Genomic DNA, 115,343 nt, shown 5'->3' with positions numbered 1-115,343 from the left:
AAGCTTTGGTACACGAAAAAAACGCTGGGCATTATAAGCATTTTTCGTCGTCGAGCGTTATTTGCGCTACTGTCAAGTCAGCCGACAGTGGCACTGGACTAGAAATCATCCGTAAGTGACGGAAACGCATAGGGAATCGGTTGTGTTCGAACTCTTCAGTAAGAAGGCCAACACCCTTCTGGGGATCGATATTAGCTCCACCTCGGTCAAGCTCCTGGAGCTAAGTCGTTCCGGCAACCGTTACAAGGTCGAGTCTTATGCGGTCGAGCCGCTGCCCGCCAACGCAGTGGTCGAAAAGAACATCGCGGAGCTCGAAGGCGTCGGCAGTGCTTTGACGCGTTTGCTCGTAAAAGCCAAGAGTAACGTCAAAATCGCGGCGGTTGCTGTCGCGGGTTCGGCTGTTATTACCAAGACCATCGAGATGGATGCGGGGCTTTCCGACGACGAGATGGAGAACCAGCTCAAGATCGAGGCCGATCAGTACATTCCCTATCCGCTGGAAGAAGTCGCCATCGATTTCGAAGTCCAGGGCTATTCAGCCCGTAATCCAGAACGCGTCGAAGTGTTGCTTGCCGCCTGCCGCAAGGAAAACGTCGAGGTGCGCGAAGCTGCTCTGGCACTGGCCGGGCTGACCGCTCGCGTGGTCGATGTCGAAGCCTACGCGTTGGAGCGCTCGTTCGGTCTGTTGTCCGCGCAGTTGGGCCAGGACCACGAACAGCTGACGGTCGCCGTCATCGACATCGGCGCGACGATGACCACCCTCAGCGTGCTGCACAACGGCCGCATCATTTATACCCGCGAACAATTATTTGGCGGTCGCCAGTTAACCGAAGAAATCCAGCGCCGTTATGGTTTGTCCGTCAGCGAGGCCGGGCTTGCGAAAAAGCAGGGCGGGCTCCCCGACGACTACGTCATGGAAGTCCTGCAGCCGTTCAAGGACGCCGTGGTGCAGCAGGTGTCCCGTTCGCTGCAGTTTTTCTTTGCGGCCGGCCAGTACAACCGCGTCGACTACATCATGCTGGCCGGCGGGACCGCCTCTATTTCCGGTCTTGATCGGCTGATCCAGGAGCGCCTCGGCACGCCAACGCTGGTGGCTAACCCCTTTGCTGACATGGCACTGAGCGTCAAGGTCAACGCAGGCGCGCTCGCCAGCGATGCTCCCGCACTGATGATCGCTTGCGGTCTGGCCCTGAGGAGCTTTGACTAATGGCACGGATCAACTTACTTCCCTGGCGCGAACAGCAACGCGAGGAGCGCAAGAAGCGCTTCATCCTGGCGCTGGCGGGTGTGCTGGTGCTGGGCATCGGCGCCATTCTTTTGGCTGATCAATATTTGAGCAGTGCCATTGCCCACCAAAACGCCCGCAATCAATTCATCAGGACCGAAATCGTCCAGCTCGACGCGCGCATCAAAGAGATCAGCGAGCTCAAGGCACGTCGCAAGCAACTGCTGGAGCGGATGAAGATCATTCAGGACCTGCAAGGCAACCGGCCGATCATCGGGCGCATCTTCGATCAGATGGCCCGCACCCTTCCCGATGGCGTCTATTTCAACGACGTGAAGATGACCGGGCAGATGATCAGCATTTCCGGGGCTGCCGAATCCAATAACCGGGTTTCGGATCTGCTGCGTAATCTGGATGCGTCTGACTGGCTTGAGTCGCCGAGTCTGACCGAGGTCAAGGCAAACACTGCGGCGGGCGGCGTGGATCAGACCAACACCTTCCAGTTGACGGTGCGTCAGACGCAACCAGCGGTTGAGGGGGTCAGGCCATGAACATGAATGATTGGCTCGATAGCCTGAAAAAGATCGACATCAACGACCTGGACATCAATAACCTGGGTTCCTGGCCCGCCGCGGTGAAGACCATTGCCGGCGCGTTGTTGCTGGCGCTGGTGTTGGCCGGTGGGTATTTCTTCTATATCCAGGACATGCAGGCTCAGCTCGATCAGGCCCGTGGCGAAGAGACCGCACTGAAAGAGCAGTTCGCGACCAAGGCGTATCAGGCTGCCAACCTCGCGGCTTACAAAAGCCAGATGGTGGAGATGGAGAACACCTTCGGCGCCTTGCTGCGGCAGTTGCCAAGCGACACCGAAGTCCCCGGCTTGCTGGAGGACATCACCCGCACCGGTCTGGGCAGCGGCCTGGAGTTCGAGGAGATCAAGCTGCTCCCCGAAGAGGCCCAGCAGTTTTATATCGAATTGCCGATCCAGATTACCGTGACGGGCAGTTATCACGACCTCGCGACCTTCGCCAGCGGCGTCGCCAGCCTGCCGCGAATCGTGACCCTGCATGACTTCGAGATCAAACCGCTGGACGCCAAGTCCCCCGGGAAGCTGCGCATGAGCATCCTTGCCAAGACCTACCGCTATAACGACAAAGGTCTTCAGAACGTCGACACGAAAGGGCCAGCGAAATGAGGGCGATGCGTTGGTTGTGCGTCGGCGTCACGCTGATGGGGCTCGCGGGTTGCGACAGCTCGAACGAATTTGACGATCTCAAGCAGTTCATGGCCGAGGTGCGCGCGCGGCCGGTGGGCACCATCGAGCCGATGCCCAAATTTCGGCCGTACGAAGCCTTTACTTATGCGGCGGCCAGTTTGCGCAGTCCGTTTCAGCCGCCGATCAAGATTGATCTGGTCAACCGTCCAAAGGGCTCGCACCTGGTGCAGCCTGATCCGACCCGGGTGAAGCAGTTCCTCGAAGGCTTCAACATCGACTCCTTTGAAATGGTCGGCACGTTGAGCAATGAAACCGGCACGTTCGCGCTGCTTCGCGGGGCGGGTGGCGTGCATCGGGTGAAAGTGGGCGATTATCTGGGACGTAACGATGGCCGGATCACGGCGATCACCGACTCGGCGGTGCAAGTGATGGAAATCGTTCCGGATGGAGAGGGGGCGTGGCTGGAGCGCCCGCTCAGTATTTCCCTCAAGGAGCGCTCATGAAGACGGCAAGCAAGCGAAGCACCTTCGGATCGGCACAGTGGTGGAATGTGAACATGAACAGGATTCTCTCGATTATCGGCCTGTCGCTAGGGATGGCGATGCTTTCACCGGTTGTCCAGGCGGCTAACCTCAAGACGCTGGATGTCGCCGCATTGCCGGGGGATCGAGTCGAACTGAAACTGTCCTTCGACGGTCCGGTGGCGGCGCCGCGCGGCTACACCACCGAGCAACCGGCGCGCATTGCGCTGGACCTGCCGGGGGTCACCAGCCAATTGGCGATCAAGAGCCGTGACCTGGGTTCAGGCAACGCCCACAGCGTTGTGGTCGTCGAAGCCAAGGACCGCACGCGGGTGATCATCAACCTCACCACGCTTGCGCCCTACAGTTCGCGTGTCGATGGCAACAACCTGTTCGTGGTCGTGGGCCAGGGCGCCGCTGCGGCCCAGGGTTCGCAGCCGAGCACCGCCATGGGCGCGGCGCGAGTGAGTGTGCCGAGTGGGCCTGCCGCTCAATCGAAACCTGTTGCCCGCTCGTATGTGCCAGGCCCGCGTTCGGTGAAAAACGTCGACTTCCAGCGCGGCGAGTTGGGTGAAGGCAACGTCATCATCGAGCTGAGCGACACCGGCATTGCCCCGGACATTCAGGAGCAGGGCGGCAAGATCCGCGTCGACTTCGCCAAAACGCAATTGCCCGAACCCCTGCGCGTGCGCCTGGACGTGAAGGATTTCGCCACCCCGGTGCAGTTCGTCAATTCCAGCGCCACGGGTGACAAGGCGAGTATCTCCATCGAACCGTCCGGTGCGTTCGATTACTCCGCCTACCAGACCGACAACAAGCTGACCATCAGCGTGCGTCCCTTGACCAACGAAGATCAGGAGCGGCGCAACTCGGAAAAACTGGTCTACACCGGCGAGAAGCTGTCGCTGAATTTCCAGGACATCGACGTGCGTTCGGTGCTGCAACTGATCGCTGACTTCACCAACCTCAATCTGGTGGCGAGCGACACCGTTCAGGGCGGCATCACCTTGCGCCTGCAGAACGTGCCGTGGGATCAGGCGCTGGATCTGGTGCTCAAGACCAAAGGCCTGGACAAGCGCAAGATCGGTAACGTCTTGCTGGTCGGTCCGGCTGACGAGATCGCCGCGCGTGAGCGCCAGGAGCTGGAATCCCTCAAACAGATTTCCGAACTGGCCCCGCTGCGCCGCGAGTTGCTGCAGGTGAACTACGCCAAGGCCGCCGACATTGCCAAGCTGTTTCAGTCGGTGACCAGCGCTGAATCGAAAACCGACGAGCGTGGTTCGATCACCGTCGATGAGCGCACCAACAACATCATTGCCTACCAGACCCAGGATCGTCTGGACGAGCTGCGCCGCATCGTGTCGCAACTGGACATCCCGGTGCGTCAGGTGATGATCGAAGCGCGCATCGTTGAAGCCAACGTCGATTACGACAAGGCCTTGGGCGTGCGCTGGGGTGGTTCGAGCAACAAAGGCAATTTCACCACCGGCGGTAATGGCACGGTCTCGGGCGCATCAGCGACCAATGGTCCTTACGTGGACATGGGTGTGACCGATGCCACCTCGTCGATTGGCCTGGGCTTCCTGACCAACAACACGATTCTTGACCTTGAGCTGACGGCCATGGAGAAAAGCGGGAACGGCGAAGTGGTCTCGCAGCCGAAGGTCGTCACGTCGGACAAGGAAACGGCGAAAATCCTGAAAGGTACGGAAGTGCCTTATCAGGAAGCCAGTTCCAGCGGCGCGACGTCGGTGTCGTTCAAAGAGGCGTCGCTGTCGCTGGAAGTGACCCCGCAGATCACCCCTGACAACCGCATCATCATGGAGGTCAAGGTCACGAAAGATGAGCCGGATTACGTGAACACGGTGCTGGGTGTGCCGCCGATCAAGAAAAACGAAGTGAACGCCAAGGTGCTGGTGGCCGACGGCGAGACCATCGTAATTGGTGGCGTGTTCTCGAATACGCAGAGTAAAGTCGTCGACAAGGTGCCATTTTTAGGCGATGTGCCGTATGTTGGCCGCCTTTTCCGGCGCGATGTGGTTTCGGAGTCAAAATCCGAGCTGTTGGTGTTTCTCACTCCGCGTATCATGAATAACCAGGCGATTGCTGTGAGTCGTTGATTCTGTGCGAAATTTAATTCTTGTGGGGCCGATGGGGGCGGGCAAAAGCACCATCGGTCGCTTGCTGGCCAAAGAGCTTCGACTGCCGTTCAAGGATTCCGACAAGGAAATCGAGCTGCGAACGGGTGCCAATATTCCCTGGATCTTCGACAAGGAAGGTGAAGCGGGCTTTCGCGATCGTGAGCAAGCGATGATCGCCGAACTCTGCGCGCTGGATGGCGTGGTCGTGGCCACCGGCGGTGGCGCAGTCATGCGCGAAGAGAACCGTCGCGCCCTGCACGCCGGCGGTCGGGTGGTGTATTTGCACGCGTCGGTTGAGCAGCAGGTGGGCCGAACCTCCCGAGATCGTAATCGCCCCTTGCTGCGTACGGCTGACCCGGCGCGCGTGCTACGTGAGCTGCTGGAGATCCGCGATCCGCTGTACCGCGAGATCGCCGATGTCATCATCGAAACCGATGAGCGGCCCCCGCGAATGGTGGTTATCGACATCCTCGCCTTGCTGGCCGAGCTTCCTCCCCGTTAAAGCGCAGACGGAAATGCGCTATCCTCGGCGACCATAAAAAGTGGGGTCGCTACATGGCCTTGCGCCATAGCCGGTGTCGGCGTTTTTCAAGACCCGCACAGGCAACCAATTGTTAACAGCGTGGGGACACATGCAGACACTCAAGGTCGAGCTTGGCGAACGCAGCTACCCGATCCATATCGGCGAAGGCTTGCTGGATCAGCCCGAGTTGCTCAAGCCGTACATAGCCGGAAAACAGGTGGCGATCGTTTCCAACGCCACCGTCGCGCCGTTGTACATGGACCGCCTCACCCGCTCCCTCGCCGGTTACAGCGTCTTGCCGATCGTGCTTCCCGACGGAGAGGCCTTCAAGAACTGGGAAACCCTGCAAACCATCTTCGACGCGCTGCTCACCGCACGCCATGATCGCCGAACCACCGTGATTGCGTTGGGCGGCGGCGTCATCGGTGACATGGCCGGCTTTGCCGCTGCCTGTTACCAGCGCGGCGTCGAATTCATTCAAGTGCCGACCACGTTGCTGTCCCAGGTCGATTCCTCGGTCGGTGGCAAAACCGGCATCAATCACCCGCTGGGCAAAAACATGGTGGGCGCCTTCTACCAGCCCAACGCGGTGCTGATCGACACCTTGTCGCTGAACACCCTGCCTGAGCGCGAGCTGTCCGCCGGGCTTGCCGAGGTCATCAAATACGGTTTGATCTGTGACGAACCCTTCCTGACGTGGCTCGAAGAGAATGTGGACAAGCTGCGCGGGCTGGATCAGGCCGCGCTGACCACGGCGATCGAGCGCTCCTGCGCCGCCAAGGCTGCGGTCGTCGGTGCCGATGAGCGAGAGTCAGGCGTGCGTGCCACGCTGAACCTCGGTCATACCTTTGGCCACGCTATCGAAACTCACATGGGCTACGGCGTGTGGCTGCACGGCGAGGCGGTGGCCGCGGGCACGGTGATGGCGCTGGAAATGTCCGCGCGTCTGGGCTGGATCAGCGAGCAGGAACGTGACCGCGGCATCCGTATTTTCCAGCGCGCCGGCTTGCCGGTGGTTCCGCCGGAAGACATGACGCCCGAGCACTTCCTCGATCACATGGCGGTGGACAAAAAGGTCATTGACGGTCGTCTGCGCCTGGTGCTGTTGCGTCGCATCGGTGAAGCAGTGGTAACGGACGAATATCCACAAGAAGTACTACAGGCCACACTGGTCGCGGACTACCGCGCCTTGGTGGATCAGCTTAGAGGTTAATGAGAAATCCATGACTAGTTTGCACGCCGATGAGGCCTTCCTCGGTCATTACCAGTTGAGTCATGACCCCTTTGCAACGCGGGTTCCCGGCTTCAAATTTTTCCCGGCACAGCGCAAGCCCGTGCTCGGTCAGCTGCATCACCTCGCGCGCTACAGCCAGCTGCTGCTGGTCGTCACCGGGCCTCAGGGCAGTGGCAAGACGCTGCTGCGTCAGGCACTGGTGGCGAGCACCAACAAGCAATCGGTGCAGAGCGTTGTGGTGTCGGCGCGTGGCGCCGGTGATGCGACGGGCGTGTTGCGTCAGGTCGCTCAGGCGCTGAACGTCGCTCAAGCGGAAATGCGCCCGATCCTGGCGCAGGTCGTGCAGTTGGCGCTGACCGGTCAGGAAGTCTACATCCTGGTCGACGATGCCGAACAACTGGGCGAATCCGCACTCGAAGCGTTGTTGGGATTGGCAGCAGGCACCCCGGAAGGGCGTCCGCATGTCTTCCTGTTCGGCGAGGCTTCGATCATTGATCGCCTGGATCAGCTGTGCGCCGAGAGCGGTACCGAGGAAGAACGCTTCCACGTTATCGAGCTCGCGCCGTATACCGAAGAAGAAACCCGTGAGTATCTGGCTCAGCGCCTCGAGGGCGCAGGGCAGGGCGTTGAGTTGTTCAGCGCCGCGCAGATCACTGATATCCACGAGCAGTCCGGTGGATGGCCAGGCGCGATCAACCAGGTCGCGCGCGATTCGATGATCGAAGCCATGATTGCCAGCCGCTCTGCGGTCAAGCGTCCAAGTATGGGGTTCAAAATGCCTAAGAAACACGTGTTGGCTTTGGGTGGGGTTGTTGTCGCAGCCGTTCTCGCGGCGTGGCTGATTCCAGGCCGCAGCAACGCACCTGCCACTGCGCCAGCCAACTCTCAGGCTCAACTGCCTCTGGGTCAGGGCCAGGCGCCGGCGCAACAATCGAACAACGGTGGCCCGGCCATCGAATTCGCCGGAAATTCGCAGCCGATGCCGCTGCCGATGAACGGCTCGCAACCGGCGACCCGCGCGCCACTGGCTGAAGCTGCGGGCTCGGGCGAAGGTGATGGCGAAGATGGCGGCCCGGCAGCCAACCAATCGCTGCAGCCACCGACGGTGACCACCACTGCGCCACCGGCGGGCGCGACGGCAAGTCCTGCTCCGACCATGGCGCAGCAGCCGGTTCCGGCACCGCGTCCGGCCCCGGCTGCCAAACCAACGCCTGCTCCGGCGGCTGCTGCGAAACCTGCGCCAGCGCCGACGCAAGTGGCCACCGCCAAACCTGCCCCGGCACCAGCGGCCAAGCCAGCAGCGGCGGCCGCAGCGTCCGGCGCTGCGGGCAGCGGTTGGTACGCAGGTCAGGCTCCGACCCATTACGTGGTGCAGATCCTCGGCACCAGCTCTGAAGCCACCGCTCAGAGCTACGTGAAAGAGCAGGGCGCCGAATACCGTTACTTCAAGAAAACCCTGCAGGGCAAGCCTCTGTTCGTGGTGACTTACGGCAGCTTTGCTGACCGCAATGCGGCACTGACCGCTATCAAGGCCTTGCCAGAGAAGGTTCAGGCTGGTAAACCTTGGCCTCGTACTGTCGGCAGTATCCAACAGGAACTCGCCGCCGCCCGCTGATGACGCAGGGACCTTATCCAGGTCCCTCGCTTGGCCCTCCCGATATCACGCATGAGCGTGCTGCCAACGAGCAGCGCGCCTTGCGGTGTCTGCGTCTCAGGCACGCATTGATCTTCGGGCTCTCATTGGTCAGACTCGCAAAAAAGCTCTGGCTAGCACGAGAATCGATATAAAACCTTTCATGAATGCGACATAAATTTGCGACACTTCGTCGTCAAATTTGTGAGGACTTGTGTCGCTGTGTACAATGACCTCCCTTTTGCTCCCGCAAAGCCGGCATACGTTCGGCGTGGATGGTAAATGGTTGAATTGAAAAGAAATTTGTCTCGTTAAGAGGCAGCCTGGTGAGAATGTGTCTATGAAAGCAGGTCTGTACCATCCAGAAGAATTCAAGGATAACTGTGGTTTCGGCCTGATCGCCCACATGCAAGGCGAGCCCAGTCATCACCTGTTGCAGACGGCTATCGAAGCCCTGACCTGCATGACCCACCGGGGTGGGATCAACGCCGACGGCAAGACCGGTGACGGTTGCGGGCTGTTGATGCAAAAACCTGACACCTTCCTGCGTGCGGTGGCCACCGAGCACTTCGGCGTCGAGCTTCCGCGCCAGTATTGCGCAGGCATGGTCTTCCTCAATCAGGACGACACCAAGGCTGAAGCCGCCCGCGAAAACATGAACCGTGAAATCCTCGCGGCCGGCCTGACCCTCATCGGCTGGCGCCAGGTGCCGATCGACACCAGCGTTCTGGGCCGCCTGGCCCTCGAGCGTCTGCCGAAGATCGAGCAGGTGTTCATCGGCGGTGAAGGCCTGAGCGATCAGGAATTCGCGATCAAGCTGTTCTGCGCACGTCGTCGCTCCTCGGTGGCCAACGCCGCTGACACCGACCACTACATCTGCAGCTTTTCCCACAAGACCATCATCTACAAAGGCCTGATGATGCCGCGTGACCTCACGGCATTCTTCCCGGACCTCAACGACGAGCGCCTGCAAACCGCGATCTGCGTGTTCCACCAGCGTTTCTCGACCAACACCCTGCCGAAATGGCCACTGGCTCAGCCATTCCGCTTCCTCGCCCACAACGGCGAGATCAACACCATCACCGGTAACCGCAACTGGGCCCAGGCCCGTCGCACCAAGTTCACCAACGACCTGATGGACCTCGACGAGCTCGGCCCGCTGGTCAACCGCGTGGGCTCCGACTCTTCCAGCATGGACAACATGCTCGAGCTGATGGTGACCGGCGGCATCGACCTGTTCCGTGGCGTGCGCATGCTCGTGCCGCCGGCGTGGCAGAACGTCGAGACCATGGACCCGGATCTGCGCGCGTTCTACGAATTCAACTCCATGCACATGGAGCCGTGGGACGGCCCAGCCGGCATCGTCATGACCGAAGGTCGTCACGCTGTCTGCCTGCTTGACCGCAACGGCCTGCGTCCTGCGCGCTGGGTCACCACCAAGAACGGTTACATCACCCTCGCCTCGGAAATCGGCGTGTGGAACTACAAGCCGGAACACGTGATTGCCAAGGGCCGTGTCGGTCCGGGTCAGATCTTCGCCGTGGACACCGAAACCGGCCAGATCCTCGACACCGACGCCATCGACAGCCGCTTGAAGTCGCGCCATCCGTACAAGCAGTGGCTGCGCAAGAACGCCCTGCGCATTCAGGCGACGCTGGAAGACCACGACCACGGTTCGGCCTTCTACAACCCGGATCAGCTCAAGCAGTACATGAAGATGTTCCAGGTCACGTTCGAAGAGCGTGATCAGATCCTGCGCCCGCTGGGTGAGCAGGGCCAGGAAGCGGTCGGCTCCATGGGCGATGACACGCCGATGGCGGTGCTGTCCCGTCGTGTCCGCACGCCGTACGACTATTTCCGTCAGCAGTTCGCGCAGGTCACCAACCCGCCGATCGATCCGCTGCGTGAAGCCATCGTCATGTCGCTGGAAGTCTGCCTCGGTGCCGAGCGCAACATTTTCCAGGAGTCGCCGGAGCACGCTTCCCGCGTGATCCTCAGCTCCCCGGTCATTTCCCCGGCCAAGTGGCGCTCGCTGATGACCCTGGATCGTCCGGGCTTTGATCGTCAGATCATCGACCTGAACTATGACGAAGCCACGGGCCTGGAAGCGGCTGTGCGCAACATCGCTGATCAGGCTGAAGAAGCCGTGCGTTCGGGCAAGACCCAGATTGTCCTGAGCGACCGTCATATCGCACCCGGCAAACTGCCGATTCACGCATCGCTGGCCACCGGTGCGGTGCACCACCGCCTGACCGAAAAAGGCCTGCGCTGCGACAGCAACATTCTTGTCGAGACAGCAACGGCTCGCGACCCGCACCATTTCGCGGTGCTGATCGGCTTCGGCGCGTCGGCGGTCTATCCGTTCCTGGCGTACGAAGTGCTGGGCGACCTGATCCGTACCGGCGAAGTGCTGGGCGATCTGTACGAAGTCTTCAAGAACTACCGCAAGGGCATCACCAAAGGCCTGCTCAAGATCCTGTCGAAGATGGGTATTTCGACCGTTGCTTCGTACCGCGGCGCCCAGCTTTTCGAAGCCATTGGCCTGTCGGAAGAAGTCTGCGACCTGAGCTTCCGTGGCGTCCCGAGCCGCATCAAGGGCGCGCGTTTCGTCGACATCGAAGCCGAGCAAAAAGCCCTCGCTTTTGAAGCCTGGAGCGCGCGCAAGCCGATCCAGCAGGGCGGGCTGCTGAAGTTCGTCTACGGCGGCGAATACCACGCGTACAACCCTGATGTGGTGGCGACGCTGCAAGCCGCCGTTCAGCAGGGTGATTACAGCAAATTCAAGGAATACACAGCGCTGGTGGACAACCGGCCGGTGTCGATGATCCGCGACCTGTTGAAGGTCAAAGAGCTCGACACGCCGTTGGGCATCGATGAAATCGAGCCGCTGGAAGGTATTCTCAAGCGCTTCGACTCGGCGGGCATCTCGCTGGGTGCGTTGTCGCCGGAAGCCCACGAAGCGCTGGCCGAGGCGATGAACCGCTTGGGCGCGCGCTCCAACTCCGGTGAGGGCGGCGAAGATCCGGCGCGCTACGGCACCATCCGCAGCTCCAAGATCAAGCAGATCGCGACCGGCCGTTTTGGCGTGACGCCTGAGTATCTGGTCAACGCCGACGTGCTGCAGATCAAAGTCGCCCAGGGCGCCAAGCCGGGTGAAGGCGGGCAACTGCCAGGCGGCAAGGTCAACGGCCTGATCGCCAAACTGCGTTATGCAGTGCCGGGCGTGACGCTGATCTCGCCGCCACCGCACCACGACATCTACTCGATTGAAGACTTGTCGCAGCTGATCTTTGACCTCAAGCAGGTCAACCCGGCCGCACTGGTTTCGGTCAAGCTGGTGGCTGAAGCAGGCGTGGGCACGATTGCGGCCGGTGTGGCCAAGGCCTATGCCGACCTGATCACCATTTCCGGCTATGACGGCGGCACCGGTGCATCGCCGCTGTCGTCGATCAAATACGCGGGCTCGCCGTGGGAAATCGGCCTGGCCGAGACTCACCAGACCCTGCGCGGCAACGACCTGCGCGGCAAGGTTCGGGTGCAGACCGACGGCGGCCTGAAAACCGGCCTGGACGTTATCAAGGCGGCCATCCTCGGCGCCGAAAGCTTCGGCTTCGGCACCGCGCCGATGATCGCGCTGGGCTGCAAATACCTGCGCATCTGCCACCTGAACAACTGCGCCACCGGCGTCGCGACTCAGAACGACAAGCTGCGCAAGGACCACTACATCGGCACCGTCGACATGGTGATCAACTTCTTCACCTACGTGGCTGAAGAAACCCGCGAGTGGCTGGCGAAGCTGGGCGTGCGTTCGCTGGAAGAGCTGATCGGGCGTACCGATCTGCTGGAGATCCTGCCGGGTGAAACCGCCAAGCAGCAGCACCTGGACCTGACGCCGCTGCTGGGCAGCGACCACATTCCGGCCGACAAACCGCAGTTCAGCCAGGTGGACCGCAACCCGCCGTTCGACAAGGGCCTGCTGGCCGAGAAGATGGTCGAACTGGCGATCTCCGCCATTCAGACCAAGAGCGGCGGCGACTACGAACTGGACATCTGCAACTGCGACCGCTCCATCGGCGCGCGGATTTCCGGCGAAATCGCCAAGCTGCACGGCAACCAGGGCATGAACGATGCGCCGGTGACGTTCCGCTTCAAGGGCACGGCCGGGCAGAGCTTTGGTGTGTGGAACGCCGGCGGCCTGAACATGTACCTGGAAGGCGACGCCAACGACTACGTCGGCAAAGGCATGACCGCCGGCAAACTGGTCATCGTGCCACCAAAAGGCAGCCCGTTCAAAACCCAGGACAGCGCCATCATCGGCAACACCTGCCTGTACGGCGCGACCGGCGGCAAGCTGTTCGCGGCGGGTACGGCGGGTGAGCGTTTCGCAGTGCGTAACTCCGGCGCCCACACCGTTGTGGAAGGCACGGGCGACCACTGCTGCGAATACATGACCGGCGGTTTCGTCTGCGTGCTGGGCAAGACCGGCTACAACTTCGGCTCAGGCATGACCGGCGGCTTCGCTTACGTGCTCGATCAGGACAACACCTTCGTTGACCGGGTCAACCACGAGCTGGTCGAGATTCAGCGCATCAGCGGTGAAGCGATGGAAGCCTATCGCAGCCACCTGGAGCGCGTGCTGGCCGAATACGTGACCGAAACCGACAGCGAATGGGGCCGCAACCTCTGGGAAAACCTGGACGACTACCTGCGCCGCTTCTGGCTGGTGAAGCCGAAGGCCGCGAGCTTGAAGTCGCTGTTGTCCAGCACCCGCGCGAATCCGCAGTAAAGCAGCTGCGAGCGGCACGCTTCAAGCCGCACGCTAACGGCAGCGCGCGAGTGCCTGCGAACATGATTTTCTTGCAGCTTCAAGCTTGGCGCTTGAGGCTGTAGTCAGGAGTTTTAACACCATGGCTGAACGTCTCAGTAACGACTTCCAGTTCATCGAAGTCGGGCGTAAAGATCCGAAGAAGAAACTGCTGCGTCAGCGCAAGAAAGAGTTCGTGGAAATCTACGAACCTTTCAAGCCTCAGCAGTCGGCCGATCAGGCGCACCGTTGCCTGGGTTGCGGCAACCCGTACTGTGAATGGAAATGCCCTGTGCATAACTTCATTCCCAACTGGCTGAAGCTGGTGGCCGAGGGCAACATCCTCGCGGCCGCCGAGCTGTCGCACCAGACCAACACCCTGCCGGAAGTCTGCGGCCGCGTGTGCCCGCAGGACCGTCTGTGTGAGGGCGCGTGCACCCTCAACGACGGCTTCGGCGCGGTGACCATCGGTTCGGTCGAGAAGTACATCACCGACACGGCCTTTGCAATGGGCTGGCGTCCGGACATGTCCCGCGTCGTGCCAAACGGCAAGCGCGTGGCGATCATCGGCGCAGGCCCGGCCGGCCTGGGCTGCGCTGACGTTCTGGTGCGTGGCGGCGTGAAGCCGGTGGTGTTCGACAAGAACCCGGAAATCGGCGGTCTCCTGACCTTCGGGATCCCCGAGTTCAAGCTCGAGAAGAGCGTGCTGAGCAATCGCCGCGAAGTCTTCACCGGCATGGGCATCGAGTTCCGCCTCAACACCGAGATCGGCAAGGACATCACCGTCGAGCAGTTGCTGGAAGAGTACGACGCTGTGTTCATGGGCATGGGCACGTACACCTACATGAAGGGCGGCTTCCCCGGTGAAGACCTGCCTGGCGTGCACGATGCGCTGGATTTCCTGATCGCCAACGTCAATCGCAACCTGGGCTTTGAAAAGTCGCCGGAAGATTTCGTCGACATGAAGGGCAAGAAGGTCGTGGTCCTGGGCGGTGGTGACACGGCTATGGACTGCAACCGCACGTCGATTCGCCAGGGTGCCAAGTCGGTGACCTGCGCCTATCGCCGCGACGAAGAAAACATGCCCGGCTCGCGCAAGGAAGTGAAGAACGCCAAGGAAGAAGGCGTGAAGTTCCTTTACAACCGTCAGCCCATTGCCATCGTCGGTGAGGATCGGGTCGAAGGCGTGAAAGTCGTCGAAACGCGTTTGGGCGAGCCGGATGCGCGCGGCCGTCGCAGCCCCGAGCCGATTCCGGGTTCCGAAGAGATCATCCCGGCGGACGCCGTGGTCATCGCGTTCGGTTTCCGTCCAAGCCCGGCGTCGTGGTTCGATCCGCAGGGCATCCAGATGGACAGCCAGGGCCGCGTCGTGGCACCGGAGCAGGGCCAGTTCAAACATCAGACCAGCAACCCGAAGATCTTCGCCGGCGGCGACATGGTGCGCGGTTCTGATCTGGTGGTGACGGCGATCTTTGAAGGCCGGAATGCGGCTGAAGGGATTCTGGATTATCTGGGCGTCTGATGACGCCTGCGGCAAGCTGCTAGCGGTAAGCTACAAGCTACAAGCTACAAGCTACAAGCAGACGCGATCTGCTTCTACTTGAAGCTTGCAGCTGCTCCATGCTGGCAGCTGCTTCCACATCTTTTTCGTTTCCTTCCTCGGCTCTCCCGTTCGTGAAAACGTCAGGCACCGCCACGAGTGTCATTTCTGACAGTTCCCAACACGATTCAATAAGTTTCTAATTCGGCAAGGTCTCGGACGCTAGCGAGCCTTTCTGAAATTGAATGGAAGCACGGGCCGGTGTCTGGCGGCCTGTTGGATCACGGAGCGAAAAATGAACAAGTTAGTTTGCTGTCTTGGCCTTGCGGCTTTTTTGACCGGTTGTGGTGAATGGGCCGGTGTGAATGAAAGCAAAAAAATCGTCGGAGGAGAGCCAGCCCCGAGAGGGCAGTACCCGTTCTTTGCAGCGATTGTCAAAGAGGATGGGTCGCACCTCTGTGGCGCTGCATTGATTGCGCCGCGGTGGGTACTGACGGCTGAACACTGCATCGACGGCCAGGCTCCTCACTCCGTGAGCATTGGCCTGGAACAATACCGGCCGACTGTCGTCGAGAAGGACCGGGTCAGGATCCAGGCCACCTACGGGCATCCGCAGTTTGATCACAGCGGGCGATACGATATTGCATTGATCAAGCTGGAGCGCGCGGCCAACAGTACCGATTTCCTTGAGTTCGACGGGGCCGAGTCTGTGATGGAGCCGGGGGTTGGCTACCCCGTGACGCTGATCGGGTTCGGGAGAACCGAGACGGGATACGGGCCAGATGTGCTGTATCAAGGCCTTGGCGAGACGCTGGAGGACAAGGCGTGTATCGAAGTGCCTCCCGGCTACCCGGCCACCCACTTCGATCCATTGGTCAACCTCTGCGCCGGATACAATCAGGCGTCTGGCGATTCCGGAGGGCCTCTGCTCTACAAGTCAGGCAGCCACTACCTTGAAATCGGACTGGTCAGTCGTTCGTTGTGGATGAATGCCGGTCAGTACACCAGAGTCGCTCACTTCGCAGGCTGGATTACAAAGACGATGGAGGACAACCAATAGGTCGCCGACGTCAGCAAAGCCGGCAGGGCATTGATGCGACAAATCGCCCCGATAAATAAATGGCACGGCACCGACCGTGCCTTTTGCGTTGGTGTCTGAGAAAATGCCCGCACTTTTTTTCCGGATGCCGACATGACTGCCCTGAAGAACGACCGTTTCCTTCGCGCCCTGCTCAAGCAGCCTGTTGACGTCACGCCTGTATGGATGATGCGCCAGGCCGGCCGCTATCTCCCGGAGTACCGCGCCAGCCGCGCCAAGGCCGGAGACTTCATGAGCTTGTGCATGAACCCGGCGTTCGCCTGTGAAGTCACCCTGCAGCCCCTTGAGCGCTATCCACTCGACGCCGCCATTCTGTTTTCCGATATCCTCACCGTTCCCGACGCCATGGGCCTGGGCCTGTACTTCGAAACCGGCGAAGGCCCGCGCTTCCGCAAAACCGTCACCACCCTGGCTGATATCGAAGCGCTGCCGATCCCTGACGCCCAGAAAGATCTCGGCTATGTCATGGACGCAGTCAGCACCATCCGCCGCGAGCTCAACGGACGCGTTCCGCTGATCGGGTTCGCCGGTAGCCCGTGGACCCTGGCGACCTACATGGTCGAAGGCGGTTCGTCCAAGGACTTCCGCAAATCCAAGGCCATGCTCTACGACAACCCGCACGCCATGCACCTGCTGCTCGACAAGCTGGCGCAATCGGTGACGGCGTACCTGAACGGCCAGATTCTCGCAGGCGCCCAGGCGGTGCAGATCTTCGACAGTTGGGGCGGCAGCCTGTCGGCCGCGGCGTACCAGGAGTTCTCACTGGCCTATATGCGCAAGATCGTCAACGGCCTGATCCGTGAGCACGACGGGCGCAAAGTGCCGGTCATTCTGTTCACCAAGGGCGGCGGTATGTGGCTTGAAAGCATTGCCGACGCCGGCGCCGACGCACTGGGCCTGGACTGGACCTGCGACATCGGCGAAGCCCGCCGTCGTGTCGGCAGCAAAGTCGCGCTGCAAGGCAACATGGACCCGACCGTGCTTTACGCCAACCCAAACGCCATCCGCCAGGAAGTCTCGAACATCCTCGCCAGCTACGGCAGCGGCACCGGCCACGTCTTCAACCTCGGCCACGGCATCACCCCCGAAGTCGACCCTGCCAACGCCGGCGCCTTCATCGAAGCAGTGCACGAAATGTCGGCCAAATACCACCAGTAAGCGCTTTGCAGCTATGAAAACGCCCGGCAATTGCCGGGCGTTTTTATGTGGGGTCAGGCTGCGGTAATCGTCGGGGCGATATACAACGGCGTTATGGGCGGCTGCTCCCGATGCTCGGCCTGCCAGAGGTCGTGGCTCATCTGTACAGCTAGCCAAAAGCGAGCAGTGCTTAAACCTGCACGTTCCAGTCGTACCGCCAGATCTGGGCTAACCGGAGCACGGCAATTGATGACCCGAGACAACATTTCACGTGAAAAATGGAGCCGCCGTGCCATTTCGGCAATTTTGATGTTCATCTCCGGCAGCATCTCCTGGATCATTTCGCCAGGGTGGGGAGGGTTGTGCATTCTCATGCATGAACTCCTGTCAGTGGTAATCGAGATAATCGACAAGCTCGACATCGTTCTCGATAAATCTAAAAATAATTCGCCAGTTCCCGCTTACTGATACTGACCAATATTGCGTCAGATTGCCTTTCAATGGATGCAGCTTCAGTGCTGTTAAGCCCAGTTCATGGGGTCCTTTAGCGATCTCTAGCGCACCCAAGATAAATCGCAGGCGGTTTGCGTGAGCCGCGCGAATCCCTTGCGTCGTTCCAGTGTGGAAGAAAGCCCTAAGGCCCTTATGTTTGAAGGATCTAATCATAGCAGCAGAGCGTGAATCAATTAGTCACGCTTTGCTGTCAGGCGATGTAGATGCGGGGGATGTGAAACGATGCCGCGTTTTGTGTGAAAACGCCTATATCCATCAAACCTGCACATTCACCGCCAACGGCTTCACTTTCGCCAGTTTCAGCGCCACAGCGAGGGCGATCAGCAGCAGGGTGCCGATGAAGGCGCCGATGCCGTTCCAGCCGGCGTAGTGCCAGAATACGCCGCCGCCGGTACCGGCGACGCTGGAGCCTACGTAGTAGCTGAACAGGTACAGCGACGAGGCCTGGCCTTTGGCTTTGACGGCGCGGCGGCCGATCCAGCTGCTGGCGACGGAGTGGGCGCCGAAGAAGCCGAAGGTGAACATCAGCACGCCGACGATCACCACCAGCAGCGGGGTGAACATGGTCAGCGCGACACCGACGAGCATCAGCACGATCACGGCCCACAGGACGTTACGACGGCCCAGTTGGTCGGCCAGTGCGCCGATCTTCGCCGAGCTGTAGATGCCGGACAGGTACACCACCGAAAACAGGCCGACCACGGCCTGGCTCAGGTTGTATGGGTCGGCCAGCAGGCGGTAGCCGATGTAGTTGAACAGCGTTACGAACGCGCCCATCAGCAGGAAGCCTTCGAGAAACAACCACGGCAACCCGGCGTCACGGAACTGCAGGACAAAGCCTTCCAGCAGGCTGCGGCCGTTGAGCGGACGGGCGCGGAAGTTACGCGACGGCGGCAGGATTTTCCAGAACACGCCCGCCGCGCCCAGCGCAATGATGCCCATGATGAACAGCGCCGTGTGCCAACTCACGTAATCGCTCAAGACCCCGGTGATCACCCGGCCACTCATGCCACCGATGGCGTTGCCGCCAATGTACAGGCCCATTGCCAGGCCGATGTGCTGTGGGTGGATTTCTTCGCTGAGGTAAGTCATGGCGACGGCGGCCAGTCCGCTCAGCGACAAACCCACGAACGCCCGCGTGATCAGCACGCCTTCCCAAGTGGGCATCAGTGCGCTGGCGATGGTGAAAAGGGCGGCCGAGAACAGCGAGAACACCATCACCGACTTGCGGCCGAGCCGATCTGAGATAGGGCCGGTGATGAGCAATCCGATCGCCAGCATCGCGGTGGATACCGACAGGATCATGCTGCTCTGGGCGGCATTGATGGAGAAGTCCCGCGACAGTACCGGCATCATCGGCTGCACGCAGTACAGCAGCGCAAACGTCGCGAAACCGCCGGAGAACAGCGCCAGCACGGTGCGGATGAAAGCGGGCGTGTCCTTCTCGATGTAGGAATCGCCCAAAGGGATGGCCGCTTTGGCGAACTCGGCAGACGCGGCGGGGGATGCAGCAGTATTCACGGGTGACCTCAGACGGAAGAGCGGACGCAGTGGCAAAAGAATATAGCCGGCTAACGACCGCTTCCAATATATTGTTCGACCTGTTTGATAGGTTTGACGACCTAATGGAATGACTGTGGAATTACGACACCTGCGTTACTTCATCGCTGTCGCTGAAGAGCTGCATTTTGGACGCGCTGCTCAGGCGCTCGGCATCTCTCAACCACCGTTGAGCCAGCAGATTCAGGCGCTGGAGCAAGAGCTCGGCGCGCGTCTGTTTGAGCGAACCAATCGAAGGGTCGAACTGAGCGAGGCGGGCCGGTTGTTCCTCGATGAAGCCCGTCTGGTGCTGGCGCAGGTCGAGAAGGCCTCGGACGTCGCTCGGCGTGCGCAATTGGGAGAGCTGGGTGAACTGAAAATCGGCTTCACGGCATCCGCGCCGTTCACCTCAAGCATCCCGCAGGCCATCTTCGCGTTTCGCCAGCGCTATCCGGCGGTGCACCTGGCACTTCACGAAATGAGCAGTCGGGAAGTCGCCGAGCGGCTCGAGAACGAGTCGATGCAAGTGGGCATCATGCGGCCGCTGCCGTTGCCGGATTCACTGGTCGCCGTGGAGCTGCTGCACGAACCCTTGGTGGCGATATTGCGCTCGGACCATCCACTGGCCGAAGGCTCGGAACGCGGCATTCATCTGCGGGAACTGGCCAGTGAGCCGTTTGTGTTCTTCCCGCGCACCTACGGCAGCGGGCTCTACGCACAGTTGCTGGATCTGGCGCGGGAGGCGGGCTTCAGCCCATTGTTTACTCAGGAGGCGGGGGAAGCCATGACCATCATTGGTCTGGTGGCGGCGGGATTGGGCGTGACGGTGCTGCCGGCGTCGTACCAACGCATGCGCATCGACGGGGTGGTTTACCGGACGCTGCTGGATGAGCAGGCGACATCTGCAGTGTGGCTGGTGCAGCGCAAGGATCAGAAATCGCCCATGGCCAAGGCGTTTGTCGAACTGGTGACGCGCAAGGCGGGGTAACTGACCCAGAGCAAAGCAGATGGGGTTGTGGGAGTGAGCTTGCTCACGAACGTGGCATTACAACCACTGAAGATGGGGTGAATGTACTGACCTCTTCGCGAGCAAGCTCGCTCCCACACGGCCTGCGTCGCCCAGTGACCCGTGACGAATGCAAATCTGCAGACTCCCCATTGTTCTGACACCGCACTGGGCTGCGGCAAACGGCGCTCATGTGGGAGTGAGCTTGCTCACGAAGGCTCAGGTGGGTTCGCCGATGATTTGTCGGTTGAACGACCATTTCGCAACCTCCCTCCCATAGCGCAGCCATCCAAGCCAGTGAGCGAGGCAAGACGCCTCAACTCACTGGCAAAAACTTACTGCACCTTCGCCAGATCACCCTTCAACGCAACGCCTGCCATGATGGCGCCGGCGTGGCACTCATAGGTGGCCGGGTCTTTGCGTTCGATCTTTTTGTAGTAGCTGGCGATGTTGACCACCGCGTTGGCGCCTGCGCTTTTTGCGGCCTCGTTCAACTGCAGGATGGCGGACTGCAAGACCCACTCGCAGGCCTCGTTGTCGCTCTTGTTGAAGGCGTTGGTTTTCTTGTTGGTCACCGCATTGGCTGACAGTACCGACACCTTGCCTTTTGGCTGCACGCCAGCGAGGTAGAACTTGACGCTGCCGTCGAGCTTCTTCTCCTGGGTCATCTGTGCGACCACCTTGTCGAACGGCAGATACAGGGCCGTGTCCCGAGCCTGGCTGATGCCCGGCAGTGTGCTCAAAACGACGGCGGCCGTTGCTGCCCAGACTTTCAATTTCATGGTTTCGCTCCTTGAGGTGGTTAACGGGTGTAGAAGATCAGTGATGTGCCCCGCCGGGAGCGTCTTCCGTTGCGCCGGCGGGTTGAACGAATTACGGGGTCAAGACCAACGCCGGAAGATCAGCGACGTGTTGACCCCGCCGAACGCAAAATTGTTGTTCATCACAAACTCGTGACTCATGTGGCGGGGCTCGCCGCGCAGGTAGTCCAGTTCGCCGCAGCGGCTGTCGACCTCGTCGAGGTTGAGCGTGTGGATGTAGCGGTCGCGGTTCATCATCTCGATGCTGAACCAGGATTCCAGCGCACCGCAGGCGCCGAGGGTGTGTCCCAAAAAGCTCTTCTGCGAACTGATCGGCATGCGCGAGCCGAACAGGCTTTGCGTGGCAAGCGTCTCGGCGATGTCGCCCTGTTCCGTCGCCGTGCCGTGGCCGTTGACGTAACCGATGGCCTCGGGCGGCAGGCCCGCGTCTTCCAGCGCCAGTTCCATGGCACGACGCATGGTCACTTGTTCAGGGCGAGTGGTGTGGACGCCGTCGGCATTGCTGCCGAAGCCGACCACCTCGGCGTGAATCTTCGCCCCACGCGCCAGCGCGTGTTCCAGCTCCTCGAGCACCAGCATGCCGCCGCCTTCGCCGATCACCAGGCCGTCACGCCCATTGTCGTAGGGGCGCGGGCTGGTATGCGGCGCATCGTTCTTCAGACTGGTCGCGTACAGCGCGTCAAACACCATGGCTTCGGTGGGGCACAACTCTTCGGCGCCGCCGGCCAGCATCAACGGCAGACGCCCGAACTTGATCGCTTCATAGGCATAGCCCACGCCCTGGCTGCCGCTGGTGCAGGCGCTGGAGGTCGGGATCAGGCGGCCGGTGAGGTTGAAGAAGATGCTGATATTCGCCGCCGTGGTGTGCGGCATCATGCGCACGTACGAGTTGGCATTGAGGCCTTCGGCGACGGAATTCAGCAACATGTTGCCGAACGCCTTGATCTCGTCGGTGCTGCCGGTGGACGAACCGCAGGCCACGCCCATGCGCCCGTCGCGAATGATCGGGTCGCCCAGCAAGCCGGCGTCACGCAGCGCCTGTTCTGCGGCGCCGACCGCCAATCGCGACACCCGGCCCATGCTGCGCAGCTGCTTGCGCGTCCAGTACGACGGCACCGCGAAATCATCTATCGGGCCGGCCAGACGGGTGTTGAGCTCGGTGAAGCGATCCCATTCGTCCATGCGCCGGATGCCGCTGCGATTGCCGCTGAAATTGGCCTCGATACTGGCCCAGTCGCTGCCCAGTGACGTAATACCGGCCATGCCGGTGACGACAACGCGTTTCATCAGCACAGGCCTCCATTGACGGCCAGCACCTGGCGCGTGATGTAGGAAGCTTCCGCCGACATCAGGAAATTCACGGCGCCGGCGACTTCTTCCGGCGTGCCCATGCGTTGCGCGGGAATCATCTTCATCAGTTCATCGACCGGCACGTTTTCGTCGAGCATGGCCGTGTCGATCAGCCCGGGCGCGACGCAGTTGACGGTGATCTTGCGTTTGCCCAGTTCTATTGCCAGCGCCTTGGCCGCGCCGATGACGCCCGCTTTCGATGCGCTGTAGTTGACCTGGCCACGATTGCCGATCAGCCCGGACACGGACGTGATGCAGACGATGCGCCCGGCAGCCCTGCGACGGATCATCGGCATGATCACCGGATGCAGCACGTTGTAGAAACCGTCGAGATTGGTGCGGATGACCCTGTCCCAGTCGTCATCGGTGAGCGCCGGAAAAGCGCCGTCACGGGTCAGGCCGGCGTTGCAGACCACGCCGTAATAGGCACCATGGGTTTCGACGTCGGCTTCGAGGATGACCTTGCACGCGGCACGGTCGGCGACGTCGAATTGCAGCACGCGCGCCTGACGCCCGAGCGCCTCGACTTCACGCTGCACAGCGTCGGCTTCAGCGCGGCCACTGCGGCAGTGCAGCACGATGTCGTAGCCGGCCTGGGCCAGGCGCAGCGCAATGGCGCGCCCGATACCGCGGCTTGAGCCTGTGACCAGAATTGAGTCAGTCATTTACGGCTCCTTCGGCCAGATAGCTCGCCGATTGCGGCGGGCAATAAACATTGAGTCGGGCGCCGACCTGAATGCCGGCACCGCTCAGAGAGCACTCGAACACGCCCATACCGCTGTCATCCTGCAACGACCGCCGCGCATGGATGATCAGCTCGCTGCCGACCGGGAAGTGCTCGACATTGCATTCGAATTTGCGCGTGCCCAGCAGGAAACCCAGCTCGACCGGGTCACCCTTCACCCGTGCCTGACAGCCGGCAAACGCCGCAACGCTTTGGGCCATCAGCTCGACGCCGACCCAGGCCGGCATGCTCCCGTCGGGGCGATTGAACAGCCCGCCGGGTCGAACGATGACGCGGGTGTGAATCTGCTCTTCGTCGAAGGACAGCACTTCGTCGATGAGCACCATGTCGCCGGCGTGGGGCAGTAAATCAGCCGGCGGCCACGGGCATGAAGGTACAGCGGTCATGGGTGCTCCCCGATGATCAGGCTGACGTTGTTGCCACCGAAGGCAAAGGAATTGCTCATCATCCGGCGTGGTGAATCACGCAGCAGGGTGTCGTTTGCCTTGACCCAGTTCAGCGCGGGCAGGCTTGTATCGGCTTCGCCATCCCACACATGAGGCGGCAGCTGATCCTCGTTATTTTCAGGGGCCAGCGCCAGCCAGCAGAACGCGGCTTCCAGTGCCCCGGCGGCGCCAAGGGTGTGGCCGCTCATGGGTTTGGTCGACGAGCACGCTACGCCGTGGGGGAATATGGCGCTGACCGCCAGACTTTCCATTGCGTCGTTGTGCTGGGTCGCGGTGCCGTGCAGGTTCACGTAGGCGATGTCGCTGGCGGTCAGTCTGGCGCTCGTCAGCGCCTTGCTCATGGCTTCTTGCGCGCCGCGCCCGGTGGGTTCGGGAGCGGAAATGTGGTGGGCATCCGAACTGGCACCGGCGCCCAGCAAGGCGATGCGATGGTCGTCTGCTGGCTCGCGCGTCATCAGAAACAGCACGGCCGCTTCGCCGATATTGATGCCGTTGCGATTGCGCGAGAACGGGTTGCAGCGCTCGTTCGATACCGCTTCAAGGGACGAGAAGCCGTTGATGGTCAGCTTGCACAGGCTGTCGACGCCGCCGCACAACACCGCGTCGCACAGGTTCATGTCGAGCAGCCGACGCGCGCTGAGCAGCGCGCGGGCGCTGGAGGTGCAGGCGGTGGAAATCACGTAGGCCGGGCCGCTGAGGTCCAGCCACGCCGCGAGGAAGTTGGCCGGAGCGCTGAGTTCCTGCTGGCGATAGTCGTAGCTGTCCGGAAAAGTCTGATCGGCCAGGTAACTGGCGATCCCGCGGCTCGCTTCGTCGATGCCCGACGTGCTGGTGCCCAGAATCACGCCGATGCGGCCACGACCATAGCGGGTGATCGCCTGCTGAATGTCAGGCTCGATCTGGAGGGCGGCGGCAAGCAACAGCTGGTTGTTGCGGCTGCTTTGCTGGCCGAGCGCCGCTGGGATTGTCGGCAACAGGCTTTTCACGCCGGCCACGGGCAGCGAGCGATCAGGTATCCAGCCGCTTTCCGTGCGCATGCATGAGGCGTCCCCGGCGAACAGCGTCCGGGCCACGCTCTGGCGGTCGTCGCCCAGTGCGCAGATCAGCCCCAGGGCATTGAGGTATGCCGTCATTGACTCGCCTTGCCTTCGAGCGGGCTGACGACGTATTTCAGTTCGCCGCTTTCCATGCTGATCTTGAAGAAGCCCTCGGAGGCGTAATCGACGATCCAGCGATCATCCAGACTGCGGCCATAGGGACGCAGCTCGACGCCAGGGTATTCAAAGCGCACTTCTTTCAGTGACGTCAGGGCAAACAGCACGGCCGCGAACAACTCGCGCGCTTCAGGATTGGGCGGCAGCAGACCATCGGCCTTCCAGCGATCTTCGCGAAGCTGCTGGCGCGCCACCGGAATACCGAGGGGGTCCATCAACGAGAACCGCAGGCCGTGGCGTTCCTTCTGGATCACCATCACCCAGTCCTGGCGCTGACCCGCCTGTTCGCGCTGCACGTGCAGCTGCACGGGGAATTTGATGTGGGGCGTTTGCGCAGGCAGCGGCGCGTGGCTGGCGCAGCCACTCACCAACAGGACGCAGAGCAACAGAAAGGCGCGAATCATAAGGCTTTACCTTCTAGGGTGGCCGAGAGAGGTTTGCGTGCGACGACATTGATCAGCGTCTCTTCACGTTCCCCAAAGGCCTTGGGTTTGACCAGTTTCAAACGTTCCAGCAGACCGAAATCTTTGGCCCGGCTCCACCAGAGATAGGGGTATGAAACGTTGTGCGCAGTGAAATGAAAACCTTCATTGCCCAGCATGTCCAGGTATTGCGCGGCGCTTTTCTGGACGTGCATCGGATGACGGAAGAGCCAGCGAATCACCCACGTGTCGATGTAGGCCTCGGTGGACTCGGCGAACAGCAGGTAACCGCCGGGCTTGAGCACCCGATAGAACTCGGCGAGGGATTTTTCCTGCTCGACCAGATGATGGAACGTCTGATGGCAGAAGACCATGTCGACACTCGCGTCCGCCAGTGGCAAGGCTGCGCAATCACTGCCGATCAGCTCAACGTTCAAACCGCGACGCTGGGCTTCTTCAGCGCTGAGTTGCAGGCTGAGGGGGTCGGCGTCGATGCCGAAAATCTTCGCCGGATTGAACGCGCTATGCAGGTACTGAAACGACTTGCCCTGCCCGCAGCCGGCGTCCAGCACCACCGGGTTCTCTGGCAGGGGCTCACTGAACAGGCTGCGCAGGTCGTCGATGGCCACTCGCAAAACGCGGTGCTGCCACGTGTGACTGCGCAGAAACAGAAAGCCCAGGCGCGTTTCTTCAACGTAACTGTCGCTGAAATACTGGCCGCTCATGGGCGAGGGCTCGCACAGATTTCGGCGAGCATGCGCAGGCGCCGCTTGGGCTCGGCGACGAACGGGTTGCGCTCGTCCCACGCGTAACCGGCCAGGATCGAGCTGATCATGCGGCGTATGTCGGGGCGGCTGTCCGGATAGAAAATCACATCCTGAAAACTGCCCTCGTACCAGCCTTCGACGTAGGCGCGGAAGGTGTCCACACCGCGTTTCAGCGGCGCGGCGAACTCGCTTTCCCAGTCAACGCTTTCGCCTTGCAGCTGACGATGCAAAACACCGGCCGCCATGCTCGCCGAGCGCATGGCGATGGTGACGCCAGACGAAAACACCGGGTCGAGGAATTCCGCCGCGTTGCCGAGCAAGGCAAAGCCTTCGCCGTGCAGGGTTTTGACGTTGGCCGAATACCCGCCGATGCTGCGCGCCGGGGTGTCCCAGACAGCGTTTTGCAACACGCGGCTCAAGCTCGGGGTCTCGTCGATGAACGCGCGCAGGCAGGCGTCGAGGTCATCGGGCTTGCCCGCGAAACGCTCGGCAGACGCCACGACGCCGACCGAACAACGACCGTTACTGAACGGAATCGACCAGAACCACACGTCCTTCAAGGTTGGGTGAACCGTCACCAGAATCTTTTCGCGATCAAAGCGTGGGTCGTCGATGCGGTCTTCGACGTGGGTGAACACCGCCTGACGCAGAGGGAAGTTCGAGGGTGCTTCCAAGTCCAGCAAGCGTGGCAGCACGCGGCCATAACCGCTGGCGTCGAGCACGAACGTCGCTTGCACGCGGTAGGCCGTACCGTCTTCGCGCTGCACGTCGAGGATCGGCTGATCGCCGGAGAAGTCTGCGGCGGTGATGGTTTCCCGGTAGCGAACTTCAACGCCCTGGCGCTCGGCTTCGTCGGCCAGCAGTTTGTCGAAGTCGGCGCGCTGGACCTGGAAGGTCGTGGGCTTACCGTCACTGAAAGTGTCGCCGAAGTCGAAGGCGCTGTACTGCTCACCGCAGGCGAAGGCCGCGCCGTTTTTCATCTGGAACCCGGCGGCATTGACCGCTTCCAGCATGCCCGCTTCTTCGACGAAATCCAGGCAATGGGACAGCAGGCTCTCGCCGATGGAGAAGCGCGGGAATTCCTGGCGGTCGATGATCAGCACATCGTGGCCCTGACGTTTGAGCAACGCAGCAGCGATGGCTCCGGCTGGACCGGCGCCGATCACGACGATCTGACGACATTCCATTTCAGCTATTGGCACAAGGTTTCCTTTTCGAGTGTTCGACGACATCGACGTCATGCAAATCAAGAGGGCGGTTCATGCCCAGGAGGGCAGGCAACAGGGTGGCGATCAGGCTCATGAGCATCAGCGCGAAATACAGCGACGTGCTGATCAGCCCCTGTTGCAACAGCAGGTTGAGAAAGACGATTTCGCTGAGGCCACGGATGTTAAGCAGCAGGGCTTCTTTCCAGCGCACGGCACCTGCAAACGACGGCGCCGCCCAGCGCACGCCGATCCAGTTGCCCAGCAGTTTGCTGGCGATCGGCAGCACGAGCAGCCCTAGCAGAGTCAGCCAGCCCAGTTCGCCGATGGCGCTGTGAATATTGATCTGGACGATGCCGAACGTGAGGATCAGCGGGATCGCCACGTAGTGCTGCAGCGCCTTGAACCAGGCGGCTTTCAGCGGCAGCGCAAAGGGTTGCTTGAGCGCGTTCATGCACAGCAGATAGCCGATGCCGACGATGAGCGCGTTGAGGCGGTCGTGCTCGGCGACCATCAGCAGCAGAAAGAAAACAGCCCCGTAAACCTGTGGCTGGCGAACCCGCAGCAGCCGTAACAGCAGCGGCACGCCGGCGAGCAGCAGCGGGATAATCAGACTGGTCAGGTGCAGGCTGCCCTGGGCCAGCCCGAACAGCCCCCAGCAGGCCAGATCGATCAGGATCGCCGTCTGCACCAGACGTCGCGTGGCGTGCAGCGGGTAGCCGATGTGGTTGAGATAGAGATACAGCACCGGAATGGCAGTGATGGCGAACACCAACCCCAACGCCAGGCTGCTCAGCCAGCTCGACGCCGGTAGAAGCCACACGGCACAGGCGACGCCACAGAGAAACGGGACGCAGAAGCTGGGCAGCGCGACTTTCAGGCTCTGCGGGTCCAGGCGCACATCGATCACATCGCTGAGGATATGCCCGAGCACGACCGCGAAACTCACGCCGTACAGGGTTTTCAGCCAGACCGGCGCGACCAGTTGCGCGCCGGTGAGCTGCCACTGCGGTTCGACGAAGAACAGCATCAGCAGCGGGATGGCAAACGTCGCCAGCAGAAGCTGGCTGACGATGGGGATCAGGTTCAGTCGGGCGCCGAGCCGGCTGGCCAGCGCAAACAGCCCGAGCACCATCGCCCAGAACGCGACGATTATCACGAGCGTTTCTCGTGCTGGTTGTTCGCGGCGCTCTCATCCTGACGCGCCGCATTCTCATGCTGACGCCCTGCCCAAGGCGCCAGAATGAAGCTGAAGGCCAGACCGAGGCTCACCGACAGCCCGAAATTGCTCACTGCCGGGGTGCTGGAGATCGCCAGCAGACCGAACGACAGCCACGTGGTCGCTGCCGCCAACAGCGTGCCCAGCAGGCTCACGGCCGCGCCGCCAATCTGCTCGCGCATGAGGATCGCGTAATCGACGCTGATCGCAGTGACCAGCAGCAGACCGAACAGGCTGAACAGCGTCAGCGGCTGACCCAGCCAGCCGAGGCTCGCCAGACTGCACACGGCCGCGAGCAGTGGCAGGGCGATCACCCTCAGTGCCCCGCGCAGACCGAATGGCAAAATCAGCAGCAGAACGATCAGCACGCAGGACGCCAGCTTGAGTTCCGCGGCGCTGATCTGGGTGGCGGCGAACACCTTGTTCAGATCGCCCAGACGGTCCACCAACTGCACCCCCGGAAGATCCTGCGCCTGCACCCGCAGCAACGCTGCATCGTTCAGGCCTTGCAGGCTGACGATTCCGGCCACGCCTTGATCGTTGCTGCCCAGCCATAGCAGACGCCAGGGTTCGCCCAAAGGCCCGGCCAGTACATCGTCGATGCCTTGAACGGGAAGGGCGCGCAGGTTTGCCAGTTCGTTATTGAGCACTTCCGGCGGCACACCCAGTGCGAGCAACGGCTGCCAGTGCGCAGGCAGCGTGTCGAGGGCGGTGCGCGCAGCTTGTTGTTCGGCGGGCGTCGCCACCAATTGGTTGAGGGACAGATAACCCTGCAGTTTGCCCTGGGTGGCCAGTTGATCGAGTCGCTGGCTCAGCGCGGTCTGACGTTCCAGTAATTGTTGCTGATCGGCGCCGCGCACTAGGAAGAATTGGCTGGTGGGTTGATAACCGGTGATGCGCGCCACGGATCTCGCCTCGTCGGTAAGGCTCTGCGGCGCGGCGATCCATTGGCGGATGTCGTTCTTGGTGGTCAATTGCAGCAGGCCGGCTGCGCAAAAAATGAGCAACGCCCCCAGCAGCACTGGCGTGCCCACGCGGGTGAGCAATCGGGCGCGTGCGTTCATCAAGGCTTCAGCGATCTTCAGCGGCCATTGCGCAGGCCGCAATTCGACACCGTTGAGCAGCGCCGGGAGCAGGCACACCGCCGTCAGATAAGCGCCGACCAGACCGGCTGCCGAGAACACGGCGATCTGGGTCAGGGCCGGGAAAGGCGTCCAGGCCAGGGCCAGATAGCCGATGCAACTGGTCGCCAGGCTCAGGCTCAGGCCCGACAGCGTCAGACGCAACGCCGGCCAGCTGCGCCAGGGTTTCAGGCTCCAGCTTTTGGAGAGGTAGTGAAGCGGATAGTCCACCGCCACGCCGATCAGGCTTGAGCCCAGCACCAGCGTCATGACGTGCATCTTGCCGAACAGCGCGACGCAGGCCGTGGCGCCGAACAGCATGCCGACCATCACCGGAATGAACGCCAGCAACACACGCCAGCGTTTGAACGCCAGCAGCAACAACAACAGGATGCCCAGCGTGGCGCCGCCGCCGACCCAGGTGATTTCCCGGGTGGCCTGTTGCTGGCCGTGGGCGGCGTACAAGAGTCCGCTGGCCGCCAGCAATTGTGCATCGCTGGCGCTGGCCTGTTGGCGCGCTTCGTCCATCAGCGCGGAGACATGCAGCGGCAGGCGCATGTCGAAGGCGTCGGCGCGGGTTCGGGCGCGGAGCAGGACCCAGCTTTTGCCATCGGCCTTGGCGATCAGCGCGCCGCTGCCGATGTCCAGTTGCACCGAGCCGTGCATCGGCTGCCCGTTCTGAATGCGCCCTGTCAGCCCGAGCCAGTCTTCCTGGCTGGGCACCAGACTGAAACCGCCAAACGGATCGAACAGGCTTTGCACGCGCTGTTGAATAAAAGCTTCGGGATGCTCGATGAGCTCGGAGCGGTCCTTGGGCGGCAGCATCGCCAGACGACCGCGCAGCAGTTGTTCACGCAGCGCCGGAAGATCGGCCTGAACGTTCCACTGGACCTTTTCGAAGAGCCCGCTGGCCTGCCATTTCTCGCTCAGTTGCCGCGCCAGCTCGACGGCCTTTTCGGCATCGGCGTGACCCACCAGCACCAGCATCTCGCGGTTCATCGGCTCCTGAATGCGCTGTTCGGCGCGCAGCTCCAGGGCGTCCGGCGTGCTGCCGGGCACCAGCTCCATGAGGTTGGCCGACAGCGGCGCGCCATGACGCCATTGCCAGCCGGCAAGTGCGAGCACGGCCAGCAAAGCAATCAGGAACAGGCGCGGGAGCAGGCGTTCAATCGGCAAAATCAGCGCGCTCCGAATCGCTCAGCGATTGGGCGCTGGAGCTGTCGATCATCTTCAGCAGCGTGCTGTCGCCCTGGGTTTCAAGCAGCTCGATACGTTGCACCAGTGCGCCGCCATTGATGTTGATCTGGTTGAACACCTGTTTCAGCAACATCGAGCGCGGCACCAGGGTCAGTTGCCAGGCCTGGGCGTCGCCGCTCAACTGCACGTCGAAATCACGCTGCAGGCCGCTGCTATCACCTTGTAAAACGGCGAGAAACAGCCGGTTCTGCTCGGCGCCTGCGCTTTTGCCCGGCAGCATCTGCCAGCTGCCATCGGCATCGCGGCGGGCGATGCCGGCGGCGGTGATGCGGTAATCCTGTTTGAGCGGCGTATCGAGCAGCCACAGCAGACCTGAATCTTTCGCCAGTACGAAGTCGCCCTTGCTGGTCAGCGGCTGGGGCAGGGCGCGCAGGTGTTTTTCCTGCACGAAGGCGCCATGAATGACGGCAGGTTTGGCCAGTTGATCGCTCAGTTGCTGCAGATCGAAGGCGTGGGCCAGCGAGGTCAGCGTGAGCAGCATCAAGCTGAGGAGGCCTTTAAAGGCACTCATTTCAAAGCCCTCTCGACCGCTTCCACAAACACCATGGGGCAGGCCAGTTGCATTTCGCGGGTGTTAACGTCGACGGCCACTTGCACGGTGCTGGCGCGGGTCAGGCGCTCGCCGGTCGCGGTGTCGGTGATCAGATAATCGATCTTCAAGCGGTTCTCCCACTCCACGAGACTGGCGCGCACGTTGATGCGCTGACCGAACACCGCGCCGCGCACATAGCGCAGTTGCAGATCGATCACCGGCCAGGCGTAACCCGAATCGAGCATGTGCGTGTAGTTGTGGCCGAGCTTGTCGAGGAGCGCGCAGCGCGCCACTTCCAGATACTTCACGTAGTGCCCGTGCCAGACGACGTGCATGGTGTCGACGTCGAAAAACGGCACCAGGATTTCGGTGTCTTTGTGGATCACGCCTTTACTACGCATGCAGCCTCCAATGTTGTTCGGCGATGCGCTTCAGGCACAGCCGTAGTTCGCCTTCCAGCGCGCGGTCTTCGATCACCGGCGGGAAGTCCTCGCGCAGTTGTTCGTGCATCGCTGCGAGAGCAGGCGGCAGCGGGCGTGCATCAGGGTCGCGGCTGCGCAACCAGACGCCCTGATTGGCGGCGATTAGCGTGGCGGCAGCGACCTGCTCGGTCAGCTCCAGCACGCGAATGGCGTCGCGGGCGGCGATGGTGCCCATGCTCACCTTGTCCTGGTTATGGCATTCGGTGGAGCGGGAAAACACGCTGGCCGGCATGGTGTTTTTCAGCGCTTCGGCGGTCCAGGCGCTGGTGCCGATCTGCACGGCCTTGAAGCCATGGTTGATCATCGCGCGGTCCGCCGGGGCGCCGGACAGGTTGCTCGGCAGGCCGTGGTTGTAACGCTCGTCCACCAGCAACGCGAGCTGGCGGTCCAGCAGGTCGGCGACGTTGGCAACGAGATTCTTCAGGCTGTCCATGGCGAAGGCGATGTGGCCGCCATAGAAGTGGCCGCCGTGGAGCACGCGTTCGGCTTCGGCGTCGATGATCGGGTTGTCATTGGCGCTGTTCAGCTCGATCTCGATGAAGCTGCGCAGCCAGTTCAGGCTGTCCGCCAGCACGCCGAGCACATGGGGAGCACAGCGCAGGGAGTAGCGGTCTTGCAGGCGATGCAGCGGGGCGGTCGGCGCGTCGATGGCCAGATCCTTGCGCAGCCAGGCGGCCACTTGCATCTGCCCCAGATGCGGTTTTGCAGCAAACAGACGCTCGTCGAAGTGCTCGGGATTACCTTGCAGCGCCACGACGTTCATCGCGGTAATGCGGGTTGCCAGTTGCAGCAGATAATCGGCACGGGCGAAAGCCAGGCACGCCAGGCCGGTCATGACTGCGGTGCCGTTCATCAAGGCCAGCGCTTCTTTAGGCCGCAGCACCAGCGGGTCCCAGCCCAGTTGACGATGCACATCGGCGGACTGCCGACGCTCGCCGTTGAACAGCACCTCGCGCTCGCCGGACAGTGTCGCCGCGACATACGAGAGCGGCGTCAGATCACCACTGGCGCCCACCGAGCCTTCTTCCGGAATCAGCGGCAGGATGTCGTGGTCAAGAAACGCCTGAAGCCGCTCAAGCAACTCGACCCGAACGCCGGACACGCCGTGGCACAGTGAGCGCAGACGTGCGGCCAGTACCGCGCGGGTGGCCTGGGCATCAAGCAACTTGCCGAGCCCGCAGCCATGAAAGGTGTACAGATGACGAGGCAGCGCTTCGACGTGTTGCAGCGGTACCGCCACCACGCACGAATCGCCGTAGCCGGTGGTCACGCCGTAGATCACGCCTTCCTTGTCCAGCAGCGAATCAAGAAACTGCGCGCCCTTGGCGATGCGCTGGCGGTAGGCAGTGTCGTTCTGCAACGCCGTCGGCCGCTGGCGGTTGGACAGCGCCAGTACGTCTTCGATGCGCAGGTGGCCTTCGCCGAAAATAATGGGCTCAGGTGCTTGGTTCGTCATCGGATTTCCAGAACGGGTAGAAGTTGAACCACTGCTGCGGCGCTTGCACGCAGTAGTGCGCCAGACGGTCGGCGTAGCGTTGGGTCCATTGGGTGATTACTTGCTGGCGATCGCTGCGCCGCCATTCGATGGCAGTGGCGAACGGTTCGAGGATCACCCGGTAGCCGGTCGCGCCCTTGAGGCAGAAAATCAGGTTGATCGGGCATTTCAGCAACCCGGCCAGCAGCCACGGGCCCTGGGGGAACGCCGCCTGATGGCCGAGAAAATCGACCCGTGCGTTGCGCCCGCCGTGCAGCGCAACCCGGTCACCGGCGATGGCCAGCCATTCACCGCGATCCAGGCGCTGACTCAGCTGCAGCATGATCGCCGGGTCCAGTTCGCTGACCTGAATCAGCCGCAGATTAGTCGCGCCGGCCTCGCCCAGCAGGCGGTTGAAACGCTCGGCATGCTTGGTGTGCACCAGCACGTTCATGGTGACTTTTTCGCCCAGTTCGGCCAGCGCCCGACAGACTTCAAGGTTGCCCAGGTGCGCGCCGACCAGCATCTGCCCGCGCTCGCCGCGCAACTGATCGCGCAAGTGCGCGTCGTCGATGACTTCAATCTGCTCCAGACCGAGCTTGCCGTTCCACACGTCCAGCTTGTCGAGCAGGGCGTCGGCGAAGGCCATGAACTGCCCGAACACGCGCCAGTGCGTGGGTCGCAGCTCCGGTTGCTGGGTCCAGTCGGCCAAGTGCCGTTGGTACTGCCAGGCGCTGCGGCGAGCGCGGCGGCCGAACAGGAAAAAGTACAGCACGACGCCGTGCAGGATCGGGCTGAGCACCCGACGCCCCAGGACTTTGACGCCCCAGGCCGTGAGCTTCATCAGCAGGAAACTGCCGCGTTCTTCGTGCGCCGCCCAGTGCTGCTTTTGATCGGCGTCACTCATGGCAACCACCGCCGCCAGAGGATCAGCGGAAAGCGCCCGAGCATGCCGAAGAACAGCTTGGCGTGCATCTTCGAGATGAGGGCGTTGTCGTGAAACAGCCGAAAATGCGAGAGGCCGTCCTGGGGGTAGTGAACCTTGGTCGGCAGCCAGCGCATCGGCTGATTGCGCCACGAAAGGCGCACGAGGATTTCCGGGTCGAAGTCCATGCGCTTGCCCAGATTCACGGTGTCGATCAGGTGCAGCACCGGCTTGAGCGGGTAAACCCGAAAGCCGCACATGGAATCGGGAATCTGCAGTGACAGGCTGTTGATCCAGACCCAGACGTGGGTCAGGTAGCGAGCATACAAGCGGCCTTTTGGCACGCTGGCGTCGTACTGCGGATAACCGCAGATCAGCGACGTCGGGTGCTCGCGGGAATGATCGAGAAACACCGCGATGTCGTTCAGATCGTGCTGGCCGTCGGCGTCGACTTGCAGGGCATGGCTGAAACCCAATTTCGACGCCTCGCGCAGGCCGGCCATGACCGCGCCGCCCTTGCCCTGATTGACCGGCAGCTTCACCAGAAAAACATTGGCCTGCTGGGCAAGGGATTCAAGCACGGCGGCGCAGGCCGGGCTGCTGGCGTCGTCGACCAGCACGCAGGGCAAGCCGGCGTGCAGCAACTCCTGAACGACAGCCGGTACGGCGAGTTCGTGGTTGTAGACCGGAATCACGGCGCAGGGGTTATGCATAAGCGACCTCTTCCTTGAATGTGCAGAGCTCATGCATCCGCGTTCACCAGTAAAATCCGCCCGCTGGAGCAGGCCGCTTCGCCATTGCGGTAGGCGAAATGCAGCTTGCTGCGCTCAGGGTCGAAACGCAGGGTCAGGCTGATGCGATCGCCGGGGCGCACCAGTTGTTGAAACTTCAGCACTTCCATGCCGGCAAACCGCGGCGGCAGGTCCATCAGACGCTGTGCCAGGTTCATCGCCCAATCGACCTGAACCACGCCGGGTAAAATCGGCGTGCCCGGGAAGTGGCCGGGGAAATGGGCGAGGTCCAAGGGGACGATCAACTCCAGTCGCAACTCATCGTCGCGCTGCTCCTGGGCGACCAGATCAGGGGCTTGAGTGCGCGGCGACACCAGCAGGGTCTCAATCAGCGCTTGTGGCAGTTTCCCTTGGGCGTTGAGGGGCAGATGGCCCAGCAGTCGCCAGCGACGGGGCAATGCCAGCGCCTCGCAGTGCGGCACCAGATGCTGACGCAGCGCCTGGGTCAGCGCGCGCCGCCCCTGATTGCGCAACGCGTGCACGCCGCTGGCGCTCAACACCACCAATGCGCCGAGCGACGCGCGGTTTTCCCGGACCACGCCGAGGCGTGCTTCGCTGACCCACTCATGGGTCGCGAGCGCTTGCTCCACAAGCGGCAGGGAGATGCGCTTTTCTTCCAGTTTGACGATGCGGTCCAGTCGGCCCAGCAGCTCGAAACGACCGTCTTCCAGAAAGCGCACCGCGTCGGCTGTCTGTTCGACATGGCCGCTCGGCAGGTACGGCGACTCGATCCGCAGGGCGCCGTCGGCATCCTGGCTCAAGGTAACGTCGTCGAAAGCGCGCCATAGCGGATCGCCCTGGCGCCAGGCGATGCCGCCGGTTTCGGAGCTGCCGAGTATCTCGCTCGGCCACTGCCCGAGCCGCTGATGGAGGCTGGCTGCGGCGTCGGCCGGCAGCGCACCGCCGGAAGAGAACACCCGGCGCACGACGCTCAGGTGGCTCCAGTCGAGATTGTCGCCCATGCGCTTGAGCAGTGCAGGGCTCGCCACCCAGGCGAAGGATTCATGCTCGCGGCTGGCGCGTTGCAAGTCTTCGGGAAACGGCAGTTGCTGGCGCACAAAGCTGCGTCCGGCGCACAACGGCCACAACACCCGGAACAGCAGGCCATAAATGTGCTGCGCCGCCACGCTGCCGATGATGCAGGCATCGCCCAGTTCTGCGCCCCACAAGCGTTCGAGTGCACTGACTTCGTTGGCCAACTGGCGCAGGCGTTTCTCGATCAGCTTGGACTCGCCGCTGGAGCCGGACGTGCACAGGCTCAAGCTGCACTGATCCAGATCGAGCGCGGCAGGGGGCATCGGATCGGCGTTCAGTTGATCTAGGCGGGTGTCGTCCGGCAGATCCGTCAGCCACAGGTCGACATGACTGGCCCAGCGCTGTCTCGTCTGCGCCTGCAGATCGGACGGCAGCAACACCGCCACATCGGCGCGCCAGGCCGCAAACAGCGCGATGGCCAATTCAGCGGCGTCTTCGAGATGGACCGCCAGGCGTGTCACGCCACGCTGCTGCAATGCGGCGGCGACACACAGCGCACGTTTCTGCAGCGCGGCATGGCTCAGCGCGGGAGCATGGGCAACGGCGCGCTGCGGACGGGCTTCAAGCAACAGGTGTTCGAGATCGATCCAGCTCATGCCCGCCCCCGGACGCGCTGACGAATGATCCATTCACCCGCAAACAGAAGACCCATCAAACCGTAGGCAATGAGCCCTGTGTATAACGTCCACCAGCTCAGCGGCGCCCAAAGGGTCAGCGCGGCGGCGACAAGGCCATTGAACAGGAAAAACAGGCACCAGACGCGGGTGACCTGGAGGGTGTAGCGAACCACAACGGGCGGCAGGTCAGGCTCCGTCAGGCGCGCCAGTCGCTCGATCAGCGGCATGCCGCGCATCAGGCTCAGGCCGAATAGGGTCAGCATGAAACCGCTGATCAGCACGGGGTACCAGCGTAGCAATTGCGGGCTGTTGAACAGCCCGAGCAGCAGGCAAAAGCCCATCGCCGTCAGCGCCATCGACACACCGCCCGGACGTCCCTCGCTGGTCAGCGCACGCACGGCCCACAACGCGCCGAGCAGCAGCGCGAATTGCCAGGGGGCGAAGTGGCCCATGCCGAAGTAGACGGCAAACGGGTACAGCACACCTGCAAGCACCAGGACCAGGCCAATCAGTCGACTCATGCGGCGCTGTGGACCAGGCGATAGACCGCGTCGACGACATCGCCCACGGTGCGCACCGACTTGAATTCTTCGGCGGCGATCTTCTTGCCGGTCTTGCGCTTGATGTGGTCGATCAGGTCCACGGCATCAATGCTGTCGATTTCCAGGTCCTGATACAGGTTGGCTTCGAGGGTAACGCGCTCGGGTTCGAGCTCGAACAGCTCAACCATCGACGAGCGCAGGGTGTCGAAGATGTCTTCACGGGATTGCATGTTCTGTCCTCAGGCCACTTGGCGCGCGCTGACGAATGCCGCGAGGCTGTCGACGCTGGTGAAGTGATTGCGAGTGTCTTTGGCGTCGGCGTCGATCTTGATGCCGTAGCGTTTCTGGATGGCCAGGCCCAACTCCAGCGCGTCGACCGAATCCAGTCCCAGGCCTTCACCGAACAGCGTCTGGTCGTTGCCGATGTCGTGGGTGCTGATGTCTTCGAGGCCCAGGGCATCGATGATCAGCTGTTTAATGTCCTGGTGCAGATCGCTCATCTGTGGCGAGCTCCTTGGTGAAGTGTTGATGCAGATAGTCGTTGAGCTTGCGCGACGCCACAGGGGCCGGGCCAAGCGCGGCGAATGCCGCTGGATCGATATCGTTGCCCACGCGAAGGTGAAAATGCGGGCGGCGCAGGGGAATGCGGTACCACGGCTCGGCCTTGGTCAGCGTGGTCGGCGACACGTGGATGGTCACCGGCGTAATGACGTGGGCGCCACGCAGGGCAATGGCCGCAGCGCCGCGATGGAAGGCGGGCGCATGGCCTGGCTGGGTCCGCGTGCCCTCAGGGAAGATGATCAGGGTTTGCCCGGTCCGCAGCAGATGCGCGGCTTGCTCCAGCATGTCGGCGCTGCCGTCGTTGCTGACGTAGCCGGTGTCCCTGACCGGGCTTCGGGTGAATACGTTTTGCCACAGGCTCTGCTTGACCACGCAATTGGCGTCACGCACCAGCCCGATGAGAAACACCACGTCGATCAGCGACGGATGGTTGGCAATGATCATCTGCCCCGGGCGGCCCAGACGCTCGGCGCCCTGGATTTCGTAGGTCAGCACCCCAGCGTTGCTCATGATGCGGATAAATGCCCAGAACAGGCGGCTGATGGTCCGCCGGGCGCGGCGTTGATGGCTGCAGGTATCGCCGGGCAGCAGCGCCAGCAGGGGAAAGACGAACACACGCAGGCACAGCCCGCCCACACCGAACAGGGCAAAGCTCAGGGCCGTGGCCAGCAGGCGCCAGTAATAGGCGTCGCGGCTTTTGCTCAGCGGTTGTGTTGCCAATTCCATAGCCGATTTTTCCAGGGATGTTGCAGAGCGCTCTGTTGTGTCGACAGCGCACGTAAAAGGTTGAGCGCGTGGGGCCATTGGCTGCGCTCGGAATCCGTCTCGATCGGTTCGCGGGTCGTCAGCGAAAGCTGCCACTCATCCCCCGGCGTCAGCAGCAGGCCGAGCGCATAGGGAAACGGCACATCGTCGATCCACGGCGCGTACGCGGCAGGCGGCTGCTCTTCGGTGATCACCAGCAATACCGCCGGCGCACCTTCTTCAAGCAGGGAGGCCGCCTCGATGACGCCATGTTCAAGCCCGTCGCCCGCACAGGCCAAGGCCGTCATCTCGCTGGTCTCGCCGCGCAGGATCGACCACAGGCCAATAACGGCGTTGTGCACGGACAGGCTGAACTGGGTGGGCGACAGCGGCTCGTCTTTGGCCAGATCGCTGAGGATGTCGAAGGTCCGGGGCGTTTCGCCGTGGCGCGACACGAACACCAGCGGCAATCGCTCCAGACCCTCCGCCAGCGGCCAGCCTACGCCGAAGGCCATGCGGGCCAGACGGCTCAACCGGCGGCGCTGCATGGCCGGCAAAAATGAAACGTCCGGCGCTGCGTCCGTCGGGGCGGGGATCACGGGTTCGTGGCTCCATTGGCGCCACTCTTCGACCGACGTCAGCCCCGGCGCCCACGCGCGCCACTGTGCAATGTTGAACTTGATCACAAAATTATCCTGCCCTGACACGGGCATACTTCCGGGCTTCGAGTCTCCGAAGTGGCACCAACCATGGCGCGGCGCTATCACCGAGTGGCGGGCATTATCCCGATGCCCAGGCACCGAGGCAAACGTTGAAACAAAAGGTTTGTTTACTGGCGATTATTCTTACTGGTAGGGCAGCGGCGTCTGACACTGTTTTGTAGGATCAATAGGACTGTATGCGTTGCAGGCTTCGCCTTTGCAGTCAGATTTTTCCGAGAGACTCGCCCTACTCATCGCGATTGCCTAGACTCGGGACCATTCATCGGGTCGCTGGCGATCCTTTACGGCTAGACAGCAACAGGGAGTCTTACATGCGGCGTGTGGTGTTCAATCAGAAGGGCGGCGTTGGCAAGTCCAGCATCGCCTGCAATCTGGCGGCTGTCAGTGCTCATGAGGGTTATCGGACGCTATTGATCGATCTTGATGCCCAGGCCAACTCGACGCAGTACCTCACCGGTCTGACCGGCGACGAGATTCCCATGGGGATCGCCGATTTCTTCAAGCAAACCTTGTCTTCCGGGCCTGGCGCCAAGAAGAATCAGGTCGACATCTACGAAACGCCCTTCGACAACCTTCATGTCGTGACCGCCACGGCGGAGCTGGCGGATCTGCAGCCCAAGCTGGAAGCCAAGCACAAGATCAACAAGCTCCGCAAACTGCTGGATGAGCTGAGCGAAGACTACGATCGCATCTACCTGGACACGCCCCCGGCGCTGAATTTCTACGCGGTATCGGCATTGATCGCAGCGGATCGTGTGCTGATTCCGTTCGACTGCGACAGTTTCTCCCGCCAGGCGCTGTACGGGTTGCTCAAGGAAATCGAAGAGCTCAAGGAAGATCACAACGAGGATCTGGAGGTGGAAGGCATTATCGTCAACCAGTTCCAGTCGCGGGCGAGCCTGCCCCAGCAGATCCTTGATGAGCTCATCGCTGAAGGGCTGCCGGTGCTGCCGGTCTACCTCACCAGCTCGATCAAGATGCGTGAATCTCATCAAGCCAATATGCCGCTGATCCATCTGGAGCCGCGGCATAAGCTGACCCAGCAATTTGTCGAGCTGCATCACTTGCTGGAAACGGGTGCGGGTAATCGGTAGCTGCTAGGCGAGGGGTTCGGGGCTCTCTCGACGGGCTCGCGTCATCTGCTTGGCTCGCTTGCGCGCCTTTTCGGCCATGTCCTTGGGAATGTCGATGGTCGCGTCCATGTCGGCCTGAAGCTGAGTCTGGCTGGCGATCAAACGATGGGTGCCTTCCTCGCAGCCGCAGCGCACTGCCTGGCCGTGCGTCGCCACGGCCACGAGTTCGTCGATGAAGGTCGGATTGCCTTGGGCAATGAAGCCGATCTGCGCGCACAGCTCGCACCAGACCGGATCGCCCATGCGCGCCAGGCGCCGGTCCTCCCATGTGTGCGAGCCTGAGGCCCGCAAAACCACGCCGCCGGTTGTTGTTGAATCGCCCTCTCTGACCACGTATGTCATTGCTAACCACTCCAGGGTGCCGATAGGAGTGGCGAAGCCTAGACGCAGAATTCGACGAATTCGGGGCGAAAGAGCGCTTTCAGAACATGCCTACAGCGCTGGCTGTCACGCACTTCGATCGCTGAAGAAACGCCTTTCAGATTCCCTGACTGGTCAGCCAGGCCGTCAGCTGTTGCAGCGGCATCGCGCCACTCTGCCGGGCAATTTCACGGCCGTCCTTGAACAGGATCAGGCTTGGAATCGAGCGGATTCCCAGCTGCGCGGAAAGCTGCTGATTGGCCTCGCTGTCCAGCTTCGCCAGCCGGACGCGCCCGCTCAGCTGAGTTGCCGCTTGCTCGAACGTCGGCGCGAACGATTTGCAGGGGCCGCACCATTCCGCCCACACGTCCACCAGCAACGGCAGATCGCCCTTGATCTGGCTGGCGTAATCGCCCTGCGTCAGGTTGAACGGCTTGCTCAGCAAAACCGGCTGCTTGCAACGCCCGCATTTCGGCTGGTCGGACAGCCGCCCGGCAGGAATGCGATTGAGCCCGTTGCAGTGCGGGCAGGGGATCAGCAGTGAATCGGACATGAGAGAGACCTGACTAGGATGGATGACTGTTACGTGGAGTCTGGGGGATGGGTTATCAAGCTCTACGGCTGCACCTGTAGCGACGGGATGTCATCAATGGCGGTCGGCATTCACTGATCACCTGAAATGCCAGGTGTGAACTACCCCAGATTTCTCCGCTCGTTTAAGCACCCACGCCCAATAAAAGCTCAAACCTGAAGACGCAACGAATTCCCCTTTGACCCTTCGTACCAGCCCCTGACTGCGCGGGTCAAGCCAAATCCCCGAGCGCTGATTACCCGAAAGCATCCCCCGTTCGCCCAACTGTTCGCCCTGCCTGGCTGTCGCTAGTGTCGACGCGAGGGGCTGACTGACGAACATGCGCGTCGGCCCTTGTCATCTCATAGCCAGGGAGTCGCCCATGATCAGCCAGATCCAGGCCGCGGTTGCAGCGGTTGTCGCGAACAAAAAGCCAGTCGTTGACGCCGCTCTAAACAGTGACCCCAAACCCGTCGACAAGGCGGCTACGACAGCTACCGACAAGGCGACGTTTTCGACACTGGCGGCTCAGCTTAACGAGAGCGCAGCGCGAGCCCAGAAGAGGGACGCGGTGATGACCCACTCCGAGTTGGGGCAGTACGGGCGTAATCGCATCAATGAGTTCTTGATCGAGGGCCGCACAGTCAACAGCGGCACCCGGGCCATGGAAGTGCCCAAGACGAACGACCCTGAATTGCTGGACCGCGCGCGCGAGGCCAGTGCGTTCGTGACCCGGACCCTGGCCGGCGACAAAACCGCCAAGAGCCCGTTCGAGAACCTCTCACGCGAGCAACTGAACCTGATTGCCTTCGACGACAGCGCAAGCTTCACGCTTAACGAGCGGCGCGCGGCCTGGCAGGGCGTGCAGAAGATGGACGAGGACTGGCGCAACGTTGCGATAAACGAGGGCGTGATCGAGCAAGCCCGGACGGGCAAGGCCACCCGGTTCTACAACGACGCCCTGAGCTACCTCAAGTCGCTGCCGGCGATTGAGAGGGCGGTGAGCTATCCCAAAGGAGCGGAAGCCATTCTGGAAGCGCGGATCAAGAGCGACCTGACGCTGCCCAGCCTGCCGGGCGCTTTTGGACGCCAGGCGCCAGACCGCAAACTGACCCTTTACGACATCCTCGCCGGCATCGTCGACACCACCAAAGACAAGAAAACCGACCCGAACAATATCGTCCACACGAAGAAATTCTCGCCCCGCACTTCTCCGGTGCCGACTACCGCGGCTCAGGAGGTTGAGAAGCCAACGGCTGCGAATGCCGGTACGCAAGTTTCTGTTTCACCAAAGCCTGCAGCTAAAGCCTGATCACCGAGGGCGCCTGCCGCGCTCGCTCGGCGCGCTCTAAAGTAGCTATCCGTTCGGGTAGTAGGAATCTAGCGTGATGCCTGATTAGCTTTTTTTAGATCTAAAAAAAAGGAGGATCTAAAAATGAAATCTAAAAATAAAGTTAATGCAGTGTTGCTGTTTTCTACTTTGGTCACGGTTGGAATGGTGAGTGCAGGACCTCAGGTCACCGTAAACTTTAAAAATGAAACCGATGAAAATGCAGTTTATGTGCGTGGAAGTAGCAGTAATGAGCTGACCACATACTCGAACGCATCACCCAAACCTGACGCCGTGGCGGCAGGCGCCTCGACCAGCTTCAACGTTCGTCCAAGCGGTGCGTCTCCAATAAGCTACGCCACCGTGCGATATCAAGCGGGGTTCAAAACCTGCCAATTTACAACCAGCTATTTGATGAGCTCTACACCGGGAGGTGTCCGCACGCCCAAGTGGAATAGAAGTGCGATATCGGGCGGCGGTGCCAAATGCGACGTTACTGTCACCTCTGTCAATTACTCCAACCACAATTGGGTGGTGGACTTCATCATGCGCTGATGATGCAAACATTAACCGGAGCTGCCTATTAGTGGCAGCTTCGGCTCCGCGTGATATCAGAAAAGGGATTTCTATGCTTTCCACTATAAGTTCGGCCACACAAGGTCCTTTGAGTGCAGGCGAAGTTGAAAAAGCGCCGTCTGCCGGGTTGCCAGTCTTAGACACTGAGCCGGCGCCAACTGCCTCACTAATGTCTCAATCCGAGGTCGCGAGCGTGTCAGTTCTGGGGCGGCAGCTAAGCGACAGTGCGGAGCGGGCGAGTCAGCGAGAACTGACGATGTCCCGCGATGAGCTGGCGGCTTATGCGGCCAAGCAAAAAAGCAGGTTTTTGTTCGATGGGTATCAAGCCGGAAAAGCCCGGCATGATCTGGAGACACCGCAAACCGATGATCCCGAGCTTCTGAATCGCGCCCGGCAAGCTACTGAATACGTGAACCGTTCCAGAGCTGGCGACTTGAATGCGAAAAGCCCTTTCGCGGGCCTTTCACGGGATCAGTTGATCCTGATCGCCTATGACGACCAAGGTGGCTACACCATCAATGAGAGGCAAGCCGCTTGGCGCGCCAGTGCGCAAATGGAATATAAGTGGGCGCAAGGCGCCATTGCCCGTGCTCAACTCGAAAGCAGTATGACCGGCAAGGCGCCAGTCTTTCTGAGGGAGGTCCTGGAGTATTACAAAGGCCTCCCGATGATCGAAAGGGTTCAGGACCGTTATCCCTGGAATTACGAGGCAGAAATGGAGGCGAAAATCGCAGAAGAGCTAGCCCTGCCTGCGGGCGGGAAGCGCGAACCTCAAACGCACATACTCAACCTCTACGACATTCTCGCTGCCATGACTGATCCGGAAAAAAAGCGCTTAGAGCGCGAGGATCCGGCATTGCCCGAAACGGCGGAGGTTTCGCCTGACCTCAACTCTCCCCCACTCACGACGAACAACTGATCTCCAGATGCTTGCCCCAATCCGGCGGACGCTGTGCATAACTTTCCATTCCGGGCTGTTCGTCGAACGGCTTGCACAGCACCTGATGCAGGCGACGGACTTCGCTGTCGTCTCCTTGTTCGGCCGCTTCGATGGCGCGTTGGGCCAGGTAGTTACGCAGGATGTACAGCGGGTTAACCGCGTGCATGCGCGTGTGGCGATCCTCTTGGCTGGACTCGGGCTCGCGGGCGATGCGGGCTGTGTAGGCGTCGGCCCACGCGTCGAAGCCAAGCATGTCGACGAAGTCGTCGCGCAACTTTCCTGCCGCGACGTCGGCTGACTCCTCCCCCAGACGGCGGAAAAACAGGGTGTAGTCGACGCCGCTGTTTTGCATCAGTTGGAGCAAACGAGCGATCAGGTCAGCGTCATCCTCTTCAGCCGTTGTCAGGCCCAGCCGTCGGCGCATCAGGTCCAGGTAATGCGCCTGATACAGCGGCAGGAACAGGTCCAGCGCCTCACGCAGAGCCTCGACGCTGACGAAGGGTGTCAGCGCCTGGGCAAGCGCGCTGAGGTTCCACTGGCCAATCGGCACCTGGTTGCTGAAGGAGTAGCGGCCTTCGTGATCGGAATGGTTGCAGACGAAATGCTGGTCGAAGTCATCCAGAAACGCGAAGGGGCCGAAGTCGAAGGTGATGCCGAGAATCGACATGTTGTCGGTGTTCATCACGCCATGACAGAAACCATAGGCCTGCCATTTGGCGATCAACTCGGCCTGACGCTCGACGATCACGCGAAACATCGCCAGGTACGGCTCTGGCTGTTCCAAGCATTCGGGGTAGTGCAGGGACAGCACGTGATCGGCCAGTTGCTTCAGCTGTTCCGGCTGTTTGGTGTAGAAGAAATACTCCAGGCTGCCGAAGCGCACGTGGCTTTGCGCCAGTCGCAGCACCATCGCCGCGCGCTCCTGGGTTTCACGCCACACCGGGGTGCTGGAGCCGATCACGCAGGCCGCGCGACTGGTCGGGATGCCCAAGGCATCTAGGGCTTCTGAGGCGAGAAACTCGCGGATCGACGAACGCAAGACAGCGCGACCATCGCCCATGCGTGAATACGGCGTCTGCCCGGCGCCCTTCAGGTGCAGGTCCCAGTGTTCGCCGGCGTCGTTGTACACCTCACCGAGCAGCAAACCGCGGCCATCACCCAGGCGCGGGTTGTACGAACCGAACTGATGACCGGAGTAAACCATCGCCCGCGGATCGGCTTCGGCCCACAGTTTGTGGCCGCTGAAAATTTCAGCAAAGAGGGGTTGTTCTGCCTGAGCGAGGTCCAGATCGAGCAACGCGAGGGCGGCTTCGCTGGCAACCACCAACCGCGGGTCGGCGATAGGCTCGGGCAGCACGGTGGTGGAAAACGCATCGCCCAGACGGGCAAAACGATTATCGAAGGTCAGCTCGTCGAGGGCTTTCAAGGGATGCCTCCAGCAGAATGTCCGACCATTCTGCTGGGTTTTTCCCGGTCAGTCGAGTTTGGCTTCGGGCGGCTCCGGTGCATCTTTTGGCGCCGGGGGCACGGCAGCGGGCGGTGTGATGGTTTTCTGCTCGGGCTCGATGGGCACCATCTTGTACTCCTGTCCCTGCATGTTCTTGAGGTAAACCTCCATCTGCCGGAACGAGATGTTGATGTGCTGCTTCTTGAATTCCTTGTTGATGAACCGGTTGATTTCGTCGAGCACCGGGTTGCGGTCGCCCAGGTCACGCACGTGCATGCGCAGCTCGTGGTCGAGGGTGCTTTCACCAAAATTGAGGAAGTAGACAATCGGCTCGGGCTCTTTCAGCACCCGAGGATTGTCACGGGCGGCCTTGAGCAGCAGGTTGCGCACCAGGTCCAGATCCGAGCCGTAATCCACGCCCAGCTTCAGCGTCACGCGGGTGATCGTGTCGGTCAGCGACCAGTTGATCAGTTGCCCGGTGATGAACGTCTTGTTCGGGACAATGATGTCCTTGCGGTCGAAGTCGGTGATGGTGGTCGCGCGGATGCGGATCTTGCTCACCGTACCCGACAGTGCGCCAATGGTGATCGTGTCGCCGATCCGCACCGGGCGTTCGAACAGGATCATGATCCCGGAGATAAAGTTGGCGAAGATCTCCTGCATGCCGAAACCCAGGCCCAGCGATAGCGCCGCCACCAGCCATTGCAGCTTGTCCCAGCTCACGCCGAGGGCCGATAGCGTAGAGACAAAACCCACGCCGACGATGGTGTACGACAGCAACGTGGTGGTCGCGTACGAACTGCCCTGCTTGAGGTTGAGCTTCGACAGCACCAGCACTTCCAGCAGGCCCGGCAAGTTGCCGGCCAGCACGAAGGTAATGCCGATGATCACCAGGGCGCCGATCAGGTCGCCGAGGCTGATCGGCACCATGCTGATGTTGGCGCCGGTACCGCTGGTGTACTCGTACAGCGTGATGTTATCGAGGTACGAAAACACCGAAATCAGGTCGGCCCAGACGAAGTAGAGCGCGCCGATGAAGCCGGCAATCAGCGCCAGACGAATCAGCCGCAACGACTGCTGGTTGACCTGCTCGATGTCCAGCGTCGGCTCCTCGATCAGCGTCTCGCCTTCGCCGGCTTCTTTCGCGGCCTGACGCTTGCTCAGTGCGCGCTGGTACGCCAGACGGCGCGCGGCGACGCTCAGCCCGCGTACGAAAGCGGCTTCGATGACCAGCCACAGCATCAGCAGATACAGCGTGTCGATCAGGCGATCACTGAGTTTCAGCGCGGTGTAGTAGTAGCCAAAGCACACGGCGACGAACAGCGCGACGGGCAGGGCAGTGAAGGCCAGACCGACGGCGCGGCGAAACAGCGAAGCGCTGCGGTGGGTCGGGCTGGTTAGCAACAGGCGCGCGAGCAGCCAGGTCATGAGCGCGTAGCAGGTCAGCACCACCGCGATGCCGATCACGTCGTCGGCCAGTGCTGAGGGTTCGTGCTCGGCTACCGCAACCACCGTCACCAGCGCCAGCACCACCAGACCCAAGCGCCGGATCCAGCCGCGCAGGAATTCAACCTGCGGTTTTTCCCAGCGGAAGTGCAGTTGCGCCACTCCGCCCGGCGCGAGAATCCGGTAAGCGGTGTAGAACACCAGCCAGGCCAGCGCCACTTGCAGCAGTGCCGAACCCAGATTGACGTTCTGCCCGCGGGCGTCGATCTGCAACGCGAACGCGCATACCGCGAGGGTCAGCGACAACGGCATCGCCAGCAACACGTTGATGAAAATCGCCAGCGGCGTCTGCCATTGCCGGTCACGCTTGAAGTGGCCGATGTCGGCATGCAGGCGATTGAGCTTGTCGTACAGTGCCTTGCGTTTCCACATCAGCGCGCCGATCACCAGGAACAGCGGCAGGAAAATCAGTGGGCGCTGGGTCAGCCCGTCATACAGTTCGCTGACACTGGACGTCCAGGGCAGGGTGGTGACCTGTTTGACGAGTCGTGGCTGGATGCGCTCGAACCACTCCAGGTCCAGCGGCTTGTTGCTCGGAATCCAGAACATCTGCTCATCAAGGGTGGCCCGCAGGCTGTTGGCCGTGCTGACCAGCTGCTTTTGATTGAGCTGCAGGGTGATGGATTCGTTGAGCAGCGCACTCAGCTCGCGGTTCAGCCGCTCCAGCAGGTCGCTGCGCGTGGTGGCCAGATCAAGCAGCGTCTTGCGCAGTGCGGGTGTGACGTCTTCCGGCTTCTGCGTTGCCAGCAGCGTGTCGACGTAAGCGCTCGGGCTGCTCATCTGCTCGCGCTGCTGATTGACCTCGAACTGATACAGGCGAATGTCGGCGATTTCGTCGGCCAGGCCGCTGTCGAGTTTGAGCTTGGGCAACGACTGCTTCTGTTTGTAGAGGATTTTCGACAGCAGCAGACTGCCGCTCAACACGTTGATCTGCTCGTCTAGCGCCTGATCGGTCTGCGTGATGGCATCCAGCTGGGTCTTGGTTTTGAGGTTCTGCTGAGTCAGCTCGTTGAGGCGGTCGGTGCCGCGCAGCAGGTAGTCGGAGAGTTTGAGGTTGGCCGCGCTTTCACTCGCCAGCAGGCTGCTGCCGCCGGCTTTCTGCGCTTCAAGGGACAACTGCGTCACGGTTTCCTGAGACTGGGCGCGACGCTTCTCGTTGATCAGCGTCTGCAGGTCCTGGATTTCCTGATCTTGTCGATTGACCTTTTCCGTGAGCAGGTCGCGCTGGCTGCCGCCCAGGTCCTGCAACTGGCTGTTGCCGGCGAGCTCCTGACGACGCAACGCAATCAACGCGTTCAATGAGGCCTGTTCAGCGTTCAACGCGTTGCGCTGGTCGGCGTTGATGGTTTTACCGCCATCTTTGCCTGACTTGAGGATTCCATTGATGGCCTGGATGCGCGTCTGGCTGCTGCTGATCTCGGCCTGGGCGCGCTCGGGCCGGGTTTGCGCGGTGATGGTCAGGCTGTTGGCGTCGTTGAGGGATTTTTGTAGATCAGCCTGCTGGGCGCTGCGCTGGCTCAGCACTTGCTCAAGCTGCGGCACGTCCAGATTGGCGTAGCGCTGGGCGACCGGAATGACTTTGCTGGCCTTGAGCTTGGCCAGCTCGCGCTGGTTTTCGGCGGTCTGGCGGGGCGCGTCGGCAAGCTGCTTTTTCAGATCCTCCAGCTTCTGCTGATTGTCCTTCTGGCTGGACAGGAACGTCAGCGTCTGTTCCAGCACCTGCTGCAGCGCTTTCTGGTCGTCAGGGTTCAGTTTGCGGTCGGCGATCTTGTCCAGACTGCGCTGGACGGCCTCGCTGGACAGGGGAGGCGTATCGGCGGCAAGCGCCGGTACGGACGACAGGCAAAGCCCTAGCAGGGCCGAGGCAAAAAAGTTACGCAGCGTGAACATAGACACCGGGTCGAACAAGCAGAAATGGGGGGCAGTTTAAAGGAACAGCGCGGGCCCCGGGCTGCTTCCTTCGGGGAATCTGACGCCCACTTTGAGGATCTTGTTCCCGTCCATAACCGCGACGGTCCAAATAGTTCCATTCCATTCGATCTGGTCGCCCACGATTGGCGCACCGCGATTCTTCTGAATGATGAACTGACTCAGCGGCATGCCCGGATCCAGCCCGTCGAGTTTCAGACCGTAAAGTGCCGCGACAGCCCCCAGCTCAGCGTCTCCCTCGAGCACGAAGTCACCGAAGAAGCGCAGATCCAGCCCGCGCTGCGGCGCCTGGCTGAACAGCTTGCCGAGGGCGGGAAGGTCATGTTCGTGACCAATGACGCACAGCAGATCGCCGACTTCCAGCACCGTACTACCCGACGGGTGGAGCAGTTGCTGACCACGAAAAAGGGCTGCGATCCGCGTGCCTTCGGGCATTTTCAGCTCACGCAACGCGGCGCCGATGCACCACTTTTCGGCGCCAAGGCGATACACGAACAGCTCCCACTCGCTGGTGACATGCACTTCCAGCGCTGCGCGGGAAATCGGCGCCGGATCAGGCGGTACCGTCACTTTCAGCCATTTCGCCACCCACGGCAGGCTGGTGCCCTGAACCAACAGCGACACCAGCACGATGAAGAACGCGAGATTGAAATACAGCTGCGCATGGGGCAGACCGGCCATCAGCGGGAACACCGCCAGAATGATCGGTACCGCGCCGCGCAAGCCCACCCAGGCAATAAAGGCTTTTTCGCGGCCATGGAACACCCGGAAAGGCAGCAGGCCCGCCAGCACAGACAACGGCCGCGCCACCAGAATCATCCACAGCGCTAGGCCCAGGGCTGGCAGCGCGATCGGCAGCAAATCGTGTGGCGTGACCAGCAGGCCCAGCACCAGGAACATGCCGATCTGTGCCAGCCAGGCCATGCCGTCGAGCATGTGCAGGATGCCGTGGCGGCTGCGAATAGGCTTGTTGCCCAACACCAGTCCGCACAGATACACCGCGAGGAAGCCGCTGCCGTGAATGGCGTTGGTCAGTGCGAAGACCACCAGCCCGCCGGCGACCACCAGAATCGGGTACAGGCCGTTGGCCAGATTAATCCGGTTGACCAGCTGTAGCATGATCCAGCCGCCGCCCAGCCCGATGATCCCGCCGATGCCGAACTCCTGAACCAGATGGCCCAGCAGGCTCCAGTGCAGGCCGGTCTGTCCGCTGGACAGCATGTCGATCAGCGTGACCGTGAGAAACACCGCCATCGGGTCGTTGCTGCCGGATTCGATCTCGAGACTGGCGGTAACCCGTTCGTTCAGGCCCTTGCCGCCCAGCAGCGAGAAGACCGCAGCGGCGTCTGTGGAACCGACGATGGCGCCGATCAGCAGGCCTTGAATGATGTTCAGATCGAACAACCAGGCGGCGACCATGCCGGTCAGCCCCGTGGTGATCAGCACCCCGACTGTCGCCAGGGACAAGGCTGGCCAGAGTGCGACCCGGAAACTCGCCACCCGCGTGCGCAGGCCGCCGTCGAGGAGAATGACCGCCAGCGCCAGATTGCCGACCAGATAGGCCGTCGGGTAGTTATCGAAGATGATGCCGCCGCCATCGACGCCGGCCACCATGCCGACGGCGAGGATGATCACCAGAATGGGAATGCCAAGGCGGGAGGACAGCGAGCTGACCAGAATACTTGCACCCACCAGCAACGCGCCGATCAGGAACAGGCTGTTGATGGTCGTGGCATCCAAGGGCGGTACTCCAGAAAACGAATTCGAACAAACGAGGGCGCGACCTGACCATGCAGTCCGCGTGCCAAGGGATTTAACCTGTTGAATTGCTTGGCTGTCAAAGCGTAATTCCAGATGGGCAGGCTAATGGCCGTGCAACGGGCCTGTTACTCGCAGGCCGCTGATCACATCCGTTCCCGGATGACAGCAGCAATACATATTTATGCCAGCCCGCGCTGCCAACTCTGATCACCTCTGGCTCCTATTTCAGGAGAAGTGATCATCATGAACGTACAAGCCCACCCATTACCCGAATCGGATGAACGTCAGCTCAAACTGATAGCCAGCCGTTACGTCACCGACTATCCCGATCTCAATGCACTGGCGAGATCCGCTGCCCAGAGCATCATTTTCAGGCACACGGGTAAGCATCTGGACCCCGATCAGGTGTATTGGCATCGGTTCTCCAGCGCCAGCAGCAGTTCGCGCTCCTTTACCGGATGGAAGCACGCTGGCGCTACGATGGAATCCATGACGATGACCGAACTGGTGATTCGTCGTTTCAACGCAAGCGAGCAGCAAGCCCCCGACGAGCTTGCGGTGTATGGCGGTTTCTACACCGACGGTCCGCAGCATGGCTTTTATGACGAACGGAATGAAGTGCGCATGCTCCCGACAGAGGTGCTCAACGATTTCTGGGCCCTTGATTTCACTGCGGGCTACCGCCGCAGGATGGACAGGTTCTGGGCGCAGCACGGCGACAACTTCTGCGTGCTTGCCAAGGTTCGCTACCTGGCGTCTGCAGGAGAAGGCCTGAGCAGAAACCAGCTGTCAGCCACGGATTTCGAGATGCTGCGCAGCGTCCTGGCGACCGGGCCGGGGCCTGTAACCCTCGCGCAGTTGCGTGAGCCAATGCCTGTGACGTCAGCGGTGTCGGTGTTTCATCTGGAACTGGGCGCGTTCAAGGCTCGGGACATTCTGCGTATCGTCGATGAAAACGGACGTCAGATCCTGTATGTCTGCGGTGCGCAAACGCCGTTCTACTGCTTCGATACCCACCACCAAATGTACGAGTGGTTGAAGGCGCAGTTCCTGTCCATCAGAACTCGGGCGGTCTTTTGCGCCCGATTTCTGCATTCGGGGAGTGACTGGGAGACGCACCGCGCTGCATTCCAGCGCGATGTGGCTCGGCTGCTGAGCAATGATCACGACGACGCTGGAGCCAATCGCCTCCTCAATCGCGGAACAGAGCCGATCTCGGGTGATCCGTTCGTCTATCTGCGAGATGTCGCCCGTCATGACATGACCGCTGATGCCACCACCCTGCTGACCGATAACAGCGACCTTCGCAAGCAGATCTGGCTCGGCTACCTGAACGCCTTTCTGTCCGTGCTCGGCAATCTGGCGCCGCTGGGTTGGCCGCTGGCGTTGGCTGTGGTGGGCGCGAGCCTGATCAGCACGGGGTTGAATATCGATCAGGCGGTCAACGGTAAAAGCGCCCAACAACGCAGGCGAGGTATTTTGGGCGCCATCGCCAGCGCTATTTATCTGTTCTTGAACCTGCCGCTGCTGACGCGCATGGGGACTGATGTCAGGCCGTCCATGGCGGCACAAAGCCCGTTGGGGCTAGACGCAGGTGCCGATGCGATGCCGGCTCTCCTGGCGACCGATCCGTTGTCGGGCATGAGCGACAACGTCGTCCTCGAATCGCTGGCGCCCGTGTTGGAGGAAGGGCCCTACCAAGGGTCATACCGGCTGAGCAGTGGCGAAGCATGGGCGGTCATCGAAGGGCGAGCGCATCGTTTGAACTTCGATCAAAGCCTGGACAGCTGGGTCATCATCGATCCCCAGAACCCGTTTGCGTTCCATGGCAGATGCCCGGTCCGCTTCAGTGTGCAAGGCGGCTGGGAACGGCTTCCGATCCCGGGCTTGTCTGGCGGTGCACCCATGGACGCCGGCGCCGTGACGATCAGTCCGCCGCCCACGACGGCCATTGCCAATGTGCAATCGGCGTTCTGGGACCGCTTCATGCAGCTCAACCTTTTCGATGAGCAGCTTTATTCGGAGGCGGCGCTGGCCCGGCAAAAGGCAGTGGTCGAGGTGTTCTGCATGGAGCCCGAAGAAGTTATCGCCACCGATTCCGAGGGTGAAGACGTGCATTTTGATGAGTGGGGGGCCAAGCATCGCGTGTTCAAGACCGCAGACGGTGAATATGTCGGTGCTTCCATCAAGCATTACACCCATGAGGACGAGGCGTATAACCGGTTCTTGCGAACCGGCGTGGCGACCTATTCCGATCAAGTGGCGCTGGTGCAAAGGCTTGCCGAGGACGTCACCACGCTGGGGTACAACAATGACGTCGCGCTGTATCGAGGCGGCAGCGGGGCGCGTGGTACGTCGGGCGCCTTCTTCCGTACCGGCGACGTCAGCGTGGGCGATGTGCTGGTCAACACCGATATCACCTCATTCAGCGAAAACCCCTATCAGGCGCGCACCTTTGCCAGCAGTCAGGGCGGCGCCCATGCCAGTGCCACGAGTGCGCCGATCCGCTTTGACGACACCAGCGTGGTGTTCGTACTGCCGGAAAAACAGTACTTGAGCGCAACCCCGATCGCACCGTTCTCTGCGAGTCCGGAAGAGGCCGAGGCTATTTTTTTACCCGGCCACTACTTTCAGATCGACAGCATCGAACACGTCATCGGGACGTTCTACCGGTTCATAAAAGTCCAGCTGCGTGAAGTCACCGGGCCAGTCACGGGCCGAAAATTGCTCGACATGCGGACCGCTGAGCCTTTCAGTCGCCAGGGTTATGTGACGCGATTGGGAAGTGCCGGGCGGGTGCTGGTCGATCGTTTCTTTCCGATTCAACAACCCTGAACAGCCTGCACATTTCGTAAGCAATAATTATCTATGGCGGCCCTGCGTGCCTGTCGGTGGACTCTACGGACTCACTCACTGACAGGATGTCGGGTTATGAAAGACAGAAAGGATACGACCGCTCTGGAGCGCAGGGCTGACGAGCTTCGGCGCAGTCGCGACATGTCGCGAGTCTCGGGCTGGCGTGACCAGAGAGGCGAGGACTGGGAAGACAGTGGCTGGAATGAGCCACGTGTGCCGCGCGACGAAAACGGGTGGCCCATCGAGCCGGCGCCCGGGGACGAAGTCGACGCTGACGCCATGCTGCTGAGAGACTGGCTCGATCAGCAGCACGTCATCTACGAGTCGCCGCGTGAGTATGCACGCACCCAAGCGCAAGCCTATCTGTTCCAGCATGTGTTCGAAGAGACGGATCCGGACGAACTGCTGATGACCACGCTGTACATCAATCAATGGGAGAAGGAACCGGGCCGGGCAAAGGTTGCTTATTCCATGACCCTGACCGAGGCCTTCATGCGGGACTGGCAGCAAAACGGCAACGGACAGTTCTTCAATCATCTCGGGCACTTGAGTCCTTACAAGGAAGGCGGACATCCGGCGCGCGTCGTTGAGGGACGCCTGGACCTCGGACCGTGCCGGGCTTATGAGGCGATTTATCGCAAGACCAGCCCCCAGCGCTATGACCGATCGACCCATATGGCGATCGATCCACAGGACTTCAAACGATATGTGTGGGACTTCGATTTGCAGTCCCACTATCAGGACTCGCTCAAGCGCTTCTGGCATCGCCATGGTGATGACTACAACCTGTTGATCAAAGCTGCGCTGTTGAAATCCGCTTTCGTACAGCATCAGGAGGGTTCCCTGAGCGCTGAGGATAAAGAGCTGGTCTTGCGAGCGCTTGGCCTGACGCCGGATCAGACCTGGGACGAATTGACGTTCAGAGCATTCGCCGACGCGCCTTTGCCCCATGACGTGACGATTCGGGAATTGATTCTGTATCGGTACGTCGCCACTGACATCATCGTCATCAGAGACGAACACACCGACAGGCTGGTGATGTACATCCCTGGCAACTCGTCGCCCCTTCACGCCTTCCAGCATCTTTCCGAATTACGAAGCTGGATTGCGCTGCAGTGCCAGGGGCCACGTCGAAGGAAGGCCCTTGAAGGGCATTTCAAGGTGGAAGACGTCGCCGACGGTTTCACCTACACCGGACTTCACCAGACCCTGGCAGGACTCGCAGCGTTTCCGCACAAACTTGATGTGAAAACGGGGCATTGGGACCCGGCGAAGATCATCCATCTCGGCGATGCCCTTTCGCCCTGGCCTTTTTCCCACTTCAAAAACAACGTGCAGAGCCGACTTGAATCCGACGGCAATCAACTCATCCGTAGCCAGGCGGATTACAACAAAGAGATATCGGCTGAGGTGTTGTACTGGGCCGTAACAGTGACCGGTGTTGTCGCGATGGCGGTGCCGGCGCTCTGGATTCCACTGGCCGCAATGTCCGTGGCGCTGGTCGGGCTTGGCATCGATGAGGTCATTGAAGGCAGGACCCTTGAAGAGCGGCAAGACGGCGTGGACCGCATTGTGTTCGGCGTTCTGAATGCGGCACCCGCTGTCATCGGCGGAGCAGCGGCTTCGAGCAGGCTGGCGGCGGCTGCCACCCGTGTGGCGGAAGAGACGGCCTCTGATGCTGTGGATGAAATCGGGCAAATGATTGCTGATCGAAGTCCCGAGGAAAAGGCGGTGGCTGTTCAGCAGCAACAACGAGCGCAGGCTGAAAGTATTGAAGAGGAACTGTCGCAGGCGAGCGAGTCGGCGAGTGATCGCCAGGCACGGCTGAGTCAGGAAGAGCAGGATCGCATCGAGCTCAAAGCCCATCGCATCAATACGTACGACCGCATCAAAGCGTTTGGCGTGGAGCCGGAGGGTTTGCGTTTGCTGCAGCCGGCCCTGAGAGCGTCGCTGGCCCGCTTCGAATACGGGGCCGCGCTGGGTGACATCCCTGGCGCCTGGCAAGTGGACGACCTTGGAGCCGTCTATAAAGTCGAGCATCCCGCCCCCGGGGAGACAGCTTACTTCGCCCGTGTGCACGCGAAGGTGTATCCAGTGGAGCCCGTCGAGAAGGTCGGGCAGTACCGCATCTTCTCGGCGGAGGATCCGCAGGTGAAGGGGCCCTACGTTAAACCCGCGAGTGGTTTCTATTCCGACGTTGACCTGCGTCCCGGCCTGCGCGGCGGCGCCAGTTTCATTGAGGAATCGCCCCAGACGGCACTGCCGGGCGAACGGGGTGAAATCACACTCACGCGCGCCCAGCCACCCGTGACGGTCGAGATCCCCATGGACGGCATCGAAATGAGGTGGGTAGAGAACGAGGAAGGAAAGCAGGTACTTCGATATTTCGCCAACAACGTTCCTGAGGGGACCAAGGTCGCTTACAACGCTGAGGTAGCCTGCTGGGAATCGAGTAACGAACGGTTTCTCTGGCTGGACAATAAGGGCCGCTGGCGCACAGGGACCGAGACGGATTATCTGAGGGTCAGGGATAACTTGAGGGCAGGGGTGGGTGACGTGTTTTACACCTTCCGGCGCCTGCCGGGTGTTCCTGCCAATGCAGAGCCGGTCGAGCAGATGGTGCACCAGGTCTGGCTGGGCCGGCGGTTGCCGAGTGAATCGCTCATCGAAAACATCAAATCCAACATGCGAATCAGTCCCGAGCTTAAGTTCACGATGCATGTGGATATTGACGACACGGCAGAGGTAGAGGGTCTGTCCCCTCAAGCGCAGTTGCAGGGGGCGTTCGCTGAATTTCCCAATATGACCATTTCCAGGCTGCAGGATGAGCCCTTCTTCGAGGGCTTCATGAACGACCCGCACACCTCGACAGCGTTTTCCTGCTTTCGCCGAGGAGAATTGGAAAACTTTGCCGCAGCCTCGGATATCTTGAGGTATCGATTGATCAGGGAGTACGGCGGCATCTACATGGACTGCGACGACGTCATCGGTCGCTCATTCTCGGGAGCCGAGCTGCTGGCGGGACCCCATGACGTGCTGGTGGGCGGCACACTGGAAAGCCCGACGTTGTCGTTCAAAGGCCCCGGTAACAGTCATTTCGCGAGCCGCCCCGGCAATCCCGTGTTCAGGGAAATGGAGCGGGAAATTCATACCCGGTTCACCAGACAATACGCCGCCCTTGAAGCGTTGACGTCTTCCCGACATCAATCCAAGGCGGCGATGACCGCCTACATGACGCAGATCTCGGAAGTCACGGGGCCCAGGTTGTTTCTGGATGTACTCAAGGAAACCCGGCCGGATTATGCCGACCTGCTCGACGACGGGTTCAAAATGGATACCAATGTCTACGCGTCCGAATACTACAAACGCTTGAATCGGGTAAAAGAGTTTTATCGCCCGTTTGCTTCACGGTTCAGAATCTTTCCGGGCGCCGAAAACTCTTGGAAGGCACCAGGGGCTTGAATCAACGCTTAGCGCGAGCGAGTCGCTGCGGCTGTCATGTGGCGGACTTAAAACCAGCCCGCCTGCATCGACAGACAAGCGTCATCCCGGCGCTCAAGAATCGCCAGCTCATGATGGCAACCCGGTACTTCCCACGTCAGGAAGTACCGGGCGGCCTGCAACTTGCCCTTGTAGAAGTCAGTGTCGGCTTCGTTGTTCTTCTCCAACCCCTCCTGCGCACGAATCGCCTGTTCCAGCCAGCGCCAGCCAATCACCGCGTGCCCGAACGCTTTCATGTACAGCGCCGAGTTGGCCAGCGTCGCGTTGACCTTGCCCTGGCTCAGATCGGTCAGTAGGCCGAGGGTCACCGCTTGCAGGCGAGCGACCAGTTGCTCCAGCGGTTGGCGCAATAACGTCAGCGATTCATGGGCCTGGGCCCGCTCGCAGGTGTCGGCGATCAGACGAATCAGTTGCTTGAGCCCGGCGCCTCCGTTTTGCGCCAGTTTCCGTCCCAGCAGATCCAGGGACTGAATGCCGTGGGTGCCTTCATGAATCGGGTTCAGGCGGTTGTCGCGGTAGTACTGCTCCACCGGGTACTCACGGGTGTAGCCATGGCCGCCGAGAATCTGGATCGCCAGTTCGTTGGCCTTTAGGCAGAACTCCGAAGGCCAGGATTTGACGATGGGCGTCAGCAGGTCAAGCAGCTCGTGGGCGTGTTTGCGCACGTCCTCGCTGTCGCCCGTCTGCGTGTCGTCGAACAGCCGAGCGGCGTAAAGGCCCAGGTCGAACGAACCCTCGACGTAGGCTTTTTGCGTCAGCAGCATGCGTTTCACGTCGGCGTGCTGAATGATGGACACCGGCGCCCCGTCCGGTGACTTGCTGTCAGGCAGTCGGCCTTGCGGACGTTCGCGGGCGTATTCCAGCGAGTACAGGTAACCGGCATAACCCAGCATCACCGCGCCCATGCCGACGCCGATGCGTGCCTCGTTCATCATCTGAAACATGCAGCTCAGGCCCTGATGCGGCTTACCCACGAGATAGCCGACGCAGTTGCCGTTGTCCCCGAAGTTCAGCGCCGTGGAGGTGGTGCCGCGCCAGCCCATCTTGTGAAACAGCCCGGCCAGAATGACGTCGTTGCGCTCACCGAGACTGCCGTCGTCGTTAACCAGAAACTTCGGGACGATGAACAGGGAAATGCCTTTCACCCCCGCGGGTGCGTCGGGCAGTTTGGCGAGGACCAGATGGATGATGTTTTCGGACAGTGGGTGATCGCCGCCCGAGATAAAAATCTTGTTGCCGCGCAGGCGATAGCTGCCGTCTTCCGCAGGCTCGGCGCGTGTGCGGATGTCCGACAGCGACGATCCAGCGTGGGGTTCGGTCAGGGCCATGGTGCCGAAAAAGCGGCCCTCGATCATCGGTTGCAGAAAGCGCCGCTTTTGCTCGTCGGTGCCGAAGTTTTCAATGAGATTCGCCGCGCCCATGGTCAGGAAGGGGTACGACGCCGTCGCGGCATTGGCGGACTGGAAATGGGCAAAGCAGGCCTGAGACAGCAGGGTCGGCAGTTGCATGCCACCGGCGTCGAAGTCCCGGGCGGCGTTCAGAAACCCAGCCTCGAGAAAGGCGTCCACGGCGGGTTTCACTTCCGGAATCAGCACCGCTGCGCCGTTCTCGTAGCGCGGCTCGTTCTCGTCGTTTTTGCGGTTGTGGGGCGCGAAGTATTTCTCCGCGATGTTGCGCGCCGTGCTGATCGCTGCATCGAAGGTTTCCCGGCTGTGCTCGGCAAAACGCTCGCGCCGAGTCAGCGCTTCTGCGTCCAGCACTTCATACAGCTCGAAAGCCAGATTGCGGGAACTGAGCAGCGTCTCGAACATAGCGGCGTACCTTTCTTGGGAATGCCGTCGAGTCTAGGGGCGAGGAGAAGGGGTGAACAGGATGATTGATGCGGGTGATGGGGCGCTCAAACGGCCACCAAACGGCAAGAATGCATCGGCGCCATCGCAAAACGGATGGCGCCCGCACTGGCTTCTTCCCGGCTGAAGCCGATTCCACTGAATAGCGCGTGCACTGAGTGGGACCGGCTTTGGCCGCGAAGGCCTCTAGCCGATGGTCATGAGGCTCGCATTACCGCCCGCTGCCGCGGTGTTGACGCTCAGTGCACGCTCAATCACCAGACGCTCCAGCGCAATGTTGGTTTCGCCTTTGGAAAGCCCGTGAACGCCGATGATCGCGCCGCTGCGTTGAGCGACCTGTTCGCAGATGGCGCGCAGTTGATCGGAATCGCCATGGTGCAATACCGCGTCAATGGCGACCGCGTCCTTGTTCCAGTCGGCAACCAGCTTGATGCGCGACTGCACATCCTTCGGCAGACGATTGCGCAGCGACTTGGCCGGTTCAACGTCCGGCACGATTGCCATACTGCCCACCGCCATCACTGCGGCCAGTTGCGCCAGCAGATCCGTCTCATCTTCGGCCAGACACAGCACGTGCTCACGCGGCAGGATGCTGTAGCTGTTGCGCTCGCCGGTCGGGCCCATGAGCGTGCGGGTCACGCCGCTTTGGGATTGCTCGGCGAACTGGCTGCATAACACCTCCAGATCGCTGAGTTGTTGGCTGCTTGCCCAAGCCTTGAGTGCATGCAGCGGCTTGAGCATCGCCTCCTGCATGCGGATGTCCGGCGCCTGTTGCGCATCGCGGGCGGCGAAGGATTTCTGCACGGCATCGGCGGGACGCGTCGACAGCAAACGGTAGAGATACAGCGGGCCACCGGCTTTCGGGCCGGTGCCTGACAAACCTTCGCCACCAAACGGTTGCACACCCACTACGGCGCCGACGATGTTGCGGTTGACGTACATGTTCCCGGCGTTGACGTTGTCGATCACCTTGGCGATGGTCTCGTCGATGCGCGTGTGTACGCCCAATGTCAGGCCATAACCGGAGGCGTTGATCTGCGCGATCAGTTGATCCAGCTCACGACGCTTGTAGCGCACGACGTGCAGGACCGGGCCGAAGATTTCCCGTTGCAGTTCGTCGAAGCTGTCCAGCTCAATCAGCGTCGGCATCACGTAGGTGCCGCGCTTGATCTCGTCGCTGTCGGCAATGGCGACTTGATACACATTACGGCCTTTGTCGCGCATGGCCTGAATGTGTTTCTCGATGCCGGCCTTGGCTTCCTGATCGATCACCGGGCCGATGTCCACCGACAGGCGCTCCGGGTTGCCGAGGCGGCTTTCGGCCATTGCGCCTTTAAGCATCTCGATGACGCGGTCCGCTGAATCTTCCTGCAAGCACAGCACACGCAGTGCGGAGCAGCGTTGGCCGGCGCTGTCGAACGCCGAGGACACCACGTCGATGACCACTTGTTCGGTCAGCGCCGAGGAGTCGACGATCATCGCGTTCTGGCCACCGGTTTCGGCAATCAGGGGAATCGGCCGGCCCTGAGCATCGAGACGGCCGGCGACGTTGCGTTGCAGCAAGCGAGCGACTTCAGTGGAGCCGGTGAACATGACACCCTTGACGCGATCATCGCCGACCAGCCGTGCGCCGACGGTTTCACCGCGGCCCGGCAGCAGTTGCACCACGCCTTCGGGTATACCGGCTTCGAGCAAAATGCGGACGGCCTGCGCGGCGATCAGCGGTGTCTGTTCGGCGGGTTTGGCGAGGACCGGGTTACCGGCCGCCAGGGCTGCCGCCACCTGACCGCTGAAAATCGCCAGCGGGAAGTTCCACGGGCTGATGCACACCACAGGGCCCAACGGGCGGTGAGCGTCGTTGCTGAAATCGTTGCGTGCCTGCACCGCGTAGTAGCGCAGGAAATCCACAGCCTCGCGCACTTCGGCGATGGCGTTGGCGAACGTCTTGCCGGCTTCGCGAGCCAGCAAGCCCATCAGCGGTTGTATTTCGGCTTCCATCAGGTCCGCGGCGCGCTCAAGGATTGCGGCACGTTCGGCCGGCGGCGTCGCCTGCCAGATCGGTCCGGCGCTGAGTGCGCTGAGCAGGGCGTTATCGACGTCTTCCAGGCTGGCTTCCTGTACGTGGCCAACGACGTCACGCAAATCGGACGGGTTCAGGACCGGCGTTTCAGTGCCAGCGCTGACCGGGCTGCCCAGCATCGGGCCCGCCTTCCAGTCGTTGTGCGCCGTGGCGAGCAGGGCAGAAGACAGCGATGCCAAACGATGTTCGTTGGCCATGTCGATGCCGGCGGAGTTGGCGCGATCGCTGCCGTACAGGTCGCGCGGCAGCGGAATGCGTGGATGCGGCAGGCCGAACCCGCCTTCCTGGGTGGCCATGCGCTCGATGCTGGACACGGGATCGGCAACCAGTTCCTGAATGGATATCGACTGGTCAGCAATGCGGTTGACGAAGGAGGTGTTGGCGCCATTTTCCAGCAGTCGACGCACCAGATACGCCAGCAGCGTTTCATGGGTGCCGACCGGTGCGTACACGCGGCACGGTCGGTTCAGCTTGCCATCGGCGACTTTGCCGACGACCTGTTCATACAAGGGTTCGCCCATGCCGTGCAGGCACTGGAACTCGTACTGACCGGGGTAATAGTTCTGACCGGCGATGTGGTAGATGGCCGACAGCGTATGGGCGTTGTGGGTCGCGAACTGCGGGTAGATGACTTCCGGCACCGAGAGCAGTTTGCGGGCGCAGGCGATGTAGGAAACGTCGGTGTAAACCTTGCGCGTGTAGACCGGGTAGCCTTCCAGGCCCTCGACTTGGGCGCGCTTGATTTCACTGTCCCAGTACGCGCCTTTCACCAGACGGATCATCAGGCGATGGCGGCTGCGGCGGGCCAGGTCGATGACGTAGTCGATCACATAAGGGCAGCGCTTCTGATACGCCTGGATCACGAAACCGATGCCGTTCCAGCCGGTCAGTTGCGGTTCGAAGCACAGGCGTTCAAGCAGGTCCAGCGACAGCTCCAGGCGATCGGCTTCTTCGGCGTCGATGTTCAGGCCGATGTCGTATTGCTTGGCCAGCAAGGTCAGCGACAGCAGGCGTGGGTACAACTCATCCATCACGCGCTCGTACTGCGCCCGGCTGTAACGCGGGTGCAGCGCGGACAATTTGATGGAGATGCCAGGGCCTTCATAGATGCCGCGACCGTGGGAGGCTTTGCCGATCGAGTGGATGGCCTGCTCGTAGGACGCCAGGTATTTCTGCGCGTCGTGCTCGGTCAGGGCCGCTTCGCCGAGCATGTCGTAGGAGTAACGGAAGCCTTTAGCCTCGAACTTGCTGGCGTTGGCCAGAGCTTCGGCGATGGTCTCGCCGGTGACGAACTGCTCGCCCATCAGGCGCATGGCCATGTCGACGCCCTTGCGGATCATCGGCTCGCCGGACTTGCCGATGATGCGGCTCAGCGAGGAGGTCAGGCCCGCCTCGTTGTGGGTGCTGACCAGTTTGCCGGTCAGTAACAGGCCCCAGGTGGCGGCGTTGACGAACAGCGACGGGCTGTTGCCGAGATGCGGGTGCCAGTTGCCGGTGCTGATCTTGTCGCGGATCAATGCGTCGCGGGTGCCTTTGTCAGGAATGCGCAGCAGGGCTTCGGCCAGGCACATCAGCGCCACGCCTTCCTGCGATGACAGCGAGAATTCCTGCAGCAGGCCCTGGACGATACCGGCGCGGCCACCGGCGCTCTTCTGGTTGCGCAGCTTTTCAGCGATCGACGCCGCCAGCTTGTGGGTTGCATCGGCCATTGGCGCAGGCAGGCGCGCCTGCTCGATGAGCATCGGCACCACTTCAGGCTCGGGACGGCGGTAGGCGGAGGTGATGGCGGCGCGCAAAACAGACTGGGGAAGGATGCTTTCGGCGAATTCGAGGAACGCCTGATGGGCGTTGTCGGCGGGCAGATCACCCTGATCATCGGCGTCTTTGCCACCCTGACCACTGAGTTCATTCAGGGTCGCACCGCCCTCGAGCTTCTCCAGATAATTGAAGATCGCCTGCTTGATCAGCCAGTGGGGCGTCCGGTCGATGGACTGCGCCGCCGCTTTCAATCGCTCGCGGGTGGGGTCGTCGAGTTTGACACCGAGGGTGGTGGTGGCCATTTCTTATCCTCATGACAGCCACGGTCATGTGGCTTAGCTGCGGCAAGATTAGCCGCGGGATCGAAAGGGTGCAACCGGGTGCAACCGCTTTTTTCAAAGTGTTTCCAAAGTGCCCTGTATTGAGTCGAGCTGGCCTGGCCTCGCCCGGTTCGGGTGCCTGCTTGGCCAAGGCTCTAGCTGGCTGTTGCCCTGCAAATACGGGGTATATGGCACTTTGATCTAAATTGTAAAAAAGCCATGGAGTGGCGTTTTTCGGGTTGCACCTGCGTCAGAGTGTCCTCTAGGATGCGCCGCTTTGGTGCATTCAAGCGGTGTGCAGCGGCGAGGTTCTCGCCAGCCCGCAACACACGCGAGCGGCCAATCGCGAACCTGATGCCTCAGGAGGACTTCGCTCTGCTCGCGCCTATAAAAACAACGCCGGAACCTAACCGATGAGTGTCAGCAACCCTACCTTGATCACTTTCGTGATCTACATCGCCGCGATGGTCCTCATAGGACTCATGGCCTACCGCTCCACCAATAATCTCTCGGACTATATCCTCGGCGGGCGCAGCCTCGGCAGTGTGGTCACGGCCCTTTCGGCCGGTGCATCGGACATGAGCGGCTGGTTGCTCATGGGGCTGCCGGGCGCGATCTACATGTCCGGTCTCTCGGAAGGCTGGATCGCCATCGGGCTGATCGTCGGCGCCTACCTGAACTGGCTGTTCGTTGCCGGTCGCCTGCGGGTACAGACCGAGCACAACGGCGATGCGCTGACCCTGCCGGATTACTTCTCCAGCCGCTTTGAAGACAACAGCGGTCTGCTGCGGGTGATTTCCGCCATCGTGATTCTGGTGTTCTTCACGATCTACTGCGCTTCCGGCATCGTCGCTGGCGCGCGGCTGTTCGAGAGCACCTTCGGCATGTCCTACGAAACCGCGTTGTGGGCAGGCGCTGCGGCGACGATTGCCTACACCTTCGTCGGCGGCTTCCTGGCAGTCAGCTGGACAGACACCGTACAAGCGACCCTGATGATCTTCGCGCTGATCCTTACGCCCATCATCGTGCTGCTGGCGACCGGTGGCATCGACACCACGTTCATGGCCATCGAAGCCCAGGACCCGAGCAACTTCGACATGCTCAAGAACACCACCTTCATCGGCGTCATTTCGCTGATGGGCTGGGGCCTGGGCTACTTCGGTCAGCCGCACATCCTGGCGCGCTTCATGGCCGCTGACTCGGTCAGGTCGATCGCCAAGGCCCGTCGCATTTCCATGACCTGGATGATCCTCTGCCTGGGCGGCACCGTCGCGGTGGGCTTCTTCGGCATCGCCTACTTTTCGGCGCACCCTGAGGTGGCCGGTCCGGTGACTGAAAACCACGAGCGCGTCTTCATCGAGCTGGCCAAGATCCTGTTCAATCCGTGGATTGCTGGCGTTCTGCTTTCGGCCATTCTGGCGGCGGTGATGAGCACGCTGAGCTGCCAGTTGCTGGTCTGTTCGAGTGCGCTGACCGAAGACTTCTACAAAGCGTTTTTGCGCAAAAGCGCGTCCCAGGTTGAGCTGGTGTGGGTCGGCCGGGCCATGGTGCTGTTGGTGGCGCTGATTGCGATCGCCCTGGCGGCGAACCCGGAAAACCGCGTGCTGGGTCTGGTCAGCTATGCCTGGGCAGGCTTTGGCGCCGCGTTCGGGCCGGTGGTGCTGATCTCGGTGATCTGGAAGGGCATGACCCGCAACGGCGCACTGGCGGGGATTCTGGTCGGCGCGATCACGGTCGTGGTGTGGAAGCATTTCGAACTGCTGGGCCTGTACGAGATCATCCCCGGCTTCATCTTCGCCAGCATCGCCATCGTGCTGTTCAGCGTAATCGGCAAAGGCCCTACGCCGGGCATGCTGACGCGCTTTGAAGCAGCGGAAAAAGAATACAGGGCGGCATAAGGGCTGCCTGCTCAAGAGCCCGAGCGACACAAGCGCTCGGGCTCCCTTGCGAGCGCATCAGCTCTTGTTGTGGTCGGCGTCCAGGTTGAAGAACATGGTCTTGCCGCCTTCGCTGGTGTAGCCCGTGTTGTCCTGGGTGTAGACCCCGGCCTTGAAGTACAGCTGCTGTTTGCTCCAGGTGGCGCTGATCCGGTCGTTCCAGGCCATGCCGTGGGCGGTCACGCTGAGCAACCCGGCTTTATTGAGGTGGATGACGTAATTGAACGTCTCGTTCAGGCTCACGTTTTCCGCCACCGTGATCACGCGCGCTTTTTTGTCGGTGGGGTGGTAGCGGACCTTGGCGACGATGTTGCCCATGTGCGTCGCTTCCAGGTACTGATATTCGAGCTTCAACAGCGGCTGCGTGCTGTCGTAGACGTGGATCTGACCGATGACGACCCTGCCTGAAGATGGCACCTGGAGAACCTTGAGCTTGGCATTCAGATAATTGTCGGCGTCCTGGTAGTACCAGTTGTGCAGCGTGCCGTTGGACCAGGTCTCGCGTAATTCGGTGCGCGGATAGATCGCGTTGGCGGTCTTGCTTCCGGTAACCGGAGCCCAGAATGTGATGTTCGATGAGCCGGACTTGAAGTATTTGCCGTCGTAACCTTGAAGCAGTTGTTGTGTCTCGATGGTGGCGGGGGGCGAGCCCACTGGAATGCTCAGATTCCACGTTCCCAAATCAATCATGTCTAGTCGTCCGATATGTCTCATTGCCAGCAAAGTTGCGGGCGAAAGGGGGTTGGGGGCGGCTTTTTATACGGTTCCACGGCGCATTTGTTAACGCGAATCTGTCGGATGGTTGACGTCAAAGTGCCGCTATCTTTGCTGCAGCTCAGGGTGTTCCTGACATTGAGCGCCGTTACCGTTAGTCGGTTGGATGGCACTTTTCGAATCGCACTGCTATGGCTGCCTTCTTTTTTCTCCAATCGAAGCTAGAGTAATGGCCAATCAGTCCATCAGCGGGGCCATTCCCCGGGCAGTAAAGTGAATGATAAGTAGCAGCATGGAATGCGCGCAGTCCCTGCCACCCAGTGGCAAATCAGTATTGTTGGTTGTTGACGATTACCCGGAAAATCTGGTGACCATGTGCGCGGTACTGCAGCGCCAGGACCGGGAAATCATCACCGCCGCCTCAGGCATGGAAGCGTTGGGTATTTTGCTGGACCGAGATGTCGATCTGGTGCTGCTGGATGTGCAGATGCCGGACATGGATGGCTTCGAAGTTGCCCGCCTCATGCGCGGCAGTCTGCGAACGCGATTGACGCCGATCATCTTCCTCACCGCCAACGAACAATCCCGCGACTCGGTGCACAAGGGTTACGCCAGCGGCGCAGTCGATTACCTGTTCAAACCCTTCGATCCCAATATTCTCAGGCCCAAGGTTCAGGCGCTTCTGGAGCAGCAGCACAATCGGCGTGCCCTGCAGAAGCTGAGCCGCGAGCTGGAATCGGCGCGGGCGTTCAACGCCTCGGTGCTGGCCAACGTGGCCGAAGGCATCCTTGTCGTCACCGAAGACGGCGTCATCAGTTTCGCCAATCCGGCGATCTGCCGGTTGCTGGGCATGACCGACGGCGAGCTGCGCGGCACCGGGTTGTGCACCTACCTGCACGAGCCCAGCGTTGGCGAATGGGCAGATTCCGGCTTTTATCATCACTATCGCCGTGCCGATACCTATCGCGTCCATGACGCCGTGCTGCGAACGCCCGAGGGGCGTCAGGTCCCGGTCGCATTGTCCTGCGCGCCGCTGCCCGCCGAGCAGCGCGCGATGGTGCTGAGCGTGCTCGACATGTCAGTGGTGCGTGACCTCTATCGTCAGCTCGAACATCAGGCCGTGACGGACTCCCTCACCGGGCTGCTCAACCGCCGCGGCTTTTATCAGACCGTCGAAGGGATGCTGTTGCGCAACGAGCATGCGGGCAAATACCTGGTCGTGTTGTACCTGGACCTCGACGGCTTCAAGGATGTGAATGATTCGCTGGGTCATGACGCCGGCGATCAGGTGTTGCAGTGGGTCGGCGCGCAACTGAAAGACTGCCTGCGTCCTTACGATGTGCTTGCGCGCATGGGCGGCGACGAGTTCGTGGTGGTCATCGACGGACTCGACTTCCCCGAACACGCTGCGAAGGTGGCCGAAAAGCTGATCGAGAGGGTGTCTGCCCGGCGCATGATTGACGGGGTCGAAGCCACACTCGGCGCGAGTATCGGCATCGCGGTCTACCCGGACTGCGGCACCAATCTGGATGGCCTGCTGCGCGCGGCGGACATTGCGATGTACGAAGCCAAGCGCGCAGGGCGTCAGCAATACCGCTTCTTCGATCAGTACATGAATGGCCGCGCACGCTCCCGTCTGATGCTGGAAGAGAGCGTGCGCACGGCGATCGATGGCAAAGACTTTTCCATGGTCTATCAGCCGCAGGTCAACGTGGTCACCGGCAAGACGCGGGGTTTTGAAGCGCTGCTGCGCTGGCATCATCCTGACGCGGGCGATGTGCCGTCAGGCGTGTTCATTCCGCTGCTGGAGGAGACGCGTCTGATCAACAAGCTCGGTGGCTGGATTTTCGAGCAGGGTGCGGCGCAGCGCCAACGCTGGAGCGACGTCTTCCCGGACGATCTGGTCATGAGCGTCAGCGTGAGCCCTGCGCAATTCAGCCTGCCGAATCTGGCGGCCGAGTTGCAGCGCGCGATGCAGATACACGGCCTGAAACCCCGGCAACTGGAAGTCGAGATCACCGAGCCGTCGCTGGTCCACAACCTGGTTCACAGCCGCAAGCAACTGCAGGATCTGCATGACATAGGCGTGCGTGTGTCGCTGGACGATTTCGGCGCAGGCGACAGCTCCCTTGCCCATCTGCGCAACCTCGATCTGGACACCTTGAAGCTAGACCGGCACTTCATTGGCGGCATGCTGGGATCGTCCCGGGATCTGGCCGTCGCGCGCAGCATCATTGACCTGTGTCGCATGCTCGATATCGAGGTGATTGCCGAAGGCGTCGAAACCTACGAGCAGTATCAGTGGCTGGTCGACAACGGTTGTCAGATCATTCAGGGCTTCCTGATTGCTCATCCGATGCCGCCATTGGAGGCAGAGCGTTTTGTCGAGCCGGTCGATCTGCCGGTCGCGTTACAGCTGCTCGGGCAGGACTGACGCGGTAGACTCGCGTTTTTCCCGCGACCCGATCCGACCATGACTGTCACTACCCCCATGCCGCTCAAATACCTGCAGGCTTATCCCGAGGGCCTGCAGGATCAGGTTCGGCAGCTGATCTCGCAGGACCGGCTGACGGAGTATCTGCAGCAGCGCTACCCGGATCGTCACGAAATCCAGAGCGACAAGGCGCTGTACGCCTATGCGCTGGCGCTCAAGCAGGAATACCTGCGCAACGCGCCGAACATCGACAAAGTGCTGTTCGATAACCGCCTGGACCTGACCCACCGCGCGCTGGGCCTGCACACCACCGTGTCGCGGGTGCAGGGCGGCAAGCTTAAATCCAAGAAGGAAATCCGCGTGGCTGCGCTGTTCAAGGAGGCCGCGCCGCAGTTTCTGAAGATGATCGTGGTCCACGAACTGGCGCACTTCAAGGAGTCGGACCACAACAAGGCGTTCTATCAGTTGTGCGAACACATGCAACCGGGCTATCACCAGCTGGAATTCGACCTGCGCATCTACCTGACCTGGCGGGACATGCAGACGGCCGTGCGCTGATCAGCCGCTAGCGCTTTTCAAGGAAGTTTTAATGGACGTCAGCAAGACCAAGAGCAGTTTCTACCGCCGCCTGTATGTGGCGTATCTGATCGACAGCGGCATCGCCAGCAGCGTACCGGCACTGACCGACGTCACCGGCATGCCCCGTCGCACGGCCCAGGACACCATCGCGGCGCTGGCTGATCTGGACATCGTCTGCGAATTCGAACAACTGGATGGCGGCCGCAATCATGCCGGCGGTTACCGGATTCATGACTGGGGCGCAATTGACCGCCGCTGGATCGAGGACAATCTGCAGGCCATCAAGACGGTGCTCGGGTATCCGTGACGTCGTGTCGGGGGCGTTGATTCTAGAGCTTCCCGGCTAAAGCCGGTCCTGCGAGGGACATCGGGGTCCCCGCGCCGGATCAGTCCAGATCGCGACGCATGCTGATGTGCGGGATGCCGTCCTCGACGTACACCTCGCCCACCGGATTAAAGCCGTAGCGGCTGTAATAACCCTGCAAATGCGCCTGGGCCGAGAGAAATATCGGCTGGTCCGGCCACTGAAGTTCGGCGTGTTTCAGCGCCTGAACCATCAATTCATGACCCGTGCCCTTGTTGCGCATCGATGGTGCAGTCACCACGCGGCCAATGGTCACGTCACCGTTCTGCTGAATCGGGTCCAGCAGGCGCAGGTAGGCGACCAACTGATCATCCTGCCAAGCCATGAGATGGCAGGTATCGCCCAGCAAATCCTGGCCATCGACGTCCAGATACCAGCATTTCTGCTCCACCACGAACACCTGCGCCCTCAGTTGCAGAATGGCGTACAGCTGCTCTTTTCCAAGGTCGGTATGGTGTTTGCAAATCCAGTTGATAGACATGACGCCGGCCTGCGAGAAGAAGTGGATGCCGGATACTAAACGCATATCGGCGCAAGCCCAAATTCGCGGCGAGCAGGGCTCGACACTGATTCAATCAACGGCGCGTCATTTTGTTGAACTGCAGCACAAACATCGCAGTGTTATGAGTTGTGCAATGCGCAAAATGCGTCTTCACTGAAGGCCAGTTGCCACAAGGAAGCTGAGCATGTCGCGTTTGCTGTGCGCCGCAGGGCTGTTGGGAATGATGCTGATAGCCCAAGGCGCGGTCGCGCAGACATTGCGTCTCGCTGGCGATGCGTGGGCGCCTTATGCCGACGTGTCATTGCTGCACGACGGGCTTTCCACTGATCTGATTCGCACGGCCCTGGGCCGCGCCGGTTATGACACCGAATACGAGCAGGTCCCCTGGGCGCGGGCGATTCACGGGCTGAGCGAAGGGCGGTATGACATCGTCATCAACGCCTGGTACAGCGAAGACCGCACGCGCATTGGGGTTTTCTCTGCGCCATACCTGATTAACCGCCTGCTTTTTCTGAAACGCAAAGACGCCGCCATCGACTTTCAGAGCCTGTCGCAGCTGCACGGCTATTCCATTGCCGTCGTGCGCGGCTACGCCTATTCGCCCGAATTCGACGCCGATGCCGAGCTGAAGAAGGTGCCGGTTGCGAATTTCTCGACCTCTGTCAGGATGCTCGCGGCGCGCAGGGTCGACTTGACGGTGGAAGACGAGTACGCGGCGCGCTTTGCCCTCAATCGCGAGCCGGCTGACGTACAGGCCAGCGTTGAATTTCTGCCCAAGTCACTGAGCGAAAACAGTCTGCACATGCTGGTCAGCATCAAACGGGCGGATCATCAGCAGATCGTTCTGGATTTCGACAAGGCCATCGCCGACATGAAAGCCGACGGCACGTACGACAAGCTCATCAAGCTGCACGGTCTGTGAGGTCGGGTTCTTTGACGGGATCTTTGATCAAGTGCGCTGCGAGGGTGCGCAACGGCCCCAACTGACGGCAGATCAGCGCGAGTTGGGTTTGCACCAGCCGTTGGCCTTCGTCGATTTCTTCCGGCATCTGTTCCAGGCTCGTCGCCAGCGCCTCCTCAGCGTCGCTTTGCACCGCCACCGGCTCACGCATCGCCAGGCTCTGGGCGATTTCATCGATGCTCGCGGCAAGGCTGGCCCCGGCGCCCTCGATCAGCTGCTCGCGCACTTCGGGCGGCAGCGGTGCGTCCCGATGGGCCCCCAGGCCCGACAGATAACTGAGCAGCGTGTGCGACAGCACCAGGAAGCGGAAACCCACGTCGGCCTCTTTGCGGAAATGCCCGGGCTCCATGAGCATGTTGGCCAGCGTGGTGGACAGTGCCGCGTCGGCGTTATGGGCGTTGCGTCGGGCCAGTCGATAGGCCAGATCGTCGCTCTTGCCGTTCGCGTACTGCTGCATGATCTGGCGCAGGTAAATGCTGTTGCACGACAGCGTGTTGGCCAGCACCTTGTTCAGCCGGCGACCTTGCCAGTCCGGCAGGAACAGGAACACCGCCAGGCCGGCGATCAGGCTGCCCAGCAGCGTGTCCAGCAGGCGCGGCAGGAACACGCCGTAACCGTCGCCGACCTGATTGAAGCAGAACAGGATCATCACCGTGATTGCCGCCGTCGACAGCGTGTAGCGCGTGGTGCGGTTGACGAAGAACACCACGCCGGCCAGCACCGCGCACATCGATTGCAGGACCGGCGTGGTGATCAGGTCGAACAGAATCCAGCCCGCCGTCAGGCCAATGGCGGTGCCGATGATGCGCTGCCCGAGCTTGCGCCGCGTGGCGCCGTAGCTTGGCTGGCAGACAAACACCGTGGTGAGGATGATCCAGTACCCTTGGGACGGGTGGATCAGGTGAACCATGATGTAGCCGATGACCAGCGCCAATGGCAGGCGCAGGGCGTGACGGAACAACAGCGAGGTCGGCGTCAGTTGCAGGCGCAAGCGCGTCCAGACGTCCTTGAGGTTGCGCGGCGAGCGGTCCAGCAGACTGCTGTCGGTGGCGTCCGCCAGGGCGTCGGGGTTGCTCGCATCGCTGAGCAGCCGGTCAAGGGTGCCAAGGTTATTGGCCAGCGCCCGCAGCGAACGCAGCAGCCCGCGCCACGCCGGATTGCTCTGAATGCGCAGGTGTTCGAGGGAGGCGCGCAGGTCATTCAGTGCGTGGGCGAAGCTGTCGTCATAGATGAACGGCTGGCGCAGCTGGATCGACGCCGACAAGTCACGGCAGGCGCGACCTTGCTGGCGCAGCAGGCGCTGGCAGCGAAACAGCACGTCACTGTGGAAGAACGCTTCGGCCAGGGAGTTGTAGGGATAGTGCGACGAACTGGCACGTTCGTGGATGTCCTGGGCCAGAAAGTACAGCTTCAGGTAGCGGCTGACCTTCGAGCCGGGGCGGCCACTGCCCACACGGTTGAGGATGATTTCCTTGGTCACGTTGAGCGCACCGACGACCTTGCCGTTCTGTTTGGCAAGCTCCAGGCGCTTGGCTTCGATATCAAGGGTGCGAATCGGCTCGAACAGCTCTGATTTGAGCTTCAGGTACAGGCCCAGCTCACGAAACAGTCGGGCCAGGGCCTGCTGCACCGGCTGATTGGAAAACAGCATCTGCCACAGCACCGACAGCAGGCCGTACCACGCCGCACCTGCGACCAGCAGCATGGGTTCATGCCAGAAATCGGTGACTTCGCCGCCGCGCTGATCGACACCGATCATGGTGTAGACCGAGAGAATCAACGTCGCGTAGGCAATGGCGCCGTAGCGCTCGCCCAGCGCACCGAGCATCGTCAGGCAGAACGCCGCGAAAGCAAAGGCGCAGATGAACACCACGGGGTAGGGGAACAGCAGCTCCACGGACAGCGCCGCGATGCTGAAGCACACCAGCGTCACGGCCAGCGCATTGAGCCGGCCCTGCCAGCTGTCATCGGTTTCCGACAAGGCGCTGGCGATAATCCCGAGGAACAGCGGGATCAACTGAGACATCTCGTTCTGGTACCAGCACAGCGCCATGCTGCCGGTCAGCGCGATGAAAACCCGCACGCTGTAGGAAAACTTGTCCAGCGCCCAGAGACGGCGGAATGTATTGCGCAACGATGTCGATGCCATGAACGCTGACGGCCTTGTTCGCGATTGATTTTGCTGAGGGATATGTACAGCGCCGGATGCGCGCTGTACATCCGGTTAGCAAAATTTATTCCGGGGCGGATGCCAATACTTCGAGACGCACCTTGACCCCAAGGGTGCCTCTCTCATTTGCGACACGCACTTGTAGGAGCAATCGGATGTGACGACGGTCGCGAAGGCGCAAGGTCAGGCACTGAATGTGTATTGCCTGACCCGGCCTCTTCGCGACCGTCGTAAATTCCGATTGCTCCTACAGAGATCGCGTGCGTCTGTGACGTTGTAGGCTTGCTCGCAACGACTGCTCAGACGAACTGCGCCGCCGCATACGCCGAGGCCCAGGCCCACTGGAAGTTGAAGCCGCCCAGATGCCCGCTGACATCCAGCACCTCACCGACAAAATACAGCCCCGGTGATTTCAGGGATTCCATGGTCTTCGACGACACCTCGCGGGTGTCGATGCCGCCCAGTGTCACTTCCGCGGTGCGATACCCTTCGGTGCCCGCCGGTACCACTTGCCAGGTCGACAATTTAGCTGCGATGTCGGCCAGTTCAGCGTGGGTGTACTGCTTCATCGGCTTGGACACAAACCATTGCTCGGCAATCAGGTTGGCCATTTTCTTGGTGAAAATCTCGCCGAGCAGCGTCTTCAGTTCGCTGTTCGGGCGTTCGGCCTGTTGCTCGGTCAGCCAGTTGTGGGCGTCGTGGTCGGGCATCAGATTGATTTCGACCGTGTCGCCCGGCTGCCAGAAGGACGAGATCTGCAGAATCGCCGGCCCGCTCAAGCCACGGTGGGTGAACAGGATGTTCTCGCGAAAGCTGACGTCGTTGCAGCTCACCAGGCAATCGACCGACGTGCCGGTCAGCTCGGTGCACAGCTCTTTCAATTGATCGGTGATGGTGAACGGCACCAGGCCCGCCCGGGTAGGCAATAGCGTGTGGCCGAACTGCTTGCCGACCTGATAACCGAAACCGGTGGCGCCCAGCGTCGGAATCGACAGCCCGCCTGTGGCGATCACCAGCGACTCGCAACGGAGCTCGCCCAGGGTGGTTTTCAGCAGGTAACCGCTTTCGGTTTTCTCGATGCTCTGCACTGAAGTGTCCATATGCAGGCTCACGCCGGCGGTGTGGCATTCGGCGAGCAGCAGATCGAGGATGTCGCTGGACTTGTTGTCGCAGAACAGTTGGCCGAGTTTCTTTTCGTGGTACGGTACGCCGTGCTTGCCCACCAGTTCGATGAAATCCCACTGGGTGTAGCGGGCCAGCGCCGATTTGCAGAAATGCGGATTCTGCGAGAGGAAGTTGGCTGGCTCGGTGTACAGGTTGGTGAAGTTGCAGCGACCGCCGCCCGACATGAGGATTTTCTTGCCCGGCTTGTTGGCGTGATCGATCAACATGACCTTGCGCCCGCGCTGGGCCGCCGTGAATGCACACATCAAACCTGCGGCGCCGGCGCCGATGATCACAACGTCAGTAACGGGCAAAGCGGTGTCCTCGGAATATCGGGAAGAAGATCGTGGAATCTTTCAGCGATCAATGTTGATTCTGCTGACGCTTTCGCGAGCAAGGTGGAGCGCCACCCCGGTCGCTCCCACAGGGGTTGCGCGGCCTTGTAGGAGCGACCGGGGTGGCGCTCCACCTTGCTCGCGATCAGGGGGCGATGCGGTATTGCGGGTGTTTACAAGATCCGCACGCGCAACGATTTGCCCTTGATCTTGCCGTTGTTCAAACGCTCCAGCGCCTGCTTGGCCATGCTGCGTTCCACGGCGACGTAGGCCTGGAAATCAAAGATCGCGATCTTGCCCACCTGAGTGCCGGGAATGCCGGCTTCGCCGGTCAGCGCGCCCAGAATGTCGCCAGGGCGCAGTTTGTCTTTGCGGCCGGAACCGATGCACAGCGTGGTCATCGGTGGTAGCAGCTTGCCGCCTTCCTTGCGCTCCAGTTGGTCGTATTGCTGCCAGTTGAGCGGCGCTTTCTGCAGTTCTTCAACGGCGCGGGCGCGCTGGCTTTCGCCGGGGGCGACGAGGCTGACGGCGATGCCGGTCTCACCCGCACGACCGGTACGGCCGACGCGGTGAATGTGGATTTCCGAATCCCGCGCCAGTTCGACGTTGAGCACCATGTCCAGGCCATCGATGTCCAGACCGCGCGCAGCGACGTCAGTGGCCACCAGCACCGAGGTGCTGCGGTTGGCGAACATCGCCAGCACCTGGTCGCGGTCACGCTGTTCCAGATCGCCATGCAGGCCGACGGCGGACATGCCCTTGGCGGTCAGGTGATCGACCACTTCCTGAACCTGCTGCTTGGTGAAACAGAACGCCACGCAGGACTGCGGACGGAAATGATCGAGCACGCGGACCACCGCTTCGAGGCGTTGTTCCGGCGCGATTTCATAGAAGATCTGCTCGATCTGGCTGTCGGCGTGGAGCGCTTCGACTTTGACGGTCTGCGGGTCACGCATGAATTTCGAGGACAGCTGCTTGATACCGACCGGGTACGTGGCCGAGAACAGCAGGGTCTGGCGACGCTTGGGGGTCTGCTCGATGATGTCGGCGATGGCATCGTAGAAACCCATGTCGAGCATGCGGTCGGCTTCGTCCAGCACCAGCGTGTTCAGGCCGTCCAGTACCAGCGAACCCTTGCGCAGATGCTGCTGAATGCGACCCGGTGTGCCAACGATGATGTGCGCGCCGTGCTCCAGCGAGCCAATTTGCGGGCCGAAAGACACGCCGCCGCAGAGCGTCAGGACCTTGATGTTGTCTTCGGAACGCGCCAGACGGCGGATTTCCTTGGCCACCTGGTCGGCCAACTCACGGGTGGGGCAGAGCACCAGCGCCTGGCAGCCGAAGTAGCGCGGATTGATCGGATTGAGCAGGCCGATGCCGAATGCAGCGGTCTTGCCAGAGCCCGTCTTGGCCTGGGCGATCAGGTCCATCCCCTTGACGATCACCGGCAGGCTCTGCGCCTGAATCGGCGTCATCTCGGCATAACCAAGGGACTCCAGGTTAGCCAGCATGGCGGCGGAAAGGGGCAGTGAGTTAAAAGCGGTGTTAGTCACGGGACGGGCCTGCAAAACAAAATGTCGCGCAGTGTATCAGGTCGCGACCCCTGCCTTGGGGCCGCGCGCGATAAATGGTGAGTGAATCACGCCTCGATCTCGGGCTCCGGTTGCGGTTTGCGCGCCGGTGCTTCGGGGGCCATGCGGGGCGACAGCTGCAGGAAGATCGACGCCGCCAGCATCGCCAGCACGCCGACGCACAGGAAGGTCAGCTGAAACGCGCCGAGCACGTCGCTGACTTCACCCGTCGCCACGTCGTCGCTGAATCCGCCCAGCAAGGCGGCCGCACAGGCGACGCCAAGACTCAGAGACAACTGCGCGACCACCGACAGCAAACTGTTGCCGCTGGCGGCACTGGCGTCATCGAGGTCGATCAGCGTCACCGCGTTCATCGCCGAGAACTGCAGCGAGTTGACCCCGCCCAAAAACGCCAGATGAATGAGCAGCAGCCAGTACGGCGTGTTGGCCGTGACCAGCGCCATGCTCGCCAGCAGAATACCCAACAGCAGCGTATTACCGGTCAGCACGATGCGATAACCCAGTCGCTCGATGGCTTTGGTTGCCAGAGGCTTGGCGAACATCGCCGCGAGGGCCAGGGGAATCATGCTCATACCGGCGTGAGAAGGCGAGTAACCCAGGGCGACTTGCAGCATCAGCGGCAGCAGGAACGGCAGGGCGCCGCTGCCCAGTCGGGCAAACAGATTGCCCATGATGCCCACCGCAAAACTGCGGGTCTTGAACAACTGAGCGGAGAACAGTGGCGCTTCCACATGACTGGCGCGCAACCAGTACGCGGCGAGACAGGCCATGCCGCCGAACAGCAGCATCACCACCCGCAAGTGCGGCAAGTGCAGTTCGCCGAGACCTTCCAGCGCAATCGTGATCAGCACCATCGACGCGCCGAACAGGCCGAACCCCACCAGATCAAACCGCGTGCGTCCGCCGCCCTGAAGGTCGGGGATGAATTTGCGCACGGCAAAACACCCGAGAATCCCCACCGGAAGGTTGATCAGGAAGATCCAGTGCCAGCTCAGGTATTCCACCAGCCAGCCGCCGACCGTCGGGCCCATCAGCGGGCCGAGCAGGGCGGGCATGGTGATGAAGCTCAGGGTGCGTACCAGTTCGGTTCGGGGGTAGGCGCGCAGCACGATGAGCCGGCCGACGGGCATCATCAACGCACCACCTAGGCCCTGAATCACCCGCGCCCCGACCAGCATGCCGAGGGAGTTGGACACCGCACACAGCAACGAGCCAAAGCTGAACAACAGAATGGCGCTGAAGAAGATGCGCTTGATGCCGAAACGGTCGGAAATCCAGCCCGACGCTGGAATCAGCAGGGCGATGGTCAACATGTAAGCGATGATCACCGACTGCATGCGCAGCGGGTTTTCCGCCAGCGAGCCGGCCATGGACGGCAGCGCGGTGTTGAGGATCGTGCCGTCCAGGCTTTGCATGAAAAAAGCGATGGCGATGACCCATGGCATCCAGCGCAGGGTGCGGGCGTCCAGCTGCGGTGTTGAGGTCGGCATGTGGATCGAGGGTCCTTATGGTTGCGGGAAACGGGCCAATTAATTATCGGATGTAACTGCTGGGAGCACGGCCCCGGTAGAAGCTCTCACTGCTGAAGCACGGTCCTTGTGGGAGTGAGCTTGCTCACGAAGACGCCCTGACAACCGCCCCATCTCTGCAGCCTGATTGCCAGCATTCGCGAGCAAGTTCGCTCCCACACACAGAGCTCAGTGGCTGCCCGCCAGCAGCCAGACAGCCCGATGCATTACAACGTCAGCGTCAACCCGCTCAGCAGCGCACCCGGCAGCAGATTCGAGGCGGTCTGGCGCTGACTGTAGGTGCTCGTCGACAGCAGGAGTTCCCTTTCTGTGGTCAGCTGCTCCAGTGCGGTGCCCAGCAGGCTGAAGATGCTGTCGTCGAAACGCATGGTATTGACCGGCGCCTTGATCTGCCCGTCCTCGACCCAGAACGTGGCAAAGCGCGTCATCCCCGTGATGCGCCCGGCGGTGCGGTCCGAGAAATTCAAATACCACAGGTTGCTGATGTACAGGCCCGTGCCCAGCGCTTCCAACACCTCATCCAGCGCCAGCGAGCCGCCTTCCATGCTCAGCGCACTCGGCGACTCGCCCCAGCCTGCGCCATTGGCGACAAGGCCGTATTCGGCGGCGCTGCGCGAGTCGATCATGCGATCCCGGGCGACGCCTTCGGCCACCAGCGACAGGTCCATGCGCGGATAACCCTCGCCGGAAAACGCAGGGGACAACGAGCCGCTGACCTGCTCGTTCAAACTCACCAGCGGACTCAGCGTGGCGTGACCGTCGTACAACCGCTGCAAGGGACTGGTCTTGTCAGCCAGCGACTGCGCGGAGAATCCACCCCAGCACAGCATTCCGATGACTTCTTCCAGTGCGGCGGGCGCCAGATAGGCACGGTATTTCCCGGGCGCGAGGGCGTGTGCCGGGTGGCCAAGAAACGTCAGTTGCTCACGGGCCAGCGCAAAGCGCCGTGCAAAACCCTCGTCAGTCCAGGTGTGGCCGGCGTAATTGGCTTTTACCGCCTGGCCGTTCTCGTGGAACAGGCTCCAGTCGAAATTGAAACTGTTGGCCTGATGCCAGCCCAGCGCACCACTTGAGCTGGCGAAACCGCGATAGATCGGCCCGGCGGCGTAGATGCCGACCAGATCCAGCCCCTCGCCCAATTGCGCGATCTGCTCGACCACATGGGCGCTGTCCGGCAACGGCGTCTCCTGCACGTTGCTGCTCTGCCAGGCCTCTTCGTTCAACTGGAGATAAGGGTCTTCCGGCAACAGCGTCAGGGTCTCGCGCAACTGAGTCAGGGCTTCGCTCAGGCGCTGTCGATCCACCTCGCCATCGCCCGACAGCGTCAGGCTCAGGTTTGCGTGACGGCCTGCGGCGATCAGCTTGAAGGTCACGCTGGCCTGCTGCACGTGGCCGGCCTGACGCACTTTGGCGTGGTTGAAACGAATGAAGTCCGACGATTCGGCGTCGTAGCTCAAGGTGTAACGCTCGTCTGCCGTGACCGCGCCGTGCAACCACTCGGCCAGGGCCTTGAATTGCGCTTGATGGGACATCATGCGTCACCTCCGAAAACATCAACGCTGGCGAACACGCAAGCGGGCGAGGCGTGCCCTACGCGGATCACTTGATTGGGCTCGCCTTTGCCGCAGTTGGGCGTGCCGAGGACCTTGAAGGTGCTGGCGTCGCCGACCGCGCTGAGGTTGCGCCAGAACTGGGCGGAGATCGCGCGGTAGTTCGGGTTTTTCACCACGCCCTTGATCTCGCCGTTCTCGATCAACTGCCCCCATTCGCAGCCGAACTGGAATTTGTTGCGCGCATCGTCGATCGACCACGAGCGGTTGGTGCTCATCAAAATGCCGTGCTCGATGCCGCCGATGAGCTGCGCCATCGACTGGTCGCCCGGCTCGATATTCAGGTTGGCCATGCGGTCGATGGGGGCGCGGTTCCAGCTCGACGCGCGGCTATTGGCGACGCCTTCCATGCCGCTGCGGTATTGCGACAGCGCGCCGCCCAGCGGCCTCACCAATACGCCGTCCTTGATCAGGAATTGCTTGCTCGCCGGTGTGCCGTCGTCATCAAAGCCGTAGCTCGCCAGTTGCTCGGGGATCTCGGGATCGAAGGTCACGTTGAGCAGCCTTGAGCCGTACTGCAGGCTGCCGAAGTCGCTGGCTTTGACGAAGCTGGTGCCGGCGTAATTGCGCTCATCGCCGAGGATGCGGTCCAGCTCCAGGGGGTGACCGATGGATTCGTGGATTTGCAGGGTCATCTGGTCGGGCGTGAGCAACAGATCGCGCGGGCCGGAGGGCGTATTCGGCGCCATGACCAGTTGCAGCGCCTGATCGGCAACATTAACTGCGGCGCCAATGATCCCGCAGGACGCGATGACTTCTGCGCCGCCTTGCTGGCCGAAGTTCTCGCGGCCGAGGCTGCGGGTCTGGCTGTCCTGGCCGTCGTAGGCCGTGACGGTCAGCCCGGGAAAGACGAAGCGCTGGGCCTGACGGATCTCGGCGCCGGCGTTGTTCAGGTAGATCTGCTCGACGTTCTCAAGGCCCAGACTCACCTGCCAGTTGACCAGACGCTCGTCCCTGGGCACCGACGCCGATTCGGCGTTGAGCAGGGCATAGCAATCGCTGAGCGATGGAAACGCGCTTTGCAGGTTGGGCGAAAGGTAATCGGCACGAGCGGTGGCGACAGCATGGTCGTGCAGGTCGAGCAGCGAATGCGGGGCCAGTTGCCGCGCTTGAATCTCTGCTTGTTCCAGCGCCGATTGAAGGCCGCGCCGGGAGATGTCGTTGGTGGCCGCGTAGGCTTCGACACCATTGATGCGCACGGTCAGCATCGCGCCCTCGTCGATGCTCAGTTGCGGCGGCTCGGCGACGTTCTTGCGCACCGACAGATGCTGGCTGGTCTGTTTGACGTAACGCAGGGAGAAAAACGGGGCGCTGCTCTGCAGGGCGGCGAACCGCTGTTTGAGCTGAGCGGAGAAGTCGAACATGCAGGAAGGCTCCTTGGCGATTCGGACAGGCAACGGCCCGAATCATAGCGCGGATGATCACTGCAGCGGGGAGGGATGGCGGTGGAGGCACGTCGGCGCCGGAGATGTATCTAGTGAGACATGGACTGGTGGGAGCGAGCTTGCTCGCGAAGAGGTCGGCACATCCACTGAATCTTCAGCGGCTGAAATGCCTTCTTCGCGAGCAAGCTCGCTCCCACATGGTCCGGGTGTGCTGCACGATTGCACAGCATCCCGAAGGATCTCCAAGAGCGCTGGCGGTGGTTACTGCGCCAACGGGCCCACTTCGCGCATCGGCTTGCCACGCACGGGCGCATCGCCGGCGACGTAGTAATCGGCGGTGCTGCGCGGCAGTGGAGCACGGCCGCGGATCTTGTCGGCGATTTTCTCGGCCATCATAATCGTCGGCGCGTTGAGGTTGCCGGTGGTGATCAGCGGCATGATCGACGCATCCACCACACGCAGCCCTTCCATCCCGTGCACACGGCCCTGGCCGTCAACGACCGCCATTTCATCGGTGCCCATCTTGCACGAGCAGGACGGGTGATACGCCGTCTCGGCGTGCTCACGGATAAACGTGTCCAGTTGCTCGTCGCTCTGCACGTCGATGCCCGGGCTGATTTCGCGGCCACGGTATTGGTCCAGCGCCGGCTGCTGCATGATCTCGCGGGTCAGGCGAATGCCGTCGCGGAATTCCTGCCAGTCCTGCTCGGACGCCATGTAGTTGAAAAGAATGCTCGGGTACTCGCGGGGATTCTTCGATTTCAACTGCACGCGGCCTCGGCTTGGCGAGCGCATCGAACCCACGTGCGCCTGGAAACCATGCTCTTTCACGCCCTTGCTGCCGTTGTAGTTAATCGCGACCGGCAGGAAGTGGTACTGAATGTTCGGCCACTCGAATTCCTCGCGCGAACGAATGAAACCGCCTGCTTCGAACTGGTTGCTGGCGCCGATCCCTTTACCGAGGAACATCCACTCGGCGCCGATGGCCGGCTGGTTCCACCACAGCAGCGACGGGTACAGCGAGACCGGCTCTTTGCAGGCGTACTGCAAATACATCTCGAGGTGGTCTTGCAGGTTCTCGCCAACGCCCGGCAGATCATGAACGACCGGAATGTCGAGCTTCTTCAGCAGCGCGGCGGGGCCGACGCCGGAACGCTGCAGGATCTGCGGCGAAGCGATGGCGCCGCCACACAGCAGGACTTCCTTGCGAGCACGCGCTTCGATGCGGGTGTCGCTGTCGCCAACCAGGTAGGCCACGCCGACGGCGCGCTTGTTGTCGAACAGAATCCGGTCTGTCAGCGCGTGAGTGACGATGGTCAGGGTCGAGCGCTTCTTCGCTTCGTCCAGATAGCCACGGGCGGTGCTGGCGCGACGGCCGAACGGCGTGACGGTACGGTCCATCGGGCCGAAACCTTCCTGCTGATAACCGTTGAGGTCGTCGGTGCGCGGATAACCGGCTTGCACGCCCGCTTCCACCATTGCGGCGAACAGCGGGTTATTGCCGGCTTTAGGCGTGGTCACGCTGACCGGGCCTTCGCCGCCGTGGTAGTCGTTCGGTCCGATATCGCGGGTTTCTGCCTTGCGGAAGTACGGCAGGCAATCAAGGTAGGACCAGTCTTCCAGGCCCGGGTTTTTCGCCCAGCCATCGTAGTCCATGGCGTTGCCGCGGATGTAGCACATGCCGTTGATCAGCGACGAGCCACCCAGGCCCTTGCCGCGACCGCATTCCATGCGGCGGTTGTTCATGTGCGGCTCTGGCTCGGTCTCGTAGGCCCAGTTGTAGCGACGGCCTTGCAACGGAAACGCGAGGGCGGCTGGCATCTGCGTGCGGAAATCAGCGCGATAGTCCGGGCCGCCTGCTTCAAGCAACAGCACGGTGACGCCTGCGTCTTCGGTGAGACGGGCTGCCAGGGTGTTACCGGCCGAGCCGGCGCCGATGATGATGTAGTCGTATTCCAAGATAAATCTCCTTGGGAGTTGCAAGCGTCAAGCCTCAAGCTGCAAGAAAAAGCAGCGAGACGGCGCCTGCGAGATTGGTGGGGTGAGCGGCAAACCAGGACTGCAGTTGCTTTGTCTTGGGGCTTGCCGCTTGCCGCTTAAAGCTGCTTTAGAACACCGACGCGTAATCGCCCAGCTCGACCTGCACAGACTTGATGCGGGTGTACTGCGCCAGCGAGCTGATGCCGTTCTCGCGGCCCACGCCTGACTGCTTGTAGCCACCGACCGGCATCTTCGCGTCGGACTCGCCCCAGGCGTTGATCCAGCAGATACCGGCTTCCAGTTGATGAATCACGCGATGCGCGCGGTTCAGGTCCTTGGTCACGATGCCCGCAGCCAGACCCATTTCAGTGTCGTTGGCGCGGCGGATCACTTCTTCTTCGCTGTCGTAGCTGAGGATGCTCATGACCGGGCCGAAGATTTCCTCTTTGACGATGGTCATCTCATCGGTGCAATCGGTGAACACGGTCGGGGCAACGAACGCTCCATTGGCCAGCTCGCCCTCGGTCAGACGGTCGCCGCCGATCAGCAGGCGGGCGCCTTCTTCCTTGCCCTTGTTGATGTAGCCGAGCACGTTTTCCATGTGCGCGAAGCTCACCAGCGGGCCGAAGTTGGTGTTGTCGTCTTGCGGGTTGCCGACGCGGATGCGTTTGACGCGCTCAAGGATTTTCGCTTCGAACGCTGCCTTCAGCGCGCTCGGCACGAACACGCGAGTGCCGTTGGTGCAGACCTGACCGGAGCTGTAGAAGTTGGCCATCATCGCGATGTCAGCCGCACGATCCAGGTCGGCGTCGTCGAAAATGATCAGCGGGGATTTGCCGCCCAGCTCCATGGTCACTTCCTTGAGCGACGAGCTCGACGCGCTGGCCATGACTTTCTTGCCAGTTTGTACGCCGCCGGTGAACGAGATCTTCTCGATGCGCGGGTGCTCGGTCAGCCAGCTGCCGACGTCGCTGCCAGCACCGGTAAGTACGTTGAACACGCCGTCCGGCACACCGGCTTCGGTGTAGATTTCGGCCAGCTTCAGCGTGGTCAGCGAGGTGACTTCGCTTGGCTTGAAGATCATTGCGTTGCCGGCGGCCAGTGCAGGGGCGGACTTCCACAGGGCGATCTGGATCGGGTAGTTCCACGCGCCGATGCCGACGGTGACGCCCAGCGGCTCGCGGCGGGTGTAGACAAACGAGGTGTCACGCAGCGGAATCTGCTCGCCTTCGATGGCGGGCACCAGGCCGGCGTAGTACTCCAGCACGTCGGCGCCGGTGACGATGTCGACGTATTTGGTTTCGGAGATCGCTTTGCCGGTGTCCAGGGTTTCCAGTTCGGCCAGCTCATCGTTGCGTTCACGCAGGATGTCGACGGCACGACGCAGGATGCGCGAGCGCTCCATGGCGGTCATGGCGGCCCAGATTTTCTGGCCTTTTTCAGCGCTGACGACCGCGCGCTCAACGTCTTCTTTGGTGGCGCGCTGGACCTGGGCCAGGACTTCGCCATTGGCCGGGTTGATGGCTTCGAAGGTCGCGTTGCTGCTGGCGTCCACGTAGCCGCCGTCAATGTAGAGTTTTTGCAATTCGAAACGGGCCATAAAATCCTCGCAGTAATCTGGGTGGGTGACGACCGAGTGCGCCATGCGCTGCCTTGGTCGTGGTGCCGGCTGCTTCAGCTCGGCGCTTTTGCCAGTTGAAAGTCCATGTACTCGTAGGCAATCCGTTGCGCTTGTTCGGTGTCGAAGGCGTCGCCCGAAAGCGCGCCGCGCAGCCATAGGCCGTCGATCAAGGCCGCCAGCCCCCGGGCTGCGCTGCGTGCTTCATCCAACGGCAATGCGCGACGGAACTGGCAGCAGAGGTTGGAATAAAGACGGTGGTCGTTGATTCGCTGCAGCCTGTGCAGCGAGGGCGAATGCATGCTGGTTGCCCAGAAGGCGAGCCAGGTTTTCATTGCCGGACCGTTGACCTGACTGGAATCGAAGTTGCCCTCGATGATCACTTTCAGGTGAGCCCGGGGGCTGTCGTCGTTCAATGCCCGGCGCCGCTCGGCGACGCTGGCGATCAGCGCATTCATCAAGTGGCGCATCGTCGCTGCGATCAGGCCGTTCTTGTCCTGAAAGTAGTGACTGATGATGCCGTTGGAGACCCCTGCCAGTTTGGCGATCAGCGCAATGCTGGCATCGCCCATCCCGACCTGATCGACCGCCGTCAGGGTGGCCTGGATCAACTGTTGACGCCGAATGGGTTGCATACCGACCTTGGGCATCTGTGGGGCTCCTTGATGTGCCGGGTGATCGTGGGTGGCTGGAAACGGCGTCCACTGTAAAGCTTTTTAATTGAACGTTCAATCAACAAAAAACGAGGGGCGCAGAAAAGCAGCTACAAGCGCCAAGCCTCAAGCCGCAAGAATCAAGGTTTGGCGGCCCTTCTCTTGCAGCTTGTAGCTCGCAGCTTAAAGCTGACCTTCAGCCATGATTCTTGCCCAGCAACGCGTGGTACAGCTCGCTGTCGCCGAGGATGCCGACCAGCTGGTTGTTTTCCTGCAGCACCAGTTTGTTGCCGGTGTGATAGCGGATCTGCAGGGCGTCACGCATACCGATGTCGGAGTGGACGACGGTCGGTTTGCGGCCGAGTGCATCCACCGACTGACCCGGCTCCCAGCTCTGCAGATCAAGGGCCGCGCCATGCTGGTGGGCGCCGGTGATGGCGTTGCCGTCGGACAGATCAATCCATGTGTCGTCGCTCGGGTCCAGGCAGACCTGAGAACCGTTGATGCGCGTGCACTGGGTGATCGGGCGCATCAGGCTGCGACCGCACAGCACGTTGAGCGGGTTGGTGTGGGCGACGAAGGTGCGCACGTATTCGTCGGCGGGGTTGAGCACGATCTCTTCCGGCACGCTGTACTGAATGATCCGGCCGTCCTTCATGATCGCGATGCGGGTGCCGAGCTTGAGCGCTTCGTCCAGGTCGTGGCTCACGAAGACGATGGTCTTGTTCAGCTTTTTCTGCAGCGCCAGCAGTTCATCCTGCAGGCCCTGACGGATCAACGGATCGAGTGCCGAAAACGGCTCGTCCATCAGCAGAATATCGGCGTCCATCGCCAGTGCCCGGGCCAGACCGACACGCTGTTGCATGCCGCCCGACAGCTCGTCCGGCTTCTTGTTGCGCCATTGGGTCAGGCCGACCAGCTCCAGTTTTTCGTCCACCAGCGCGCGCCGCTCTTTCTCGGGGCGGCCCTGCATTTCCAGACCGAAACTGATGTTCTCGCGCACCGTCAGCCACGGCATCAGGGCGAACTTCTGGAACACCATCGCAATGCGTTTGGTGCGCATCATCTTCAGCTCGGCGGGGGTGCAGGCGGCGATGTTGATCTGCTTGCCTTCGTGCTCGACGAACAGCGAGCCGCGGCTGACCGTGTTCAAGCCGTTGATGCACCGCAGCAAGCTGGATTTGCCCGAGCCGGAGAGGCCCATCAGCACGCAGATCTCGCCTTTGTTGATCTCCAGCGTGGCCTTTTCAACGCCGACGATCTGGCCGGTTTTCTTGAGGATTTCAGCCCGCGTAAGGCCCTGGTCCAATAGCTTGAGTGCCTCACGCGGGTCTTTGGAGAAGACGACGTCAACCTGATCGAATTTGATGATGCTCATGCGTCGGCCCTCACTTTGGCGTCCGGTTGTTTGCAGATCCGGTCGAGCATGATCGCCAGCAATACGATCGCCAGGCCCGCTTCGAAGCCCAGTGCGATATCAGCAGTGTTCAGTGCGTTGACCACAGGTTTGCCCAAGCCATCCGCACCCACCAGCGCGGCGATTACCACCATCGACAGCGACAGCATGATGCACTGGGTGATGCCGGCCGCGATGCTCGGCATGGCGTGGGGCAGTTCGATACGGGAGAGCAGTTGACGGCGCGAGCAGCCGAAGGCTTTGCCGGCGTCGAGGAGTTCTTGCGGGACATCACAGATGCCCAGGTAGGTCAGGCGGATTGGCGCGGCGATCGCAAACACCACCGTCGAAATCAGGCCCGGTACTACGCCGAGGCCGAACAGGGTCAGGGTCGGGATTAGGTAAACGAACGTAGGAACCGTCTGCATCAGGTCGAGGACGGGGCGCATGCAGGTGTAGAACATCGGCTTGTGCGCGGCAATGATGCCCAGCGGCACACCGATCACTACGCAGACCGCCGTGGCGAACAGCACCTGGGCCAGGGTCTCCATGGTTTCCTGCCAGTACCCCAGGTTGAGGATCAGCAGAAAGGAAATGATCACAAATACGGTCAGGCCCCATTTGCGCTGAATGAAGTGGGCAAGCAGGGCAACCAGGCCGATCAGCACGAAGGGGTTGAACCAGGTCAGCCCGCCGGTCAGGCCGTGAATCATGGTTTCCAGTGACGAAGCGATGGCGTCGAAGGTGCTGGCGCCGTGCTGCGTCAGCCATTCGACGAAGCCGGCGATGTACTCGCCCAGAGGGATTTTATGATCAGTCAGCATGATGTCGGTTGTCCGCGTGCGGGATGAAAAGAGGACAACAGGCGGGCGTACCCGCCTGCCTGTCGAGTTACTTCGTCAGCTCGGCTTTTGCGGCTTCCAGGCCAGGTTTTCCGTCCACGGTGGTGACACCCGCCAGCCAGGTGTCGAGTACTTGAGGGTTGGTTTTCAGCCACGCCTTGGCGGCCGCTTCAGGCTTCATCTTGTCGTCGAGGATGTTGCCCATCAGCGCGCTTTCCATCGGCAGCGTGAAAGACAGGTTCTTCAACAGTTGACCGACGTTGCTGCACTCGGTGGTGTAGCCCTTGCGCACGTTGGTGTAGACGGTGGCTTTGCCGAAGTCGGGGCCGAAGAAGTCATCGCCGCCGGTGAGGTATTTGATTTTGAAGCGGGTGTTCATCGGGTGCGGTTCCCAGCCGAGGAACACCACGTCGGTGTTGCGCCGCGAGGCGCGGTCGACCTGGGACAGCATGCCCGCTTCGCTCGACTCGACGACCTTGAAGCCTGCGTCTTTCAGGCCGAAGGCGTTCTTGTCGATCATGCTCTGGATCAGGCGGTTGCCGTCGTTGCCCGGCTCGATGCCGTAGATTTTGCCGTCGAGTTCTTTCTTGAATTTGACGATGTCGGCAAAGTCGTGAAGCCCCTTGTCGTAAAGGGCCTGGGGAACAGCGAGGGTGTATTTTGCGTTTTCAAGGTTGGCGCGGACGGTCTCGACGGTGCCGGCGTCGCGGTAGGCCTTGATGTCGTTTTCCATGGTCGGCATCCAGTTGCCGAGGAAGATATCCATGTTCTTGCCATCGGCCAGCGACTTGTAGGTCACGGGCACGGAAATCATCGTGGTTTTGGTTTTGTAGCCCAACGACTGCAGCACGACGCTGGTGACGGCGGTGGTCGCCGTGATGTCGGTCCAGCCCACATCGGAAAAATTGACCATCTGGCAAGCGGCAGGCTCTGCGGCCTGGGCCAGGATCGGAAGACTCAGCGCAACGCCCAGCAACAGCCTTTGTGAACCTTTCATGTTGGACTCCTTTGGTGTTTTCTTCTCGGCATCAACCGCAGCTGATGCGTTTTCTGGTGTCGGCGAGTCAAGTTGGGAAAACAGCTCCATCACTGCGTCTGGCGATTGAGTCGACAACGATCATGTAACAGGGAAAAACAAACGCCTACAGGGGGCGTCGTATCCAGTACACAGGGCGTCGTATCCAGTATCAGTGACGTCGCTTACAGGTTTTTTCCCTGCTCGCCGAATGATTCCCGGGACAAAAGCAGAGTGACGATACGGCAAAAAGTGCCGGAATCGGCAGCCGATCGTGTTCATGTACCGGTTAAAGCAGACGCGACGTTGGTGGGCATGGGTGAGTCGGTGTGAGACGCCGCCCTGCAAAACAAAAGGCTGATGATGCCGCCATCTCGATGGATCGCTGCGTGAGCGTAGCAGCTCCATCGCCGGCCGCGCGGCGCGCCGGGAGCCCTGTTTTCGGAGGTTTGCGGTCAATGGCAATCAGCGTGTTCGACCTGTTCAAGATCGGTATCGGCCCTTCCAGTTCCCACACCGTCGGCCCCATGCGTGCTGCCGCATTGTTCGTTCAGGGCCTGCGCGAACGCGATCAGCTGGAGCAGGTGAACCGCGTTGAAGTGCGGCTGTATGGCTCGCTGTCGGCGACCGGCGTCGGCCATGGCAGCGACAGCGCGGTGATCATGGGCCTGATGGGCGAATGGCCCGACGCGATCGATCCGTCGCTGATCGGCCAGCGCATCGCCGAACTGCGTGAGACCGACACCTTGACGCTCAACGGCGATCACCCGATTTCTTTCGTCTGGCAGCGCGACATGCTGCTCATCGACGAAAACCTGCCGTTCCATCCCAACGCCATGACGCTGGTTGCCTTCAATGAGCACGGTGAGTTTCATCGCGACACCTATTACTCAGTGGGCGGCGGTTTTGTCGTCGATGAGGCCCAGGCGGCGAGCGGCGTGCTGGATCGCGACGAAACCGTGCTGCCCTATGATTTCTCCAGTGCGGACGAGCTGCTGATGCTCTGCGAAACCCACGGCCTGCGGGTGTCGCAACTGATGATGGAGAACGAGAAGGTCTGGCGCAGCGAAGACGAAATCCGCGCCGGGCTCATGCACTTGTGGCGGGCCATGCAGGCGTGTGTCGAGCTGGGGTTGAAGCACGAGGGTATTTTGCCGGGCGGCCTGAACGTGCGTCGTCGTGCGGCGCGTCTGCACCGCAGCCTTCTGGAACTGAACAAGCCGAACGTGATTGGCTCGACGCTGAGCGCGATGGAGTGGGTCAACCTGTTCGCGCTGGCCGTCAATGAAGAAAACGCTGCCGGAGGGCGCATGGTCACGGCGCCCACCAACGGCGCGGCGGGGATCATTCCGGCGGTGCTGCATTACTTCGTCAAATTCAGCGACGAAGTGAGCGAAGCCAACGTGGTCGATTACCTCTTGGGCGCCGCGGCCATCGGCATTCTGTGCAAAAAGAACGCATCGATCTCCGGCGCAGAAGTCGGCTGTCAGGGCGAGGTCGGTTCCGCGTGCGCCATGGCGGCCGCCGGCCTGGCGGACATCCTGGGTGCCACCCCGGAGCAGCTGTGCAACGCGGCTGAAATCGGTCTGGAACATAACCTCGGCCTGACCTGTGATCCGGTGGGCGGACTGGTTCAGGTGCCGTGCATTGAGCGCAACGCCATCGCTGCGGTGAAAGCCATCAACGCTGCGCAAATGGCCCTGCGTGGCGACGGCCAGCACTTTATTTCGCTGGACCGAGTCATTCGCACCATGCGCGACACCGGCGCCGACATGCACGACAAATACAAAGAGACGTCCCGCGGCGGGCTGGCGGTCAGCGCCGTCGAATGTTGAGTCGATAACGCTCCCTGCCGGGATAGAAGCAGTTGCATCCGTGGATGGCTGCTCGCTTTTCGCTCACGCCGCACTGAGCCCGCTACGTTTTGGCGCGCGCTTCCCCCTTGAGCTGGCGCGATGCCATCTGAATCCGTAACCCATCGCTAGCTGCCGAGCACCCCGTGCGTCGGGTGACACTCCCGGACCGCCTGCCGATTCGATGGTTCACACAAGTGCTACGGAATTGCTCATCCCGCCCGCCGCGTCTGCGGCTCAGCGTCCCTCGGGGTCGCGATTTGAATCGTCATGTCGCTGCCGAATAGACGCTTCGCGACGTCGCAATCAGGGGTTGTTGAATGCTCATTCAACTTTAGGCATGGCATTTGCGTTGCAATGACAAAGCTCTCCACAGATGAGGGCGATACAACAAGAGCCTCCTGCCGGGGCCATCAACCGTTTTACGCGTGAGGAGAAATTGTGATGACTTCGTTCAACTCCGGGGCTCAACCCCAGAACCGTGCGCCCCAATCCATCGGCTTCCTGCTGCTGGACAACTTCACATTGATCTCCCTCGCGTCAGCGGTCGAGCCACTGCGTATGGCGAATCAGTTATCAGGCCGCGAGCTGTACCGCTGGACCACACTGACGGCGGATGGCGGCCAGGTCTGGGCCAGCGATGGTCTGCAGATCACGCCGGACGCCGCCATGCACAAGGCGCCGGTGCTCGACACCGTGATCGTCTGCGGTGGCGTCGGCATTCAACGTACTGTCACCCGCGAACACGTCAGCTGGCTGCAGAGCCAGGCGCGTCAGTCCCGTCGTCTGGGCGCGGTGTGCACCGGCAGTTGGGCATTGGCCTGCGCAGGCTTGCTGGACGGGTTTGATTGCAGCGTGCATTGGGAATGCCTGGCCGCGATGCAGGAGGCTTTCCCCCGCGTTGCCATGAGCACGCGCCTGTTCACCCTCGACCGCAACCGCTTCACCAGCTCCGGCGGCACCGCACCGCTGGACATGATGCTGCACCTGATCAGCCGCGATCATGGTCGTGAACTGTCCGCTGCCATCTCGGAGATGTTCGTCTACGAACGCATCCGCAACGAACAGGATCACCAGCGTGTGCCGCTCAAGCACATGCTGGGCACCAATCAGCCGAAGCTGCAGGAAATCGTGGCGCTGATGGAAGCCAATCTGGAGGAGCCGATCGATCTGGATGAACTCGCGGTGTACGTCGCCGTGTCCCGGCGTCAGCTGGAAAGGCTGTTCCAGAAATACCTGCACTGCTCGCCGTCGCGCTACTACCTCAAGCTGCGCCTGATCCGCGCCCGCCAGCTGCTCAAGCAAACGCCGATGTCGATCATCGAAGTGGCGTCGGTCTGCGGGTTCGTGTCCACGCCGCACTTTTCCAAGTGCTACCGCGAATACTTCGGCATCCCGCCACGGGACGAACGCGTCGGCTCCAACACCGCGCAGCAGGTGGGTATGTTGCCGATCCCGCAGTCGATCGTTCTGGCGCCGTTGTCCGGGCCGCTGTCGGCGCTGAGTCAGGCGCGTAATGAATCGACGTTTGCGAGTGTGCGGTTGTAGGGCGATGATTTAGCCAGATGCCATTGGAAAAACGCTAGAACCCCCGGATAGGAGCGCGCTCGCGATGTGCCGATTCAGATGATTAGGACATCGTCTGGGCCGTGCTTTCGCGGGCAAGGTTCTTATCGAGCTCGTAAATGGGCAGCCTCATTAAAAAATTATTTTCCGCTTTACGCCCTTGCGCTAAATCCTCCCGTTTTAGATTTATTTGAACCTATCCGCTTCTGTTTATAACTGCCTTGCGGCGTCGGTCGCGGGGAATCCTATTGTTAAGTTGTGGATTTCGGTGGCTAGGTTTTTTGGCAGTTACTGTCATTTCTGACAGTTTACGCGCCTGAGCGGCCCGACGTATAAAGTCAGCAGGATCTCCGTGGCTCAGTTTGTTAAGGATTACTCATCGAGCAAGGATGCTGAAATGAAAACATACGGCCTGATTTTTTTGATGGCGCTTATTCTGGGATGTACTAACAATCCGGATACTTCTTCCGGGTCGCGACGCGTCAATGCAGTAGATGGCAACGCCGTAGCGGCCTCTATCCAGCTTGCGTACCAGGATACCCGGCATGATTGTGGCAGCGCGTCGAAGCCAGCCTTTTTATGCGCAGGCGTGCTCTTTAGAGGCACGAGCACTTCCGGTGCCCATCACGCCTGGAACCCTGCGCCTGGGAAAACCGGTGTTTCGTTTTCCTACGTGCGCAAGGACGCTAACTTTGACCATCTCGCCGTGGGTACTGATAACGGGTTTATCTTTTATCCGATTCTTTCCGCACCGTCTGGAAAAGATCATATGTATGTACTGTGCTCGTTTCCTGTTGACGGTTATACCTGGATACGGGCCCAGCCAGGTTGCGGAGAAAGCTCTCAATATCCCGGCGTGAGCGGGCGCTGCCAGTCTCAGGGCATTTCCACCGCAGATCAGTGGAAAGCCCATTTCGACAAGGGACCATCAGGTGCAGACAGAGAGTTAATCTACGGTTATGTCTGTGCTTTTGATGTAAGCACTGAGATGAATGCCTTAGGTGCCGAGTCTTTTTATCAGTCACTGAGGGCCATGCATCTTCTGCCCGCTGAATTGAGGCACCGTTACAATGAGTTGATTGTTCAAGCGTGGGCTCAGGACATTCCGACAAGGCTTCCAATTCAGGCGTTCTTTTATACCTCTGTCAGCGGGTTAGTAAGCGCGAGGCATAATCAATGGGATTTTTTCAATAGCACAGGTGGACTCTTCGTTCCGATCATTCATATGACGCTGCCCGCAGTTGTCACTGGCGACGCGACGTTCACTTATAACCCTGCAGATCAATATTGCCAGCCTGATGCAACTTCCTGCTCGTGACTGGCGTTATAAGCTTACTGTGGCGATACGTCAGCAATGACCAACTAACGGGGCATGCTTTTGTTGTATGTCGTGAGCGCCGGCAACAACTGCTGATCAATCGCCTGGCGCACGGCTGGCAAAATCGTTGCGCTGCCGCTCAGCAGTTTCTCGACCAATTGCCGCAATGCCCGAGCGCGATCGTCATTGAGGCCGCGCACCGCCTGTGCGCACGCCTGTTCCGCGCTGAGGCCGGAGGGTACTTCGAGACCGATCGCCCTGAGTTGGCTGATCAGGTCGTCCTGGTCCATGAGGTCTGCGTGCATCATGACGTGCGCTCCGTTCTTGAGGTTGGCCTGATTCTGGTGGTGCGCGCGTGAGCTCGGCAAGCGCTCGCGTCGCAGATGTCTGGCATACGCATCAGTGTGTCGTTTTCGGCTATGTAACCGTTTAGTTCATTTGGCATAATCCGCCCACTTACATTGCGCGAGCTACGGTTTGGTCACCCTCTGGCCCGCGCAGATGCCTCACCCCGGTTTTGTAACGGCTTAACCGGGGATTTTTTTGCCTGTCGTTTGGGCTCCTTCGAGCGGCAGGGCATGAGCGGTCTGCGCAACGTCGGATGGTTTGATAAACTCCGCAGCCTTCCAGGAGCCGCCATGAATTACCGTCACGCCTTCCACGCCGGCAACCACGCCGACGTTTTCAAACATATCGTTCTGACTCGCTTGATCGCGCTGATGTCGCGCAAAGAGCAGCCACTCGCTTACCTCGACACTCACGCGGGCATCGGCCTGTATGACTTGCAGGGCGATCAGGCCACGCGCACCGGCGAATGGATCGAAGGCATTGGCCGTCTGTGGGATGCCGAAGACGTGCCTGAAATGGCGGCCGGTTACATCGACGCGATCCGTCACATGAACCGCAAGACCGGCGAACTGCGTTACTACCCGGGCTCTCCCGAACTGGCCCGCCGCCTGACCCGCGAACAGGACCGCGTGCTGCTCAACGAAAAGCACCCTGAAGACGGCGCGCTGCTTAAAGACAACATGAAATACGACCGCCGCGTCGCCGTGCACCTGGGCGAAGGCTGGCACGTGCCCCGGGCCTTGCTGCCGGTTCACGAGAAGCGCGCAGTCATGCTGATTGATCCGCCGTTCGAGCAACTGGACGAGATGAAGCGCTGCTCCGTCGCCCTCAAGGAAACCATTGCGCGGATGCGCCAGACCGTTGCGGCCATCTGGTACCCGATCAAGGACCAGCGTGCGCTCAAGCGTTTCTATCAGGAACTGGCCGAAACCGGTGCACCGAAACTGCTGCGGGTCGAGTTGTTCGTGCATCCGCTGGACACACCCAGCAGCCTCAACGGCTCCGGCCTGGCGATCGCCAATCCGCCATGGGGGTTGGAAGAGGAGTTGCGCGAATTGATGCCGTGGCTGGCGAAGAAACTCGGCCAGACGCAAGGTGACTGGAAGATGGATTGGCTGATTGCGGAGTAACCGCTCTTGGTTTCTGCGGCGTGACGGCTTACGTCTTCCCGGCTAAAGCCAGTCCCACTGACAGCACGCGTAGTGTCAGCGGGATCAGCTTTAGCCGGGAAGAGGCCAGGAAGTGATGCAGCGGACACCGTTCATGTGGGAGTGAGCTTGCTCACGAAGGCGGCATCTCAACCGCTGACTATTTAGCGGATGTGATGGCCCATTCGCGAGCAAGCTCGCTCCCACAATTCGTTCATCTGCCGGAGGATCGGCGATGTCTGCCTCCCCCGGCCAAGGCAGCCTTTGCCGATACCAGGGATGCCAGCGGGTCCAACGCGGCCGATCCCTCTATGGGGTAACTCAGTTCCCCGCCAGGCTCGGCGGCATGCAGACGCCGGTGCCGCCAATACCGCAGTAGCCCTGGGGGTTCTTCGCCAGATATTGCTGGTGATACGCCTCGGCGAAGTACACGGTGGGCGCCTGGTCGATTTCGGTGGTGATGTCCCCAAGACCAGCCTTGGCCAGTTCGGCTTGGTACACCTCGGCGCTGCTTTTGGCCGCCTGCAGTTGTTCCGGCGTTGTCGCGTAGATCACCGAGCGGTATTGGGTGCCGATGTCGTTGCCCTGCCGCATGCCCTGTGTCGGGTTATGCAATTCCCAGAACATCGCCAGCAGTGCTTCGTAGCTGACCTTCGCAGGTTCGTACACCACGAGGACCACCTCGGCATGGCCCGTCAGCCCCGAGCAGACTTCTTCGTACGTCGGGTTTGGCGTGAAGCCACCCGCGTAACCCACAACAGTGCTGACCACACCTTCTTTCTGCCAGAAGCGACGTTCCGCCCCCCAGAAGCAACCCAGGCCAAAGATGGCGAACTCGACGTCATTAAAGAACGGCCCAAGCAGCGGCGTACCATTGACGAAATGGGTTTCTGGCAGGGTCATGGGGGTTTCGCGCCCAGGCAATGCCTGCTGAGCGGTGGGGAGAGCGTTTTTATTCACAAGAATTTCCGAGCGCAAGACCATGAGGCACATCCTCTCTGGGGCAGGACAACCGACATGCGTTGTCAGTGAAAACCGTATATGGGGTCAGAATCGGCTGATGCAAATGCAGGGCGGCAAGTGTGCCGCACTGATGTGATACGGGGAAGGGGCCTTAGGCCAGTGGGCCGCGCGGGTAGCGACGCAACTTCTCGATCAGCTCTTCGCCCGGAATCGGCTTGTCGAACAGATAGCCCTGACCGACATCACAGCGATGGCGACGCAGAAACGCCAGCTGTGCCGCCGTCTCGATGCCTTCGGCGACCACGGTCAACTTGAGGTTGTGGGCCATGGCGATGACCGCCGAGGTGATTTCCATGTCGTCCTGATCATCCGGGATGTCCCTGATGAAGCTGCGGTCGATCTTGATCACGTCGATGGGGAATTTCTTCAGGTAACTGAACGACGAATACCCCGTACCGAAGTCATCCATCGCCAGGGTCAGGCCTAGCGTCTTCAGCGACTCAAGCTGCAGGCGCGTGTCTTCGGTTGCCTCCAGCAGCAAGCCTTCAGTCAGTTCCAGTTCCAGCAGCGACGGGTCGAGCTGTTCGTCACGCAGAATACTAGCCAGCGAGGAGACCAGCTCCGGATCGGAAAACTGCTTCGGCGACACGTTGATTGCCACATGCAGTTTGCCGTAACCGGCAGCGGTCAGTTGCTTGCTCATGCGGCAGGACTGGCGCGCGACCCACTTGCCGATCGGGATGATCAGGCCGGTCTCTTCGGCGACGCTGATGAACTGGTCCGGGCGGATCATGCCTTTTTCCGGATGATTCCAGCGCAGCAACGCTTCCATGCCCAGCAGACGGCCACTGCGCAAGCACAGTTTGGGCTGGTAAAAGACCTCAAGTTCGTTCTGCGTCAGCGCGCGGCGCAGGTTGTTCTCGACGAACAGCTTGTAACTCGCCTCGGCGTTCAGCGCTTCGGTGAATACCTGCACCTGATGCTTGCCGTTGGCCTTGGCCTTGTGCAGCGCCAGGCCTGCGTTCTTCATCAGCGTCTGCGGGTCGCGGCCATGGATCGGCGCGCAGGCCAGCCCCACCGAACCGGTCACGCTGATCAGCTGATTGTCGACGAACATGGGCTTGTCCAGCGTGCTCAGCACCTGGCTGGCGACCCGTTGGCCCTCCTCGGGACTGGTGTCGTCGAGTAGTACAGCGAATTCGTTACTGGCGAAGCGCGCCAGAATGCCGGTCGGGCTCAGGCTATTGCGCAGGCGGCGAGCCAAGCTGATCAGCAGCTTGTCGCCAGTCTGGTGGCCGAGGCTGTCGTTGATGCGCTTGAAGTTGTCGATGTCCACCAGCAAAAGACTGATCGGCGTCGCGACGTCGCGGGCAAAGTGCTCGTCCAGGGTGCGGATGAACGCCGGACGGTTGCCCAGACTGGTCAGATTGTCGGTGTACGCCAGGCGCTCGATCCGCTGCTGGGAGAGCTTGGCCTGGGTGATGTCTTCGTAGATGCCGATGTAATGGGTCAGCTCGCGGTTGTCGCCGTAGACCTTTGAAATCGACAGCTGGCCCCAGTACGGTTCCAGATTTTTGCGTCGGCTCTTGAACTCGCCCTGCCAGCTGTTTCCGTTGACCAGACTGGAGTTCGCGTCGAGGAGCAGCGCGCTGAGATTTTCCAGCGCCGGCAGCTCCGACAGGCGATGCCCATGAACCTCATCGGCCGGGTACTGGGTGATCTCGGTGAAGCTCGGGTTGACGTACTCAACCACGCCGTCGCGGTTGACCAGCAAAAACGCATTGGCGCTTTGCTCCACGGCACGCTGAAACAGGTGCAGGGCGCTGGTGGCGGTGCGGCGGTTGTGGTTGTTGATGGCGTGGGCAAACTGATCGGCCAGCTCACCGGCAAAAGCAATCTCATCGGACTGCCATTCCCGTGGCGTACCGGTCTGCTCGAGGCACAGCACGCCCACCACCTGGCCATCGATGCGCACGGCGGCGTCGAGAATGGCGGTGATGTCCTGGGTCCGCAGTCGCTGAACCAGCTCGCGCGTACGCGGATCCTGCTCGACATCGTTGACGTCGATGGCGCGGCTGGTGTGCAGCACGTCCAGGTAGCTGGGGAATTCGCTGATGTCGATCGCATCGGTTTTGGGGAACGTGCTGGTATCGCGGCGATACTCGGCAATCGGCTCAAGGGTCTTGCCGCTGAGGTTCCACAGGCTGGCGCAGGAGATGTTGTAGATCTCGCAGGCGCTTTTGGTGATCAGCTCAGCGGCTTCCTGCAGCGAATTGTTCGAACTGTAGCGATGGCGCGCCAGACGCAGAATCAGGCTTTGCTGTGCGCGGACCCGTTCAAGATGCAGCAACTGTTCGTGCTGGGCGCGTTGATTGAGCTCCAGCGCAATCTGCAAGCGGGAGTTCTGTACTTCCAGATCGGGGCTGATGATCAGTTCGCCGGGCTCGATCTGCGCATCAACCACCATCAGGTAGCCGCGCAACAGATGCCGGTTGTGTTGCTTGTATCCCTCACCGATTTCCACCAGATTCAAAGGGCCGCGCGTCGTGTGCAGGGTGTAGCGGATCAGGTAATGGGCGCTGCCGGCCAGTTGCATCTGCACGGCGTCGTGCAGTTGATAGCGCGCTTCGGGCTCCATGAGACTGGCGTAAGGCGTACCCACCAGCGCGCACAGTTCGACGGCGGGCATGCTGAATTGCTTTTCGCAGTTCGGATCCAGATAGAGCATGGCCCAGCTGGGTTCATTCAGCCGCTCGAAACGCAGCATGCCGAGCCGCGAGGGCACCGGTAATTGCGTCACGACCTCGGCCGCCGGTCTACCGGCAGCATCAGGTTGGCTTTTCATGAAGGAACTCGCTTTCAGGGTGCTGTCGCGCACGGGCAAGGAGCCCGTCTTTAAGTCGCGTGCCGCAAGGTTGCATCATGGCGAACGGGCTGACAAGTCAGCGCGATGGCTTAGTGCTATAAATCTGTCGGCAGACGGTTGATTTACTGGAGGTAATTGATCGGATTGTCAGGGTGAGGGTCGAGCGGCTGGTATTTGTGCATGATCAGTTATCGGCAGCGCGACCGAATACTGTAGGGCCTTTGTAGCCGCTGATGAATCCATTTTAAAAGGGCAAAAAAAGCCCCGCCAGTGAGCGGGGTTGAGGTACGAGCGTGGCAGCTCGAGAAAACGCAAGCCCGTTTCGCGAGAAACGGGCCTTGTACGGCTTACAGCAGGATCGTGCGGATGTCCGCCAGCAATTCGCTAAGACGCTTGGTGAAGCGCGCTGCGGCGGCGCCGTTGATCACGCGGTGATCGTAGGACAGCGACAGCGGCAGCATCAGGCGAGGCTGGAATGCCTTGCCGTCCCAGACCGGTTGCATGGTGGCCTTGGACACGCCAAGGATCGCGACTTCCGGCGCGTTGACGATCGGCGTGAAGCCGGTGCCGCCAATGTGGCCCAGGCTTGAGATGGTGAAGCAGGCGCCTTGCATGTCGTTGGCCGACAGCTTTTTGGAGCGTGCCTTTTCCGCCAGCTCGGCCGCTTCGGCTGCCAGTTGCAGCAGGCTCTTCTGGTCGACGTTCTTGATCACCGGGACCAGCAGGCCTTCCGGCGTATCCACCGCGAAACCGATGTTGAAGTACTTCTTGCGAATGATCGCTTTGCCGCTTGGCGCCAGCGAACTGTTGAAGTCCGGCAGCTCCTTGAGCATGTGCGCGCTGGCCTTGAGCAGCAGCGGCAGAATGGTCAGCTTGACGCCGGCTTTTTCGGCCACGGCTTTCTGCGCGATACGGAAAGCTTCCAGGTCGGTGATGTCGGCCTGGTCGAATTGCGTGACGTGCGGAATGTTCAGCCAGCTACGATGCAGACCGGTTGCGCCCAGTTGCATCAGGCGGGTCATTGGCACTTCTTCGGTTTCGCCGAAACGGCTGAAATCGACTTCCGGAATCGGCGGGATGCCCATGCCGCCGGCAGCGCCGCCAGCAGCAGGCGCGTCCTTGGACTTGGTCATGATCGATTTGACGTACGCCTGGACGTCTTCTTTCAGCACGCGGCCATGTGGGCCGGTTGCCGAAACAGCGTTCAGCTCGACGCCAAACTCGCGAGCCAGCTGACGAACAGCCGGGCCAGCGTGAACCTTGGCGCCGTTGTTCGCAGGTGCAGCGGCTGGCGCAGCTGCTGGAGCAGGCGCGCTTTCAGCTTTCGCAGCCGGAGCAGCAGCGGGCGCCGGAGCAGCCGCTTCCGCCTTCGCCGGAGCCGGGGCAGCAGCTTGTGCAGGCGCCGCAGCCGGTGCAGCACCCGCCACTTTCAATTTCAGGATCAGGTCGCCGGTACCGACTTCGTCTTCGACCTTGACGCTGATGCTTTCGACAACGCCTGCGGCGGGAGACGGGATCTCCATCGAGGCTTTGTCGGATTCCAGGGTGATCAAGGATTGATCAGCTTCGATGCTGTCGCCCACTTTGACCATCAGCTCGATGATGCGAGCCTTGCCCGACGAACCGATGTCCGGAACGTGGATGTCCTGAACCGTGTCCGACGCGGCAGGTGCAGCCGCTGCGGCAGGCGCCGCTTCGGCTTCGGCCGGCTTCTCGGCTGGCTTTTCAGCAGCAGGGGCAGGCGCGGCAGCAGCAGGTGCAGCAGCCGGCTCGGCCGCCGCTTCGCCTTCCACTTCCAGCTCGAACAGTTCGTCGCCTTCTTTCAGGCGGTCGCCCAGCTTCACTTTCATCGCCTTGATGACACCGGCTTTAGGCGCAGGGATTTCCATGCTTGCCTTGTCCGACTCCAGCGTCAGCACGCTCTGGTCAGCTTCGATGCGATCACCGACCTTGACCATCAACTCAATGACTTCACCTTCACCGTTGCCGATGTCGGGTACTCGAATTAACTCACTCACAATGTCTCTCCTTAGGAGAACCTGTTCCTCGACTGCGCCGATTCATCTGCGACGAAACAGCCTGGATGCTCATTTACCGAAGTAAATTCCGCATCGGCGGCTGTTTCGCGCACCTTTCAGCGCTCTATTCGATCGTTACGCAGACCTTAGCAGTCCAGCGGGTTGCGCTTTTCAGGATCGATGCCGAACTTGGCAATGGCTTCCGCCACGACTTTAGGTTCGATATCGCCGCGATCGGCCAAGGCTTCCAGGGCGGCCAGCACCACGAAGTGACGGTCAACTTCGAAGAAGTTGCGCAGCTTCTTGCGGCTGTCGCTACGGCCGAAACCGTCGGTGCCCAGCACCTTGTATTCCTTGGTCGGAACCCACTGACGGATCTGGTCAGCGAACAGTTTCATGTAGTCGGTCGAAGCGATCACCGGACCTTTACGGCCATTGAGGCATTCTTCAACGTAGCTCAACTGTGGCTTCTGACCCGGCTTCAGGCGATTGCTGCGCTCTACGGCCAGGCCGTCGCGACGCAATTCGTTGAAGCTGGTGACGCTCCAGACGTCCGCACCAATGTTGAACTGCTCGCGCAGGATCTTCGCCGCCTCGCGTACTTCACGCAGGATGGTGCCCGAACCCAGCAGCTGCACGTGATGTGCGGCTTCCTTGGTGTCTTCTTCCAGCAGGTACATGCCCTTGATGATGCCTTCCTCGGAACCGGCCGGCATGGCAGGTTGCGTGTAGGACTCGTTCATCACGGTCAGGTAGTAGAAGACGTCCTGTTGTTCTTCGAACATCTTCTTCATGCCGTCCTGAATGATCACCGCCAGCTCGTAGCCATAGGTGGGATCGAAGGTGCGGCAGTTCGGGATGGTCGAGGCCAGGATGTGGCTGTGACCGTCTTCGTGCTGCAGACCTTCACCGTTCAGGGTGGTACGACCGGCGGTGCCGCCGATCAGGAAGCCACGGGTGCGGCTGTCGCCTGCAGCCCATGCCAGGTCGCCGATACGCTGGAAACCGAACATCGAGTAGAAGATGTAGAACGGAATCATCGGCTGGTTGTGGCTGCTGTACGAGGTACCTGCCGCGATGAACGACGACATCGCGCCGGCTTCGTTAATGCCTTCCTCGAGGATCTGACCTTTCTTGTCCTCGCGGTAGAACATCACCTGTTCTTTGTCGACTGGCTCGTACAGCTGGCCTACGGACGAGTAGATGCCCAGCTGGCGGAACATGCCTTCCATACCGAAGGTACGGGCTTCGTCCGGGATGATCGGAACGATGCGCTGACCCACTTCCTTGTCCTTGACCAGTTGGGTCAGGATGCGGACGAAGGCCATGGTGGTGGAAATTTCGCGATCGCCGGAGCCGTCAAGGATCGCCTTGAGGGTTTCCAGCGGCGGGGTCGGCAGGCTGAAGCTCTGCGCACGACGCTGTGGCACGAAGCCGCCCAGTGCGGCACGACGCTCGGCCAGGTAACGCGCTTCGGCGCTGCCTTCTTCCGGCTTGTAGAACGGCAGGGCTTCGAGCTGATCGTCCTTGACCGGGATGTCGAAGCGGTCACGGAAGTGACGCAGGCTGTCGACGTCGACCTTCTTGGTGTTGTGCGCGGTGTTTTTCGCTTCACCGGCGCCGGTGCCATAACCCTTGATGGTCTTGGCCAGAACCACGGTCGGCTGACCCTTGTGGTTCACCGCCTCGTGGTAGGCCGCGTAGACCTTGTACGGGTCGTGGCCGCCACGGTTCAGCTTCCAGATTTCGTCGTCGGACATATCCGCAACCATCGCCTTGAGTTCTGGCGAGTTGAAGAAGTGTTCGCGCACGAAAGCGCCGTCTTTGGCTTTGTAGTTCTGGTATTCGCCGTCGATGACTTCGTCCATGCGGCGTTGAAGGATGCCGTCGACGTCTTTGGCCAGCAGTGGGTCCCAGAAACGGCCCCAGATGACTTTGGTCACGTTCCACTGAGCACCGCGGAACACGCCTTCCAGTTCCTGGATGATCTTGGCGTTGCCGCGAACCGGACCGTCCAGACGCTGCAGGTTGCAGTTCACGACGAAGATCAGGTTGTCGAGCTTCTCGCGACCGGCCAGGGCGATGGCGCCCAAGGATTCCGGCTCGTCGGTCTCGCCGTCGCCCAGGAAGCACCAGACTTTCTGCTTGCCTTCAGGGATATAACCGCGGTGCTCCAGGTACTTCATGAAGCGCGCCTGGTAGATCGCCTGAATCGGACCCAGACCCATGGAAACGGTCGGGAACTGCCAGAAGTCTTTCATCAGCCACGGGTGCGGATAGGACGACAGACCGTTGCCATCGACTTCCTGACGGAAGTTGTTCATCTGGTCTTCGGTGATGCGCCCTTCCATGAACGCACGGGCGTAGACGCCTGGCGATGCGTGACCCTGGAAGTAGATCAGGTCGCCGCCGTGTTCGTCGGTCGGGGCCTGGAAGAAGTAGTTGAAGCCGATGTCGTACAGGGTTGCACTGGAAGCGAAGCTGGAGATGTGGCCGCCCAGATCCGGGTCGCCGATGTTGGTCTTGACCACCATCGCCAAAGCGTTCCAACGTACCAGCGAGCGGATGCGGCGTTCCATGAACAGGTCGCCGGGCATGCGTGCTTCGTGGGTAACGGGGATGGTGTTGCGGTAAGGCGTGGTGATGGCGTAAGGCAGTTGCGAACCACTTCGTGTGGCCAGCTCACCCATACGGGTCATCAGGTAATGAGCACGGTCTTCGCCTTCTTTGTCGAGAACCGATTCCAGGGCGTCCAGCCATTCCTGGGTTTCGACGGGATCGAGGTCTTGCATGGCTTGCTCCAGGGCGGAAAGGCTTCCAGAATCGGTTGCCTGAGTTTGTTGCGACTGGCCTTGTGGGCAGACGATATAAAATTCTTGGATGACCGGATGGGTCCCCGGCGTTGTGTAGTTTTACTACAAATCTCGGGCTAATTCAGCTTTTTGACTTGTATATACAGTAGTAAAACTACAGCTGAGCGACGTTTTCACTCGTGGTGCAGTGTCCGTTAAAGCAGGGTTCTCAGTGTAAAAATCTGACGAATCGCCGGACCTGTCATGCTGAAAGCCAGAAAATGCCCGTCATCAGCAATTTTTAACCTTTGTTCGACAGTCCGTCCGTTGCGTGTATACAACCGCCGTGGCGTGCTGCCATTTGAATGCCGATCAAGGATAGACCATGAGCCTTCCCCTGCTGGCCGAGCTGCCGGCTGTCCTTCTGCCGTTCGTCACTCGTGCGCGCCAATCCTGGCGCACCGCGCTCGATGCCCTCACAGATGACGCCAGGCATCCATTTCAGGCCTGGCCCGAGGCGCGGTTGCTGGCGTTCGATCGTGTGTGTGCGGCCAGCGACTTCGTCGCCGATCAGGTTTCACGCGATCCGCTGATGCTGCTCGACCTCGCTGAATCCGGTGAGCTGGAGCGCAGTTTTGCGCCCGGCGAGCTGCTTGGGCACATCGCCAATGCAGTCATTCAGGCTGCCAGCGACGATGAGTTGGGGCGTAATCTACGTCGTCAACGCACGCGCCAGCAAGTGCGAATTATCTGGCGGGATCTGACCCGGCAGGCTGATCTGGTGGAAACCTGCCGCGATCTCTCGGACATGGCAGATGGCTGCATCGATCTGGCTTACAAGTGGCTGTACGAGCGGCATTGTCAGCAATTCGGCGTGCCGACCGGCCGTCGGACCGGCGAGGCACAGCAGATGGTCATCCTCGGCATGGGCAAGCTGGGCGCCGTCGAGCTGAATCTATCGTCCGACATCGATCTCATCTTTGCCTACCCCGAGGGCGGCGAAACCCAGGGCGTTAAACGCCCGCTCGATAATCAGGAATTTTTCATCCGCCTGGGTCAGCGATTGATCAAGGCGCTGGACCCGGTCACGGTCGACGGCTTTGTCTTCCGGGTCGACATGCGCCTGCGCCCGTATGGATCTTCCGGTGCACTGGTGCTCAGCTTCAACGCGCTGGAGCAGTACTACCAGGATCAGGGCCGTGACTGGGAACGCTACGCCATGATCAAGGCCCGTGTGGTGGGCGGCGATCAGGAGAAGGGCAGCGAGTTGCTCGACATGCTGCGGCCGTTTGTCTATCGCCGCTATCTGGACTTCTCCGCCATTGAAGCGCTGCGCACCATGAAACAGCTGATCCAGCAGGAAGTCCGGCGCAAGGGTATGGCCGAGAACATCAAGCTCGGGTCCGGCGGCATTCGTGAAGTGGAATTCATCGCCCAGGCGTTTCAATTGATTCACGGCGGTCGCGATTTGAGTCTGCAGCAGCGGCCACTGCTCAAGGTGCTGAAAACCCTTGAGGGCCAGGGCTATCTGCCCGCTGCCGTCATCGATGAACTGCGTGAGGGTTATCAGTTTCTGCGCTACACCGAGCACGCCATTCAGGCGATTGCCGATCGGCAGACGCAAATGCTCCCCGACGACCCGCAGGATCAGGCGCGCATCGCCTTCATGATGGGTTTTGCCGATTGGGCGAGTTTCCATGAACAACTGATGTACTGGCGTGAGCGCGTCGCGTGGCACTTTCGTCAGGTTATCGCCGACCCGGACGAGGAAGAAGGCCAGCAGGACCACGGCGACGAAATCGTCGGCGGAGAGTGGCTGCCTCTGTGGGAAGAGTCGCAGAACGAAGAAAGCGCCTGCCTCCAGCTCCAGGAGGGCGGATTTGCTGACGCGCAAAAGGCGCTGAAAAACCTGAGCAACCTGCGCAACAGTTCGCAACTTCGCTCCATGCAGCGGCTGGGGCGTGAGCGGCTCGATGCCTTTATTCCGCGGCTGCTCGCCCAAGCGGTCGAGCACGACAATCCCGATCTGGTGCTCGAGCGCGTGCTGCCGCTGGTGGAAGCGGTGGCGCGTCGCTCGGCGTATCTGGTCTTGCTCACCGAAAACCCCGGCGCGTTGCGTCGATTATTGACCCTGTGCGCGGCCAGCCCGTGGATTGCCGAGCAGATTGCCCGTTTTCCGCTGCTGCTGGATGAGTTGCTGAACGAAGGTCGCCTGTTCAGCCCGCCACAGGCGCTTGAACTGGCCGCCGAGCTGCGCGAGCGTCTGACGCGTATTCCTGAAGACGACCTGGAACAGCAAATGGAAGCCCTGCGGCATTTCAAGCTGGCTCACCGTCTGCGCGTGGCTGCGTCGGAAATCACCGGCAGCCTGCCGCTGATGAAAGTCAGCGATTACCTGACCTGGCTGGCCGAAGCGATTCTGGAGCAAGTGCTGGCGCTCGCCTGGCGCCACACCGTCGCCCGTCACGGTGCACCGCGCCGACCGGACGGCACCTTGTGCGACCCCGGTTTTGTCATCGTCGGCTACGGCAAGGTCGGCGGTATCGAACTGGGTCACGGCTCGGATCTGGACCTAGTGTTCATTCACGATGGCGATCCCCAGGCTGAAACCGACGGGGCCAAGCCGATCGATGGCGCGCAGTTCTTCACCCGGCTCGGTCAGCGGATCATTCACCTGATCACCACCCAGACCAACTCGGGCCAGTTGTACGAAGTCGACATGCGCCTGCGTCCGTCCGGCGCGGCGGGTTTGCTGGTGAGTTCCCTCGGGGCATTTTCCCGCTATCAGGAGAACGAGGCCTGGACCTGGGAGCATCAGGCGTTGGTGCGCGCGCGGGTGCTGGTGGGCAGCACCGATGTCGGCCGGCAGTTCGAGACCGTGCGCGCCTCGGTGCTGGGGCGGGAGCGGGATCTGCCGAAGCTGCGTCAGGAGGTCAGCGAGATGCGCGCCAAGATGCGCGACAACCTCGGCACCCGTACAACGACGGCCGGCAAAGGGGCGAATGCGTTTGAACCGACGGCGCGGTTCGACCTCAAGCAGGACGCCGGAGGTATCGTCGATATTGAATTTATGGTGCAATACGCGGCCCTGGCGTGGTCCAGAGAGCATCCCGCGCTGCTTCGTTACACCGATAACATCCGTATTCTCGAAGGCCTTGAAGAGGCCGGTCTGATGGCCGCCGCCGATGCCGGCCTGCTGCGTGAGGCGTACAAGGCCTACCGCTCGGCCGCTCACCGACAGGCGCTGCAGAACGATCCGGGTGTTGTGGCCGGCGACCAGTTCGCCACCGAACGGCGCGAAGTGATGCGGATCTGGGGAGCGTTGGGGCTGAGTTGATTGCTGGCAGGGTTCGGATCTCACGGATCTATATAAAGCTATGACAGGGAGGCGTCAGGCGGCGTGTGCAAGCATCACGCAGTCTGATGGGCCTCCCTGCTCGTTTCTGGTCGTTTTTGGATGAGCATGAGAATTCTGATCGTAGGGCCCAGCTGGGTCGGTGACATGGTGATGGCGCAGACGCTGTTCCAGTGCCTCAAGCAGCGTCACCCGCAGTGCGAAATCGATGTGCTGGCGCCCGAGTGGAGCCGGCCGATTCTTGAGCGCATGCCCGAAGTGCGCACGGCCTTGAGCTTCCCGCTCGGCCATGGCGCGCTGGAGCTGGCCACGCGCCGGCGCATCGGCAAATCCCTCAAGGGCCAGTACGATCAGGCGATTCTGCTGCCCAACTCGCTGAAGTCGGCGCTGGTGCCATTCTTTGCCGGTATTCCCAAACGCACCGGCTGGCGTGGCGAATTTCGCTATGGCCTGCTCAACGACGTGCGCACCCTCGACAAGCAGCGCTACCCGCTGATGATCGAACGCTTCATGGCGCTGGCCTACGACAAAGGCGCCGAGTTGCCGCACCCTTATCCCAAACCCAGCCTGCAAATCGAAGCGGCGAGTCGCGACGCGGCGCTAACCAAGTTCGGTCTGAGCCTCGACCGGCCGGTGCTCGCGCTGTGCCCGGGCGCCGAGTTCGGTGAATCCAAGCGCTGGCCTTCCGAGCACTACGCCAAAGTCGCCGAAGCGAAGATCCGTGAAGGCTGGCAAGTCTGGCTATTCGGCTCGAAGAACGACCACGCCGTGGGCGAAAGCATCCGCGAGCGGCTGATTCCGGGCCTGCGCGAAGAATCCATGAACCTCAGCGGCGGCACCTCACTGGCCGAAGCCATTGACCTGCTGTCCTGCGCGGACGCAGTCGTCTCCAACGATTCCGGGCTGATGCACGTGGCCGCCGCGCTGAATCGCCCGCTGGTGGCGGTCTACGGTTCAACCTCGCCGGGCTTTACGCCGCCTCTGGCCGATGAAGTCGAGATCGTCCGCCTCGGCATCGAGTGCAGCCCGTGCTTCGAGCGCACCTGCCGCTTCGGTCATTACAACTGCCTGCGCCTGCTGGAGCCGGATTCGGTGATCCAGGCCCTCGGCCGTATTGGCGCCGCCCCGGTCGAGGTCGCCTGACTTGCGGGTACTGCTGATCAAAACCTCGTCACTGGGTGACGTGATCCACACCTTGCCCGCGCTGACTGACGCCATGGGCGCGCTGCCGGGCATCCAGTTCGACTGGGTGGTGGAAGAGGGCTTCGCCGAGATTCCGACCTGGCATCCAGCGGTCGCCAACGTCATTCCGGTGGCCATCCGTCGCTGGCGCAAGAACCTCTGGCAGACCCTCAAAAACGGCGAATGGCGCCAGTTCAAACAGCGTCTGCGCGACACCCGTTACGATGTGGTGATCGACGCCCAGGGCCTGCTGAAAAGCGCATGGCTTACCCGCTACGTCAAAGCGCCCATCGCCGGCCTGGACAAGACTTCTGCGCGGGAGCCCATGGCCGCCCGTTTCTACGATCGCCCCTATGCCGTTGCCCGCGGCCAGCATGCGGTCGAGCGGTTGCGTCAGCTGTTCGGTCAGGCGCTGGGCTATCAGGTGCCTGCGGGACTGGGCGATTACGGCCTTGACCGCAGCCGCTTGCTCACCGCCACAAACGACGCGCCCTTCGTACTGTTTCTGCACGGCACCACGTGGGACACCAAACATTGGCCCGAGCTTTACTGGCGGCAATTGGCCGAACGAATGATCGGTCAGGGACTTGAAGTGCGTCTTCCGTGGGGCAACCCGGCCGAGAAGGCACGAGCCGAACGCATTGCCGATGGCCTTGATAATGCCGTCGTGTTGCCCAAACTCAATCTGGCAGGGGTTGCTCGCGTACTGGCGAGCGCCCAGGGTTGCGTCGCGGTGGACACCGGTCTTGGTCATCTGGCTGCAGCACTGGACGTACCGACCCTGTCGCTGTTCGGCCCGACCAATCCGGGCCTGACCGGCGCGTACGGCCGGTCGCAGGTTCATCTGGCGGCCGATTACCCCGCTTGCGCGCCGTGCCTGCAAAAGAAATGCACTTACCGACCGACGCCTGAAGATCAGCGTCAGGTCGATACCGAACGCGAGTGGCCCATGTGCTTCACTCGCCTGAATCCCGAGCGGGTAGCGAACCAGTTAGGTGCGCTATTGCTGGCAAAGGAACATCCCTGATGCAACTGGCATTCGTGCTTTATAAATACTTCCCCTTCGGTGGCCTGCAGCGCGACTTCATGCGCATCGCCCTGGAGTGCCAGCAGCGCGGCCATAAAATCCGCGTCTACACGTTGATCTGGGAAGGCGACGTGCCGCCCGGCTTCGAAGTGCTGGTGGCGCCGGTCAAGGCAATCTTCAACCACCGTCGCAACGAAAAGCTCACCGACTGGATGAACGCCGACCTGGCCAAGCGTCCCGTGGACCGGCTGATTGGCTTCAACAAGATGCCCGGCCTGGACGTGTATTACGCCGCCGACGGCTGTTACGAAGACAAGGCCCAGAACCTGCGCCACGGCCTGTACAAATACTGGGGCCGCTACCGTCACTTCGCCGACTACGAGCGCGCGGTGTTCGGCAAAGACGCGAAGACCGAAGTGCTGATGATTTCCGAAGTGCAGCAGCCGCTGTTCATCAAGCATTACGACACGCCGCTGGAACGCTTTCATCTGTTGCCGCCGGGGATCTCCCAGGACCGCCGGGCGCCGCCGAATGCCGCCGAAATCCGCGCTGAATTTCGTCGGGAATTCAAGCTGGCCGACGATGACCTGCTGCTCGTGCAGATCGGCTCCGGCTTCAAAACCAAGGGCGTCGATCGCAGCCTCAAGGCGCTGGCGGCGCTGCCCGCAGAATTGAAAAAACGCACGCGCCTGTTTGTCATCGGCCAGGACGACCCCAAGGTATTCCAGGTGCAGAGCACGACGCTGGGCCTGGGCGATCACGTCACCTTCATGAAAGGGCGCAGCGACATTCCGCGTTTTCTGTTGGGCGCCGACCTGTTGATTCATCCGGCGTACAACGAAAACACCGGCACCGTGCTCCTTGAAGCGCTGGTGGCAGGGCTCCCGGTGCTGGTCAGCGCGGTGTGCGGCTACGCCCATTACATTGCCGAAGCCGACAGCGGTCTGGTGCTTGATGAGCCGTTCGAACAGAGCCAGCTCAATCAATACCTGGCCCGCATCCTCAAGGACGACACCGCGCGCGGCACCTGGAGCCGCAACGGGCTGGCATTCGCCGACACGGCTGATCTTTACAGCATGCCGCAGCACGCTGCGGATGTGATTCTGGCGGAGCACCACGGATGAAACTGATCCTTGCTGAACCCTTCAAGACCCTCTGGGCCGGGCGCGATGCGTTCGAGGCCGTCGAGGCGCTGGAAGGCCAGGTCTACCGCGAACTCGAGAACCGGCGCACCTTGCGCACGGAGGTCGACGGGCGCGGTTATTTCGTCAAGATCCATCGCGGCATCGGCTGGGGTGAAGTGGCGAAAAACCTGCTGACCGCCAAATTGCCGGTGCTCGGCGCGGGTCAGGAGTGGGACGCGGTCAATCGCCTGCATGAAGTCGGCGTGCCGACCATGACTGCCGTGGCGTACGGCGAGCGCGGCAACAATCCGGCGATGCAGCATTCGTTCATCATCACCGAAGAGCTGGCGCCGACCGAGAGCCTGGAAGATGTCAGCCTCAACTGGCGCAACGAGCCGCCCGAGCCACGCATGAAGCGCGCGTACATCGCCGAAGTGGCGCGGCTGGTCGGGATGATGCACCGCGCCGGGGTCAACCACCGCGACTGCTACATCTGTCATTTTCTGCTGCACACCGACACGCCGGTCACGCCCGATAGCTTCCGGCTCTCGGTGATCGACCTGCACCGCGCCCAGACGCGCCCGGCGATCACCCAGCGCTGGCGCAACAAAGACCTGGCCGCGCTGTATTTCTCGGCGATGGACATTGGCCTGACCCGGCGCGACAAACTGCGGTTTCTCAAGGGCTATTTCCAGCAGCCCCTGCGGCAGATCCTGGCCCAGGAATCGGCGCTGTTGAGCTGGCTTGAAGGCAAGGCCGAGAAGCTCTATCAGCGCAAATTGCGTTACGGAGACGCGCTCTGATGGCGGGCTGGAATCTGGAGCCTGGCTACGCCGCGCTGACAGACGACTTCGGCACCCTCGACGCGGTGTTCGCCCTCAAAGGCGAGCGCCTGACCCGCGATCCGTTGTCCGAAGTCATCCGCGTCGAGCGCGGTGGCGTGAACTACTACGTCAAGCGCTACGTCGCGGCGGGCAAGGGTTTGCGCCGGTATCTGGGACGGCCCCGGGTCAAGTCCGAATGGCAAAACCTCAAGCGCTTCGCCAAGTGGGGCATCCCGACCGCAGAAGTCGTCGCCTGGGGCCTGGAGCGCAATGGCGCTGCGTATGATCGCGGCGCGCTGATCACTCGGGAGCTGCCGCGTACCGAAGACCTGTCCGAACTGGCGCGGGTCAACGACACGCGCCTCGACAGCCGCGCGTGGGTCAATGGCGTCAGCCAGCAGGTCGCGCGCTACACCCGGACCATGCACGATCATCACTTCACCCATAACGATCTGAAGTGGCGCAACTTGCTGGTGGACGATCAGGCGACGGTGTTCCTCATCGACTGCCCCAACGGCGCGTTCTGGGTCAGCTTCATGCTGCGTTACCGGATCACCAAAGACCTCGCGTGCCTGGACAAGGTCGCCAAATATCACCTGTCGGCCACCCAGCGCCTGCGGTTCTATCTGCAATATCGTGGTCGTGAACGCTTGAATGATTCTGACAAGAAGCGCATCCGCCACATCGTCAGTTTTTTTGAGGGTCGCGAATGAGTGTTTTCATTGCTGACGCCGACCGGGGCCTGCTCGAACGGCACGGTCTGGCGGACTTCGATGCGTTGTGGAACGTAGAGCTCGATGCGGTGGACGAGCCCAACACCGGCCGTGGCGGCTGGAGCAGTGTGTTTCGCCTGGAGCTGGAAGGGTCCGGCTACTACCTCAAGCGCCAGAGCAATTACCTGACGTACACCCTGCATCACCCGTTTGGCGAGCCGTCTTTCTCCCGTGAGTTTCGCAACATCAGCCTGTATCAGAAGCTGGGCATTCCGGCGCTGCATGCAGTGTTCTACGCGGACAGGAAAGTCGACGGCGAGCGCCGCGCAATCCTGATGACCCGCGCACTGGATGGCTGGACCGATCTGGACACGCTGTTGCAGGACTGGCACGAGCGGCCGGCCACCGAGCGTCTGGCGATTCTGCAGGCGTGCGGGCAACTGGCGCGCACGCTGCACAAGGCGGGTCAGGTGCACGGCTGTTTCTACCCCAAGCATATTTTCATGCGGGCCCGGGGCGGTGAGTACATGGCGCAGCTGATCGACCTTGAGAAGACACGCAAGTCGATCTTCGGCCAGCGCGACCGGGTCAAGGACATCGAGCCTCTGCTGCGCCGCGCACCGGTCTGGAACGAAACGGAAATCCGCGAACTGCTCGCGGCTTATCTGAACGCCCCGGTCGATAGCGGTCTGGTTGACACCTGGTGGCAGCGTGTCGCCAAACGGGGCAGTCACAAGCGCCGTGACCGGTGATTTCTGGTTTCTGGTACACGAGATTTACTGCCTGTCAGATCTGCGATCTGGGTTTGGGCTTGATCAAAGAGGGCGCCGATGCGTTTGTCTGAACTGAAAAACGCCGGTCGCACCCCGGCGCTGCCGATGAACATCGCGCTGGAGGATGCCGCCGGTCCTGCCGAGCTGCAATTGCTCAGCCTGCTGCGCGTCCTGCCCGGTCAACGCTATGTAGGCGCCGGCATCTGGCGTGGGCGCACGGTGCTGGCGAAATTACTGGTCGGTCCCAAAGCCCCTCGGCATTTCCAGCGTGAACGCGACGGCGTACAGGCGCTGGCGAAACAGGGCTTGCCAACGCCGTTGCTGTTGGCTGACGGGCTGCAGGAAGGCGAGGGCGGCTGGCTGTTGTTCGAGTTTCTGGATCAAGGCCAGAGCCTGGGCGATACCTGGAAATCAGTGGAAAACCTGCCACCGCTGGCCGATGAGCAACAGTCAGTGCTCGGCGATGCCCTGGCCGCTGTGGGTCAGATGCACGCCAAAGGCCTGTGGCAGGAAGACCTGCACCTCGACAACCTGCTGCGTCAGGGCTCCACGCTGTATTTGATTGACGGCGCGGGCATTCGCGTCGAAGAAGCCGGCAAGCCGTTGTCCCGGCAGAAAGTGCTGGAAAACCTCGGCGTATTCTTCGCCCAGTTGCCCAAGTCGCTGGAGCCGTTCACCGAAGAATTGCTGGTCTATTACCTGCTGAGCAACGGCGAGCACGGCTTGCCGGTCGAGGCGCTGCAAAAGCAGATCGACAAGGTGCGCAGTTGGCGCTTGCGGGATTACCTGAACAAGATCGGCCGTGAATGCAGCCTGTTCAGCGTTGAAGACGGGCCGTTTGCTCTGCGTGCGATTCGTCGCGAAGAAGTCGCCGGAATGCTGCCCGTGCTGGAGCAGGCCGACGCGCTGGTGGATGGCGGTCATCTGTACAAGACCGGGGGCGCGGCCAGCGTCGCCAGGGTAGACGTCGCCGGCCTCGAGCTGGTGATCAAACGCTACAACATCAAGAACCTGGCCCACTGGCTCAAGCGTTTCTGGCGACCGTCCCGTGCCTGGCACTCGTGGCGTGAAGGCAATCGGTTGCGGTTTCTCGGCATCGCCACGCCCAAACCGCTGGCGCTGCTGGAAAAACGCTTTTTATGGCTGCGCCGCGAGGCGTATCTGGTGACCGAGTTCCTGCCGGGGCCCGACATCATCGAGCGCTTTGCGCCCTACGTGGCTAACGGCGATGCGCCGGAAGCCGAATTGCAGGCGCTGGATACGCTGTTTGCGCAGTTGATCCGTGAGCGCATCAGCCACGGCGATCTCAAGGGTCACAACGTGTTCTGGCAACAGGATCGCTGGTCGCTCATCGATCTGGACGCCATGTGTCAGCACGGTTCCCAGACCTCGTTCGCGACGGCGTTCGCCAAAGATCGCGCGCGCTTCATGCGCAACTGGCCGGCGGACAGCGCGCTGCACCAGTTGCTGGAGCAGCGCATTCCGACGGTTTCAAAGACGCCGGACTGACCGTCAGTCCGCGTGCTTGAGGTTCATCTCCACCAGTGCGTCGATCAATGCCTGCACGTTGTCGAACGGCTGGCGATGAACCTGCGGCCACGACTCGCGCTCGACGTAGGCTTTGCCAGCGGTATTGAACCGCACCGGCGTGTGCTTGAGGGTGCGGTCCCTTGAGCGATGTACGATCGTGGGCCGCAAGGGGGCGGACTCATCGAGCATGAACATGCCCGGACTATGCAGCCTGCCGCCGACGGGCGTGGCGAGCTGAGGACGTGGCGGCAGTTCGATTTCCACGCGGAAATCATTCTGCACCCGCACTGACTCATGACCCAGCCCGGCCGGGACCTGTTCGCCCGGATCGATCATGATGCCGTGGCCTTTGCCCGGCGCCACGTCCATCACCCGCACGCCAATCCCCTGTTCCAGCTCGGCAATGCCCGGGACGCTGTTTTTGAACGTGTTGGCATGGGTTTCACCCACCAGCGCCATCCACTTGTGCGGTCCCATCACCTCTTGATGCTTGCGTATCGTGCGGGACGCAAAGTAGCTCAGCACCTGCTGGCGCGTGGTGTTGGAGTGGGTCGGCATATGGCGGATGAAGTAACTGGCGGCGCAGTCGATCCCGCGGATTTCAATGCCATGCCGCCTGGCGTGGACCACCAGCCTTTCGAACGAGTAGAGGCCGGTCGGGTCGGTCCGGAACGTCTGGTCCATGCGCTTGAGGTCGTGCAGCAGACGTTTGCTCATCAGCCCCGTTTCAGCGAAGCGGTCCAGGTCGGCCTGATGGACGTCCGTCAGCAAATGCTCCATGTACAGCGTCTTCACGTCCTGGCGCGCCAGATGCTCGATGTTGTCGAGGATGAAGCGCTTGCTGGCGCGTGCCGAATGGGATTCGCCAATGACCACTCCGGATGTGTTTTCGTACAGCTCTTCGATGAACATGCTCAACGGCGTGTCGGCTTTTACCTCGGGCAGAGTCACCCGTTCAGGGAGGGCCAGGTTGAGCACTGAGCGCGCATCTTTCTGCAGCGTGTTCGCCAGTTCGAAGAACTTCTCACGCACCTCCACCAGATGACTTTCGATGAAAAAGTAATCGGGGTTGAGGCCTCTGTGACGGAAGTTGGCCAGGTCATGAAAGATGCTCCGCATATCGGCAGGCATCTGGTAGCGGTTGTCGATCAGCGACTGCTGAATGGCGCCCAGGGGGTAGTCGTTGCTCCAGGTCGCGGCATCGGCGCGGGTCCAGTAGCCGGCCGGGTTCCATTCGAAACCGTGATCACCGACGTAGGGGTTCACCTCGCTCCGGCGGTGGGAAACGATGGCGCGGCGATTAGGGTCCAGACCCCACTCCAGGGGCGAACGTCGTTCGAAGAAGCCATACAGCGCATCGTCCATTGATGTGTCGGATGGACTGACGGGCGAGGCTGCGCCGGCCCCGTTATCGATATTCGGGTTGCCGATCTGTGCCTTGAAGTCCGCGCGCGACGCCGCGCTGCTGATGACGGCATCGCTGTCCACGGATATCTGGGTCGGCGCGCCCAACGGCACGTCTTCGACGCGCAGGCTGAGTACGCCTTGCAGTTCGCTGATGCCTGGCTGTTGCTGCCAGGTGTTGGCGGTGCGGTGGTCGAGCAGCGCGATCCAGCGCCTGCCCGGGTGCTGCTGCACATCGCCGCTGATCACTTTGTGACCAAAGAAAACCGCCATCTTTTGGGGCGCGAGGGCATCACCTGCAGCGGATGCCACTTCGTTGCCCGCGTAGTCATAGCTGACCGATGAACTGAACGGACGAACGTCGATGCCGTGGCGGTGGGCCGCTTTGATCAGGTGGTAATAGTCGTATTTTTCGCTGCCGTTCTTGAGCGCGCCCTCGTTCACGGTCTCCAGGTAGTGCTTGATCATGTGGGAGCCGCTGCGCGTCTTGCTGCCGAGTGCCTTGTATTTCTGCAGCTTGTGCGTGTGCTGGTCGGTCTGCAGATGCTCGATGTACAGCACCTCGACCTTGCGCTCCGCCAGCAACGGCATGTTGTCGATCAGCAGTTGTTTGCTGGCGATGGACGTCGGAGCTTCGCCAATCACCAGTCCGTTGGATTTTTTCAGTGCGGCGTCGAAAAACGCTTGAGTCGTCATGTCATCGGCCAGCACCGGCAAC

General features: G+C 61.2%; 87 protein-coding genes (1 of these 87 running past the window's edge). 36 read left to right on the top strand and 51 right to left on the bottom strand.

Annotation, left to right across the window (positions count from 1 at the left end; genetic code table 11):
• The first annotated feature begins 142 nt into the window (after positions 1-142).
• The 12 genes from ABEH28_RS06120 to hemE all read left to right on the top strand — a co-directional run bounded on the left by ABEH28_RS06120 (position 143) and on the right by hemE (position 17,094).
• Positions 143-1,207, top strand: coding sequence for a pilus assembly protein PilM (locus ABEH28_RS06120; protein ID WP_074890782.1), 1,065 nt, complete (start codon positions 143-145; stop codon positions 1,205-1,207).
• Complete coding sequence (locus ABEH28_RS06115; protein ID WP_192171214.1) at positions 1,207-1,776, top strand: PilN domain-containing protein; 570 nt, start codon at positions 1,207-1,209, stop codon at positions 1,774-1,776. Before ABEH28_RS06120 ends, ABEH28_RS06115 begins: the two co-directional genes overlap by 1 nt.
• Positions 1,773-2,420: a type 4a pilus biogenesis protein PilO gene (pilO, locus tag ABEH28_RS06110; protein WP_346629402.1), complete on the top strand. Its 648-nt coding sequence runs from the start codon at positions 1,773-1,775 to the stop codon at positions 2,418-2,420. The genes ABEH28_RS06115 and pilO overlap by 4 nt, the downstream gene beginning before the upstream one ends.
• The gene (locus tag ABEH28_RS06105) at positions 2,417-2,944 is read left to right on the top strand and encodes a pilus assembly protein PilP (protein ID WP_065986622.1); all 528 of its coding nucleotides are present in this window, start codon (positions 2,417-2,419) and stop codon (positions 2,942-2,944) included. The genes pilO and ABEH28_RS06105 overlap by 4 nt, the downstream gene beginning before the upstream one ends.
• A 53-nt stretch (positions 2,945-2,997) precedes the next feature.
• Positions 2,998-5,082, top strand: a complete 2,085-nt coding sequence (gene pilQ, locus ABEH28_RS06100) for a type IV pilus secretin PilQ (RefSeq protein ID WP_346629401.1) — start codon at positions 2,998-3,000, stop codon at positions 5,080-5,082.
• 4 nt (positions 5,083-5,086) lie between these two features.
• Positions 5,087-5,605, top strand: coding sequence for a shikimate kinase AroK (aroK, locus tag ABEH28_RS06095; RefSeq protein ID WP_192171211.1), 519 nt, complete (start codon positions 5,087-5,089; stop codon positions 5,603-5,605).
• Positions 5,606-5,735: 130 nt separating this feature from the next.
• On the top strand, positions 5,736-6,839 hold the full coding sequence (aroB, locus tag ABEH28_RS06090; RefSeq protein ID WP_346629400.1) for a 3-dehydroquinate synthase: 1,104 nt from the start codon (positions 5,736-5,738) through the stop codon (positions 6,837-6,839).
• A gap of 10 nt (positions 6,840-6,849) precedes the next feature.
• The gene (locus ABEH28_RS06085; protein ID WP_282368765.1) at positions 6,850-8,475 is read left to right on the top strand and encodes an AAA family ATPase; all 1,626 of its coding nucleotides are present in this window, start codon (positions 6,850-6,852) and stop codon (positions 8,473-8,475) included.
• A gap of 358 nt (positions 8,476-8,833) precedes the next feature.
• Positions 8,834-13,279, top strand: a complete 4,446-nt coding sequence (gene gltB / locus ABEH28_RS06080) for a glutamate synthase large subunit (protein ID WP_346629399.1) — start codon at positions 8,834-8,836, stop codon at positions 13,277-13,279.
• 121 nt (positions 13,280-13,400) lie between these two features.
• Positions 13,401-14,819, top strand: coding sequence for an FAD-dependent oxidoreductase (locus ABEH28_RS06075; RefSeq protein WP_346629398.1), 1,419 nt, complete (start codon positions 13,401-13,403; stop codon positions 14,817-14,819).
• Positions 14,820-15,132: 313 nt separating this feature from the next.
• Positions 15,133-15,897 carry a serine protease gene (locus ABEH28_RS06070; protein ID WP_346629397.1) on the top strand — a complete coding sequence of 255 codons (765 nt, stop codon included), beginning with the start codon at positions 15,133-15,135 and terminating at the stop codon, positions 15,895-15,897.
• Positions 15,898-16,029: 132 nt separating this feature from the next.
• Positions 16,030-17,094: a uroporphyrinogen decarboxylase gene (hemE, locus tag ABEH28_RS06065; RefSeq protein WP_346629396.1), complete on the top strand. Its 1,065-nt coding sequence runs from the start codon at positions 16,030-16,032 to the stop codon at positions 17,092-17,094.
• Between the two features lie 53 nt (positions 17,095-17,147).
• On the opposite strand, the gene ABEH28_RS06060 is transcribed toward hemE, so the two are convergent.
• From ABEH28_RS06060 to ABEH28_RS06050, 3 genes are all read right to left on the bottom strand, one after another.
• Positions 17,148-17,447 (bottom strand): HigA family addiction module antitoxin, encoded by a 300-nt coding sequence (locus ABEH28_RS06060; protein WP_282368753.1) that lies wholly within the window; start codon positions 17,445-17,447, stop codon positions 17,148-17,150.
• Positions 17,448-17,460: 13 nt separating this feature from the next.
• Positions 17,461-17,739 (bottom strand): type II toxin-antitoxin system RelE/ParE family toxin, encoded by a 279-nt coding sequence (locus ABEH28_RS06055; RefSeq protein WP_282368751.1) that lies wholly within the window; start codon positions 17,737-17,739, stop codon positions 17,461-17,463.
• Positions 17,740-17,841: 102 nt separating this feature from the next.
• Entirely contained in the window at positions 17,842-19,056 is a 1,215-nt protein-coding gene (locus ABEH28_RS06050; protein WP_346629541.1) for an MFS transporter, read from the bottom strand.
• A gap of 166 nt (positions 19,057-19,222) precedes the next feature.
• On the opposite strand from ABEH28_RS06050, the gene ABEH28_RS06045 reads away from it, so the two are divergent.
• Positions 19,223-20,113 carry a LysR substrate-binding domain-containing protein gene (locus tag ABEH28_RS06045; protein WP_346629395.1) on the top strand — a complete coding sequence of 297 codons (891 nt, stop codon included), beginning with the start codon at positions 19,223-19,225 and terminating at the stop codon, positions 20,111-20,113.
• Between the two features lie 353 nt (positions 20,114-20,466).
• Here the strand turns inward: ABEH28_RS06045 and ABEH28_RS06040 are convergent, their stop codons facing one another.
• From ABEH28_RS06040 to ABEH28_RS05940, 21 genes are all read right to left on the bottom strand, one after another.
• A complete protein-coding gene (locus ABEH28_RS06040) occupies positions 20,467-20,913 on the bottom strand; it encodes an excinuclease (protein ID WP_346626909.1) in 447 nt (148 codons plus the stop codon).
• A gap of 99 nt (positions 20,914-21,012) precedes the next feature.
• A complete protein-coding gene (locus tag ABEH28_RS06035) occupies positions 21,013-22,239 on the bottom strand; it encodes a beta-ketoacyl-ACP synthase (RefSeq protein WP_282368744.1) in 1,227 nt (408 codons plus the stop codon).
• On the bottom strand, positions 22,239-22,967 hold the full coding sequence (gene fabG / locus ABEH28_RS06030) for a 3-oxoacyl-ACP reductase FabG (protein WP_346629394.1): 729 nt from the start codon (positions 22,965-22,967) through the stop codon (positions 22,239-22,241). The genes ABEH28_RS06035 and fabG overlap by 1 nt, the downstream gene beginning before the upstream one ends.
• The gene (locus ABEH28_RS06025; protein ID WP_346629393.1) at positions 22,960-23,433 is read right to left on the bottom strand and encodes a hotdog family protein; all 474 of its coding nucleotides are present in this window, start codon (positions 23,431-23,433) and stop codon (positions 22,960-22,962) included. Before ABEH28_RS06025 ends, fabG begins: the two co-directional genes overlap by 8 nt.
• Complete coding sequence (locus ABEH28_RS06020; protein WP_346629392.1) at positions 23,430-24,626, bottom strand: beta-ketoacyl-[acyl-carrier-protein] synthase family protein; 1,197 nt, start codon at positions 24,624-24,626, stop codon at positions 23,430-23,432. The genes ABEH28_RS06025 and ABEH28_RS06020 overlap by 4 nt, the downstream gene beginning before the upstream one ends.
• Positions 24,623-25,111, bottom strand: coding sequence for a hypothetical protein (locus ABEH28_RS06015; RefSeq protein WP_192171196.1), 489 nt, complete (start codon positions 25,109-25,111; stop codon positions 24,623-24,625). Before ABEH28_RS06015 ends, ABEH28_RS06020 begins: the two co-directional genes overlap by 4 nt.
• Complete coding sequence (locus ABEH28_RS06010; RefSeq protein WP_192171195.1) at positions 25,108-25,854, bottom strand: class I SAM-dependent methyltransferase; 747 nt, start codon at positions 25,852-25,854, stop codon at positions 25,108-25,110. The genes ABEH28_RS06015 and ABEH28_RS06010 overlap by 4 nt, the downstream gene beginning before the upstream one ends.
• A complete protein-coding gene (locus ABEH28_RS06005; RefSeq protein WP_346629391.1) occupies positions 25,851-27,098 on the bottom strand; it encodes an NAD(P)/FAD-dependent oxidoreductase in 1,248 nt (415 codons plus the stop codon). The genes ABEH28_RS06010 and ABEH28_RS06005 overlap by 4 nt, the downstream gene beginning before the upstream one ends.
• On the bottom strand, positions 27,085-28,260 hold the full coding sequence (locus ABEH28_RS06000; RefSeq protein ID WP_346629390.1) for a sodium:proton antiporter: 1,176 nt from the start codon (positions 28,258-28,260) through the stop codon (positions 27,085-27,087). Before ABEH28_RS06000 ends, ABEH28_RS06005 begins: the two co-directional genes overlap by 14 nt.
• Entirely contained in the window at positions 28,257-30,617 is a 2,361-nt protein-coding gene (locus ABEH28_RS05995; RefSeq protein ID WP_346629389.1) for a hypothetical protein, read from the bottom strand. The genes ABEH28_RS06000 and ABEH28_RS05995 overlap by 4 nt, the downstream gene beginning before the upstream one ends.
• Positions 30,607-31,209, bottom strand: a complete 603-nt coding sequence (locus ABEH28_RS05990; RefSeq protein ID WP_346629388.1) for an outer membrane lipoprotein carrier protein LolA — start codon at positions 31,207-31,209, stop codon at positions 30,607-30,609. Before ABEH28_RS05990 ends, ABEH28_RS05995 begins: the two co-directional genes overlap by 11 nt.
• Positions 31,206-31,631, bottom strand: coding sequence for an acyl-CoA thioesterase (locus ABEH28_RS05985; RefSeq protein WP_346626900.1), 426 nt, complete (start codon positions 31,629-31,631; stop codon positions 31,206-31,208). The genes ABEH28_RS05990 and ABEH28_RS05985 overlap by 4 nt, the downstream gene beginning before the upstream one ends.
• A complete protein-coding gene (locus ABEH28_RS05980; RefSeq protein ID WP_346629387.1) occupies positions 31,624-33,168 on the bottom strand; it encodes an aromatic amino acid ammonia-lyase in 1,545 nt (514 codons plus the stop codon). Before ABEH28_RS05980 ends, ABEH28_RS05985 begins: the two co-directional genes overlap by 8 nt.
• Positions 33,149-34,093 (bottom strand): glycosyl transferase, encoded by a 945-nt coding sequence (locus ABEH28_RS05975; protein WP_346629386.1) that lies wholly within the window; start codon positions 34,091-34,093, stop codon positions 33,149-33,151. Before ABEH28_RS05975 ends, ABEH28_RS05980 begins: the two co-directional genes overlap by 20 nt.
• Entirely contained in the window at positions 34,090-34,824 is a 735-nt protein-coding gene (locus ABEH28_RS05970; RefSeq protein ID WP_192171187.1) for a glycosyltransferase family 2 protein, read from the bottom strand. Before ABEH28_RS05970 ends, ABEH28_RS05975 begins: the two co-directional genes overlap by 4 nt.
• Before the next feature lie 29 nt (positions 34,825-34,853).
• Positions 34,854-36,533, bottom strand: coding sequence for an AMP-binding protein (locus ABEH28_RS05965; protein ID WP_346629385.1), 1,680 nt, complete (start codon positions 36,531-36,533; stop codon positions 34,854-34,856).
• Positions 36,530-37,075 carry a hypothetical protein gene (locus tag ABEH28_RS05960; RefSeq protein ID WP_346629384.1) on the bottom strand — a complete coding sequence of 182 codons (546 nt, stop codon included), beginning with the start codon at positions 37,073-37,075 and terminating at the stop codon, positions 36,530-36,532. The genes ABEH28_RS05965 and ABEH28_RS05960 overlap by 4 nt, the downstream gene beginning before the upstream one ends.
• The gene (locus ABEH28_RS05955; RefSeq protein ID WP_192171184.1) at positions 37,072-37,326 is read right to left on the bottom strand and encodes an acyl carrier protein; all 255 of its coding nucleotides are present in this window, start codon (positions 37,324-37,326) and stop codon (positions 37,072-37,074) included. Before ABEH28_RS05955 ends, ABEH28_RS05960 begins: the two co-directional genes overlap by 4 nt.
• Positions 37,327-37,335: 9 nt before the next feature.
• Positions 37,336-37,596: a phosphopantetheine-binding protein gene (locus ABEH28_RS05950; protein ID WP_192171183.1), complete on the bottom strand. Its 261-nt coding sequence runs from the start codon at positions 37,594-37,596 to the stop codon at positions 37,336-37,338.
• Positions 37,571-38,383: a lysophospholipid acyltransferase family protein gene (locus ABEH28_RS05945; RefSeq protein WP_346629383.1), complete on the bottom strand. Its 813-nt coding sequence runs from the start codon at positions 38,381-38,383 to the stop codon at positions 37,571-37,573. Before ABEH28_RS05945 ends, ABEH28_RS05950 begins: the two co-directional genes overlap by 26 nt.
• A complete protein-coding gene (locus tag ABEH28_RS05940; RefSeq protein WP_192171181.1) occupies positions 38,359-39,114 on the bottom strand; it encodes a beta-ketoacyl synthase chain length factor in 756 nt (251 codons plus the stop codon). Before ABEH28_RS05940 ends, ABEH28_RS05945 begins: the two co-directional genes overlap by 25 nt.
• 320 nt (positions 39,115-39,434) lie before the next feature.
• Here ABEH28_RS05940 and ABEH28_RS05935 point away from each other — a divergent pair, with 320 nt between their 5' ends.
• Positions 39,435-40,217: a ParA family protein gene (locus ABEH28_RS05935; RefSeq protein ID WP_282368711.1), complete on the top strand. Its 783-nt coding sequence runs from the start codon at positions 39,435-39,437 to the stop codon at positions 40,215-40,217.
• 3 nt (positions 40,218-40,220) lie between these two features.
• Here the strand turns inward: ABEH28_RS05935 and ABEH28_RS05930 are convergent, their stop codons facing one another.
• Entirely contained in the window at positions 40,221-40,598 is a 378-nt protein-coding gene (locus ABEH28_RS05930) for a PAAR domain-containing protein (protein ID WP_192171179.1), read from the bottom strand.
• 136 nt (positions 40,599-40,734) lie between these two features.
• Positions 40,735-41,169: a thioredoxin TrxC gene (trxC, locus tag ABEH28_RS05925; RefSeq protein WP_192171178.1), complete on the bottom strand. Its 435-nt coding sequence runs from the start codon at positions 41,167-41,169 to the stop codon at positions 40,735-40,737.
• A gap of 400 nt (positions 41,170-41,569) precedes the next feature.
• Between trxC and ABEH28_RS05920 the strand changes: the two genes are divergently transcribed.
• From ABEH28_RS05920 to ABEH28_RS05910, 3 genes are all read left to right on the top strand, one after another.
• Positions 41,570-42,499 (top strand): hypothetical protein, encoded by a 930-nt coding sequence (locus ABEH28_RS05920; RefSeq protein ID WP_346626893.1) that lies wholly within the window; start codon positions 41,570-41,572, stop codon positions 42,497-42,499.
• A gap of 123 nt (positions 42,500-42,622) precedes the next feature.
• Positions 42,623-43,072, top strand: a complete 450-nt coding sequence (locus ABEH28_RS05915; RefSeq protein ID WP_346626892.1) for a hypothetical protein — start codon at positions 42,623-42,625, stop codon at positions 43,070-43,072.
• A gap of 277 nt (positions 43,073-43,349) precedes the next feature.
• On the top strand, positions 43,350-44,012 hold the full coding sequence (locus ABEH28_RS05910) for a hypothetical protein (RefSeq protein WP_346629382.1): 663 nt from the start codon (positions 43,350-43,352) through the stop codon (positions 44,010-44,012).
• Here ABEH28_RS05910 and ABEH28_RS05905 read toward each other — a convergent pair.
• Genes ABEH28_RS05905 through ABEH28_RS05895 form a run of 3 tightly spaced genes read right to left on the bottom strand, consistent with a single transcriptional unit; the run spans position 43,996 to position 50,655 of the window.
• Positions 43,996-45,459 (bottom strand): protein adenylyltransferase SelO, encoded by a 1,464-nt coding sequence (locus ABEH28_RS05905; protein ID WP_346629381.1) that lies wholly within the window; start codon positions 45,457-45,459, stop codon positions 43,996-43,998. The genes ABEH28_RS05910 and ABEH28_RS05905 overlap by 17 nt on opposite strands.
• A 48-nt stretch (positions 45,460-45,507) precedes the next feature.
• Complete coding sequence (gene mscK / locus ABEH28_RS05900; protein ID WP_346629380.1) at positions 45,508-48,876, bottom strand: mechanosensitive channel MscK; 3,369 nt, start codon at positions 48,874-48,876, stop codon at positions 45,508-45,510.
• A 36-nt stretch (positions 48,877-48,912) separates the two neighbouring features.
• Positions 48,913-50,655, bottom strand: a complete 1,743-nt coding sequence (locus ABEH28_RS05895) for a potassium/proton antiporter (RefSeq protein ID WP_192171172.1) — start codon at positions 50,653-50,655, stop codon at positions 48,913-48,915.
• A 264-nt stretch (positions 50,656-50,919) separates the two neighbouring features.
• Between ABEH28_RS05895 and ABEH28_RS05890 the strand changes: the two genes are divergently transcribed.
• Positions 50,920-53,511: a DUF6543 domain-containing protein gene (locus tag ABEH28_RS05890; RefSeq protein ID WP_346629379.1), complete on the top strand. Its 2,592-nt coding sequence runs from the start codon at positions 50,920-50,922 to the stop codon at positions 53,509-53,511.
• A gap of 96 nt (positions 53,512-53,607) precedes the next feature.
• A complete protein-coding gene (locus ABEH28_RS05885) occupies positions 53,608-56,994 on the top strand; it encodes a DUF6543 domain-containing protein (protein WP_346629378.1) in 3,387 nt (1,128 codons plus the stop codon).
• Positions 56,995-57,041: 47 nt separating this feature from the next.
• Here the strand turns inward: ABEH28_RS05885 and ABEH28_RS05880 are convergent, their stop codons facing one another.
• Both ABEH28_RS05880 and putA read right to left on the bottom strand, forming a co-directional pair.
• Complete coding sequence (locus tag ABEH28_RS05880) at positions 57,042-58,844, bottom strand: acyl-CoA dehydrogenase (RefSeq protein WP_346629377.1); 1,803 nt, start codon at positions 58,842-58,844, stop codon at positions 57,042-57,044.
• A 225-nt stretch (positions 58,845-59,069) separates the two neighbouring features.
• Positions 59,070-63,023: a trifunctional transcriptional regulator/proline dehydrogenase/L-glutamate gamma-semialdehyde dehydrogenase gene (putA, locus tag ABEH28_RS05875; RefSeq protein ID WP_346629376.1), complete on the bottom strand. Its 3,954-nt coding sequence runs from the start codon at positions 63,021-63,023 to the stop codon at positions 59,070-59,072.
• Between the two features lie 431 nt (positions 63,024-63,454).
• Here putA and putP point away from each other — a divergent pair, with 431 nt between their 5' ends.
• Positions 63,455-64,939, top strand: coding sequence for a sodium/proline symporter PutP (gene putP / locus ABEH28_RS05870; RefSeq protein ID WP_192171167.1), 1,485 nt, complete (start codon positions 63,455-63,457; stop codon positions 64,937-64,939).
• Between the two features lie 57 nt (positions 64,940-64,996).
• Here the strand turns inward: putP and ABEH28_RS05865 are convergent, their stop codons facing one another.
• On the bottom strand, positions 64,997-65,668 hold the full coding sequence (locus tag ABEH28_RS05865) for a polysaccharide lyase family 7 protein (RefSeq protein WP_192171166.1): 672 nt from the start codon (positions 65,666-65,668) through the stop codon (positions 64,997-64,999).
• Positions 65,669-65,969: 301 nt separating this feature from the next.
• Here ABEH28_RS05865 and ABEH28_RS05860 point away from each other — a divergent pair, with 301 nt between their 5' ends.
• The 3 genes from ABEH28_RS05860 to ABEH28_RS05850 are packed head-to-tail and all read left to right on the top strand — an operon-like array spanning position 65,970 to position 69,012.
• Positions 65,970-68,126 (top strand): EAL domain-containing protein, encoded by a 2,157-nt coding sequence (locus tag ABEH28_RS05860; RefSeq protein ID WP_346629375.1) that lies wholly within the window; start codon positions 65,970-65,972, stop codon positions 68,124-68,126.
• A gap of 57 nt (positions 68,127-68,183) precedes the next feature.
• Complete coding sequence (locus ABEH28_RS05855) at positions 68,184-68,684, top strand: M48 family metallopeptidase (RefSeq protein WP_282368802.1); 501 nt, start codon at positions 68,184-68,186, stop codon at positions 68,682-68,684.
• Positions 68,685-68,715: 31 nt separating this feature from the next.
• The gene (locus tag ABEH28_RS05850; RefSeq protein ID WP_346629374.1) at positions 68,716-69,012 is read left to right on the top strand and encodes a winged helix-turn-helix domain-containing protein; all 297 of its coding nucleotides are present in this window, start codon (positions 68,716-68,718) and stop codon (positions 69,010-69,012) included.
• Between the two features lie 79 nt (positions 69,013-69,091).
• Here the strand turns inward: ABEH28_RS05850 and ABEH28_RS05845 are convergent, their stop codons facing one another.
• Positions 69,092-69,550, bottom strand: a complete 459-nt coding sequence (locus tag ABEH28_RS05845; RefSeq protein WP_346629373.1) for a GNAT family N-acetyltransferase — start codon at positions 69,548-69,550, stop codon at positions 69,092-69,094.
• Between the two features lie 205 nt (positions 69,551-69,755).
• On the opposite strand from ABEH28_RS05845, the gene ABEH28_RS05840 reads away from it, so the two are divergent.
• Positions 69,756-70,493, top strand: coding sequence for a transporter substrate-binding domain-containing protein (locus ABEH28_RS05840; protein ID WP_282368682.1), 738 nt, complete (start codon positions 69,756-69,758; stop codon positions 70,491-70,493).
• Here the strand turns inward: ABEH28_RS05840 and yccS are convergent.
• From yccS to ABEH28_RS05780, 12 genes are all read right to left on the bottom strand, one after another.
• Positions 70,474-72,681 carry a YccS family putative transporter gene (yccS, locus tag ABEH28_RS05835; RefSeq protein WP_192171161.1) on the bottom strand — a complete coding sequence of 736 codons (2,208 nt, stop codon included), beginning with the start codon at positions 72,679-72,681 and terminating at the stop codon, positions 70,474-70,476. The two genes, ABEH28_RS05840 and yccS, sit on opposite strands and share 20 nt — an antisense overlap.
• A 320-nt stretch (positions 72,682-73,001) precedes the next feature.
• Positions 73,002-74,180 (bottom strand): NAD(P)/FAD-dependent oxidoreductase, encoded by a 1,179-nt coding sequence (locus tag ABEH28_RS05830; protein WP_346629372.1) that lies wholly within the window; start codon positions 74,178-74,180, stop codon positions 73,002-73,004.
• Positions 74,181-74,374: 194 nt separating this feature from the next.
• A complete protein-coding gene (dbpA, locus tag ABEH28_RS05825) occupies positions 74,375-75,754 on the bottom strand; it encodes an ATP-dependent RNA helicase DbpA (protein ID WP_074893676.1) in 1,380 nt (459 codons plus the stop codon).
• Between the two features lie 86 nt (positions 75,755-75,840).
• Complete coding sequence (gene mdtD / locus ABEH28_RS05820; protein WP_346629371.1) at positions 75,841-77,283, bottom strand: multidrug transporter subunit MdtD; 1,443 nt, start codon at positions 77,281-77,283, stop codon at positions 75,841-75,843.
• A 245-nt stretch (positions 77,284-77,528) separates the two neighbouring features.
• Positions 77,529-78,854, bottom strand: coding sequence for a TldD/PmbA family protein (locus ABEH28_RS05815; protein WP_346629540.1), 1,326 nt, complete (start codon positions 78,852-78,854; stop codon positions 77,529-77,531).
• Positions 78,854-80,296, bottom strand: coding sequence for a TldD/PmbA family protein (locus ABEH28_RS05810; protein WP_346629370.1), 1,443 nt, complete (start codon positions 80,294-80,296; stop codon positions 78,854-78,856). The genes ABEH28_RS05815 and ABEH28_RS05810 overlap by 1 nt, the downstream gene beginning before the upstream one ends.
• A 282-nt stretch (positions 80,297-80,578) precedes the next feature.
• Complete coding sequence (gene betA / locus ABEH28_RS05805) at positions 80,579-82,276, bottom strand: choline dehydrogenase (RefSeq protein ID WP_346629369.1); 1,698 nt, start codon at positions 82,274-82,276, stop codon at positions 80,579-80,581.
• A gap of 148 nt (positions 82,277-82,424) precedes the next feature.
• Positions 82,425-83,897 (bottom strand): betaine-aldehyde dehydrogenase, encoded by a 1,473-nt coding sequence (gene betB / locus ABEH28_RS05800; RefSeq protein WP_192171155.1) that lies wholly within the window; start codon positions 83,895-83,897, stop codon positions 82,425-82,427.
• 74 nt (positions 83,898-83,971) lie between these two features.
• The gene (gene betI, locus ABEH28_RS05795; protein WP_122533875.1) at positions 83,972-84,565 is read right to left on the bottom strand and encodes a transcriptional regulator BetI; all 594 of its coding nucleotides are present in this window, start codon (positions 84,563-84,565) and stop codon (positions 83,972-83,974) included.
• A 199-nt stretch (positions 84,566-84,764) separates the two neighbouring features.
• Positions 84,765-85,946, bottom strand: coding sequence for a choline ABC transporter ATP-binding protein (gene choV / locus ABEH28_RS05790; protein WP_282371702.1), 1,182 nt, complete (start codon positions 85,944-85,946; stop codon positions 84,765-84,767).
• Positions 85,943-86,791, bottom strand: a complete 849-nt coding sequence (choW, locus tag ABEH28_RS05785; RefSeq protein WP_192171475.1) for a choline ABC transporter permease subunit — start codon at positions 86,789-86,791, stop codon at positions 85,943-85,945. The genes choV and choW overlap by 4 nt, the downstream gene beginning before the upstream one ends.
• A 64-nt stretch (positions 86,792-86,855) precedes the next feature.
• Positions 86,856-87,803 (bottom strand): choline ABC transporter substrate-binding protein, encoded by a 948-nt coding sequence (locus tag ABEH28_RS05780; protein WP_346629368.1) that lies wholly within the window; start codon positions 87,801-87,803, stop codon positions 86,856-86,858.
• Between the two features lie 476 nt (positions 87,804-88,279).
• On the opposite strand from ABEH28_RS05780, the gene ABEH28_RS05775 reads away from it, so the two are divergent.
• The 3 genes from ABEH28_RS05775 (at position 88,280) to ABEH28_RS05765 (ending at position 92,558) form a co-directional block, all read left to right on the top strand.
• On the top strand, positions 88,280-89,656 hold the full coding sequence (locus tag ABEH28_RS05775; RefSeq protein WP_346629367.1) for an L-serine ammonia-lyase: 1,377 nt from the start codon (positions 88,280-88,282) through the stop codon (positions 89,654-89,656).
• Between the two features lie 462 nt (positions 89,657-90,118).
• Positions 90,119-91,222 (top strand): GlxA family transcriptional regulator, encoded by a 1,104-nt coding sequence (locus ABEH28_RS05770; RefSeq protein ID WP_282371699.1) that lies wholly within the window; start codon positions 90,119-90,121, stop codon positions 91,220-91,222.
• A 370-nt stretch (positions 91,223-91,592) separates the two neighbouring features.
• Positions 91,593-92,558: a halovibrin HvnA gene (locus ABEH28_RS05765; RefSeq protein ID WP_346629366.1), complete on the top strand. Its 966-nt coding sequence runs from the start codon at positions 91,593-91,595 to the stop codon at positions 92,556-92,558.
• Positions 92,559-92,602: 44 nt separating this feature from the next.
• On the opposite strand, the gene ABEH28_RS05760 is transcribed toward ABEH28_RS05765, so the two are convergent.
• A complete protein-coding gene (locus ABEH28_RS05760) occupies positions 92,603-92,866 on the bottom strand; it encodes a hypothetical protein (protein ID WP_346629365.1) in 264 nt (87 codons plus the stop codon).
• A gap of 330 nt (positions 92,867-93,196) precedes the next feature.
• Here ABEH28_RS05760 and rlmJ point away from each other — a divergent pair, with 330 nt between their 5' ends.
• The gene (rlmJ, locus tag ABEH28_RS05755) at positions 93,197-94,036 is read left to right on the top strand and encodes a 23S rRNA (adenine(2030)-N(6))-methyltransferase RlmJ (protein WP_346629364.1); all 840 of its coding nucleotides are present in this window, start codon (positions 93,197-93,199) and stop codon (positions 94,034-94,036) included.
• A gap of 339 nt (positions 94,037-94,375) precedes the next feature.
• Here rlmJ and msrA read toward each other — a convergent pair whose 3' ends face one another.
• The 4 genes from msrA to aceE all read right to left on the bottom strand — a co-directional run bounded on the left by msrA (position 94,376) and on the right by aceE (position 102,693).
• Positions 94,376-95,038 (bottom strand): peptide-methionine (S)-S-oxide reductase MsrA, encoded by a 663-nt coding sequence (gene msrA / locus ABEH28_RS05750; protein ID WP_346629363.1) that lies wholly within the window; start codon positions 95,036-95,038, stop codon positions 94,376-94,378.
• A gap of 130 nt (positions 95,039-95,168) precedes the next feature.
• A complete protein-coding gene (locus tag ABEH28_RS05745) occupies positions 95,169-97,862 on the bottom strand; it encodes an EAL domain-containing protein (RefSeq protein WP_282371696.1) in 2,694 nt (897 codons plus the stop codon).
• A 368-nt stretch (positions 97,863-98,230) separates the two neighbouring features.
• Positions 98,231-99,901: a dihydrolipoyllysine-residue acetyltransferase gene (gene aceF, locus ABEH28_RS05740; protein ID WP_346629362.1), complete on the bottom strand. Its 1,671-nt coding sequence runs from the start codon at positions 99,899-99,901 to the stop codon at positions 98,231-98,233.
• 146 nt (positions 99,902-100,047) lie between these two features.
• A complete protein-coding gene (gene aceE / locus ABEH28_RS05735) occupies positions 100,048-102,693 on the bottom strand; it encodes a pyruvate dehydrogenase (acetyl-transferring), homodimeric type (protein ID WP_282371694.1) in 2,646 nt (881 codons plus the stop codon).
• Between the two features lie 385 nt (positions 102,694-103,078).
• Here aceE and glnE point away from each other — a divergent pair, with 385 nt between their 5' ends.
• From glnE to ABEH28_RS05695, 8 genes are all read left to right on the top strand, one after another.
• Complete coding sequence (gene glnE / locus ABEH28_RS05730) at positions 103,079-106,030, top strand: bifunctional [glutamate--ammonia ligase]-adenylyl-L-tyrosine phosphorylase/[glutamate--ammonia-ligase] adenylyltransferase (protein WP_346629361.1); 2,952 nt, start codon at positions 103,079-103,081, stop codon at positions 106,028-106,030.
• Positions 106,031-106,156: 126 nt separating this feature from the next.
• Positions 106,157-107,191, top strand: a complete 1,035-nt coding sequence (waaF, locus tag ABEH28_RS05725; RefSeq protein ID WP_346629360.1) for a lipopolysaccharide heptosyltransferase II — start codon at positions 106,157-106,159, stop codon at positions 107,189-107,191.
• A gap of 1 nt (position 107,192) precedes the next feature.
• Complete coding sequence (gene waaC, locus ABEH28_RS05720) at positions 107,193-108,257, top strand: lipopolysaccharide heptosyltransferase I (RefSeq protein ID WP_346629359.1); 1,065 nt, start codon at positions 107,193-107,195, stop codon at positions 108,255-108,257.
• Entirely contained in the window at positions 108,257-109,381 is a 1,125-nt protein-coding gene (locus ABEH28_RS05715) for a glycosyltransferase family 4 protein (protein ID WP_346629358.1), read from the top strand. Before waaC ends, ABEH28_RS05715 begins: the two co-directional genes overlap by 1 nt.
• The gene (rfaP, locus tag ABEH28_RS05710) at positions 109,378-110,184 is read left to right on the top strand and encodes a lipopolysaccharide core heptose(I) kinase RfaP (RefSeq protein WP_192171140.1); all 807 of its coding nucleotides are present in this window, start codon (positions 109,378-109,380) and stop codon (positions 110,182-110,184) included. The genes ABEH28_RS05715 and rfaP overlap by 4 nt, the downstream gene beginning before the upstream one ends.
• Complete coding sequence (locus ABEH28_RS05705) at positions 110,184-110,918, top strand: lipopolysaccharide kinase InaA family protein (protein WP_346629357.1); 735 nt, start codon at positions 110,184-110,186, stop codon at positions 110,916-110,918. Before rfaP ends, ABEH28_RS05705 begins: the two co-directional genes overlap by 1 nt.
• The gene (locus ABEH28_RS05700) at positions 110,915-111,670 is read left to right on the top strand and encodes a lipopolysaccharide kinase InaA family protein (RefSeq protein WP_346629356.1); all 756 of its coding nucleotides are present in this window, start codon (positions 110,915-110,917) and stop codon (positions 111,668-111,670) included. The genes ABEH28_RS05705 and ABEH28_RS05700 overlap by 4 nt, the downstream gene beginning before the upstream one ends.
• Positions 111,671-111,748: 78 nt before the next feature.
• The gene (locus ABEH28_RS05695; RefSeq protein ID WP_346629355.1) at positions 111,749-113,200 is read left to right on the top strand and encodes a lipopolysaccharide kinase InaA family protein; all 1,452 of its coding nucleotides are present in this window, start codon (positions 111,749-111,751) and stop codon (positions 113,198-113,200) included.
• Between the two features lie 3 nt (positions 113,201-113,203).
• Here ABEH28_RS05695 and ABEH28_RS05690 read toward each other — a convergent pair whose 3' ends face one another.
• On the bottom strand, positions 113,204-115,343 hold the final stretch of the coding sequence (locus ABEH28_RS05690; RefSeq protein WP_346629354.1) for a membrane-targeted effector domain-containing toxin. Its footprint extends 3,908 nt past the window's final position; 2,140 of the gene's 6,048 nt are visible here — the last part of the coding sequence; its start codon lies beyond the right edge, outside the window — the gene reads right to left on this strand; it ends in the stop codon at positions 113,204-113,206.

Origin of the sequence: Pseudomonas sp. Ps21-P2, from assembly GCF_039672565.1 — a bacterium.
Taxonomy (GTDB): Bacteria; Pseudomonadota; Gammaproteobacteria; order Pseudomonadales; family Pseudomonadaceae; genus Aquipseudomonas.
Note: the sequence above shows the minus strand (reverse complement) of the source record. Positions and strands in the feature narration are given on the sequence as shown.

Bases quoted from the DNA above. Each gene is read 5' to 3' on its own strand.
- ABEH28_RS05955 (WP_192171184.1), bottom strand. From the start codon at position 37,326: ATGCAATCCCGTGAAGACATCTTCGACACCCTGCGCTCGTCGATGGTT.
- ABEH28_RS05920 (WP_346626893.1), top strand. From the start codon at position 41,570: ATGATCAGCCAGATCCAGGCCGCGGTTGCAGCGGTTGTCGCGAACAAA.
- ABEH28_RS05775 (WP_346629367.1), top strand. From the start codon at position 88,280: ATGGCAATCAGCGTGTTCGACCTGTTCAAGATCGGTATCGGCCCTTCC.
- ABEH28_RS05910 (WP_346629382.1), top strand. From the start codon at position 43,350: ATGTCCCGCGATGAGCTGGCGGCTTATGCGGCCAAGCAAAAAAGCAGG.
- rfaP (WP_192171140.1), top strand. From the start codon at position 109,378: ATGAAACTGATCCTTGCTGAACCCTTCAAGACCCTCTGGGCCGGGCGC.
- hemE (WP_346629396.1), top strand. From the start codon at position 16,030: ATGACTGCCCTGAAGAACGACCGTTTCCTTCGCGCCCTGCTCAAGCAG.
- pilQ (WP_346629401.1), top strand. From the start codon at position 2,998: ATGAACAGGATTCTCTCGATTATCGGCCTGTCGCTAGGGATGGCGATG.
- ABEH28_RS05705 (WP_346629357.1), top strand. From the start codon at position 110,184: ATGGCGGGCTGGAATCTGGAGCCTGGCTACGCCGCGCTGACAGACGAC.
- yccS (WP_192171161.1), bottom strand. From the start codon at position 72,681: ATGGCATCGACATCGTTGCGCAATACATTCCGCCGTCTCTGGGCGCTG.
- ABEH28_RS05840 (WP_282368682.1), top strand. From the start codon at position 69,756: ATGTCGCGTTTGCTGTGCGCCGCAGGGCTGTTGGGAATGATGCTGATA.
- ABEH28_RS05860 (WP_346629375.1), top strand. From the start codon at position 65,970: ATGATAAGTAGCAGCATGGAATGCGCGCAGTCCCTGCCACCCAGTGGC.
- ABEH28_RS05930 (WP_192171179.1), bottom strand. From the start codon at position 40,598: ATGACATACGTGGTCAGAGAGGGCGATTCAACAACAACCGGCGGCGTG.
- ABEH28_RS06060 (WP_282368753.1), bottom strand. From the start codon at position 17,447: ATGAGAATGCACAACCCTCCCCACCCTGGCGAAATGATCCAGGAGATG.
- glnE (WP_346629361.1), top strand. From the start codon at position 103,079: ATGAGCCTTCCCCTGCTGGCCGAGCTGCCGGCTGTCCTTCTGCCGTTC.
- ABEH28_RS06105 (WP_065986622.1), top strand. From the start codon at position 2,417: ATGAGGGCGATGCGTTGGTTGTGCGTCGGCGTCACGCTGATGGGGCTC.
- putP (WP_192171167.1), top strand. From the start codon at position 63,455: ATGAGTGTCAGCAACCCTACCTTGATCACTTTCGTGATCTACATCGCC.
- choV (WP_282371702.1), bottom strand. From the start codon at position 85,946: ATGAGCATCATCAAATTCGATCAGGTTGACGTCGTCTTCTCCAAAGAC.
- ABEH28_RS05935 (WP_282368711.1), top strand. From the start codon at position 39,435: ATGCGGCGTGTGGTGTTCAATCAGAAGGGCGGCGTTGGCAAGTCCAGC.
- ABEH28_RS05845 (WP_346629373.1), bottom strand. From the start codon at position 69,550: ATGTCTATCAACTGGATTTGCAAACACCATACCGACCTTGGAAAAGAG.
- ABEH28_RS06010 (WP_192171195.1), bottom strand. From the start codon at position 25,854: ATGAGCGGCCAGTATTTCAGCGACAGTTACGTTGAAGAAACGCGCCTG.
- ABEH28_RS05940 (WP_192171181.1), bottom strand. From the start codon at position 39,114: ATGCCCGTGTCAGGGCAGGATAATTTTGTGATCAAGTTCAACATTGCA.
- ABEH28_RS05945 (WP_346629383.1), bottom strand. From the start codon at position 38,383: ATGGAATTGGCAACACAACCGCTGAGCAAAAGCCGCGACGCCTATTAC.
- ABEH28_RS05885 (WP_346629378.1), top strand. From the start codon at position 53,608: ATGAAAGACAGAAAGGATACGACCGCTCTGGAGCGCAGGGCTGACGAG.
- ABEH28_RS05855 (WP_282368802.1), top strand. From the start codon at position 68,184: ATGCCGCTCAAATACCTGCAGGCTTATCCCGAGGGCCTGCAGGATCAG.
- ABEH28_RS05970 (WP_192171187.1), bottom strand. From the start codon at position 34,824: ATGCATAACCCCTGCGCCGTGATTCCGGTCTACAACCACGAACTCGCC.
- ABEH28_RS05810 (WP_346629370.1), bottom strand. From the start codon at position 80,296: ATGTTCGACTTCTCCGCTCAGCTCAAACAGCGGTTCGCCGCCCTGCAG.
- aceE (WP_282371694.1), bottom strand. From the start codon at position 102,693: ATGCAAGACCTCGATCCCGTCGAAACCCAGGAATGGCTGGACGCCCTG.
- ABEH28_RS05965 (WP_346629385.1), bottom strand. From the start codon at position 36,533: ATGAGCTGGATCGATCTCGAACACCTGTTGCTTGAAGCCCGTCCGCAG.
- ABEH28_RS05695 (WP_346629355.1), top strand. From the start codon at position 111,749: ATGCGTTTGTCTGAACTGAAAAACGCCGGTCGCACCCCGGCGCTGCCG.
- betI (WP_122533875.1), bottom strand. From the start codon at position 84,565: ATGCCCAAGGTCGGTATGCAACCCATTCGGCGTCAACAGTTGATCCAG.
- rlmJ (WP_346629364.1), top strand. From the start codon at position 93,197: ATGAATTACCGTCACGCCTTCCACGCCGGCAACCACGCCGACGTTTTC.
- pilO (WP_346629402.1), top strand. From the start codon at position 1,773: ATGAACATGAATGATTGGCTCGATAGCCTGAAAAAGATCGACATCAAC.
- ABEH28_RS05850 (WP_346629374.1), top strand. From the start codon at position 68,716: ATGGACGTCAGCAAGACCAAGAGCAGTTTCTACCGCCGCCTGTATGTG.
- ABEH28_RS05770 (WP_282371699.1), top strand. From the start codon at position 90,119: ATGACTTCGTTCAACTCCGGGGCTCAACCCCAGAACCGTGCGCCCCAA.
- betB (WP_192171155.1), bottom strand. From the start codon at position 83,897: ATGGCCCGTTTCGAATTGCAAAAACTCTACATTGACGGCGGCTACGTG.
- ABEH28_RS05780 (WP_346629368.1), bottom strand. From the start codon at position 87,803: ATGAAAGGTTCACAAAGGCTGTTGCTGGGCGTTGCGCTGAGTCTTCCG.
- ABEH28_RS06085 (WP_282368765.1), top strand. From the start codon at position 6,850: ATGACTAGTTTGCACGCCGATGAGGCCTTCCTCGGTCATTACCAGTTG.
- ABEH28_RS06075 (WP_346629398.1), top strand. From the start codon at position 13,401: ATGGCTGAACGTCTCAGTAACGACTTCCAGTTCATCGAAGTCGGGCGT.
- ABEH28_RS06040 (WP_346626909.1), bottom strand. From the start codon at position 20,913: ATGAAATTGAAAGTCTGGGCAGCAACGGCCGCCGTCGTTTTGAGCACA.
- ABEH28_RS06115 (WP_192171214.1), top strand. From the start codon at position 1,207: ATGGCACGGATCAACTTACTTCCCTGGCGCGAACAGCAACGCGAGGAG.
- mdtD (WP_346629371.1), bottom strand. From the start codon at position 77,283: ATGCCGACCTCAACACCGCAGCTGGACGCCCGCACCCTGCGCTGGATG.
- gltB (WP_346629399.1), top strand. From the start codon at position 8,834: ATGAAAGCAGGTCTGTACCATCCAGAAGAATTCAAGGATAACTGTGGT.
- ABEH28_RS05715 (WP_346629358.1), top strand. From the start codon at position 108,257: ATGCAACTGGCATTCGTGCTTTATAAATACTTCCCCTTCGGTGGCCTG.
- ABEH28_RS05915 (WP_346626892.1), top strand. From the start codon at position 42,623: ATGAAATCTAAAAATAAAGTTAATGCAGTGTTGCTGTTTTCTACTTTG.
- ABEH28_RS05700 (WP_346629356.1), top strand. From the start codon at position 110,915: ATGAGTGTTTTCATTGCTGACGCCGACCGGGGCCTGCTCGAACGGCAC.
- ABEH28_RS06035 (WP_282368744.1), bottom strand. From the start codon at position 22,239: ATGAAACGCGTTGTCGTCACCGGCATGGCCGGTATTACGTCACTGGGC.
- ABEH28_RS05960 (WP_346629384.1), bottom strand. From the start codon at position 37,075: ATGAGTCGACTGATTGGCCTGGTCCTGGTGCTTGCAGGTGTGCTGTAC.
- ABEH28_RS05890 (WP_346629379.1), top strand. From the start codon at position 50,920: ATGAACGTACAAGCCCACCCATTACCCGAATCGGATGAACGTCAGCTC.
- fabG (WP_346629394.1), bottom strand. From the start codon at position 22,967: ATGACTGACTCAATTCTGGTCACAGGCTCAAGCCGCGGTATCGGGCGC.
- ABEH28_RS05990 (WP_346629388.1), bottom strand. From the start codon at position 31,209: ATGAGTGCCTTTAAAGGCCTCCTCAGCTTGATGCTGCTCACGCTGACC.
- mscK (WP_346629380.1), bottom strand. From the start codon at position 48,876: ATGTTCACGCTGCGTAACTTTTTTGCCTCGGCCCTGCTAGGGCTTTGC.
- ABEH28_RS06025 (WP_346629393.1), bottom strand. From the start codon at position 23,433: ATGACCGCTGTACCTTCATGCCCGTGGCCGCCGGCTGATTTACTGCCC.
- ABEH28_RS05880 (WP_346629377.1), bottom strand. From the start codon at position 58,844: ATGTTCGAGACGCTGCTCAGTTCCCGCAATCTGGCTTTCGAGCTGTAT.
- ABEH28_RS06015 (WP_192171196.1), bottom strand. From the start codon at position 25,111: ATGATTCGCGCCTTTCTGTTGCTCTGCGTCCTGTTGGTGAGTGGCTGC.
- ABEH28_RS06020 (WP_346629392.1), bottom strand. From the start codon at position 24,626: ATGACGGCATACCTCAATGCCCTGGGGCTGATCTGCGCACTGGGCGAC.
- ABEH28_RS06055 (WP_282368751.1), bottom strand. From the start codon at position 17,739: ATGATTAGATCCTTCAAACATAAGGGCCTTAGGGCTTTCTTCCACACT.
- ABEH28_RS05865 (WP_192171166.1), bottom strand. From the start codon at position 65,668: ATGATTGATTTGGGAACGTGGAATCTGAGCATTCCAGTGGGCTCGCCC.
- ABEH28_RS05985 (WP_346626900.1), bottom strand. From the start codon at position 31,631: ATGCGTAGTAAAGGCGTGATCCACAAAGACACCGAAATCCTGGTGCCG.
- ABEH28_RS05760 (WP_346629365.1), bottom strand. From the start codon at position 92,866: ATGATGCACGCAGACCTCATGGACCAGGACGACCTGATCAGCCAACTC.
- msrA (WP_346629363.1), bottom strand. From the start codon at position 95,038: ATGGTCTTGCGCTCGGAAATTCTTGTGAATAAAAACGCTCTCCCCACC.
- aroB (WP_346629400.1), top strand. From the start codon at position 5,736: ATGCAGACACTCAAGGTCGAGCTTGGCGAACGCAGCTACCCGATCCAT.
- ABEH28_RS05950 (WP_192171183.1), bottom strand. From the start codon at position 37,596: ATGAGCGATCTGCACCAGGACATTAAACAGCTGATCATCGATGCCCTG.
- ABEH28_RS05980 (WP_346629387.1), bottom strand. From the start codon at position 33,168: ATGACGAACCAAGCACCTGAGCCCATTATTTTCGGCGAAGGCCACCTG.
- ABEH28_RS06070 (WP_346629397.1), top strand. From the start codon at position 15,133: ATGAACAAGTTAGTTTGCTGTCTTGGCCTTGCGGCTTTTTTGACCGGT.
- putA (WP_346629376.1), bottom strand. From the start codon at position 63,023: ATGGCCACCACCACCCTCGGTGTCAAACTCGACGACCCCACCCGCGAG.
- trxC (WP_192171178.1), bottom strand. From the start codon at position 41,169: ATGTCCGATTCACTGCTGATCCCCTGCCCGCACTGCAACGGGCTCAAT.
- ABEH28_RS05745 (WP_282371696.1), bottom strand. From the start codon at position 97,862: ATGAAAAGCCAACCTGATGCTGCCGGTAGACCGGCGGCCGAGGTCGTG.
- ABEH28_RS05975 (WP_346629386.1), bottom strand. From the start codon at position 34,093: ATGAGTGACGCCGATCAAAAGCAGCACTGGGCGGCGCACGAAGAACGC.
- waaF (WP_346629360.1), top strand. From the start codon at position 106,157: ATGAGAATTCTGATCGTAGGGCCCAGCTGGGTCGGTGACATGGTGATG.
- ABEH28_RS05815 (WP_346629540.1), bottom strand. From the start codon at position 78,854: ATGTCCCATCAAGCGCAATTCAAGGCCCTGGCCGAGTGGTTGCACGGC.